Source organism: Arthrobacter sp. P1_C12_2 (assembly GCF_056406415.1).
In genome coordinates, this window is sequence record NZ_JBFUAF010000008.1 from 112,368 (window position 1) to 197,044 (window position 84,677).

General features: G+C 66.0%; 90 protein-coding genes, 1 tRNA gene and 1 pseudogene (1 of these 92 only partly in view). 67 read left to right on the plus strand and 25 right to left on the minus strand.

Translation table 11 applies throughout. The features are described from left to right. The 4 genes from AC1DZQ_RS10785 to AC1DZQ_RS10800 form a co-directional block, all read left to right on the plus strand. Positions 1 to 132 carry the end of a tartrate dehydrogenase gene (locus AC1DZQ_RS10785; RefSeq protein WP_476963531.1) on the plus strand. 945 nt of this gene lie to the left of the window's left edge, so only the last 132 of its 1,077 coding nucleotides appear in the window; the start codon falls outside the window, past its left edge; its stop codon occupies positions 130 to 132. Beyond that, positions 129 to 845 carry an SDR family oxidoreductase gene (locus AC1DZQ_RS10790; protein WP_476963532.1) on the plus strand — a complete coding sequence of 239 codons (717 nt, stop codon included), beginning with the start codon at positions 129 to 131 and terminating at the stop codon, positions 843 to 845. Before AC1DZQ_RS10785 ends, AC1DZQ_RS10790 begins: the two co-directional genes overlap by 4 nt. Next, positions 839 to 1,951, plus strand: coding sequence for an alanine racemase (locus AC1DZQ_RS10795; protein ID WP_476963533.1), 1,113 nt, complete (start codon positions 839 to 841; stop codon positions 1,949 to 1,951). The genes AC1DZQ_RS10790 and AC1DZQ_RS10795 overlap by 7 nt, the downstream gene beginning before the upstream one ends. Before the next feature lie 61 nt (positions 1,952 to 2,012). Then, positions 2,013 to 2,393: a RidA family protein gene (locus AC1DZQ_RS10800; RefSeq protein ID WP_476963534.1), complete on the plus strand. Its 381-nt coding sequence runs from the start codon at positions 2,013 to 2,015 to the stop codon at positions 2,391 to 2,393. Between the two features lie 327 nt (positions 2,394 to 2,720). On the opposite strand, the gene AC1DZQ_RS10805 is transcribed toward AC1DZQ_RS10800, so the two are convergent. After that, positions 2,721 to 3,146: a hypothetical protein gene (locus tag AC1DZQ_RS10805; protein WP_476963535.1), complete on the minus strand. Its 426-nt coding sequence runs from the start codon at positions 3,144 to 3,146 to the stop codon at positions 2,721 to 2,723. 132 nt (positions 3,147 to 3,278) lie between these two features. Here AC1DZQ_RS10805 and AC1DZQ_RS10810 point away from each other — a divergent pair, with 132 nt between their 5' ends. The 4 genes from AC1DZQ_RS10810 to AC1DZQ_RS10825 all read left to right on the plus strand — a co-directional run bounded on the left by AC1DZQ_RS10810 (position 3,279) and on the right by AC1DZQ_RS10825 (position 6,935). Further along, positions 3,279 to 3,962 (plus strand): response regulator transcription factor, encoded by a 684-nt coding sequence (locus tag AC1DZQ_RS10810; protein WP_476963536.1) that lies wholly within the window; start codon positions 3,279 to 3,281, stop codon positions 3,960 to 3,962. Then, on the plus strand, positions 3,959 to 5,368 hold the full coding sequence (locus AC1DZQ_RS10815) for a sensor histidine kinase (protein ID WP_476963537.1): 1,410 nt from the start codon (positions 3,959 to 3,961) through the stop codon (positions 5,366 to 5,368). Before AC1DZQ_RS10810 ends, AC1DZQ_RS10815 begins: the two co-directional genes overlap by 4 nt. Before the next feature lie 110 nt (positions 5,369 to 5,478). Next, a complete protein-coding gene (yidC, locus tag AC1DZQ_RS10820; protein ID WP_476963538.1) occupies positions 5,479 to 6,279 on the plus strand; it encodes a membrane protein insertase YidC in 801 nt (266 codons plus the stop codon). Then, the gene (locus AC1DZQ_RS10825; protein ID WP_476963539.1) at positions 6,276 to 6,935 is read left to right on the plus strand and encodes an NAD(P)H-binding protein; all 660 of its coding nucleotides are present in this window, start codon (positions 6,276 to 6,278) and stop codon (positions 6,933 to 6,935) included. Before yidC ends, AC1DZQ_RS10825 begins: the two co-directional genes overlap by 4 nt. Before the next feature lie 32 nt (positions 6,936 to 6,967). Here the strand turns inward: AC1DZQ_RS10825 and AC1DZQ_RS10830 are convergent, their stop codons facing one another. After that, complete coding sequence (locus AC1DZQ_RS10830; RefSeq protein ID WP_476963540.1) at positions 6,968 to 8,149, minus strand: ROK family protein; 1,182 nt, start codon at positions 8,147 to 8,149, stop codon at positions 6,968 to 6,970. 103 nt (positions 8,150 to 8,252) lie between these two features. Between AC1DZQ_RS10830 and AC1DZQ_RS10835 the strand changes: the two genes are divergently transcribed. The 5 genes from AC1DZQ_RS10835 (at position 8,253) to AC1DZQ_RS10855 (ending at position 13,334) form a co-directional block, all read left to right on the plus strand. Then, entirely contained in the window at positions 8,253 to 9,959 is a 1,707-nt protein-coding gene (locus AC1DZQ_RS10835) for a glycoside hydrolase family 13 protein (RefSeq protein ID WP_476963541.1), read from the plus strand. Then, positions 9,956 to 10,951 (plus strand): aldo/keto reductase, encoded by a 996-nt coding sequence (locus AC1DZQ_RS10840; RefSeq protein WP_476963542.1) that lies wholly within the window; start codon positions 9,956 to 9,958, stop codon positions 10,949 to 10,951. Before AC1DZQ_RS10835 ends, AC1DZQ_RS10840 begins: the two co-directional genes overlap by 4 nt. Before the next feature lie 170 nt (positions 10,952 to 11,121). Further along, positions 11,122 to 11,985 (plus strand): HpcH/HpaI aldolase/citrate lyase family protein, encoded by an 864-nt coding sequence (locus tag AC1DZQ_RS10845; protein WP_476963543.1) that lies wholly within the window; start codon positions 11,122 to 11,124, stop codon positions 11,983 to 11,985. A gap of 26 nt (positions 11,986 to 12,011) precedes the next feature. Further along, positions 12,012 to 12,956: a DUF2797 domain-containing protein gene (locus tag AC1DZQ_RS10850; RefSeq protein WP_476963544.1), complete on the plus strand. Its 945-nt coding sequence runs from the start codon at positions 12,012 to 12,014 to the stop codon at positions 12,954 to 12,956. A 153-nt stretch (positions 12,957 to 13,109) separates the two neighbouring features. Then, positions 13,110 to 13,334 (plus strand): DUF3188 domain-containing protein, encoded by a 225-nt coding sequence (locus tag AC1DZQ_RS10855; RefSeq protein ID WP_476963545.1) that lies wholly within the window; start codon positions 13,110 to 13,112, stop codon positions 13,332 to 13,334. On the opposite strand, the gene AC1DZQ_RS10860 is transcribed toward AC1DZQ_RS10855, so the two are convergent. Both AC1DZQ_RS10860 and AC1DZQ_RS10865 read right to left on the minus strand, forming a co-directional pair. After that, complete coding sequence (locus AC1DZQ_RS10860; protein WP_476963546.1) at positions 13,324 to 15,021, minus strand: SulP family inorganic anion transporter; 1,698 nt, start codon at positions 15,019 to 15,021, stop codon at positions 13,324 to 13,326. The genes AC1DZQ_RS10855 and AC1DZQ_RS10860 overlap by 11 nt on opposite strands. Then, positions 15,018 to 15,413: an ArsR/SmtB family transcription factor gene (locus AC1DZQ_RS10865; protein WP_476963547.1), complete on the minus strand. Its 396-nt coding sequence runs from the start codon at positions 15,411 to 15,413 to the stop codon at positions 15,018 to 15,020. Before AC1DZQ_RS10865 ends, AC1DZQ_RS10860 begins: the two co-directional genes overlap by 4 nt. A gap of 218 nt (positions 15,414 to 15,631) precedes the next feature. Between AC1DZQ_RS10865 and AC1DZQ_RS10870 the strand changes: the two genes are divergently transcribed. Genes AC1DZQ_RS10870 through AC1DZQ_RS10885 form a run of 4 tightly spaced genes read left to right on the plus strand, consistent with a single transcriptional unit; the run spans position 15,632 to position 19,015 of the window. Further along, the gene (locus AC1DZQ_RS10870; RefSeq protein ID WP_476963548.1) at positions 15,632 to 16,111 is read left to right on the plus strand and encodes an FAS1-like dehydratase domain-containing protein; all 480 of its coding nucleotides are present in this window, start codon (positions 15,632 to 15,634) and stop codon (positions 16,109 to 16,111) included. Between the two features lie 2 nt (positions 16,112 to 16,113). Next, a complete protein-coding gene (locus AC1DZQ_RS10875) occupies positions 16,114 to 16,551 on the plus strand; it encodes a MaoC family dehydratase (RefSeq protein WP_476963549.1) in 438 nt (145 codons plus the stop codon). A gap of 14 nt (positions 16,552 to 16,565) precedes the next feature. Then, positions 16,566 to 17,891 carry an MFS transporter gene (locus tag AC1DZQ_RS10880; RefSeq protein ID WP_476963550.1) on the plus strand — a complete coding sequence of 442 codons (1,326 nt, stop codon included), beginning with the start codon at positions 16,566 to 16,568 and terminating at the stop codon, positions 17,889 to 17,891. 56 nt (positions 17,892 to 17,947) lie between these two features. Further along, positions 17,948 to 19,015 (plus strand): UDP-N-acetylmuramate dehydrogenase, encoded by a 1,068-nt coding sequence (locus tag AC1DZQ_RS10885; protein ID WP_476963551.1) that lies wholly within the window; start codon positions 17,948 to 17,950, stop codon positions 19,013 to 19,015. A gap of 13 nt (positions 19,016 to 19,028) precedes the next feature. Here AC1DZQ_RS10885 and AC1DZQ_RS10890 read toward each other — a convergent pair whose 3' ends face one another. Next, a complete protein-coding gene (locus AC1DZQ_RS10890; RefSeq protein ID WP_476963552.1) occupies positions 19,029 to 19,547 on the minus strand; it encodes a hypothetical protein in 519 nt (172 codons plus the stop codon). Positions 19,548 to 19,636: 89 nt separating this feature from the next. On the opposite strand from AC1DZQ_RS10890, the gene AC1DZQ_RS10895 reads away from it, so the two are divergent. Next, the gene (locus AC1DZQ_RS10895; protein WP_476963553.1) at positions 19,637 to 20,743 is read left to right on the plus strand and encodes a winged helix DNA-binding domain-containing protein; all 1,107 of its coding nucleotides are present in this window, start codon (positions 19,637 to 19,639) and stop codon (positions 20,741 to 20,743) included. Between the two features lie 30 nt (positions 20,744 to 20,773). Here AC1DZQ_RS10895 and asd read toward each other — a convergent pair whose 3' ends face one another. The 10 genes from asd to AC1DZQ_RS10945 form a co-directional block, all read right to left on the minus strand. Next, complete coding sequence (gene asd / locus AC1DZQ_RS10900) at positions 20,774 to 21,916, minus strand: aspartate-semialdehyde dehydrogenase (protein WP_476963554.1); 1,143 nt, start codon at positions 21,914 to 21,916, stop codon at positions 20,774 to 20,776. Positions 21,917 to 21,969: 53 nt separating this feature from the next. Continuing rightward, positions 21,970 to 22,188 (minus strand): NF038396 family protein, encoded by a 219-nt coding sequence (locus tag AC1DZQ_RS10905; protein ID WP_018773622.1) that lies wholly within the window; start codon positions 22,186 to 22,188, stop codon positions 21,970 to 21,972. After that, entirely contained in the window at positions 22,188 to 22,781 is a 594-nt protein-coding gene (locus AC1DZQ_RS10910) for a dihydrofolate reductase (protein ID WP_476963555.1), read from the minus strand. Before AC1DZQ_RS10910 ends, AC1DZQ_RS10905 begins: the two co-directional genes overlap by 1 nt. Then, on the minus strand, positions 22,778 to 23,581 hold the full coding sequence (locus AC1DZQ_RS10915; RefSeq protein WP_476963556.1) for a thymidylate synthase: 804 nt from the start codon (positions 23,579 to 23,581) through the stop codon (positions 22,778 to 22,780). The genes AC1DZQ_RS10910 and AC1DZQ_RS10915 overlap by 4 nt, the downstream gene beginning before the upstream one ends. Before the next feature lie 32 nt (positions 23,582 to 23,613). Beyond that, on the minus strand, positions 23,614 to 24,015 hold the full coding sequence (locus AC1DZQ_RS10920) for a GntR family transcriptional regulator (protein WP_476963557.1): 402 nt from the start codon (positions 24,013 to 24,015) through the stop codon (positions 23,614 to 23,616). After that, positions 24,012 to 25,667: a hypothetical protein gene (locus tag AC1DZQ_RS10925; RefSeq protein ID WP_476963558.1), complete on the minus strand. Its 1,656-nt coding sequence runs from the start codon at positions 25,665 to 25,667 to the stop codon at positions 24,012 to 24,014. Before AC1DZQ_RS10925 ends, AC1DZQ_RS10920 begins: the two co-directional genes overlap by 4 nt. Before the next feature lie 78 nt (positions 25,668 to 25,745). Further along, the gene (locus tag AC1DZQ_RS10930) at positions 25,746 to 26,723 is read right to left on the minus strand and encodes an NUDIX hydrolase (protein ID WP_476963559.1); all 978 of its coding nucleotides are present in this window, start codon (positions 26,721 to 26,723) and stop codon (positions 25,746 to 25,748) included. A gap of 11 nt (positions 26,724 to 26,734) precedes the next feature. Beyond that, positions 26,735 to 28,999: an RNA degradosome polyphosphate kinase gene (locus tag AC1DZQ_RS10935; protein WP_476963560.1), complete on the minus strand. Its 2,265-nt coding sequence runs from the start codon at positions 28,997 to 28,999 to the stop codon at positions 26,735 to 26,737. 88 nt (positions 29,000 to 29,087) lie between these two features. Continuing rightward, entirely contained in the window at positions 29,088 to 30,110 is a 1,023-nt protein-coding gene (mshD, locus tag AC1DZQ_RS10940; RefSeq protein ID WP_476963561.1) for a mycothiol synthase, read from the minus strand. A 282-nt stretch (positions 30,111 to 30,392) separates the two neighbouring features. Then, entirely contained in the window at positions 30,393 to 31,091 is a 699-nt protein-coding gene (locus AC1DZQ_RS10945; protein ID WP_476963562.1) for a winged helix-turn-helix transcriptional regulator, read from the minus strand. 243 nt (positions 31,092 to 31,334) lie between these two features. On the opposite strand from AC1DZQ_RS10945, the gene AC1DZQ_RS10950 reads away from it, so the two are divergent. The 7 genes from AC1DZQ_RS10950 to AC1DZQ_RS10980 all read left to right on the plus strand — a co-directional run bounded on the left by AC1DZQ_RS10950 (position 31,335) and on the right by AC1DZQ_RS10980 (position 37,564). Continuing rightward, the gene (locus tag AC1DZQ_RS10950; RefSeq protein ID WP_476963563.1) at positions 31,335 to 32,069 is read left to right on the plus strand and encodes a permease; all 735 of its coding nucleotides are present in this window, start codon (positions 31,335 to 31,337) and stop codon (positions 32,067 to 32,069) included. A 167-nt stretch (positions 32,070 to 32,236) separates the two neighbouring features. After that, positions 32,237 to 32,851: a nitrobindin family protein gene (locus tag AC1DZQ_RS10955; protein ID WP_476963564.1), complete on the plus strand. Its 615-nt coding sequence runs from the start codon at positions 32,237 to 32,239 to the stop codon at positions 32,849 to 32,851. A 53-nt stretch (positions 32,852 to 32,904) separates the two neighbouring features. After that, positions 32,905 to 33,642, plus strand: a complete 738-nt coding sequence (locus AC1DZQ_RS10960) for a flavodoxin family protein (protein ID WP_476963565.1) — start codon at positions 32,905 to 32,907, stop codon at positions 33,640 to 33,642. A gap of 95 nt (positions 33,643 to 33,737) precedes the next feature. Next, positions 33,738 to 34,820 carry a CAF17-like 4Fe-4S cluster assembly/insertion protein YgfZ gene (ygfZ, locus tag AC1DZQ_RS10965; protein ID WP_476963566.1) on the plus strand — a complete coding sequence of 361 codons (1,083 nt, stop codon included), beginning with the start codon at positions 33,738 to 33,740 and terminating at the stop codon, positions 34,818 to 34,820. Then, positions 34,817 to 35,212: an ankyrin repeat domain-containing protein gene (locus AC1DZQ_RS10970; protein ID WP_476963567.1), complete on the plus strand. Its 396-nt coding sequence runs from the start codon at positions 34,817 to 34,819 to the stop codon at positions 35,210 to 35,212. The genes ygfZ and AC1DZQ_RS10970 overlap by 4 nt, the downstream gene beginning before the upstream one ends. Positions 35,213 to 35,342: 130 nt before the next feature. Further along, positions 35,343 to 35,906: a PadR family transcriptional regulator gene (locus AC1DZQ_RS10975; RefSeq protein ID WP_476963568.1), complete on the plus strand. Its 564-nt coding sequence runs from the start codon at positions 35,343 to 35,345 to the stop codon at positions 35,904 to 35,906. A 101-nt stretch (positions 35,907 to 36,007) separates the two neighbouring features. After that, positions 36,008 to 37,564 (plus strand): MFS transporter, encoded by a 1,557-nt coding sequence (locus AC1DZQ_RS10980; RefSeq protein ID WP_476963569.1) that lies wholly within the window; start codon positions 36,008 to 36,010, stop codon positions 37,562 to 37,564. A gap of 16 nt (positions 37,565 to 37,580) precedes the next feature. Here the strand turns inward: AC1DZQ_RS10980 and AC1DZQ_RS10985 are convergent, their stop codons facing one another. The 5 genes from AC1DZQ_RS10985 to AC1DZQ_RS11005 all read right to left on the minus strand — a co-directional run bounded on the left by AC1DZQ_RS10985 (position 37,581) and on the right by AC1DZQ_RS11005 (position 41,718). Beyond that, a complete protein-coding gene (locus AC1DZQ_RS10985) occupies positions 37,581 to 38,291 on the minus strand; it encodes a GNAT family N-acetyltransferase (RefSeq protein WP_476963570.1) in 711 nt (236 codons plus the stop codon). A 44-nt stretch (positions 38,292 to 38,335) separates the two neighbouring features. Continuing rightward, positions 38,336 to 39,361 carry a 6-phosphofructokinase gene (locus AC1DZQ_RS10990; protein WP_090575237.1) on the minus strand — a complete coding sequence of 342 codons (1,026 nt, stop codon included), beginning with the start codon at positions 39,359 to 39,361 and terminating at the stop codon, positions 38,336 to 38,338. A gap of 211 nt (positions 39,362 to 39,572) precedes the next feature. Beyond that, a complete protein-coding gene (locus AC1DZQ_RS10995) occupies positions 39,573 to 39,827 on the minus strand; it encodes a PspC domain-containing protein (protein ID WP_476963571.1) in 255 nt (84 codons plus the stop codon). Between the two features lie 3 nt (positions 39,828 to 39,830). Then, a complete protein-coding gene (locus tag AC1DZQ_RS11000; protein WP_476963572.1) occupies positions 39,831 to 40,094 on the minus strand; it encodes a hypothetical protein in 264 nt (87 codons plus the stop codon). Position 40,095: 1 nt separating this feature from the next. Next, positions 40,096 to 41,718: a PspC domain-containing protein gene (locus tag AC1DZQ_RS11005; RefSeq protein WP_476963573.1), complete on the minus strand. Its 1,623-nt coding sequence runs from the start codon at positions 41,716 to 41,718 to the stop codon at positions 40,096 to 40,098. 125 nt (positions 41,719 to 41,843) lie between these two features. Here AC1DZQ_RS11005 and AC1DZQ_RS11010 point away from each other — a divergent pair, with 125 nt between their 5' ends. Next, a complete protein-coding gene (locus AC1DZQ_RS11010) occupies positions 41,844 to 43,229 on the plus strand; it encodes an ATP-binding protein (protein WP_476963574.1) in 1,386 nt (461 codons plus the stop codon). Between the two features lie 80 nt (positions 43,230 to 43,309). After that, the gene (locus tag AC1DZQ_RS11015) at positions 43,310 to 43,942 is read left to right on the plus strand and encodes a LuxR C-terminal-related transcriptional regulator (protein WP_476963591.1); all 633 of its coding nucleotides are present in this window, start codon (positions 43,310 to 43,312) and stop codon (positions 43,940 to 43,942) included. An 82-nt stretch (positions 43,943 to 44,024) separates the two neighbouring features. Here AC1DZQ_RS11015 and AC1DZQ_RS11020 read toward each other — a convergent pair whose 3' ends face one another. Beyond that, positions 44,025 to 45,242 carry a pyridoxal phosphate-dependent aminotransferase gene (locus AC1DZQ_RS11020; RefSeq protein ID WP_476963575.1) on the minus strand — a complete coding sequence of 406 codons (1,218 nt, stop codon included), beginning with the start codon at positions 45,240 to 45,242 and terminating at the stop codon, positions 44,025 to 44,027. A 277-nt stretch (positions 45,243 to 45,519) separates the two neighbouring features. Between AC1DZQ_RS11020 and AC1DZQ_RS11025 the strand changes: the two genes are divergently transcribed. From AC1DZQ_RS11025 to AC1DZQ_RS11070, 10 genes are all read left to right on the plus strand, one after another. Then, positions 45,520 to 45,592 (plus strand) — tRNA-Trp (locus AC1DZQ_RS11025). 79 nt (positions 45,593 to 45,671) lie between these two features. Continuing rightward, positions 45,672 to 45,956, plus strand: a complete 285-nt coding sequence (gene secE / locus AC1DZQ_RS11030) for a preprotein translocase subunit SecE (protein WP_476963576.1) — start codon at positions 45,672 to 45,674, stop codon at positions 45,954 to 45,956. 113 nt (positions 45,957 to 46,069) lie between these two features. After that, entirely contained in the window at positions 46,070 to 46,909 is an 840-nt protein-coding gene (nusG, locus tag AC1DZQ_RS11035) for a transcription termination/antitermination protein NusG (protein WP_476963577.1), read from the plus strand. Positions 46,910 to 47,038: 129 nt separating this feature from the next. Beyond that, a complete protein-coding gene (rplK, locus tag AC1DZQ_RS11040) occupies positions 47,039 to 47,470 on the plus strand; it encodes a 50S ribosomal protein L11 (RefSeq protein ID WP_018773647.1) in 432 nt (143 codons plus the stop codon). A gap of 186 nt (positions 47,471 to 47,656) precedes the next feature. Beyond that, a complete protein-coding gene (rplA, locus tag AC1DZQ_RS11045; protein WP_018773648.1) occupies positions 47,657 to 48,364 on the plus strand; it encodes a 50S ribosomal protein L1 in 708 nt (235 codons plus the stop codon). A gap of 214 nt (positions 48,365 to 48,578) precedes the next feature. Beyond that, complete coding sequence (locus AC1DZQ_RS11050) at positions 48,579 to 49,718, plus strand: GNAT family N-acetyltransferase (RefSeq protein ID WP_476963578.1); 1,140 nt, start codon at positions 48,579 to 48,581, stop codon at positions 49,716 to 49,718. Between the two features lie 141 nt (positions 49,719 to 49,859). Beyond that, entirely contained in the window at positions 49,860 to 50,969 is a 1,110-nt protein-coding gene (locus AC1DZQ_RS11055; RefSeq protein WP_476963579.1) for a GNAT family N-acetyltransferase, read from the plus strand. A 335-nt stretch (positions 50,970 to 51,304) separates the two neighbouring features. Next, entirely contained in the window at positions 51,305 to 51,898 is a 594-nt protein-coding gene (gene rplJ, locus AC1DZQ_RS11060; RefSeq protein ID WP_028276542.1) for a 50S ribosomal protein L10, read from the plus strand. 77 nt (positions 51,899 to 51,975) lie between these two features. After that, positions 51,976 to 52,347, plus strand: coding sequence for a 50S ribosomal protein L7/L12 (gene rplL / locus AC1DZQ_RS11065; RefSeq protein ID WP_028276543.1), 372 nt, complete (start codon positions 51,976 to 51,978; stop codon positions 52,345 to 52,347). Between the two features lie 232 nt (positions 52,348 to 52,579). After that, on the plus strand, positions 52,580 to 54,418 hold the full coding sequence (locus AC1DZQ_RS11070) for a bifunctional metallophosphatase/5'-nucleotidase (protein WP_476963580.1): 1,839 nt from the start codon (positions 52,580 to 52,582) through the stop codon (positions 54,416 to 54,418). 95 nt (positions 54,419 to 54,513) lie between these two features. Here AC1DZQ_RS11070 and AC1DZQ_RS11075 read toward each other — a convergent pair whose 3' ends face one another. Together AC1DZQ_RS11075 and AC1DZQ_RS11080 are read right to left on the minus strand one after the other, a co-directional pair. Continuing rightward, complete coding sequence (locus AC1DZQ_RS11075; RefSeq protein WP_476963581.1) at positions 54,514 to 55,002, minus strand: aminoacyl-tRNA deacylase; 489 nt, start codon at positions 55,000 to 55,002, stop codon at positions 54,514 to 54,516. Positions 55,003 to 55,061: 59 nt separating this feature from the next. After that, the gene (locus AC1DZQ_RS11080; RefSeq protein ID WP_476963582.1) at positions 55,062 to 56,261 is read right to left on the minus strand and encodes an acetyl-CoA C-acetyltransferase; all 1,200 of its coding nucleotides are present in this window, start codon (positions 56,259 to 56,261) and stop codon (positions 55,062 to 55,064) included. Positions 56,262 to 56,725: 464 nt separating this feature from the next. On the opposite strand from AC1DZQ_RS11080, the gene rpoB reads away from it, so the two are divergent. From rpoB to AC1DZQ_RS11115, 7 genes are all read left to right on the plus strand, one after another. Beyond that, complete coding sequence (gene rpoB, locus AC1DZQ_RS11085; RefSeq protein ID WP_476963583.1) at positions 56,726 to 60,241, plus strand: DNA-directed RNA polymerase subunit beta; 3,516 nt, start codon at positions 56,726 to 56,728, stop codon at positions 60,239 to 60,241. A gap of 116 nt (positions 60,242 to 60,357) precedes the next feature. Beyond that, positions 60,358 to 64,257 (plus strand): DNA-directed RNA polymerase subunit beta', encoded by a 3,900-nt coding sequence (locus AC1DZQ_RS11090; protein WP_476963584.1) that lies wholly within the window; start codon positions 60,358 to 60,360, stop codon positions 64,255 to 64,257. A 399-nt stretch (positions 64,258 to 64,656) separates the two neighbouring features. Beyond that, entirely contained in the window at positions 64,657 to 65,031 is a 375-nt protein-coding gene (gene rpsL / locus AC1DZQ_RS11095; protein WP_018773658.1) for a 30S ribosomal protein S12, read from the plus strand. A gap of 1 nt (position 65,032) precedes the next feature. Beyond that, complete coding sequence (gene rpsG / locus AC1DZQ_RS11100; RefSeq protein ID WP_011692813.1) at positions 65,033 to 65,503, plus strand: 30S ribosomal protein S7; 471 nt, start codon at positions 65,033 to 65,035, stop codon at positions 65,501 to 65,503. Positions 65,504 to 65,572: 69 nt separating this feature from the next. Next, entirely contained in the window at positions 65,573 to 67,687 is a 2,115-nt protein-coding gene (gene fusA, locus AC1DZQ_RS11105) for an elongation factor G (protein ID WP_476963585.1), read from the plus strand. 251 nt (positions 67,688 to 67,938) lie between these two features. Continuing rightward, entirely contained in the window at positions 67,939 to 69,129 is a 1,191-nt protein-coding gene (gene tuf, locus AC1DZQ_RS11110; protein ID WP_090575294.1) for an elongation factor Tu, read from the plus strand. 144 nt (positions 69,130 to 69,273) lie between these two features. Then, complete coding sequence (locus AC1DZQ_RS11115; RefSeq protein WP_476963586.1) at positions 69,274 to 69,399, plus strand: hypothetical protein; 126 nt, start codon at positions 69,274 to 69,276, stop codon at positions 69,397 to 69,399. An 18-nt stretch (positions 69,400 to 69,417) separates the two neighbouring features. Here the strand turns inward: AC1DZQ_RS11115 and AC1DZQ_RS11120 are convergent, their stop codons facing one another. Continuing rightward, a complete protein-coding gene (locus tag AC1DZQ_RS11120) occupies positions 69,418 to 70,842 on the minus strand; it encodes a GH1 family beta-glucosidase (protein WP_476963587.1) in 1,425 nt (474 codons plus the stop codon). Between the two features lie 408 nt (positions 70,843 to 71,250). Here AC1DZQ_RS11120 and rpsJ point away from each other — a divergent pair, with 408 nt between their 5' ends. The 23 genes from rpsJ to map all read left to right on the plus strand — a co-directional run bounded on the left by rpsJ (position 71,251) and on the right by map (position 84,367). After that, complete coding sequence (gene rpsJ, locus AC1DZQ_RS11125; protein WP_003803825.1) at positions 71,251 to 71,559, plus strand: 30S ribosomal protein S10; 309 nt, start codon at positions 71,251 to 71,253, stop codon at positions 71,557 to 71,559. 17 nt (positions 71,560 to 71,576) lie between these two features. Continuing rightward, a complete protein-coding gene (gene rplC, locus AC1DZQ_RS11130; RefSeq protein WP_003803812.1) occupies positions 71,577 to 72,227 on the plus strand; it encodes a 50S ribosomal protein L3 in 651 nt (216 codons plus the stop codon). A gap of 4 nt (positions 72,228 to 72,231) precedes the next feature. After that, positions 72,232 to 72,852, plus strand: a complete 621-nt coding sequence (gene rplD / locus AC1DZQ_RS11135) for a 50S ribosomal protein L4 (protein WP_476963588.1) — start codon at positions 72,232 to 72,234, stop codon at positions 72,850 to 72,852. Next, entirely contained in the window at positions 72,849 to 73,154 is a 306-nt protein-coding gene (gene rplW / locus AC1DZQ_RS11140; protein ID WP_018773664.1) for a 50S ribosomal protein L23, read from the plus strand. The genes rplD and rplW overlap by 4 nt, the downstream gene beginning before the upstream one ends. Before the next feature lie 29 nt (positions 73,155 to 73,183). After that, positions 73,184 to 74,023, plus strand: coding sequence for a 50S ribosomal protein L2 (rplB, locus tag AC1DZQ_RS11145; RefSeq protein ID WP_026266473.1), 840 nt, complete (start codon positions 73,184 to 73,186; stop codon positions 74,021 to 74,023). A 12-nt stretch (positions 74,024 to 74,035) separates the two neighbouring features. Further along, on the plus strand, positions 74,036 to 74,317 hold the full coding sequence (rpsS, locus tag AC1DZQ_RS11150; RefSeq protein ID WP_018773666.1) for a 30S ribosomal protein S19: 282 nt from the start codon (positions 74,036 to 74,038) through the stop codon (positions 74,315 to 74,317). A gap of 38 nt (positions 74,318 to 74,355) precedes the next feature. Beyond that, on the plus strand, positions 74,356 to 74,721 hold the full coding sequence (gene rplV / locus AC1DZQ_RS11155; protein ID WP_003803798.1) for a 50S ribosomal protein L22: 366 nt from the start codon (positions 74,356 to 74,358) through the stop codon (positions 74,719 to 74,721). Then, positions 74,722 to 75,552, plus strand: a complete 831-nt coding sequence (gene rpsC / locus AC1DZQ_RS11160; protein ID WP_476963589.1) for a 30S ribosomal protein S3 — start codon at positions 74,722 to 74,724, stop codon at positions 75,550 to 75,552. Beyond that, a complete protein-coding gene (rplP, locus tag AC1DZQ_RS11165; protein ID WP_018773668.1) occupies positions 75,553 to 75,969 on the plus strand; it encodes a 50S ribosomal protein L16 in 417 nt (138 codons plus the stop codon). Between the two features lie 2 nt (positions 75,970 to 75,971). Beyond that, positions 75,972 to 76,301: a 50S ribosomal protein L29 gene (gene rpmC, locus AC1DZQ_RS11170; RefSeq protein WP_066436863.1), complete on the plus strand. Its 330-nt coding sequence runs from the start codon at positions 75,972 to 75,974 to the stop codon at positions 76,299 to 76,301. Next, positions 76,298 to 76,606: a 30S ribosomal protein S17 gene (rpsQ, locus tag AC1DZQ_RS11175; protein ID WP_277526273.1), complete on the plus strand. Its 309-nt coding sequence runs from the start codon at positions 76,298 to 76,300 to the stop codon at positions 76,604 to 76,606. The genes rpmC and rpsQ overlap by 4 nt, the downstream gene beginning before the upstream one ends. A 470-nt stretch (positions 76,607 to 77,076) precedes the next feature. Continuing rightward, positions 77,077 to 77,445 (plus strand): 50S ribosomal protein L14, encoded by a 369-nt coding sequence (gene rplN, locus AC1DZQ_RS11180; RefSeq protein WP_003803789.1) that lies wholly within the window; start codon positions 77,077 to 77,079, stop codon positions 77,443 to 77,445. 3 nt (positions 77,446 to 77,448) lie between these two features. After that, positions 77,449 to 77,808 (plus strand): 50S ribosomal protein L24, encoded by a 360-nt coding sequence (rplX, locus tag AC1DZQ_RS11185; RefSeq protein WP_018773671.1) that lies wholly within the window; start codon positions 77,449 to 77,451, stop codon positions 77,806 to 77,808. Then, positions 77,808 to 78,389: a 50S ribosomal protein L5 gene (rplE, locus tag AC1DZQ_RS11190; protein ID WP_229992789.1), complete on the plus strand. Its 582-nt coding sequence runs from the start codon at positions 77,808 to 77,810 to the stop codon at positions 78,387 to 78,389. Before rplX ends, rplE begins: the two co-directional genes overlap by 1 nt. A 95-nt stretch (positions 78,390 to 78,484) precedes the next feature. Further along, on the plus strand, positions 78,485 to 78,883 hold the full coding sequence (gene rpsH / locus AC1DZQ_RS11195) for a 30S ribosomal protein S8 (RefSeq protein ID WP_018773673.1): 399 nt from the start codon (positions 78,485 to 78,487) through the stop codon (positions 78,881 to 78,883). Positions 78,884 to 78,901: 18 nt separating this feature from the next. Next, positions 78,902 to 79,438: a 50S ribosomal protein L6 gene (gene rplF / locus AC1DZQ_RS11200; protein WP_223913815.1), complete on the plus strand. Its 537-nt coding sequence runs from the start codon at positions 78,902 to 78,904 to the stop codon at positions 79,436 to 79,438. A gap of 2 nt (positions 79,439 to 79,440) precedes the next feature. Next, the gene (gene rplR / locus AC1DZQ_RS11205) at positions 79,441 to 79,824 is read left to right on the plus strand and encodes a 50S ribosomal protein L18 (RefSeq protein WP_018773674.1); all 384 of its coding nucleotides are present in this window, start codon (positions 79,441 to 79,443) and stop codon (positions 79,822 to 79,824) included. A 26-nt stretch (positions 79,825 to 79,850) separates the two neighbouring features. Then, positions 79,851 to 80,531: a 30S ribosomal protein S5 gene (gene rpsE, locus AC1DZQ_RS11210; RefSeq protein WP_173403037.1), complete on the plus strand. Its 681-nt coding sequence runs from the start codon at positions 79,851 to 79,853 to the stop codon at positions 80,529 to 80,531. A 3-nt stretch (positions 80,532 to 80,534) separates the two neighbouring features. Further along, positions 80,535 to 80,741: a 50S ribosomal protein L30 gene (gene rpmD / locus AC1DZQ_RS11215; protein ID WP_018773676.1), complete on the plus strand. Its 207-nt coding sequence runs from the start codon at positions 80,535 to 80,537 to the stop codon at positions 80,739 to 80,741. Continuing rightward, complete coding sequence (gene rplO / locus AC1DZQ_RS11220; protein ID WP_018773677.1) at positions 80,742 to 81,233, plus strand: 50S ribosomal protein L15; 492 nt, start codon at positions 80,742 to 80,744, stop codon at positions 81,231 to 81,233. A gap of 187 nt (positions 81,234 to 81,420) precedes the next feature. Next, on the plus strand, positions 81,421 to 82,731 hold the full coding sequence (secY, locus tag AC1DZQ_RS11225) for a preprotein translocase subunit SecY (protein ID WP_026266474.1): 1,311 nt from the start codon (positions 81,421 to 81,423) through the stop codon (positions 82,729 to 82,731). Between the two features lie 5 nt (positions 82,732 to 82,736). Continuing rightward, positions 82,737 to 83,306 (plus strand): adenylate kinase, encoded by a 570-nt coding sequence (locus AC1DZQ_RS11230; RefSeq protein ID WP_476963592.1) that lies wholly within the window; start codon positions 82,737 to 82,739, stop codon positions 83,304 to 83,306. 233 nt (positions 83,307 to 83,539) lie between these two features. After that, positions 83,540 to 84,367, plus strand: a complete 828-nt coding sequence (map, locus tag AC1DZQ_RS11235; protein ID WP_476963590.1) for a type I methionyl aminopeptidase — start codon at positions 83,540 to 83,542, stop codon at positions 84,365 to 84,367. 74 nt (positions 84,368 to 84,441) lie between these two features. Here map and AC1DZQ_RS11240 read toward each other — a convergent pair. Next, positions 84,442 to 84,677: pseudogene (locus AC1DZQ_RS11240) on the minus strand (hypothetical protein); the annotation flags it as partial.

Sequence of the window (84,677 nt, forward strand, 5' to 3'; positions counted from 1 at the left end):
CAGTTGGCCTTTGAAGCGGCGCTGCGCAACGGGGCGGGCACCCGGGACGTGGGCGGCACGGCCTCCACGGCGGAGTTCATCAAGGCCGTCCTGGAGGCCATTGACATACTGCCACACGACGGCCCGGCGTGACGGACCGGCAGCAGGAGAGGGTCGCCCTGGTCACAGGTGCCAACCGGGGCCTCGGGCTGGAGATCGCCCGCCAGCTCGCCGAGCGCGGCCACCATGTGCTTATGGGCGCCAGAACGAGGGACAGCGGCGAACGGGCGGCGCAGCACTTGAGGGACCTGGGCTGCAGCGCCGCGGCCGTCAAACTGGATGTCACGGACGGCCGCTCCATCAGGGATGCCGTGTCCGCTGCCATCCAGGAGCACGGCAGCATCGAAGTGCTGGTGAACAATGCCGGCATAGCTCTTGACGGTCCGGACCATCGGCCATCGGATCCACGGTTCGAAACGGTGCGGACCAGCCTGGACACCAACCTGTTCGGCGCGTGGGAGTGTGTCCGCGCTGTGCTGCCTTCCATGCGGGCCCAGGGCTACGGGCGGATCGTGAACATGTCCAGCAACATGGCATCTCTGACGCTGACCGAGGATGACGAGTCGCCGGCGTACCGCATCTCCAAGGCGGCCCTGAACATGCTGACTGTCCTGCTGGCGGCAGAGGTCCGTGGGGAGGGGATCCTGGTGAATGCCGCATCTCCCGGATACACCCGCACGGACATGAGCCCGAAGGCCACCCGCACGGTGGAGCGTGGTGCCGATACCCCGGTGTGGCTTGCCACGCTGCCCCCGGATGGTCCATCAGGAGGCTACTTCTATGAAAGGAACCAACTGCCATGGTGAGCGGACCCCACCTGCCCGGGCCTCCCAGCGGGATCGAGACACCGGCCGTCTTCATCGACCTCTGTGTCATCGACGCCAACATTCACCGGATGCAAAACGCGATCTCCGGCAGGGGCCTCACTCTCCGGCCGCATGTGAAGTCCCACAAGTCGGTCAATCTGGCCAGGCGCCAGTTGGCGGCTGGTGCGGTGGGGATTACCGTGTCCAGCGTGGGTGAAGCCGAGGTCTTCGCGGAAGCCGGTTTCGACGACATCTTCCTCGCGTACACCATCTGGGCAGGCGTGGGGCGGCGCGCCAAACGGATCCTGGAACTGCACCGCAGGGTGCCGCGCTTTTCCATCGGGGTTGACTCGGTGGCCGCAGCGCAGCAATTGGCCCTGGCCGCCGTCGGCTCCGAGCGCCCGCTTCGGGTCCTGGTGGAGATCGACAGTGGAGCGCGCCGCTCGGGAGTCCGGCCCGGTGAGGCTGGCGACCTGGCGGCAGCCTGCCTGGAACTGGGCCTGGAAGTTGCCGGCATCTTCACGTATCCCGGACACGCGGGAAAGTCCAAAGAGGCGCGCGCCGGGGGAGCAGCCGACGAGGTACGGGCCGCCGAAGCGGCCATCGCTTCTTTCGCGGTGCACGGTATTCCCGCGGAGACTGTCAGCGGCGGGTCCACCCCCACTGCCCTGCTCTCCTCACGTGCTCCGATGACGGAGGCGCGTCCTGGAGAGTACATCTTCAACGACGCCGACAACGTGCGGATGGGCACCTGCGGCGGTCTGGAGGACGTGGGCCTCCTGGTGGCCACCACGGTGGTCAGTACCACCGTGGACGGCCAGGTGATCATCGACGCCGGAACCAAGACCCTTGGCCGGGAAGGCAATCCCGAGAAGGGTTTCGGGCTGGTCCCGTCCATTCCCGGCAGCGTGCTGAGGTTGCTCAATGAGCACCACGGCTACCTTTCAATTCCCGACGGCGTTCCGCGCCCGCCCGTGGGGGAAGTCTTGACACTGGTGCCGAACCACGCGTGCCCGGTGGCAAACCTCTTCGACGAATACGTGGTGGTGAACGGCGGGTCCGCCCCGGAGCGGTGGCCGGTGGACGCACGCGGCCACCTGTCCTGAACCTGACCAACGGACCCAGCCAACAGCGGCGTCTCCAACCAAAACAGCAGATTGGAACCCAATGCCCAAGCTGATCCCTTCCCTCGATGGTGTCCAGCCCGGACATGAGTCCTACTCCCAAGTTGTGGAAGCCGGTGGCCTTGTCTTCCTGGCGGGCCAGGTAGGCAGCGTGGGAGGCCGTCCCGAAACATATCCTGCAGATTTTGAAGCGGAAGTCCGCGCCACCTTCGCCACCGTTGAAGGTCTCCTAGACTCGGTGGGCCTTGGGCTGGATTCCGTGGTGCGGTGCGTCGTGTACCTGACAGATTTGGGGGAGTTTGCAATTATGGACAAAATCTTCCGCGAAGTCTTCCCCGTGGATCCACCGGTGCGCGCCACCGTGGGTGTTGCTGCCCTGGCGCGTGACTGCCGGTTTGAAGTGGATGTCACCGCGAGCCGCTGACGCTCCTGCCGTGTCCGCGTCTCGAGGCGGGCGTCAGTATGTCGGCGTGCTGAGCGAAGCCTCGGCCCAGTAAGGTGCGCTGGCGCTGGCCGCCTGAGAGGCTGTGCAACTGCCGGCCCTCGTAGCCTGAGAGCCCGACACGATTGATGCATCCGTCAATAACCCATTGGTCGTTTTGAGTAGAGGCCCCAGAAGCCCCCTGCGGGCCGACCTGCCCATTAGAGGGGGCGAAGAAATCATGTCCAGGCCTGCAAGCCATCGACAGCCCTCTGCGCCGCCCCCGGGTGGAGGCACTGAGATTCCGGGGGTTTTTCTGTCTTCCCACTGTCAGTCATCGCTTCCTTTGTGCTTGTCGTCGCCGGGCTCCTTTTCGCCGTGTCCGCCGTGGTCGTCGCCGGGTTCGATGGAACGGGCGGGTGATGGGGCCGGGGCGGGGACCGCGGCGTGGTCATCGCCCGGTTCGCTGGAACGGGCGGGCGATGGGACAGGGGAGGGGACGCCGCGCCGGTCCTGGGTGGCGGACGGACTCGGCGAGGATGCCGGGCTGCGGTCCTCGACGGGCGGCGTGCCGGCCGTGGAGGTGGGGGAGGAGGAATCGGCGGTAGTGGAGTTCTGCGGCAGAAGGACGCTGTTCGCGGGATTCGTTGTCCCGGCCGGTGAGCCGTTCAGGGTCGATACGTTCACCGCGAGGGCCGCGGATCCGGTGAGGAGGATGCCGGCTGCAGTGAGGACGAGGACTGATTTCGTTTTCATGTCTCCACCCTAGGAATTCGCCGGAAAGGACGGGTCTTGGGGAAATCCAAGACTTGTCCAAGTTTGGGCTCCCGAACGGCAAAGTCGCGTGGATTGCGCCGCGATTCGCGGCGGGCGGGAACATAATCAGGTATGCAGATCCTGGTAGTGGAGGATGACGAATCAGTTGCCGCCGGAGTTCTCGACGGGCTGGGCCGCGCCGGCTTCGGGGCCAGCCACGTCGGAACGGGCGGCCAGGCCCTGGATGTGGTCCGCGCGTCGGGTCCGGATTTCGTCCTTTTGGACCTGGGGCTGCCGGACATGGACGGAACTGATGTGTGCCGCGCCATTCGCGCGCTGACCTCGATTCCGATCATCGTAGTCAGTGCCCGGGATGAAGAGATCGACCGGGTGCTGGCGCTGGAACTGGGCGCCGATGACTATCTGGTCAAGCCGTTCGGGATGCGGGAACTCATCGCCAGGATCCGGGCGGTGGCGCGCCGCTCCGAAGAACGGCTCCCGGACAGCCGGCCAGGGACGGAGATCAGCAGGACCATCGGCGGGCTGAGCATTGACCAGCGCTCGCGCCGCGTGTTCCTGGACGGGGCCGAGGTTTATCTGACGGCTAAGGAGTTCGAACTCCTGTATTTCCTGGCCGCGGACCCCGGCGCGGTGTTCGAACGCCGGGAAATCCTGCGCGCGGTGTGGGACGGCGACTGGTACGGCACCACGAAGACCGTGGACGCCCACATCGCCGGGATCCGCAAGAAGCTCGGTGATCCCCGCTGGATCGAGGCCGTCCGCGGCGTCGGGTTCAGGCTCGGGGTGCCTGGATGAGATGGAGGCTGATCGGCGCTTTCATGCTCATCACCTTGCTGGTGGTCCTCGTCCAGGACATTCCGCTGGGGAACTATCTGGTCCGCGTTGAGCGGGAGCGCCTCACCACGTCCCTTGAGCGCGACGCGTTTCTCCTGGCCGGCAGGGCCGGCGACGCCTTGAAAGCCGGCGGCCCGCTGCCCCCGGACGTCGCCGCCGACGTGCGCCGGTACGGGGAGGCGGGCGGGGCCCGTGTGGTGATCGTCGACGCCGCCGGGACGGCCGTGGCGACCTCCGACGACGATCAGGCAGCCACCGGTTCGCCCTACAGTTCGCGGCCGGAAATTGCCTCCGCGCTGACCGGACAGATCAATGCCGGCCAGCGGTATTCCCAGACGTTGGGCCTGGATCTGCTCTACGTCGCCGTCCCGGTCCTCAGCGGCGAGAAGATTTTCGGCGTCGTCCGGCTGACGTACCCGGCATCGGTGGTGGCCGAGCAGGTGAACGGCCAGCTGCGGACCATCTGGACCGTCGCCGGAACCACGGTACTGCTCGCCGGCATCCTGGCCTACGTCATGGCCGGCGCCGTGACCAGGAGACTCCAGAGGCTGCGGGACGCCACGGAACTGCTCGCCGACGGGAACCTGGACACCCGTACCGACGAAGGGGGTGCCCCCGAGATCAAAGCCCTCGCGGGTTCCTTCAACCGCATGGCGGACCGGCTGAAACACCTGCTCGAGCAACAACGGGGCTTCGCCTCCGATGCCTCCCACCAGCTCCGCACCCCGCTGACGGGGCTGCGGCTCAGGCTCGAGAACGCTCACGACACGATCCCTGCCGACCCGGAGGCGGGCCGGACCATGGTGGCCGCGTCGCTGGAGGAGACCTACCGGCTGCAGCGCATCATCGACGGACTGCTGGTGCTCAGCAAAGCCGAAGGCAGCCCCGCCGCGCCGGTCACCACGGACCTAGTCCAGACAGCCAAGGCGCGCAAGGAACAATGGGAGGCCCTCGCGGAGGAGACGGGCGTGCGCCTAAGCCTGGACGGCCCGCCGGCCGCGTACATCTTGGTCCTGCCTGGGGCCGCCGAGCAAATCATCGACAATCTGATCGACAACGCCCTGGCCGTCGCGCCGCCGGGATCGCTGATCCAGCTGGTGGTCTCCCACGGTGAACAGCCAGGCACCGTCGAACTGCACATTTTGGACGAAGGCCCGGGACTCTCGCCCGAGGACTGCGACCGGGCATTTGGCCGCTTCTGGCGCGGCACCAACGGCGGCGAGGGCAGCGGCCTCGGCTTGTCCATCGTGCACCAACTGGCCCGGGCCAGCGGGGCAGAAGCATCACTCACCCCCAGGACCTCCGGACCCGCAGCGGGCACCACCGGCCTGGACGCCTGCGTGCACTTCAGATCCGCCCAAAAATGACCAACTCTTCGCCGATGGCGTTCATCGTCGAAGGCAAGGGATGGTCTCTTCAAGCCCGCCACGGTGTAGCCTCACCGTAGCTTTGCAGCATCTGACGGTTGGGGATATCAGTGGACCTTCTTGGCACCATCATGGCCCCGTTCAAATGGCTGGTGTCAGCCATGATGGCGGGCTTCCATGACGGACTCAGCGCCATCGGCATGCCGGCGGCCAGCGGCTGGACGTGGACGCTGTCCATCATCGGGCTCGTGCTGGTCATCCGCGCCGCCCTGATCCCGGTGTTTCTCAAGCAGGTCAACGTCCAGCAGCGCATGAGGCGGTTGCAGCCGGACCTGAAGAAGCTCCAGGACAAGTACAGGGGCAAGACCGATCCGCTCTCCCGCCAGGCCATGGCGCAGGAACAGATGGCCCTCTACAAGGCGCACGGCACCAACCCGTTCTCGGCCTGCCTGCCCATGCTGATCCAGATGCCCTTCTTCTTCGCGCTGTTCCAGGTGCTGTCCGGCATCAGCGCCGCGGCCGGCCAGGGCGGAGGTATCGGGGCGATGAGCGCCGAGCAGGTTGTGCAGTTCGACCAGTCCACGATTTTCGGTGCCCCGCTCTCGGCCTCGCTGCTCCACGGCGCCGGCGGCAGTCAACTCTCGGTGTGGGTCCTCTCCGTTGTGATGATCCTGGCCATGACGGCCTCGCAGCTCATCACGCAGAGGCAGATCATGGCCAGGGGTTTGTCCGCCGAGACTGTGGCGACTCCGCTTATGGCCCAGCAAAAAGTGCTGTTGTACAGCCTGCCGGTCGTCTTCGGCGTGGGCGGGATCGTGTTCCCGATCGGCGTCCTGATCTACTGGACCACCACCAACCTGTGGACCATGGGGCAGCAGTTCGCTGTCCGGTGGGACAGAATAGGTCCATGACGCGCATCGCAATCATCGGCGGCCACGGCAAGGTGGCTTTGGAACTGTCCAGGATCCTCGCAGCGGAAGGGCACGGGGTCACCTCCTTCATCCGCAACCCGGACCATGCGGCCGACGTCGCGGCCACCGGCGCCACGCCGGCGCTGCTGGATGTGGAGAACTCGACGACGGCGCAGATCGCCGGAGCCCTCCGCGGACACGACGCCCTGGTGTGGTCTGCCGGGGCCGGCGGCGGCAGCTCCGAGCGGACCTACGCCGTGGACCGCGACGCCGCGATCCGTTCGATGGACGCCGCGGCGGAAGCGGGCGTCAGCAGGTACGTCATGGTGTCCTATTTCGGCGCGGGACCGGACCACGGGGTCCCCGCGGACAACGGCTTCTTCGCCTACGCCGAGGCCAAGGCCGCTGCGGACACCTACCTGCGCGGCTCGGGCCTGGACTGGACCGTCCTGGGGCCCGGCACGCTGACCGCAGGACCCGGCAACGGGATGATCGACGTCGACCCCGCGGACACGTCGGACGGCACCGAAACCGCCCGCGCCAACGTCGCCCTGGTGGCGGCGGCGGTCCTCGGGCTGCCGGGCACGATCGGGCGCACCATTGAGTTCCGGGACGGCACGCTCCCGCTCGCGGCAGCACTGGAACCGTTGGACTGACCCTGTGGGCTAGGCCCGCTGGACTCGACCCGTCAGGCCGGGGTGGGCAGGGCCAGCTCCAGGGCATTCGCCTCGACGTAGTCCAGGGCGTGTCGGACCGCCCCCGCCGTGACGATCGCGTCGCCCAGCGGTGAGACCGTCACCCGCGGGGGAGTCGCGGTGAAGCGGGGGAGCAGCGCTGTGATGCCCGGCAGGAGCGCGCCGGCGGACTCGGCGACGGCGCCGCCGATCACCACCTGCTCGGGGTTGATCAGGCTCGCGATCGAGGCGATGACCCGCGCCATGCGCTCCGAAATCCGGTCCAGGATCGCCAATGCCGCAGAATCTCCGGCCGCCGCGTCCGAGAAGACCCGCGGTGCGCTGGCGGGACCACCGGCGGAGGGTCCGCCGCCTGCCGCGGACCACTGCCTGACGAGAGCCGCGATGCCGTCGCTGGAGCCCACGCCCTCCACCATGTCCAGATAGCCCATCTCGCCGGCGGCCCCGCCGCGGCCGTGGAGCAGGCGTCCGGATTCCATCACGCCGGCGCCCAGGCGTTCGCCCGCCAGGAGCACCACCAGATCATCCACGCCCACGCCGGACCCGCGCCAGCGCTCACCGAGCGCGGCCAGGTTGGCGTCGTTCTCCAGGAGCACCGTCCAGCCGTGCAGTTCCTTCAGCGCCGAGCGGAGCCCGACGTCGAACAGGCTCCAAAACCGCTGCGTCACCAGAACGTTGCCGTCGCGGTCCACCGGCGCGGCGATCCCGGCGCCGACGGCCAGGACCCTGCCCGGGTCCGCTCCCGCGGCTTCCAGTGCCTGGCGGCAGGCGAGATCGACGACGCCGATCCGCTCCTGCGCGGGGATGTCCGCCGCGCGGAAGCTTCCGCTGGAACGGCCGATCACCGTGCCGCGGAGGTCGGCCACGGCGGCGGTGGTGGTCGCGGCACCGATGTCCAGGCCCAGCACGAAGCCCGCCTCCCGGTTGAAGGCAAAGCGCCGGGCCGGCCGGCCCTTCCGCGGATTGGCGGGGTCGGCGCGGGGCTGGTCCAGCTCCACGATCCAGCCCCGGCTGATCAGGTCCTCGCAGACGGCAATCACCGAGGCCCGGGTCAGTCCGGTCAGCGCCATCAGCTCGGTTCCGGTGGCAACATCGGCGCCGCGGATGTGGCGGAGCACGGCCTGGGCGTTGACGCGGCGCAGCAGCTGCGGCGTGGCGGCGGCTGCGTGCGGCATCACTTCTTGACCTCTTCTGTCCCCGGACCCATAATTGTTCAGGCAATATATTTAGCTTGTATCTAAATTACCAGAAGCCCTCCCAGACCCGAAGGAACCTCCTTTGACCAACACCGCCACGCTGGCAACCCTGTCCGGTTCCGACCTCGCCGCCGACCCCAACTGGTGGCGCCAGGCCTCGGTGTACCAGATCTACCCGCGGAGCTTTTCGGACTCCAACGGTGACGGCCTGGGCGATATCAAGGGCATCACCGCCAAGGTCCCGTACCTGAAGGAACTCGGGATCGACGCCGTCTGGCTCTCCCCGTTCTACCCCTCGGCGCTGGCCGACGGCGGCTACGACGTCGACGACTACCGCGACGTGGACCCCAAGCTCGGCACCCTGGCGGACTTTGACGAGATGTCCGCCGCGCTGCACGCCGCCGGCATCAAACTCATCGCCGACATCGTCCCCAACCACTCCTCGAACCGGCACGAGTGGTTCCAGGAGGCGTTGGCCTCCCCGCGCGGCTCCGCCGCCCGCGAGCGCTACATCTTCCGCGACGGCCTTGGCGAAAACGGCGAGCTCGCGCCGTCGGACTGGGAGTCCGTCTTCGGCGGCCCCGCCTGGGAGCGCATGACCGAGCCCGACGGCACGCCCGGCCAGTGGTACATGCACATCTTCGCCAAGGAACAGCCGGACCTGAACTGGGCCAACCGCGAAATCCGTGACGACTTCCTCAAGACGCTCCGCTTCTGGTCCGACCGCGGCGTGGACGGCTTCCGCGTCGACGTCGCCCATGCGCTGACCAAGGACCTCACCGAGCCGCTGATCTCCAAGGTGGAGCTCAGCGCCGCCAACACCGGCACGGACGGCTTCCCGGACGGCTCGCACCCGTTCTGGGACCGCGACGAAGTCCACGAGATCTACGCCGAATGGCGCGAGGTGTTCAACGAGTACAACCCGCCGCGCACCGCCGTCGCCGAGGCCTGGGTGCACGCTACCCGCCGCGCCCGCTACGCCAGCCCGGAGGGCCTGGGCCAGGCGTTCAACTTCGACCTCCTGCAGGCGGACTTCGACGCCGGCGAGTTCCGCGAAATCATCGCCCGGAACCTCGCCGAGGCCACGGAATCCGGCGCCTCCTCCACCTGGGTCTTCTCCAACCACGACGTCGTCCGCCACGCCACCCGCTACGGCCTGCCCCAGGGCGGCGGCAGGCACGCCCAGGGCCAGGACGGCAAGGGCTGGCTGCTGGCCGGCGCCCCCGTCGAGGAGCTCGACGTCGAGCTCGGCCTGCGCCGGGCCCGCGCCGCCACCTTGCTGATGCTGGCCCTGCCGGGATCGGCCTACCTGTACCAGGGCGAGGAACTGGGCCTGCAGGAAGTCGCCGAGATCCCCGACGCCGAGCGCCAGGACCCCACCTTCTTCCGGAACAAGGGCGTGGAGATCGGCCGCGACGGCTGCCGCGTGCCGCTGCCGTGGGCACCGGAGGGCACCTCATTCGGCTTCGGCGACGGCGGGGCACACCTGCCCCAGCCGGCCTGGTTCAGCCGCTACGCCGTGGCCGCCCAGGACGGCGTGGAAGGCTCCACCCTCGAGCTCTACCGCAACGCCCTGAAGCTGCGCCGCGAACTGCAGACCTCGGAGGAACTGCAGTGGCAGGAATCCGGCAGCGCCGACGTCCTGCGCTTCAGCCGTCCCGGCGGCTGGCAGACGGTGACCAACTTCGGCGATGCCCCGGTTGACCTGCCGGCCGGCGACGTGCTGGTCAGCAGCGGCCCGCTGGATGGCGGACAGCTGCCGGCCAACACCACCGTCTGGCTGCGGTGAGCCCCGCACCGAAGGACACGTCCGGCACGCCCGCCCAGGACGGGAACCTTCCCCAGGAACTCGTCTACGGCTGCATGGGCCTGGGCGGCAACTGGTCGGCCGAGCCGTACTCGTCCGCGCACGTGGACGAGGCGGCCGCCGCCGTCGATGCCGCCATGAGCGCGGGCATCACGCTCTTTGACCACGCGGACATCTACACCAACGGCAAGGCCGAAGCCGTCTTCGGCGAGGTCCTGGCCCGGACCCCCGGGCTGCGGGAGAAGATCCGGCTGCAGACCAAGTGCGGCATCCGGCTGGGCGAGCAGGGCCTGGAGGCCTACTACGACCTCAGCCGGGACGGCATCCTGGGCCGGGTCAACGAAAGCCTGGCCCGGCTCCGGACGGACTACGTCGACGTGCTCATGCTGCACCGCCCCGATCCCCTGATGGACCCGGCGGAGGTGGCCTCCGCCGTCGGGCAGCTCATGGCCGAGGGCAAGGTGCGGGCCGTGGGCGTGTCCAACATGTCGGGCCCGCAGATCGAGATGCTGCAGGACCGGCTCGAGGTGCCCGTGGTCGGCAACCAGCTCGAAATGAGCCTGCTGAAGCGGGCCTGGCTCGAAAGCACGGTGCTGGTCAACCATGCCGAGGGCACGGACTACAGCTTCCCGCACGGCACCGTGGAGCATTGCGTCCGGAACGGCATCCGGCTGCAGGCGTACGGGTCGCTGGCCCGCGGCCTGTATACCGGGGCGCCCGCGGCCGTGCGGACGCCGGCCGAGGAGGCCGCCACCGCCCTCGTGGCCGCACTGGCCGCCGAGAAGGGGACCACGGGGGAGGCGATCGTGCTGGGCTGGCTCATGAAGCACCCTGCCGGGATTGCGCCCGTGATCGGCACGGCGAACCCGGACAGGATCCTCGCCTGCGCCGGTGCTGCCGAGGCCGCCGCCGCGATGACCCGGGCCGAGTGGTACGGCCTCTGGGTCGCGGCCAGGGGGAGCAACATCCCCTAGCCCGCCCCGTCCCGCCCCACCCAACTAGCTGGCAGCTGAGGCCGTTTTGAGCGCTGAGAACGGCCCCTGCTGCCAGCTAGTTGGGCAGGGACGTGATTTTGGTCGTAATGGTCGCCGCTGAGAACCGGATCGCTTAGCGGCAAGTGCCCCCGGGCGGCTAGCGTAGATGCATGACCTCTATGACCACCGCCGAATCACTTCGGCCCCAACGCAACATCCCGGCCGAAATCGCCCGCTCCTGGCTGCTGGTTAACGCGATGAAGACCGACCTCTTCGACCAGTCCGCCGTCTCCCGGGCCGATGCGATCATCCTCGACATCGAAGACGCGGTGGACCCGTCCCAGAAGGACACCGCCCGCGCCAACGTCGTGAACTGGCTGACCGCCGGCGGCAGCGCGTGGGTCCGGATCAACGACGCCACCAGCCCGTTCTGGGCCGACGACCTTGCCGGCCTGCGCGGCACCCCCGGCCTGCTGGGCATCATGCTGGCCAAAACCGAATCGGCCGACCAAGTCACGGAGAGCTTCCACCGGATGGACGGCAAGACCCCGGTGATCCCCCTGGTCGAGTCCGCTGTCGGGATCGAGGAAGCCAACAACATCGCCAAGGCCCAGGGCGCCTTCCGCCTGGCCTTCGGCTCGGGCGACTTCCGCCGCGACACCGGCATGGCGGCCACCGCGGAAGCCATGGCCTACCCCCGCGCCAAGCTGGTTGTGGCCAGCCGCGTCGGCAACCTGCCCGGCCCCATCGACGGCCCCACCGTCGGTACAAACCACCCGATTCTGCGCGAACAGACCGGCATCACCGTGATGATGGGGATGACCGGGAAGCTCTGCCTCGCAATCGACCAGACGCCGGTCATCAACGAGGTCATCAGCCCCACGCCGTCCGACGTCGCGTGGGCCACGGACTTCATGGCCGACTTCGAAGCCAGCGGCCGCGTCATCCGCGACGGTTCCGACCTGCCGCGCCTGGGCCGCGCCGAAAAGATCATGAAGCTCGCGGTAGCCTTTGGCGTGCAGCCGGCACTGTAGCCGCCCACACCACTTCAGGAGACCCCGTGACCGATACCCGCTATCTGGTTCACGGGGTCTTTTGGGATGGTCCGGCGCCCGTGCCCGCCCCGGGGCCCGGCGGCGTGCCCCCGGTGATGCGCCTGCAGGACCCTGACGGCACCCTCACCGAACTGACGCTCGACGCCGGCACCCGCCTCGGTTTCCGGCTCGCCGCCACGGGGAAACACTGCCTCGGGCACCACCAGGTGCACGGACCCGCGGACAGGGACCACGTCCTGTGCCCCGCCCGGGCTGCCGCAGCCAAGGGCAGCCAGTGCGAGCGGTGCTTTGTGCTGGACGATTCCCGGCTGATCCACGACTTCCACCGCGGCGGCCGGGTCCCGCCGGGCCTGCGGGCGTACCTGATGCAGCCGCACTGGCTATACGTCGCCACCTTCGCCAACGGGGCCAGCAAGGTCGGCACCGCGTCCCACCTGCGCAAATGGAACCGGCTCGCGGAGCAGGGCGCCGTCGTCGCCCGGTACGTTGCCCGCGCCGGGGACGGCCGGGTGGTCCGCCTCCTTGAGGACATGATCACGCGCGACGCCGGGCTGCCGCAGCAGGTCCGCGCGGCCGCCAAGGCGGCTGCGCTCGTCGCCCCGGCAGCCGCCGCCGAACTCGACGCCCTGAACGGGCGGCTGGCGGGGGAGGCCCGGGCCCTGCTCGCCGGAGCCGGCGGGGAGGGCTTCGCGGTGGTGGACGAGCGGTGGCTCCGGCCGGAGCTCTCCGCCAAGGCCTGCGCCCAGGCGGCCCGGCATGCCTACCCCCACGACCTGGGGACCGGGACGCACGGGTTCCGGATCGACTCGCTAAGCGGCAGCATTGCGCTCGCGGGGCTGGATGGCAGCGGACTGGAATTCGTGGTGAACCTGGCGCAGCTCAAGGCCCGGGTGATCGAACTCGGTGACCACGGCTCGGACGTCCCGGCCGTGCAGGAATCCCTGTTCTGAGGCTGAAATCTGAGGCTGAAATCTGAGGCTGAAATTGCCCCGCGACGCGCAAAATACCGGACGCGCCCGTATTCCGGCGTCGCCAGGTAATTTGAGTGTCGCCAGGAATTTTGCGCCGCGCGGCTGTTCCGACGTGCCCGGTAGACTGGCACGGTGCTGAATGAATTCTGGGCCACCGCGTCAACCACCTACAAGGTGCTCGTCTTCAGCGCCATGGGCCTGATCGCCCTCGGCATCGTCCTCAGCGTGGTGGGCAACAGCACCGGCAACCACGCCCTTGCCCTCGCCTCACTGGCGGTGATCGGGCTGGGCCTGATCCTGCACATTGCCGGGCTTGTGGTCCGCGGCCAGGCGATCCGGAAGAACCTCAAGCGCTAGCGGTCGCGTTCCGCACCACATGGCTCCGGGCATGCTCCACGGCGTCCGGAAGGGACGTGAACAGGTGCTTGTGATGCCGCAGTGAGCGGATAACCCCCACGTTGGTCACGAGCTCCAGATGCTGCGGCTGGACGCCCTTCAGCAGGACCGTGACGCCGCGCAGCTCCAGCGCGGAGATCACCTCGACGAGCATATGGGCGCCCGTGGCATCCAGCATCCGCAGCTGGGACAGCCGGATGATGGCCACCTGGACGTCCTTGACCTGGCTGATCTCCTGCAGGACCCGCTCCGCGGCGCCGAAGAACATGGCCCCGTCCAGCCGGAAAATGGCGATGTGCTGGTCTCCCGGGACCGGCGCCCCGGGGATATCCTCGCGTCGGACCCCGCTCAGGGACGCGAACGTCCGCAGGGTGAACACGGCTGCCGCGGCGATCCCGATCTGGATGGCCACAATGAGGTCGAAGGCGACGGTGATGATGGCCGTGATCACGAACACCGCGGCGTCGGCCCGGGTGGACCGGAGGATCGCTGTCACCGTGTGCCGCGAGACCATGCGGGTGGCCGTGACCATGAGGATGCCGGCCAGGGCCGCCAGTGGAATCCTGCCCACGAGCCCCGCCGCCAGGTAGATGATGGCCAGCAGCACCAGGGCGTGCACCACAGCGGAGAGCCGGGTCTTGGCCCCGGAACGGACGTTCACGGCGGTCCGGGCGATCGCACCCGTGGCGGGCATGCCGCCGAAGAATCCTGCGGCGATCGAGGCCAGCCCCTGCCCGGTGAGCTCCCGGTCCGGGCTGTACGGGCCCGACGGACGGCCGTCGGGACCTACCATGCCGGCGGCCACCCGGGCCGAGAGCAGGGATTCGATGGCGGCGAGCGTCGCGATGGAGACAGCAGGCATCAGCAGTCCGCCCAGTGTGGCCGGATCCGCAAAAGGCATGGAGGGCGCCGGCAGGGAGTGCGGAAGTGCGCCGATCCGGGGTATGTCCAGCGCCAGCAGCTCTGACGCCACGGTGGTGAGCAATACCGCGATCAGGCTCGCGGGCAGGGACTTGTTGAGCCTGGGCAGCAGGTACATCAGAGCCGCGACGCATGCTACCACGGCGAGGGTCTGCAGCACGGTCGGCATGGTGGCCTGCGACGCGCTCTCGATGGCGGCCAGGAGTGTGTTGTGGCCCGGCGTTCCCGCGGTGCCCGTTGCCAGGGGAATCTGCTGGAGGAAGATGATGGCGGCGATGCCGAGCGTGAAACCCTCCACGACCGGCCAGGGGATGAACGCGATGGCCCGGCCCAGCCCGCTAGCTCCCAGGATCACGACGAGCAGCCCGGCCAGTACCGAGACCAGGGCAATGCTGCCGACTCCGTGGGCGGCGACCACCGGGGCCAGGACCACCACCATGGCACCGGTCGGGCCCGAAACCTGGACGTTGGATCCGCCCATGACCGCGGCGACCAGTCCTGCTACCACCGCGGTGATGAGTCCGGCCTCCGCCCCGACTCCGGAACTCACCCCGAAGGCCAGCGCCAGGGGGAGCGCCACAATGCCCACCGTGATGCCGGCGAATAGATCCGTCTTCCAGGCAAACCGTAAGAGCTCGTAGTCGCGGCGGGACGGCACAAACCGGGCGAGGCGTCCCCGTGCCGTGTGTGATGTCGGGGCCGGGTTTGGTGCGTGGTCCGCGCTCACGGTTCGGCGCGGTCGGCGTCGCCCGCACGCTCGAGGTGGCTGGCGGGAAGCTCCTGAGCTATCCGGAGCTGTTCGCTGGAACCGGCCAGGGTGTCCAACAGGAAGACCCGGGCGATCGCGAGCAGCTCAGAGATCTTGGGATGGGCCAGCCGGTAGGTCACCACGTTCGCCGTCCGGACGGACGTCACCACCCCGTGCCGGCGCAGCGTCCCCAGATGCTGGGACAGATGCGAGGCCTCCAAGCCCGTCTCGGCGAGCAGATAGCTGACCGGGGCTGCCGTGTCCGGTGCAGCGGCCAGAAGCTCGAGGATCCGGATGCGGGCCGGGTGGGCGAGGGCCTTGAACAGGTTGGCCTTGATTTCGTACAGCGGGGTCTGCGCGGCGGAAATCATGGGCGTAGGAAGATCATGGCAGGAACAAAACACATGGCAGGAAGACCTCCTCTGGGATCGCGGCCCGGCAGAGCCGTGACCCTCATAGGATTGATGGATTGATGTTTTCATCATATCGCGTCGGTCAAGACCCGAGGGAGGGCCGGACCAACCCGGACGGCTCCGTGCGGACCCGTCACGAAGCCGGACGGCCCGGGGCATGGCGATAGGCTGGAACCATGACTATCAATCCGGACCTGCAGGGGCGCAGCTACCCTGCCGCAGAGGTGTATGACGTCGGCCGCGAGAAGATCCGCGAGTTCGCGCGCGCGGTCAAGGCCACCCACCCCGCCCACTTCGATGTCGCCACCGCCGAGGCGCTGGGTCACCGCGACCTCGTGGCGCCTCCGACCTTCGCCATCATCGTCGCGCAGCGCGCCGACGCGCAGCTGATCGAGGATCCGGAATCCGGGATCGACTTCTCCCGCGTGGTCCACGCCGACCAGCGGTTCACCCACCACCGCCCGATCGTCGCGGGCGACCGGCTGGTCGCCGAACTGCACGTCGACGGCGTCCGCGCCATGGGCGGCGGGGCCATGATCACCACCCGCTCGGAAATCTTCGCGCTTGCCCCCGGCGATGCCACCGACGCCGCCGGCGTCCCGGAGCCGGTCGCCACCACCACCTCGTCCATCCTGGTCCGCGGAGAGGGACAGTAGCCATGAGCATCGACATCGCAGAACTCGCCGTCGGCCAGGACATCGGCAGCCGCAGCATTACCGTCACCCGCACCGATCTCGTCAAGTACGCGGGCGCATCCGGTGACTTCAACCCGATCCACTGGAACGAGGCCTTCGCCACGGGCGTCGGCTTGCCCGGCGTGATCGCCCACGGCATGTTCACCATGGGCGCTGCCGTCCAGCTTGTGACCGACTGGGCCGGCGATCCCGCCGCCGTCGTCGACTTCCAGACCCGCTTCACCAAGCCGGTGCCCGTCGCTGACACGACGGGGACCCCGGATGCCGGTGCCGTGATCGAGGTCAGCGGGGCCATCGGAGCGCTCGACGCCGACGCCGGCACCGCCCGCGTCGACCTCACGGTCGTCTCGGCCGCCCAGAAGGTCCTCGTCAAGGCCCAGGCCGTCGTCAGGCTGGCCTAGCCCATGGCGCTGCTGTGACCCGCGCTGCTTTAGCCAAGAAAGGTTTCGTCCCGGCCGCCGAGATCACGCACTGGCGGAACGCTGTGGTGGTGGCCTATGGGGCGAGCGGCATCGCGTTTTCCACGTGGGTTTCCCGGCTGCCGGCCATCCGCGACGGCCTGGACCTGACCCCCGGCACGATCGGGTTGCTCCTGCTCTGCATGACGGCGGGATCATTCGTGTCCGTGTCCGCGTCGGGCCTGATTGTCCTTCGCCTCGGCTCCAGGCGCACCATCCGGATCGGCAGCATCATGGTCGGGTTCGGGCTGGCGCTGGCAGGCTTCGGCACCTCCGTGCTCGCCAGCCCGGTGGCAGTTGCCGAGGGACTGGCAATTATCGGGCTGGGCACCGCCAGCTGGAACACCGCGTCCAATGTCGAAGGCGCCGCGGTGGAACGCGCCGTCCGGCGGCACATCATGCCCCGGCTGCACGGTTCCTTCAGCCTGGGCACAGTGGCGGGAGCCGGGCTGGGCGCCTGGGCTGCCGCCGCCGGGTTCCCGGTCTTCTGGCATCTGGCAGCGGCGGGCCTGCTGGTGGCCGGCTCGGTGACCACCGCGGCGGCGTGGTTCCGGGCGGACATCACGCCGGTCGAGGCGGAGCAGCCCTTCAAGGCCTCCGGAACCGATACGTTCGAGGATCCCTCCACCGGGCCCATCCCGATCGTCCGGCAGACGGACGCGGTCCCGGAGCAGCCGCTGGACAACAAGCGCCTGATCGCCCAGGCCTGGCGTGACCGGCGCACACTGCTCCTGGGCGTCCTGGTCCTCGGGCTGGCCCTGGCCGAAGGGGCTGCCGGTGACTGGGTGGCCCTGGCGCTGGCCGACGGCCACGGCCAGACCGACGCCGCCGGAGCCGCCGGGTACGGGCTGTTCGTCACGTTCATGACGATCGGCCGCTTCGCCGGCACCCTGGTCCTGGACCGCTACGGCCGGGTCCCGGTGATGCGCTGGTGCGCCGCGCTGGCGGTCCTGGGCCTCGGCCTGTTCGTCTTCGCCCCGGTGCCGTGGCTGGCCTACGTGGCCCTGGCCATCTGGGGACTGGGCGCCTCACTGGGTTTCCCGGTCGGCATGTCCGCCGCGGCCGACGATCCCGTCAAGGCCGCCGCCCGGGTGTCCGTGGTCTCCACGATCGGCTACGGAGCGTTCCTGTGCGGGCCGCCGCTGCTGGGTCTGCTGGCCGAGCACGTCGGCATTCTCCACTCGCTGCTGGCCGTCATGGTGATGCTGATCGTCAGCTTCCTGCTCTCCCCGGTGGCGCGCAAACTCCCGGTGCCCGCGCCCGTCCCGGGACAGTACAGCTAGCTAGGGGCAGCTGGCACCGGCTTAGGCGAGCGGATGATCCCGGCTAGGCTGGTCAGGTGACCCAGATTCAGCTCTCCGCCCTGACCACCTCCGCCGTCGGCGGCCCCGCCGGCAGCTACATCGAGGCCCGCAGCGAGGCCGGGATCATCGACGCCGTGCGCACGGCGGACGCCGCCGGCCAGCCCCTGCTGATCATCGGAGGCGGCTCCAACCTGCTGGTGTCCGACGACGGGTTCCCCGGCACGGTGCTGAAGATCGCCTCGGAGGGGTTCACCGTCGACGCCGAGGACTCCTGCGGCGGCGTGGCGGTGGTGGTGCAGGCCGGCCACAACTGGGACGCCTTCGTTGACCACGCCGTGAAGCATGCCTGGTCCGGCGTCGAGGCGCTCTCCGGGATCCCCGGCGCCACGGGTGCCACTCCCGTGCAGAATGTCGGGGCCTACGGGTCCGACGTCTCACAGACGATCGCCGTGGTGCGCACCTGGGACCGGGAACGCAACGCGGTCAAGACCTTCACGAATTCGGAACTCAAGTTCGGCTACCGGGACTCCATCCTGAAGCAGACCACCGTCAACGGCTCACCGCGCTATGTGGTGCTCACCGTGGAATTCCAGCTCCCGCTCGGCCGGATGAGCGCCCCTGTCCGTTACGCCGAACTCGCACGGGTGCTCGGCGTCGAGCAGGGCCGGCGGGCCTACTCCACCGACGTCCGGCGCGAGGTGCTGCGGCTCCGGGCGTCCAAGGGCATGGTCTGGGACGCGAAGGACCGCGACACCTACTCCACGGGGTCTTTTTTCACGAATCCGATCGTGACCGAAGACGTCGCGGCACGGCTGCCGCAGGAGGCCCCGCGGTATCCCGCCGGTGCCGATGGGCTGACCAAGCTCTCGGCGGCCTGGCTGATCGACCAGTCCGGGTTCGCCAAGGGCTTCGGCCTGGACCCGGACAGCGTCTCGGGCGGCCGCGCCTCGCTGTCCACCAAGCACACCCTCGCCATCACCAACCGGGGAGGGGCAAGCGCGGCGGACATGCTGGCCGTTGCGCGCGAGGTCCGCCACGGCGTCGTCGAACGTTTCGGCATCGAACTGCACCCGGAACCGCTGCTGATCGGCGTCGCTCTCTAAGGAAAGCCGCCCGCTACGGTTCAGTGTGGCGGGGGGCCACCTTGCTGAAAAGCATGAAGGTGAATCCGGAGGCCGCGGCCCCGAGCAGGAAGACTTGGCAGAACGCTACCGACTGAACGCTAGGCCCGCTTTGCAGCACCAGTCCGGCGCACGCAAACGCCACGGCGCCGGCGAGGAACGCCAGCGAGCCGAGCAGGAAGGCCTGTACGGTGGCCGGAAATTCGCCTCCATAGTCGAGCTGGAGCTCCCGGCCCTGCGGGGAGATGCTTCCGTGCTTCACGGCCGCCTGCGCCCGTGCCTGAGACCGTGCCCGCGGCTGCAGCGCCGCGGCCGTGACGAAGCTGGCCACGGACACTGCCATGGACAAAGCGGCCACCAACTGCAGGGTGCTCATCATGGGCGAAAGCCGGGTACCGCTGGCGATGGCGACGGCGAGCCCGGCAGCCATGCCGGCGGCGCTGGAGGCCCAGCCCAGCAGGGCCAGCTTCCGGCACAGGGGCCGCAGCAGCGGCCACACCTCACTCATAGTCATGGTTCAAGGGTAAGGAGGTCCGCTGGATGGCGGCTGGGAACAGCCGGGCAACAACCCGACAGCCAGCACAGGCGACTTACCATGGTTCCATGGCAGCAGTGACGGGCATCCGCCGGCTTACCCCCGGGATCATCGGCCGGCTGCGGCTGTCCGCCCAGGGACTGCTGGGACCAGGGTTTCAGTCCGTACCGGAAGCCGTCCGCGGGATGACGGCAATGCAGGCCCAGGACCTGCAGGCCGCGCTGTGGGCCGTCGGCCAGCGTGTGCCGGGTTCCCGCGCCGATGACGTCCGCGGGGCGCTGGACCGGGGTGAGATCGTCCGTTCCTGGCCGATGCGCGGCACCCTGCACGTGCTGGCACCCGAGGACTTGAAATGGATGCTGGCCATAACCTCAGAACGGTTGATCCGTGGCATGGCCGGGCGCCACCGGGACCTCGGGATCAATGACACGGACGTGGACGCCGCGGCGGGGTCCGCGTTGCGGCTGGTCGCCGCGGGGGCGGCCAGCCGGGCGGAGCTGTTCCAGGCCTTCGAACGGGCGGGCCAGTCCACGGCGGGCCAGCGCGGCATCCATCTGCTCGGTGCCCTGTGCCAGCGGGGTCTGCTGGTGCAGGGTCCGCTGGCAGGCAACCAGCAGCTGGTCGTGGCGTTCGGCGACTGGATCCCCGAGTCGCGGACCGTGGAACGCGCGGACGGCATCGCCGAGTGGCTGCTGCGCTACCTGCGCAGCCACGGCCCCGCCACGGAACGTGATTTTTCCTGGTGGTCCGGCATTCCGCTGACGGAAACCCGCGCGGCCCTGGCCCGGGTCAAGGAGCACCTGGTGGAGCTGGAGTTCGGCGGGACCAGCTACTGGCTGTCGCCGGCAACGGCCGCGCTGCTCGAGGACGGCGTGCCCGGGCAGCGTACCGTGCTGGCGCTGCCGGGGTTCGATGAATTCCTGCTGGGCTACACGGACCGGTCCGTCGTGCTGGCGCCGGAGCACGCTGAGAAGATCGTTCCCGGCGGCAACGGCATGTTCAAGAAAACGATCGTGGCCGGCGGCACGGTGATCGGCACCTGGGCGGGGCCGCGGGGCGGCCGGGGATCCGGCGTCGTGCCCGAACCCTTCGATGCTGTTAACGGGCTGCGGCCCGCAGCTCAAAAGTCCTTTGAGCTGCAGGCCGCGAAGTACCGCAGATTCCTGGGTGCCTGAACGGGTGCCTGAAGAGGTGCCCGGACGGCCCTAGAGGTTTCCGGTGGCGATGCGGAGCATGCGCCGCAGCGGCTCCGCGGCGCCCCACAGCAGCTGGTCGCCCACCGTGAACGCGCTGATGTACTGCGGGCCCATCTCCAGCTTGCGGATCCGGCCCACCGGAATGTCCAGGGTGCCGGACGCCGCCACGGGCGTGAGCTCGGCCATCGAGGCTTCCTTGGTGTTCGGGACCACGCGGGCCCACTGGTTGTCCGCGTCCACGAGCTTCTCGATCTCGGCGACCGAGAGGTCTTCGCGCAGCTTCAGTGTCAGGGCCTGGGAATGGGAGCGCATCGCACCGATCCGGACGCACAGGCCGTCCATGATCACCCGGTTCCCGGCGGAGGTGCCAAGGATCTTGTTGGTCTCCACCCCGGCCTTCCATTCTTCCTTGGACTGGCCGTTGCCGAGGTCCGCGTCGATCCAGGGGATCAGGGAACCGGCCAGCGGGACGCCGAACTGTGTGGCGTCAACGCCGGTGCGCTGGTGCGCCAGGACCTTCCGGTCGATCTCCAGGATCGCCGACGCCGGGTCCTCCAGTTCGGTGCCTACCTCGGCGTTGAGGCTGCCGAACTGGTTCAGCAGCTCACGCATGTGGCGCGCCCCGCCGCCGGAAGCCGCCTGGTACGTCATGGACGTGCCCCACTCGACGAGGTCGTTCTTGAACAGCCCGCCCAGTCCCATCAGCATGCAGGACACGGTGCAGTTGCCGCCGATGTAGTCCTTCACGCCGCCGGAGAGGCCGGCGTCGATGACGTCCCGGTTGATGGGGTCCAACACGATGATGGAGTCCTCATTCATGCGCAGCGTGGAGGCGGCATCGATCCAGAGGCCGTCCCAGCCGCGGCTGCGGAGCTCGCCGTGGACCTGCTTGGTGTAGTCCCCGCCCTGGGCGGTGACAATAATGGGCAGCTTCGCCAGCGTCTCGAGGTCGAACGCGTCCTCAAGCTTGCCGGCCGCGCCCGCAGCGGCGCCGGCGATGGCCGGGGCGGCACCGCCCGCGTTCGAGGTGGAGAAGAAGACCGGGTTGATGGTGGCGAAGTCGCCCTCGTCCTGCATGCGCTGCATCAGGACGGAACCGACCATGCCACGCCAACCGACCAGGCCGACGGACGGGGTAGCTGCTGTAGTCATGGGCCCAGTTTAGACTTCACCGGCCCCCGGGCGCAGTCGGTTACGTCACGCGGTTAGTCGCCGCGCGGTTCCTCCAGCAGCGCCGCCTTGCGCCGGCGCAGCGCAAAGACCGCCCCGAACGTGAAGACCTGGGTCACCACCACCAGCACGATCGCACCGAGGATCTTGTTGCCGCCCAGGATCATGGTCAGCCCCACGATCGCCGAGAGCAGCGCGAGCAGGGGCAGGAGCATGTAGCCCAGGACAAAGAGTGTCTCGGGTTTGCGGAGCATTACTTGGCCTCCGTCCGGCGCCACAGCGTGATCCGGTAGCGGGTGCCGTTCGCGGAGGTCAGCCAGCCGTTGGCCGGGAGGCTGGCGGAGGCGGTCCAGTCGTAGCCGAGTTCGGGAGCGAAGGTGTCCCCTTCGGCGTTCGTGTCGATGGTGGTCACGACGGCGACGTCGGCAAGGTCCAGGGCCTGCGCAAAGATTTCGCCGCCGCCAATGATCCACACGGTCTCATGGCCGGCCACGAACTGGGATTCGAGCAAGGCGTCATCGAGCGACGCGACCGCGACGGCGCCCTCCGCACCCGGGGTGTCCCGCCAGGCGGCCTGGCGGGTGATGACGATGTTCGTCCGGCCGGGCAGCGGGCGGTACTTGTCCGGGAACGACTCCCAGGTCTTGCGTCCCATGATGACCGGGTGGCCGGTGGTGAGGCTGCTGAAGTGCGCCATGTCCTCGGGCAGGTGCCACGGCATGGCGCCGGCCTGGCCGATGACCCCGGTGCTGGTCTGGGCCCAGACCAGCCCCAGGCCAGTGGTGGACGCGCGGAGTTGCTCAGTGAAATCGCCGGGCTGCAGGGCCGGGGTGTTGTCGTTGCTCATACGGCTATCGGGGCCTTAATCGTCGGGTGGTGCTGGTAGCCGACCACCTCGAAGTCCTCGAGGGTGTAGTCGAAGATGGAGTCCGGCTTGCGGGTGATGTTCAGCTGGGGGTATTCGTAGGGCTCGCGGGCGAGCTGCTTGAGGACCTGGTCCATGTGGTTGTCATAAATGTGGACATCCCCGCCGGTCCAGACGAATTCGCCCGGTTCCAGGCCGGTTTGCTGCGCGATCATGCGCGTCAGCAGGGCGTAGGACGCGATGTTGAACGGCACGCCCAGGAAGGTGTCCGCCGAGCGCTGGTACAGCTGGCAGGAGAGCTTGCCGTCGGCCACGTAGAACTGGAAGAACGCGTGGCACGGGGGCAGCGCCATGTCCTTGAGTTCGGAGACGTTCCAGGCCGAGACGATGTGCCGGCGCGAGTCCGGGTTGGTCTTCAGGTTCTCAATGAGTTCGGCGATCTGGTCGATGTGGCCGCCGTCGGGCGTGGGCCAGGACCGCCACTGGACCCCGTAAACGGGACCGAGTTCGCCGTCGGCGTCGGCCCATTCGTCCCAGATGGTGACGCCCTGGTCCTGCATCCATTTGACGTTCGTGTCGCCGCGGAGGAACCAGAGCAGCTCCACCGCCACGGACTTGAAGTGCACCCGCTTGGTGGTGATGAGCGGGAAGCTCTTGCTCAGGTCAAAACGGAGCTGGCGGCCAAAAACGCTGAGGGTGCCGGTTCCGGTGCGGTCCGATTTGTGCGTGCCGTGCTCGAGGACGTCGCGCAGGAGGTCTTCATAGGGCGTAGGAATGCTCACGGTTCCAGTCTACTGAGAACTCGCTGGCTCCCTTATTCGTGTGACCGCCCTTGTCTCGCCCGGAGGATCGCCAGCAGGGCGGCGTCGTCAAGCCCGGCCGTGCGGCCTTCCGCGATGTAGCGGTCGACGGCGGCGATTACCTCCGCCGGGACCGTGCCCGGCGCAGGTGCGGGCGGCGTGACGGTCGCCTGGCTGCCGGCGACCACCGTGCCGTTGCGCCGCCGGGTTTCGACCAGTCCGGCCAGTTCGAGTTCCTTGTAGGCCCGCGCGACTGTCCCGGCCGCCAGGCCCAAGTCCGACGCGAGGCTGCGGACTGTCGGCAGCCGGTTGCCCGCTGCCAGCGTCCCGACGGTGATGAGGGAGGCGATCTGCGCCCGGATCTGCTCGAAGGGGGGAACGGGCGAACGCAGGTTGACGGAGACTCCTGCGCTCACTGGGCGGGCTCCTTGTCCGGCCGCCGGGCTGGGGTGGTCCGTGCCCGGGCCAGCGTCCGGACAGGGATGACGGCGATTGCCATCGCCGCGGCGCCCAGGACCGAGCCGGCCAGCGTCGCCAGCCACCACGATCGGGCGTCCGGATTGACCGTCCCGAACGCGTCCGGCCCGAACACTGCCCCCCACGCCTGGCTCTGGGTCAGCAGCAGGACGGCGGCCTGGGCCGTGAAGGCAGCCGCCAGGGTTCGTACGGTCCGGTGGAGGGTGACGGCGCGCAGGGCAGCGTCCAGGCCGCGCGGGGCGTCGCGAACACCTTGGCGGAAGGTGGCCGTGAGGAACGCCGGCAGGGAGGCGGCGCAGGCCCCGGCCGTGAGCAGCCCGGCCGGCACCCAGCCCGGACCTTCGGCGAGGCGTGCCTGCCCCACCGCCGTGACACCCAGGACGGCAAGGAAGACGAGCAGCGCCAGGACCGCCGTGGTCAGCAGGGCCGGGCTCACTGGTTGCCGTGGCCAGCCGCGCGGCGCTTCGGGACTTCCGTAGTTGCGCTGCAACAGGAACTCGCCGGCGGCGATGACCAGCAGCACGGACGCGGCCGTCAGCGTCACGACGCCGGCAAGACTGTAGCTGGCGGCCGCCATGAGGGGCTGGGAGAGGAAAGCGCCGGCGAGCAGCGGCACAGCTGCCGCCAGCCCCAGCAGCGCCCCGAGGGACGAGACCAGCCTGGCGGCCGGATGCTGGCGGCCGGTGGCGACCCCTGATTCGGGCCGGTTCCGGACGCCCAGACCGGCGGCCGCGAGCCGAGGGGGCCGCCACCACCACATGACGAGGAGGACCACGGTTGACGCGAGGCCGGCGAAGTTCGTCCACGACGTCTGCCCTTGTGCGGGATCGGGACGGGACGCGAAGTTCCCCGCGATGACTGCCAGCCCGGCAGCCACTGTGGACACTGTGCGCAGCAGCCGGTTCATCGCAATGGTCCGCAGTACAGCGTTGTCCGCCGCGTCGAGGGACTCCAGCTGCCGGCGGCGGGCGATCAGCCACAAAACCAGCCACGTCCCGACGGCCAGCACCAGCAGGGCGCCGCCGAGCCAGGCGGCCTCTTCGGATCCGGGGATGCGGCCGTCGCCTCCGGCTGTGTAGTAGTTGTTGTCCGCGCCGTCGCTGACCCTGGTGGGAGCCGCGGCCGCGAATCCGGGCAGCGTGGCCGCCCGGGCGATGGCCGCGGCGGCCGAGACGAAGATAGCGGCCGTGGTCAGTGCCAGCCTGCGGGGCAGGAAGTCCCTGATACGCCGCACGGACAGCACGGCCTCCCGCCGCATTCGCCGTGGCCCCGGGTAGCTGACCTGGCCCAGGGCGTGCACGCTCAGGCAGCCCAGGACCGGCCATGCCAGGGCCGGGACGATCGATGCGGCGCCTACCAACGGGGCGGCCACTGTCGGATTGGCAGGGACGATGCCGAGGGCCAGGGCGCCCTGGAGTGAGCTCGCCAGCCAGCCGATCACACCCACCCACAGCCCGTGCTCCGACACGCTCTGCGGCGAGGTGCCGGCCCCGGGAGGCCAGATCACCCACCGCAGCACGGCGTAGACGAGCAGTGCCGCGATCGCCGGGCCAAGCAGCAGCAAGGGCGGCACGTTGAACAGGACCGGCATGGAATCCCCCAAGATTCAGCAGTAATGTACCAAGCTATTGATACAAACTAGGCGTGGGGGCACCCGGGGTCAAGGACCTCAGTCGTCGAACGGCTTGAACCGCTCCACGGCAACTATTTTCGTCTTGCTGTGGTGCGCCACATGGCAGACCACAATCTCGCCCGGCGCCAGGAACGGGTCCGAGGACGGCAGCAGATCCCGCAGCCGGGAGTTCATGTGTTTTCCGAGTTGCTTCAGGACGGTCGGCAGGACCGGGCGGTGCGTACACACGGCCACGGCCCGCTGCTTGTCGAACAGCGCCTCGACGACGGCGGCCGCCTTTTGCGGGCTGCGGCTGTGCCGGTGCTCGGTGAGGGCCTCATTGAGCTTCACCTTGGCGTCGGCCGCTTTGGCGTACGGTGCGATCGTGGCCACGCACCGCAGCCAGGGGCTTGAAACGACCCGCGCGGGCTTCCACGCCTGCAGGAGCCGCCCCACCGACTGCGCCTGCCGCATGCCGGTGGCGGCCAGCGGGCGGTCGCCCTCGGCCTTGGTCCAGGAGGAGCGGGGCTTGGCCTTCGCATGGCGCACGATCAGCAGCGGCCAGGTCTGCAGCTCCCCGCGGCCGTGGGCGTTGACCAGGTGCTGCAGCGGTTCGATGTCGCTCGGGTTGCTCAGGAGGCGGGCGGCCTTCTCGGGCGGGCACCACATGACGCTGTCGACTTCGGTGCCGTCCGGCATCAAGGCGGCGCCGTCGACGTCGACCGCCCAGTAGTGGACCACCTTCAGCCCGGCAGGCACGTGGTAGTGGATGGGCGGCAGCGGGATGCCCAGCGGAGCGGTGAGCCCGATCTCCTCCTCCACCTCGCGCACGGCGCACTCCGGGATGGTCTCGCCGGGGTCGATTTTTCCCTTTGGCCAGGACCAGTCGTCATACCGCGGACGATGGATCAGCAGCACCTCGAGCTGGTCCTTGGTTGCCGAATTGAGGCGCCACGGGATGGCGCCCGCCGCCGTGACGGCAACCTCTTCGCCGGGACGGTCAGCCTGGTCCTCAACCAGCTCATCGCTGCTCACACTCACGGTCCCTACCGCAGGCTGGTGGTGCGCTGGCGCGAGCGGGAGGCGAGCAGCCAGGACTGGACGTCCTTGAGGTCCTGGCCGTCCTCTGCCAGGTGGTGGCGGGTCCATTCGCCCTGCTTGTCCAAATGCCAGCTGGCGGTTTCGGGCACCATGTATCGGTTGAGCAGGTCCAGGACGTAGCTTGTGTCGTCGCCGGTCGCCAGCTGCACGAGGGCCTCCACCCGGCGGTCGAGGTTGCGGTGCATCATGTCGGCCGAGCCGATGTAGACCACCGGATCGCCGGCATTGGCGAAGGCGAAGACGCGGGAGTGCTCCAGGAAGCGGCCCAGCACGGAGCGGACCGTGATGTTCTCGCTCAGGCCGGGAACGCCGGGGCGCAGGGAGCAGATGCCGCGGACGATGACGTCCACCTGCACACCGGCCTGGGATGCGCGGTACAGGGAATCGATGATGGCCTCGTCCACCATCGAATTGACCTTGATCTGGACACGGGCGGCGATGCCGGCCCGGGCGTTCCGGATCTCGGTTTCGATCCTGTCGATCAGCCCGGACCGGACCGAGCGCGGCGCGACGAGCAGCCGCTTGAACGTGGACTTCGGGGCGTAGCCGGAGAGCTGGTTGAACAGCTTGGAAAGGTCTTCGCCGACCTGTTCGTTCGCCGTCAGCAGGCCCAGGTCCTCGTAGTAGCGGGCCGTGCGGGGGTGGTAGTTGCCGGTGCCGATGTGGCAGTAGCGGCGCAGGCCGTCCACTTCCTGGCGGACCACAAGGGAGAGCTTGCAGTGGGTCTTGAGGCCCACGATGCCGTAGACCACATGGACGCCGGCCTGTTCCAGTTTCCGGGCCCAGGAGATGTTGGCCTGCTCGTCGAAGCGGGCCTTGATCTCCACGAGGGCCAGGACCTGCTTGCCGGCCTCGGCGGCGTCGATCAGTGCATCGACAATCGGCGAGTCCCCGGAGGTGCGGTACAGGGTCTGCTTGATGGCCTGGACTTTGGGGTCCGCGGCCGCCTGTTCCAGGAACGCCTGGACGGACGTGGAGAACGAATCGTACGGGTGGTGCAGGAGGATGTCCCGCCGCCGCATGGCGGCAAAGACGTTGGCCGCCTTGGAGGTTTCCGATTCGTTGAGGTGCCGCGAGGTGTGCGGGACGTGCTTGGGGTAGTGCAGGTCCGCCCGGTCGATCCCGGCAATCACCGAGAGCCCGCGCAGGTCCAGCGGTGCCGGGACGGAGTAGACCTCGGATTCCTCGACTCCGAGCTCGCGGATCAGCAGGGCGCGGATGTTCGGGTTGATGTCGTTGGTGACCTCAAGCCGGACGGGCGGGCCGAACCGGCGGCGCAGCAGTTCCTTCTCCAAGGCCTGCAGGAGGTTCTCGGCGTCGTCCTCTTCGACCTCGACGTCCTCGTTGCGGGTCACGCGGAAGATGTGGTGCTCCAAGACCTCCATGCCGGCGAACAGCTGGTCCAGGTGCACGGCGATCACTTCTTCGAGCGCGATGAACCGTGCCACCCGCCCGGGGACGGAGCCGGCGCGGGCGCCGTCGATGGAGATCAGGCGCGGGAGCTGGTCCGGGACCTTGACACGGGCGAAGAGTTCCTTGTCGCTGACCGGATTGCGGACCACCACGGCGAGGTTCAGGGACAGCCCGGAGATGTAGGGGAACGGGTGCGCCGGGTCCACGGCCAGCGGGGTCAGGATCGGGAAGACCTTTTCCGCGAACATGGCGCTGAGCTGATCCTTGGCCTGTGAGTCGAGTTCTTCCCAGTGCATGAGGTGGATGTGCTCATACGCCAGCGCCGGACGGATCTGTTCGGCGTAGACCCGGGCGTGGCGCTGCTGCAGCTCGTGCGCGGCGTCGCCGATCTGCTCCAGGACCTGCATGGGGCTCAGCCCGGCAGGGGAGGGGACCGCGAGCCCCGTGGCGATCCGCCGCTTCAGCCCGGCCACCCGGACCATGAAGAACTCGTCCAGATTGGAAGCGAAGATGGACAAGAAGCTGACCCGCTCCAGCAGGTACAGGTTGGGGTCCTCGGCCAACTCCAGGACCCGGGCGTTGAAGGCAAGCCAGCTCAGCTCCCGGTCCAGGAACCGGTCGGGGCGGATGTCACCTTCCGGTTCCAGGTTCGGCGCGAACTCCGGAATGTCGATCCGGTCCTGGGTGGCGCGTGAGGCCGGCACTTCGGAGGAGCCAAAGCGGGCACGTACTGGACGCGCCCCCTTTTCCGGCGTTGCTGGTTCAGACGTGGATGTCCGGGCGGTATCCCGTGGCATGGGGTCTCCTCAATGCTGGCGCGATGTAGCTTCAACCTTACAAGCAATCATGGCCAGATGACCCCAGATTTCGGCCCGGACGGAACGATCATCCGCCGACTTGACTAACGCCGTCCGGCGCGGGAGTGACGGCCGGTGAGTGTTGCTGCGGCAGCGGCGCGTACATCACATCGACATCCCAGCGGGTGAATCCAAGCCGGCGGTAGAGGGCGACGGCGGGGGTGTTGTCGGCATCGACGTAGAGCATGACGGCGTGGAGCCCGAGGCCCTGCAGATGCCGGATGCCGGCGACCGTGAGGACCTTGCCCAGCCCGGAGCCCTGGGATCCGGGGGTCACGCCCATCACATAGACCTCGCCCATTGCGGGGTGATCGCCGTGCCGGGGGTGCACCTTGGTCCAATGGAACCCCAGGAGCCGGTCCGCCGGGTCGACGGCCAGCAGGAAGCCTGCGGGGTCAAACCACGGTTCGGCCATCCGGGCGTCCAGATCGGCGCGCGTCATGTTGCCCTGTTCCGGGTGATGGGCGAAGGCGGCCTTGTTGGCGGCCAGCCAGGCGTCCTCGTCCCTGCCGGGCACGAAGGCGCGGAGCTGTACGCCCTCCGGGAGTTGGACCTCCGGCAACGCCGCCGCTGCCGTCATCAGCCGCATTTTCCACAGCTCACGGACGGCGCCGTAGCCGTACCGGGCCGCGAGGTCGGCCGCGGCCTCGTGGTTTCCGTGGGACCAGGCTTTCAGGCCGGCGAAGCCGCGGCCGTTCTTCAGCTCGCCCACCAGGCGGTCACCCACACCCTGGTTGCGGTAGGTGGGGTGGACGGCGACCTCGAGGACCCCGGTGCCGTCGCGCTCCTCGATGACGACGGCGATGCCGGCCAGGTCCTGCGCCGTCGCGGGATCCAACTGATCGTCCGGGGCGTAGAGGGCCAGGACCAGCACTGAATGCTGGCCCGCATCGGCGGCGCGCATCGTGACAAGGGTCTGTTCGGACAGCGGCGGATTGCCGTCGGACTCTTCCGCCGCGGCCACAAGGGCCGCGACGTCCCGCAGCAGCGCGCCGTCCACCGTTCCTTGGACAGTCTGTACGGGCCAGTTTTCCGGGTGCGCAGGGCTCATGGTGCAAGGCTATCGGGTGCATGGCTGTCAGCGGCCGATTTTGTTGAACTCCGGACGGCGGCGTATAGTCGTTATCTCGTCCGGCGATGAGCCAGATGCGAGGGGGATCCACCACTGGGGTGGCCTCGATACGTTCGACCCGTATGTCCTCCACTGAATGACTGATCCGCGCAAAGCGGATTGAAATCGGAAGGCCCCGGACTCTGGAATCCAGAGTCCGGGGCCTTCTGCGTTCAGTTCTACCGCGTTCGGTACTACCGCGTTCGTGCGGCCGTGGTGGGCTCAGGCCTCGGTGAGTTCGTCCTCTGTCTGGCGGACCAGGGTCAGGCGGTAGCCGACGTTGCGGACGGTGCTGATCAGGTTTTCGTGGTCGGCGCCCAGCTTGGCGCGCAGCCGCCGGACGTGGACGTCCACGGTGCGGGTGCCGCCGTAGTAGTCGTAGCCCCAGACTTCGGTCAGCAGCTGCTGGCGGGTGAACACCCGGCCGGGGTGCTGGGCCAGGTACTTCAGCAGTTCAAATTCCTTGAAGGTCAGGTTGAGCGCGGCGCCGTTGACCCGTGCGGTGTAGCTGGCCTCGTCAATCACGACGCCGGCGGCCCGGATTTCGGTCGGCACGTCCTCCTTCTCCGGAACGGCGCGCGCGACGCCGAGGCGGATCCTGGCTTCGACTTCTGCCGGGCCTGCGGATTCCAGGAGGATGTCGTCCACGGCCCACGCCGAGGAGACGGCGGCCATGCCGCCCTCGGTGAGGATCAGCATCAACGGGGCGCTGAGGCCGGTGGCCTTGAGCAGTTGGGTGAGGGAACGTGCGCCGACCAGATCCTTGCGGGCATCCAGCAGGACGATGTCGCAGGGGTCGGTCTCGAGCAGGGCAGTGGGCTCGGCCGGAAGGATGTGCACCCGGTGGTTCAGCAGTTCCAGAGCAGGCAGGACGTCCACGGATGTTCCGGTGCTGTTGGTCAATAGCAGGATGTGCGACATTGTTCCTCCAAGGGGTGTCCGCGCATCGTTGGGCGTCTTGTTGCTGATGCTGAGTATACCTAACGGCCCCATTCCGGCCATGGTCCCGTCACCTCCGGCCACTGAATTTGCGACACATACCGTTCACATAAGGCAGGATTGAACCGTCAGGGCCCGCGGCCCGTTGAAATTGAGCCGAGTCGAATTGGGGTCCGCAGTGAGCGAAGGTCTGGCCATGGTCGGTCTGCCGATGGCGAGCAGACAGTGAAACCGTGGAGCGTCGGGATTATCGGCCTGGCCGGTCTCGCGGCGATAGTTGCCGGCGCCTATTCCTCCCCTGAGGTCCTCCTGGCAGTCGCGGCGCTCGCCGCCGCCGGCATCGGGATCGGCTGGCCCTACTTTCTCGGCATCCCCGCCAAGAAGACCCTCGCGGTCCTGATCGGCCTGCCCGGCGTGGGGTCGGCGGTGGCTGCGACCTATCTCCCGGCTCCCAGCTTCCTGGACTGGACGCCGTCGTTCATGGCGGTCGGGATCATGGCAATTTTCGTCATGCAGCTCATCCGGGGCACCGGACAGGCCCAGCGCCTCGAATCCACCCTGGGCTCCTGCTCGGGGGTCCTGCTCTCCTGCCTCGGCGCCGGCTGGATTGCGACTTCGCGCTTCAACGGGGTCCACGAAATGCTCCTCGTGGCGGCCATCAGCGCGGCGATCGCCCTGCTGGCGGGGCTGATCCGCTGGCCGGACCGGATCGTGGCGCCGCTGGGCATCGTCAGCGCTGGCCTGGCCGGGCCGCTCGCCGGCCTGGTGTTCTCCGACATCGCCGTGCTGCCGGCCGCCCTCGCCGGCGCCGTGGTGGGGGCGGTGCTGGTGAGTTTCCGCCGCCTCGTCATCCTCAACGGTGAGGGCCTGACTGTTTTGGCGGCCGTGGGCATGGGGCTGGGGCCGGTGTCTGCGGTCGGTTCCCTGGCCTACTTCATAGACAAACTACTCATCTACTAGGCGTTAGGATGGCATCATGTCCGTACTTGCATATGAGATCTTTTTCCTTGTCCTGCTTGGCGTGGCCAGCCTGTCCATGGCGTGGTTTGCCGGCTTTGTCGTGTACCGCCTCTTCCAAGGCCAGAAGTAACACGTTCCAGACCCCGTAGCTTCCAGAGGTAGATGCTGTGCCGATTGAAATCCCTACTGATCTGACCCCCGAAATCGTTCCGCTGTCCTGGCTCATTGGTGAGTGGGAGGGCAGCGGCCGGCTGGGGGCCGGCGACGAGGACTCCGAGCACTTCCTGCAACACGTCTCGTTTACGCACAACGGCCTGCCGTACCTGCAGTACCGCGCCGAGAGCTGGCTGACCGACGACGAGGGCACCGAACTGCGTCCCCTCACCGTCGAGACCGGCTTCTGGGCGCTGGAGCGTAAGCAGCGCGAGGAGGACGGCGGCCCCGGCCTGATCCCGGCGGACATCGTCCCCGTGCTCAAGAGCGCCGACGAGGTGGAGGCCCTGCGCAACAGCGACGGCGGCTTCGACATCTCGGTCTCGATCGCCCACCCCGGCGGGATCTCGGAGCTGTACTACGGCCAGATCAAGGGGCCCCAGATCCAGCTCAGCACCGACATGGTGATGCGCGGCAGCCACTCCAAGGAGTACACGGCGGCCACCCGGATCTTCGGGCTCGTGGACGGGAACCTGCTGTGGCGCTGGGACGTGGCCACCGGCAAGAGTTCGTCGTCGGGCGGCGGCCTGGAGGCCCACGCATCGGCCATCCTCGCCAAAGTAGGCTAAAGGCGCGGTCTCACTGATTTTTCCGTTGTCAGCCTCGACCCAGGAGAAATGCCGTGAACGACGCAGTCACCAGCACAGCCCCCGCTAACACCAGCCATGCCGACCTCAAGGCCGTGTTCTTCAACGGCACGCTCAAGAAGTCCCCGGAGGTGTCCAACACCCAAGGCCTGATCGACATCAGTCGCCGGATCATGGAGAAGCAGGGCGTCACCACCCGCGTGATCCGCACGGTGGACCACGACATCGCCAGCGGGGTCTACCCGGACATGCGCGAACACGGCTGGGCCACCGATGCATGGCCGGAACTGTACCCGGCCGTCCTGGAAGCGGACATCGTCGTCGTCGCCGGGCCCATCTGGCTGGGGGACAACTCCTCGCAGACCAAGAAGCTCATCGAGCGCCTCTACGCCCACTCCGGACAGCTGAACGCGAAGGGCCAGTGGGCCTACTATCCGAAGGTGGGCGGCTGCCTCATCACCGGCAACGAGGACGGGATCAAGCATTGCGCTATGAACGTCCTGTACAGCCTCCAGCACATCGGCTTCACCATCCCGCCGCAGGCCGACGCCGGCTGGATCGGCCCCGTCGGGCCAGGACCGAGCTACCTTGACGAAGGGTCCGGGGGTCCGGAGAGCGATTTCACCAACCGCAACGCCACCTTCATGACCTGGAACATGCTGCACCTGGCACGGATGCTCAAGGACGCCGGCGGCATTCCCGCCTACGGAAACCTCCCCGACGCCTGGAAAGCCGGCACCCGCTTCGACTTTGAAAATCCCGAATACCGCTGAGGCCGGCCGGCACCACAGCCGGCAACGCCCCGTCCGGCCCCGACGGTCCCTGGCGGGGCCGGAATACGCAAAGAGCTAAGGACGTTCCTTTCAATATGACTATCAATAGCCCCCTGTTGTCGCGCCCGGCCGCGGTTGAGGCCGGCGGCGCCGACGCCGGCGTCGCCGCCCACTACGGCGAGCCGCTCCGGGAGCAGCGGGCGCTGGCCGCCGGCACCGCCGTCGTCGATCTCTCACACCGCGGCGTGGTCACGGTCAGCGGCCCGGACCGCCTGAGCTGGCTCAACACCCTCTCCTCCCAGCAGCTCACTTCCCTGGCCCCCGGCCAGTCCACCGAACTGCTGTTGCTGAGTGTGCAGGGCCGGATCGAATTTGACGCCCGGGTGGTGGACGACGGCGCGGCCACGTGGCTGATCGTCGAGGCAGCCGAGGCGGCCCCGCTCGCCGAGTGGCTCAACAAGATGAAATTCATGCTCCGGGTCGAGATCACGGACGTCTCCGCGGACTGGGCCGTGCTCGGCTCCACCCACCGCATCCCGGAGTGGGCGGCGCTGCAGGTCTGGGAAGACCCGTGGCCGCATGTCGGCGCCGGCGGCTACTCCTACGCGGTGGTGGGCGAGGACGCCCATCCCGGACTGGAACGGCCGTGGTTTGAGTACCTGGTCCCGGCGGCCGAGCTGGTCGCGACGGTGGGGGACCGTGCCCTCGCCGGCACCATGGCGTCCGAAGCGCTGCGGATTGCCGCGTGGCGGCCGCGGTGGGGCGCGGAAACGGACGACAGGACCATCCCGCATGAGCTCGACCTCCTCCGCACTGCCGTGCACCTGGCCAAGGGCTGCTACAAGGGCCAGGAGACGATCGCCCGCGTCCACAACCTGGGCCACCCGCCGCGGCGTCTCGTGTTCCTCCAGCTCGACGGTTCCCAGCACACCCTGCCCGCGGCCGGCAGCGAGGTGCGTGCGGGCGACCGCAAGGTGGGCACTGTGACCTCCGTGGCCCAGCATTACGAAATGGGCCCCGTGGCCTTGGCCGTGATCAAACGCTCCGTCGCCCCGGACGAGGTCCTTACCGTTGTGGACGGGGACGAGCCCTATTCGGCGGCCCAGGAAGTCATTGTGGCTCCCGACGCCGGCCAGGTGGTGGGCCGCCAGACCGGCTTCCTGCGGGGTACCCGATGAGCGGGGGAGGCGCCGCGCCCGACGACGAGACGTTGGCGCTGGCCCACGCGCTCTTCGACGCGGCCCGCGAGGGCAATTCCGCGCTGCTGGGCAGCTACCTGGCCGCCGGCGCCCCGGCCACGCTGACCACTGCCTCCGGCGACTCACTGGTGATGCTGGCGGCCTACCACGGCCACGCCGGCACTGTCCGGCTGATCCTGGACCACGGCGGCGACGCCAACACGCCGAACGACCGCGGCCAGACCCCGCTGGCCGGTGCCGTCTTCAAGGGCTACACGGACGTGGCCCGGGAGCTGCTGGAGGCCGGGGCCGACCCCGACGCCGGCACCCCCACTGCGCGGGCCGCCGCGCAGATGTTCGCCCGCACGGACATCCTGGCCCTCCTCGGCTGACGGAACCCGGCCCGGGCCGGGCCGGGGCCGGACCGGGCAGGGCCGGGTGGTGGGAAGATTGCGCCCAAATACTCCACGTGGAATAATCTTCAGTGGAGTAACCGCAGTTTAGACCGAAAAGGACAGCACCATGGCCCGGGCAACCGCATTGACACCGCTGGGTGTCGCCGCACTTTCCCTGCTCGTGGAAGAGCCGATGCATCCCTACGAGATGTACCAGCTCCTGATCGCCCGGCACGAGGACCGGCTGGTCAAGGTCCGGCCGGGAACTCTCTACCACGCCGTCGGGCGGCTCGAAGAGCAGGGGCTGGTCGCGGCGACGGGAACGGACCGGGGAGGCAACCGTCCGGAGCGCACCACGTACACGATCTCGGCAGCCGGCCGCGAGGCCTTCACGAAGTGGTTGCAGGACATGCTGGCCGCCCCGGTCAATGAATACCCCGCCTTCCCGCTGGCCATCTCCGAGGCCTACAACCTGCCCGCCGGCGGCGTCGTCGAACTCCTCGACCGGCGGCTCCAAGCGCTGCAGGAGCAGCTCGACTTCCTGGTCTCCGGGGAGGAAATGCTCACGAAGAAGGGTGTGGAGCGCAAGTACTGGATCGATGTCCAGTACCAGCAGAACGCGCTGCAGGCCGAAGTCGACTGGATCCGCAGCCTTCAGGACCAGCTCCGCTCCGGCGCGCTGCCATGGTGAGCCCCTGCACCACCCCCTGGCCGGGACCCGGCCGCCCCACGCTCAGCCCATCCAACGATTCACACCAGCCCCCAAATTCACACCAGCCCCTAAGGAACCGCATGGAAAACGTAGCCCGGCCATGGCCGGCACTCTGGTCCCTGGTGATCGGTTTCTTCATGATCCTGATCGACACCACCATCGTCTCGGTGGCCAACCCCAGCATCATGGAGGGCCTCAACACTGACATCAACGCGGTGATCTGGGTAACCAGTGCCTACCTGCTTGCCTATGCCGTGCCGCTGCTCATCACGGGCCGGCTCGGCGACCGTTTCGGACCGAAGAAGCTCTACCTCTCCGGACTCGTCGTCTTCACCATGGCATCGCTGTGGTGCGGCCTCTCCGGCAGCGTCGAGATCCTCATCGCGGCCCGTGTGGTCCAGGGCCTCGGCGCGGCCATGATGACGCCGCAGACCATGGCCGTCATTACCCGGATCTTCCCCCCGGACCGCCGCGGAGCGGCCATGGGCATCTGGGGCGCCACGGCCGGCGTCGCCACGCTGGTTGGCCCGATCCTCGGAGGCGTGCTGGTGGACGGCCTCGGCTGGGAATGGATCTTCTTCATCAACGTTCCCGTCGGGATTGTCGGCTTCATCCTCGCCCAGCGTTTCGTCCCTTCGCTGACCACCCACCCGCACAAGTTCGATATTCCCGGCGTGCTGCTCAGCGCCCTCGGCCTCTTCCTTCTGGTCTTCGGCATCCAGGAGGGCGCGACGTACGACTGGGGCACCATCGCCGGCCCCATCACCGTCTGGGGCCTGATCATCAGCGGCATCGCCGTGCTGGTTGTCTTCGTCCTGTGGCAGAAGTTCAACACCGGTGAACCGCTGCTGCCCCTGTCCCTTTTCAAGGACCGGAACTTCTCGCTCGCCAACATTGCGATCACCACGGTGGGCTTCACTGTCACCGCGTTCAGCCTGCCGCTGATCTTCTATTACCAGATCGTCCGCGGACTGACCCCGACCCAGTCGGCGCTCATGATGGTGCCGATGGCGCTGATCTCGGGCGGCCTCGCCCCCGTCGTCGGCCGGATCATCGACAAGGTCAACCCGAAATTCATCACCGCATCCGGCCTGGTCCTGATGTCCGTGGCTCTGTTCTGGAATGCCCTGCTCATGCACCCTGACACCCCCATCTGGCTGTTCCTGCTGCCGAGCGCAGTGCTGGGCTTCGCCAATGCGGGCATTTGGGCGCCGTTGAGCTCTACCGTCACACGCAACCTGCCGCCGCGGCAGGCCGGAGCCGGCTCGGGTGTCTACAACACCACCCGCCAGATCGGCGCCGTGCTCGGCAGCGCCGCCATCGCCGTCCTGATCCAGTCGCGGCTTGCGGCCGAGCTCCCCGCCCGGCCCGGAGCAGGCGCAGACGCCAGCCCGATGGGCTTCGGCGGCGCCCTGCCCGCGGAGCTTCATGAGGGGTTCTCGACGGCGATGGGCCAATCTATCCTGCTGCCGGCGGCGGTCATCCTGCTCGGTGCAGCCGTGGCGCTGTTCTTCGCCAAGCCCAAGCCGGTCCAGGGCTGGGGCGAGCCGGAGTCCGCCGCGGCTGCTGGTACGGATTCAGCCGCTGGCGCGGCCGCCGGCGCGGACGCGGACAAGGCCGCCGCAGAGCGCGGCTAGCCTGGCGGCATCCGGATCAGCCAAGCAGCACGCTGGTCTGGATGCCGCCCGCCGAGAAACCCAGGCTCCGGGCCAGCGCCAGCGACCCCTTGTTGCTGACCTCTGAACGCCACTGCAGCGTCAGACCGGCGGCGAGGGCCTCGTGGGCGGCTATCGACGCGGCCAGCTTGCCCAGGCCGTTGCGCCGCCATTCGGGCGCGACCAGCACGCCCATGTGGGCCAGGAGCCCTTCCCATTCCGCATACGCCCCGCAGGCCACCGGCGTGCGGCGCCCGTCTTCCAGATGCAGGACAGTGAAGCGGTGTTCGAGGTCGGCGAGGCCCACCTCGTTGACGTCATCGGGCGGGCAGAACGTCTCCAGTTCGATCGCTTCGGGATTCCCGTGCGAGACGGTCAACTCCCCGGACGGCTGCTGCAGGGGGAGGTCGTCGGCGAAGAAAAGTGCGGCGGCGCCCAGCCCGTGGCCGCCGTGCCCGCGACTGATGGTCAGCAGTGTCACGTGCTGGGCCAGCTCTTCATCGGCGAGACCGTCGGCGGCGTCCAGCGCCCACTGCGGGCCCACCAGGGCGGAGTTGCCGAACAGGCGGACGAACTGGAGGGCCCGCGCTGTTTCATCAGCCCGGGTGAGCCGCACACCGGCGGCGGCCGCGAAGGCGCCGTCGTCGAACCCCAAACGGCGCGCCCATGCAAGCTGGACAATTTCAGCGGAACCGGGCTCAAGAGTCATGAATCAACCCTACCCACCGTGGCCGGACTTCCGTCCGGGGCCGCCTAGCCGAAGAGGACGGCGGCCTCGTCATAGCGGCTCTGCGGTACGGACTTGAGGTTGCCGAGCGCGGCGTCGAAACCGACGTGCACAATATCCGTGCCGTGCAGCGACACCATCGTCCCCCAGCGCTTCTCCACCACCGAGTCGATGGCCGCCATGCCCAGGCGGGTAGCCAGGACGCGGTCGAAGGCTGTCGGGACGCCACCGCGCTGGATGTGGCCAAGGACCGTCGCGCGGGTCTCGATGCCGGTGCGTGCCTCGAGCTCGGGCGCCAGCATTTCGGCGATGCCGCCGAGGCGGGGGCGGCCAAAGGTGTCGAGCCCGCGCTCCGAATGCGGGGACTCCTGGCCCTCGGGCACGAACCCCTCGGCGACGACAAGCAGCGGGGCGCGGCCACGGTCGTGGGCGGAAATGACCCACTCGGCGATCTGTTCCATGGAGGCTTTCTGCTCCGGGATCAGGATGGCGTGGGCGCCCGAGGCCATGCCGGCGTGCAAGGCGATCCAGCCCACATGCCGTCCCATGACTTCGGCGATCATGCAGCGGTGGTGGGACTCTCCGGTGGTGCGCAGCCGGTCGATTGCCTCGGTGGCGATTTCCACGGCCGTGTCGAAGCCGAAGGTGTAGTCCGTGGCGTCCAGATCGTTGTCGACCGTCTTGGGCACGCCCACGATCTTGAGGCCGGCGTCGGTGAGCCGCTTTGCGGCGGCCAGGGTGCCCTCGCCGCCGATGGCGATGATGGCGTCGATCCCGAGCCGGTCCATGTTGGCTTTGATGACCTCGGGACCGCCGCCGTTCTCAAACGGGTTGGTGCGGGACGTGCCGAGGATGGTGCCGCCCTGCTTGGCGATGCCGCGGACCATGGTGCGGGGAATCTCCACGATGTCGCCCTCGACGACGCCGCGCCAGCCATCCTTGAAGCCCACGAACTGCTGCCCGTGGACAGCGATTCCTTTGAGGACGGCGCCGCGGATGACGGCGTTCAGGCCGGGGCAGTCTCCGCCGCTGGTGAGGATTCCAATTTTCATGTCTTGGCTCAAATCCTGGTTTGAAGGGGTACAGGCAGAGCGCCACGCTGAGCTCACCTAGAGTCTAGTGGCGGGTGTGGGGCAGGACACAAACGGTTACAAAAGGTGCCCCCGCCGTGGAGGCGGGGGCACCTTTTCGTGGTGCGGCGCGGCTACCGGGCGCCGCTACCGGACGTCGATTGCCGCGGGGCCGGGACGGCTGTGATGGACGTCAGGGCCGGGAGGAGCGCTTCGAGAGGAAGCTTTCGAGGACGATTGCATTGCGCTGGTCCGGCAGCAGCAGCCAGGCCGCGACGTAGAACACGAACGCCGGCCCGGGGAGCAGGCTCAGGAGCAGGTAGGCGATCCGGACCCAGGCCACATCAACCCTCAGTTTGGCGGCAATTCCGCCGCAGACGCCGCCAACCCAGCGCTGCGGACCACGTTTCAGGCCGAGGCCCCGGACGGTGTCGAAGAATTTATCCATGGTTCAAGACTTCCTTGTAGTTGACTGATTGTCACGCCTGCGTGCCGAGACCAGGCCGCCCACGATCAGGGCGGCCCCGGCACCGATCATCAGGCCGATCAGGACATAGGTGCCGTTGAGGGCCACGAGGCCGAGCCGGGAAATGATGATCAGTGCGGCCAGGGCCACCACCGTCAGTCCCCAGACCACTGTGCCCACCCGGGCGGGGGAACCCGCTTCCGGGTCCTCCCCGGCGTCGGCCGGCCGCAAATCGTCATAGCTGCTCATGTCAGTTGCCTTCCTTGATGGTCACGTTGCTGACGGTGCCGGAGATCTCGAGGACCAGCCGGGCGCCCGGCTGCGTGGTGTTGTAGTCGCTTTGCTGCTTCGTGATGCCGCCGCGGTCCTGGTTGCCGTCGTGGAGGTTGCCCATGGTCATGTCCGCCTGGACGTGCACCGGGACGGTGGCGGGGATGACGACGGTCAGGTTGCTGGCCGTTGCGTCGATCGGAACTACGACGTCGGATTCCAGGGGCGGATTCAACGCCAGCTTGGTCAGGTCCACGGTTCCGGCGCCGCCGGTGATCTCGAAGCCGCCTTGGGCCTGTTCAATGCTCGCCGGCGTCCAATCGGCGTTCTGGAAACGGAACCGGTCCCCGTGCGGAACCACGCTGAAGATTGCGCCGATCAGCAGGGCCACGACTGCGAAGAAGCCCAGGACCCCGGAGGACCGGCCCCGCAACCCTGCGAACAGGATCCCGAGACCCAGGATGGCCGCGCCGAAGGCCCAGACCAGCGCGTTGCCGGCGTCGCCGAGATCGATCACGTTGGCAGCGTCGAGGGCCTTGATGCCGCCGCCCACCAGGAGGGCGGAGCCGACGGTAATCGCGACCGCCGGGGCACCCGGACCAGGGTTCCGCGGCGCGGCCGGCGGGGGCGGGGTGGGCCCGGACCCCTGGCCATAACCGCCGGGGGGAACGGGGCCGGACGGAATGGGTCCCGACGGCGGAGGCGGACCCCAGGCCGGGACGGCGTCGGAGACTCCGGACCCGTCAGCGGGGTGGTCATAAGCCGGGCCGGCGCCCTGCGGGAAGCTGCCGGCGGATTGCGGCCCGGCGCCGGTGCGGGGGTTGCCCGCAAAAGCTGTGGCGCCGATCGGGCTGCTGGACTCGTAACGCGATGGCATCGGAGTGGCTCCGTTCCGGATCTTGTTGCGTTGGGTCAGGTAGTAAACGAGGTAGATGGCGCCGCCCACCCAGACGACGGTCCAGACAAAGGCGCCGAAGCCGAAGCGGTCCCAGCCCCAGACCCCGGAGCCCAGACTGGGGAATCCGATGACCGAGGTGATGAGGGCGCCGGTCATGCCGCCCGTCCACCGGCCTGCGGCGGCCTCCTGGACGTGAATGCGGCCGTCAGGTTCGGGCAGCAACGCCCAGGCCAGGCCGTAGACGAGAACCCCAATTCCAGCGAAGACGGTCAGGACGATCAGGACGCCGCGGATGATCAGGGGGTCGACGCCGAGCCGGTGGGCTATGCCGCTGGCCACGCCACCGATCCAGCGGTCGCGTCCGCGGTAGATGCCCTGGCCGCGGATCCAGTCGAAGAAATTCTGGGTTTGCCGGCCGGGCAACGGTCCATTCGGGTCGCCGGGCGGGAAAAGCCGCGGCGGCTCCGGCGGCGCGCCGGCCGGCCCGGAACCGGCCGGAGCGGACGGGTCTGTGCCGGGAAGCTCTGTGCCGGGAAGCTCGGTGCCTGGAAGTTCCGTGTCCGGACGTTCCGGGCCGGGAAGTTCCGTGTCCGGACGTTCTGACTTTGGAAGTCCTGATTCCGGAATTTCCAGGTGGGGTCGATCCGTGGCCGGCCGGTCTGCGGAGGCCGGGCCTTCATCGGGGTGCGGAGTGTGCGGGTTCATACTTCGATCCTTCCCGTTCCCGGCGTCGGGCTCTACTGGGGAACACCCTGAACCGTCCCTGAGTGGCCCCCGGGTTGGGCCCCCAAACGCGTCCGGGGAACCCCGATCCGTGCTTGGATTGATGCATGACAACCGCGCCCGCCCGCCCGCCGCTGGTCCGCAGCAGCGATCGCGTGATTGCCGGCGTGTGCGCAGGCCTCGCCAACCACCTGGGCTGGCCGGTGCGCATGGTCAGGATCGGCATGGTGGTCGCTGCGCTCGCGGGCGGGGCCGGGGTGGCCTTCTACGCCTGGCTCTGGATCATGGTCCCCACGGCGGATGAAAGCGCCCGGCGCAACGCCCGCCGCCCGGCGTCGCCCATCGCTCCGGCAGTCAGCTCCCCGGACGTCCCCGCAGTCCCCACCATGCCCGACGCCCCCGGCACGACAGGAGCCTCCGGAACCCGCGGCACGCCAGGAATGACGCCGCCGGGGTCCTGGCGGTCCAAGGTATCGGGCATGCCCTTCGGCAAGGAGATTCTGCTGGGTGCAGGCCTCCTTCTGGCCGCCGGGATTCTGATCGCCCGGCTCCTGGGAGTCGACGTGCCGCTGGGCACCCTGATCCCGGTCGCGGCCATCCTGGGCGGAGCCGCGATCGCCTGGATGCAACTGGACGAGACCCGCCGGGCGGGGCTCGTGGACAAGACCAAGGCGGACCAGGCCGGCGGCTGGGCGCGCCTCGCGGCCGGGCTCGCCCTCGTCGTGGCCGGCGTCCTGGTCATGGTGTCCGGCTCAGGGTCCTGGGAACAGACCTGGCTGGCCCTCCTGGCCTCCGTGGCCGTGCTGGGCGGCGTGGCCCTGGTGCTGCTGCCATGGGGGCTGAAGTTCTGGCGCGATCTGGAAACCGAGCGCGCCGGGCGGGTGCGCGCCACCGAGCGTGCTGAGATCGCCGCCCACCTCCATGACTCGGTGCTGCAGACCCTCGCCCTGATCCAGCGCCGTGCCGGGAACGAGCACGACGTCATCAGGCTGGCCCGCGCCCAGGAGCGCGAACTGCGGGGCTGGCTGTACCGGGATGCCGACAAGGAATCCGGCCACCTGTCCGAAGGCATCAATGAAGCGGCCGCGGAGGTCGAGGACGCCCTCGGGCACGCGGTCGAGGTGGTCAGCGTCGGGGACTGCCTTATGACCCCACGCCATGAGGCCCTCGTCCAGGCATCCCGCGAGGCGATGCTGAACGCCGCCCGGCACGGCGGCGGCGCCGTGTCCGTGTACCTGGAAGTCACCGACGCCGCCGCAGAAGTTTTCGTCAAGGACCGGGGCCCGGGGTTCGACCCGGATTCCGTTCCGCTCGACCGGCTCGGCGTCCGCGAATCGATCATCGGCCGGATGAACCGCCACGGCGGCACCGCCGCCATCATCAGCAGCCCGGACGGCACCGAAGTGCGGCTCCGGCTGCCCGTCACCGTCGCACCATCTGCCGGAACTGCGGCGGCTGCCGCCAACAACGCCAACGGAGAGGCCAGGCCGTGACCAGCCCAGCATCAGAAAACCCAGCATCAGGAAGCCCTACACCGGGGAGCCCCGCACCGGGGAGCCCCGCACCGGTTCGGGTGGTGATCGTGGACGACCACGCCATCTTCCGCTCCGGGTTGAAGGCGGATCTGGACCCGGACATCGTCGTCGCGGGGGAGGCCGGAACCGTGGAGGAGGCAATCGCGGTCATCGCGGTCCAGCGCCCTGACGTGGTGCTGCTGGACGTCCACCTTCCCGGTGGCCGGGGTGGCGGCGGACGCGAGGTCCTGGCCGGCTCGGCGCCGCTGCTGGCCACCACACGGTTCCTGGCGCTGAGCGTCTCGGACGCGGCCGAAGACGTGGTGTCCGTGATCAGGGCGGGCGCACGTGGCTATGTCACCAAGACAATTTCCGGCGCCGAGATCAGCGGCGCCGTCCGCCGCGTGGCCGGCGGCGACGCCGTCTTCTCGCCCCGCTTGGCGGGATTCGTCCTGGATGCGTTCGGCACCGCCCCCGCGGACATCGCCGACGACGAGCTGGACAAGCTCTCGGCACGGGAGCTCGAAGTGATGCGCCTTATCGCCCGCGGCTACAGCTACAAGGAGGTGGCCAAGGAACTGTTCATCTCGATCAAGACAGTTGAAACCCACGTCTCGGCTGTGCTGCGCAAGCTCCAGCTCTCCAGCCGCCACGAGCTGACCCGCTGGGCCGCGGAGCGCCGCCTCCTTTAACCCAAGGATGCGCTATCACTTAGGGTCCTTTTGCCGCGGCAATAAGGCCCATATGTGATAGCGCATCGGGGTTTGTGACGGGTTACTTGGCCTTGCCGAGGAAGTCCTGCAGGCGGGCGACGCCCGTGGCGAGGTCGTCGTCGCCCAGCGCATAGGACAAGCGCAGGTAGCCGGACGGGCCAAAGGCCTCGCCGGGAACCACAGCCACTTCGACCTCGTCCAGGATCAACGCCGCGAGTTCGGCAGAGGTGGCCGGACGCACGGGACCGTTCGCCGACGGGAACTCCTTGCCCAGCAGCGCGCGGACGTCCGCGTACACGTAGAACGCGCCCTTCGGCGTCGGGCAGTCAACGCCCTCAATCGCGTTCAGGCCCGCCACGATCGCCTTGCGGCGGCGGTCAAATGCCACCTTCATCTCGTCGACGGCGGTCAGCGGCCCGGACACGGCGGCGAGGGCGGCGACCTGGGGGATGTTGGAGACGTTCGACGTCGCGTGGGACTGCAGGTTGGTGGCGGCCTTGATGACGTCCGCAGGCCCGATCATCCAGCCCACGCGCCAGCCGGTCATGGCATAGGTCTTGGCGACGCCGTTGAGGATGACCACCTTGTCGGCGAGCTCGGGAACTGCGGTGGCGATCGAAGTGAACGGCACGCCGTCGTAGGTCAGGTGCTCGTAGATCTCGTCGGTGACAACCCACAGGCCCTTGGACGCGGCCCACTGGCCGATCTCCCTGACCTGCTCGGGCGAGTACACGGCACCGGTGGGGTTGGAGGGGGAGACGAACAGCAGGATCTTGGTGCGCTCGGTGAGGGCCGCTTCCAGCTGGTCCACGGTGACCAGGTAGCCCTGCTCCGGGCCCGCGAAGACCTCCACCGGCACGCCGCCGCCCAGCCGGATGGCCTCGGGGTACGTGGTCCAAAACGGGGTGGGCACAATGACCTCGTCGCCCGGATCCAGGAGGGTGGCGAAGGTGTTGTAGACGGCCTGTTTGCCGCCGTTTGTCACCAGCACCTGGGATGCCTCGGCCTTGTAGCCGGAATCCCGGAAGGTCTTGTCCGCGATGGCCTGCTTCAGCTCGGGAAGCCCGGCCGCGGGGGAGTAGCGGTGGTACTTCGGCTGGCTGGCGGCCTCGATGGCGGCCTGCACAATGTAGCCGGGGGTCGGGAAATCGGGTTCCCCGGCACCGAAGCCAATGACCGGACGGCCGGCTGCCTTCAGCGCCTTCGCCTTGGCATCGACGGCCAGAGTGGCGGATTCGGCTATGGCGGAAATGCGCTGGGAAATGCGGGCAGCAGACATGGGCGGGTCCGTTCTTCGCTTGCAGCTGGAAGGCTGGATATGGGATTCGACGAAATCTACTCTATGCTGTTCAGCGGATCCCCCGGGGTGCCTGAACCCGAATGTGACTGGCGGCTGTCAGTTGGTTTTCGCAGGCACGCAGGGGTCCGGAAGAGGGCCGGTTCGACGTAGGCGCAGTTGTTGCGTAGACTGGTTCTCCGGTGTTGAAAACACGATGATGGCCTGCGCCTCAGGGAAGCCTGTGGGACGCGTCGGCCGGAGCGATTTTTCTCCCCGAAGGGTAGTGGCGCAATTGGTAGCGCAGCGGTCTCCAAAACCGCAGGTTGCAGGTTCGAGTCCTGTCTGCCCTGCGCATGCTGTTCCGGGACATCCGGAACCAGCGCAGCAACCATGGTTCAGTTCAGAGCCGGGTATCCGATCATTGCGAGGATGAGTGAGGACCAGGTGACCGAAACAGCTGCCAGCAGCTCCAAAGGCCGCCCCGCCAAGAATGCCGTCAAGCCCGGCTTCTTCGCTCGTATCGCGATCTTCATCCGCCAGGTCATTGGCGAGCTGAAGAAGGTCGTCGCACCGACCCGCAAAGAACTGATCAACTACACACTCGTGGTACTGGTGTTCGTGACCATCATGATGGTGATCGTCACCTTGCTGGACCTGGCCTTTGGGACCGCGGTCAGCTGGGTCTTCGGCGGCAGCAGCCCCACGGACAGCTAAGGCGACCGGTCCGCAGACTGCGTGGATGCCCCGGGAAACCGGAGATTCCGCGGGGTGTGCGGAATTGAGTCATTTAAATAGGCATGTTAGGCAATGAGGAAGCAGGAGACCAAGTGTCTGAGCAGGAGCTCGAGGTAACTGAGACTGAGCTGGATAAGAGCCAGGACGCCGCGGTGGAAGCCGCGGAAGAGTCCGAGGCTGTGTCTGCTGCGCCCGAATCCGACGTCACTGACGAGGCCGTAGCCACGGAAGAAGAAGCGGCAGAAGACGCCGAAGCTGCAGAAGCAGGCGACGCTGACGCCGAAGACGCTGACGACGCCGACGTGCTGGCAGCGGCGGCCGCCAAGGCCGACGTCGACCCCGCCGATGAGTTCAAGGCCAAGCTGCGCCGCCAGGAGGGTGACTGGTACGTCATCCACTCCTACGCAGGCTACGAGAACCGCGTCAAGGCCAACCTTGAGACCCGCATCCAGACCCTGGACATGGAAGATTACATCTTCGAAATCCAGGTCCCTATGGAGGAAGTCGTTGAGATCAAGAACGCTCAGCGCAAGGTCATCAACCGCGTCCGCATCCCCGGCTACGTCCTGGTCCGCATGGACCTGACGGACGCTTCCTGGGGCGCCGTCCGCCACACCCCCGGTGTCACCGGCTTCGTGGGCAATGCCCACAACCCGGTCCCGCTGCGCCTCGATGAGGTCTTCTCCATGCTCGCGCCGGTCTTCGAAGAAGAGCAGGCCGAGAAGGGCAAGCCGGTCAAGCACGCCGCCGCCCAGGTCGACGTCGACTTCGAGGTTGGCGAGTCGGTCATCGTCAAGGAGGGCCCGTTCGAGACCCTCCCCGCCACGATCTCCGAGATCAAGATCGATTCCCAGACTCTCGTGGTGCTGGTGTCCATCTTCGAACGCGAGACTCCGGTCACCCTGGCGTTCAACCAGGTCAGCAAGATCTAGCTGTACCCCAAGAATTCGCCCCGGGCTGCCCGCTTAGCAGCCACGGAGCGGCCGGCCGCCTTGCCATGGCGGCCACCAACCTGAGGCACGCTCCTGTGCCCCAGGACGTATTTGAGAGAAGGACCTACATTGGCTCCCAAGAAGAAGGTCACCGGCCTCATCAAGCTGCAGATCCAGGCAGGTGCCGCTAACCCGGCCCCGCCGATCGGTCCTGCGCTCGGCCAGCACGGTGTCAACATCATGGAATTCTGCAAGGCGTACAACGCTGCGACGGAAGCCCAGCGCGGCAACGTTATCCCCGTGGAGATCACGGTCTACGAAGACCGTTCCTTCACGTTCATCACCAAGACCCCGCCGGCTGCAGAGCTCATCAAGAAGGCTGCAGGCGTCGCCAAGGGTTCGGCTACCCCGCACACCGTCAAGGTTGCCAAGCTGACCCAGGCCCAGGTCAACGAGATCGCCACCACCAAGATGGAAGATCTCAACGCCACCAGCCTCGAAGGCGCAGCGAAGATCATCGCCGGCACCGCCCGCTCCATGGGTATCACCGTCGAGGGTTAATTCCCCACCGCTGAAGCGCCGGGTTTCGGGCAACCGATCACGACGCCGGTCAGCACCGCCGGCCAGCCGGCACCACCTAAACAATGAAGAGCGGAATTCCGGAACTGATAAACCAGCCGGAATGCCGCCTGTGGCAGGGCCCAGCGCGGTCCGCAGACCACAACTGCACAAGGAGAAATAAGCAGCATGGCAAAGCGCAGCAAAGCATATGAGGCAGCCGCCGCCAAGATCGACGCGGAGAAGTTCTACGCGCCGTTCGAGGCAGTGACGCTCGCCAAGGACACCAACCCGTCCAAGTTCGACGCCACCGTTGAGGTCGCTTTCCGCCTGGGCGTTGACCCGCGTAAGGCCGACCAGATGGTCCGCGGCACCGTCAACCTGCCGCACGGCACCGGTAAGGTCGCCCGCGTCCTCGTCTTCGCAACGGGCGACAAGGCCGAGGCTGCAATCGCAGCCGGCGCCGACTTCGTTGGTTCCGATGACCTGATCGAAAAGATCGCCGGCGGCTGGACCGACTTCGACGCCGCCGTCGCCACCCCTGACCTCATGGGCAAGGTTGGCCGCCTCGGCAAGGTCCTGGGTCCGCGTAACCTGATGCCGAACCCGAAGACCGGCACCGTGACCGCTGACGTCGCCAAGGCCGTCAACGACATCAAGGGCGGCAAGATCGACTTCCGTGTCGACAAGCACTCGAACCTGCACTTCATCATCGGCAAGGTTTCGTTCGACGCCATCAAGCTGGCCGAGAACTACGCAGCCGCACTGGAAGAGGTTCTTCGCCTCAAGCCGTCCGCTTCCAAGGGCCGCTACATCCAGAAGGCCACCGTCGCCACCACGTTCGGCCCGGGCATCTCGGTTGACCCCAACGTCACCAAGGTCCTGACCGAGGTCTAGTCCTCACCGGATCCTTGGATCCTCGGAGCCGCCAGCAACACGCGCGTCACCAGTTCCAGCGAAAGGCCGTCCCGCAACCGCGGGGCGGCCTTTCGTCGTCCGTGCGCCGGGATCCTCTGGCGTCGGGAACCCCTGGTGTCCGGAACCCCTGGCGTCCGGAACCCGTGGAGCCCGAACCCTTGGAGCCGCCGGGCCTGCCGGTTAAGCTGTCCCGGTGACTACGCCGTCGTACCTCATCGAGCAACTCTCCCTGCCCGCCAGCCTCGATGCCGCTGACCCCGGTGACCCTGATGCGGCGGAGTTCCTCGAGTTCATGGAACTCTGCGATGAGCTCATTGTGCAGACCTGGGGAAACCTGGACCGGGCATCGTCCGCCGCGGCCCGGCTTCAGTACTGGCAGGACACCGCCTACACCCGGATCCGGCTCTTCTTTGTCCGTGTTGACGGGCGGATGGTGGCCAACTCCTGGGTCCGCTGCGAATTGCAGGAGAATCTCAGCAGTGCGCTGCTGCACGTGAGTGTCTTGGATTCCTTCGCCGGGCGGGGGATTGGCAGGGCACTTCTGGAGCACGCCGAGGCGCTGGCCGCCGCTGACGGACGGACAATCCTGCAGACCTTCACGGAGCACCCTGCCGATTTCGACGTCGATGGCCCCAACCTCATCAAGCCCGCCACGGGGACCGGCGTGCTGCCAGCAGGCGCGCGCGGTGTCCGTTTCGCCGGACGGGCAGGCTACCGCCTGGAGCAGGTCGAACGGTTCAGCTCGCTCGATCTCCCGCCCGCTGCGGACCTCGATGCCCTTGAGCGTGACGCCCTGGCCAGCGCGGGGGACTATGAACTGCTGCACTGGACCGATTCCTGCCCGGAGGAACATGCCGCCCAGCTCGCGGTGCTGATGTCGCGCATGAGCACCGACGCCCCCTCCGGAGCGCTGAGCTACGAGCCGGAAACCTGGGACGTGGCCCGGGTCCGCCACGTCGAGGACACCTGGCGGCGGGCCGGCCAGTCCTCCCTCGTGGTGGCGGCACGGCACCGGGTCAGCGGTGAACTGGCCGCCTATACCGTCCTGCAGACAACAGCTGACAAGCCCTGGCTGGCCAGCCAGGACGACACCCTGGTCGCGGCCGGCCACCGGGGCCACCGGCTGGGCATGCTGGTCAAGATCCTCAACCTGCGCCTGCTGCGGGAGGCGTACCCTGCGGTCCGGCGCGTCCTGACCTATAACGCCGCCGAAAACGATCACATGCTCCGCATCAACATTGCGCTGGGCTTCCATCCGGCGGGCTACGACGGCGAGTGGCAGCGGACCGCTGCCGCCGCGGGCGCAGCCACCGGCACTGACATCCGGAACTGACCGGGCGCCGAATGGAGCGGAAACTGCCCGGCGTCACCAATGGAACAGCGGCCCAAACCAGCATATGCTGGCGGTTGAAAGCCCGGTTTGAGCCGGGCCGTACCGATGGCGGGTGGCACAACGGCTGGGAAGATGCCCTCTATGGCAAACGATGTACGGATTGAGCAGCTGTGGATCCCCGATTCCCTTGACGCGCCCGATGCCGCCGACTTCCTCGCCGCCATCGAAGTAGGGCGCAGGGTCCGGATGCAGACCTGGGGCACCGACGACCTTGCCTACGCGCCGCAGGAAAAGCTTCTTGAGATGGCGGACCCCTACGAACGCCAGGTGATCCTCGTGGCCAAGATCGACGGCGTCATTGTCGGGACGGCGGACATCGCCCTGCCGCTCGTCGACAACCTCGACCTCGCCGAATTCACGCTCGACATCCTTCCGGAATTCCGGCGCCAGGGCGTGGGGAGGCAGCTGCTCGAGGCCGCGGAACACTTCGCCCGGGACGAGGGCCGCCACACGATCCTGATCGACACCAACCACCCGGGATCAACCCTGACGGACCCGGAGACCGAACAGCTCGTGCCCGGCAGCGGCGTCGGGTTTGTCCCGTTGGGAAGCCGCGACGTGGAATTCGCCCGCCACACCGGCTACACCCTGCAGCACATCGAACAGTTCAGCTCCTGCGCGCTGCCGCTGGACACCAAACTCGTCGCCGAACTTGAGGCCGAGGCCGAGGAAGCCAATGGCGGCCGCTACCGCCTGCACCACTGGACCGACCGGTGCCCTGACCAGTGGCTCGAGGCCGTCGCCGCCCTGGAAAACCAGGCAGGCGAGGACGAAGTGCCGGGCCCGGATGCCCAGGAGATGGTGTTCGACGGCGGCATCCTCCGGGAAGCGGAGGAAGTCACCATTGCCCAGGGCCGCCGGACGGTGGTCACCGCCGTCGAGCACATCGCCAGCGGATCGCTCGTGGGCCTGACCACCATCAGCGTCCTGGCCCAGCGCCCGGACGTCGTCTTCCAGGACGACACCGTGGTGCTGCAGGGACATCGCGGCAACAAGCTCGGTCTGCTGATCAAGGTCGCCAACATGGAACGGCTCAGCGAACAGTTCCCGGACGCCCGGGTCCTGTACACATGGAACGCCCCCGAGAACCGCTACCTCCTGAAGGTCAACCTGCAGCTCGGCTTCACGACAGCGGGCGTGACGGGTCTCTGGCAGAAAGAACTCCCCAACTTCGGCCCTGCTGTCAGCTGAGGTCCAGGGCTGAGGTCCTGCTTGACCCTGTCCGCCGGGCCCGATTTGGAACACGCGCGCCGCGTCCCGTAAGCTTGGAGGACCAAAGACCGTCGGTTGTTGGAAATCCACTCTCCCAAGCAAGACTCACTTCTGCAGTCGCGCCGGGAGAGCGCAGTGGATTTCCGGACGAAGGACCCTGAACATAGGGCGGCCGGCGCAGGTGAACGAAGCAAAGCTCCGCGGTCATGGACCGCGTCGAGACAAGCCCCGTGCATCTGCGCGGGGCGTTTTTTAGTTTTAGCTCTTTTGAGCGGGGACCCGGACACACCGGCACTATCCCCGGAAGGAGGGTTATGGCAACGCCTAGCAAGGTTTCAGCAGTAGCTGAGATCACTAACGATTTCAAGGAATCGAACGCCGCTGTCCTGACCGAATACCGTGGGCTCACCGTTGCACAGCTCAAGCAGCTGCGTGTCTCTCTCGGCCAGGAAACCAAATTCTCGGTCGTCAAGAACACCCTGACCGCTATTGCAGCCAAGGAAGCTGGTGTCGAAGCATTCGACGGTCAGCTCGCCGGCCCCACTGCAATCGCGTTCATCAAGGGTGACGCAGTTGCCGCTGCCAAGAGCCTGACGGATTTTGCCAAGGCCAACAAGCAGCTGGTCATCAAGACCGGTTACTTCGAGGGCAAGGCACTGAACGCCAGCGAAGTTGCTGCCCTGGCAGCACTCGAGTCCCGTGAGCTGCAGCTCGCCAAGGTTGCAGGCATCCTCAAGGCTCCTGCTGCCGCCGCTGTACGCATCATCGACGCACTGCGCCTCAAGCTTGAAGAAGAGAACGGTGCACCGGCAGCAGCCGAAGCACCCGCCGCTGAAGAAGCTCCCGCAGCAGATGCAGCAGCCGAGGCCGAAGCACCGGCCGAAGCCGCAGCCCCCGAAGAGAACTAGTCCTCTTCTCCATAAGACTCCGGTGCGACAGCGAGCCTCAGGCCCGCCGCGCACCACTATAGGAAGGACGCCACACCATGGCGAAGCTCACCAACGAAGAGCTCATTGAAGCTTTCAAGGAACTGACCATCATCGAGCTCTCCGAGTTCGTCAAGCTCTTCGAAGAGACCTTCGAAGTTACTGCTGCTGCTGTTGCCGTTGCCGGCCCCGCCGCTGCTGCAGAAGAAGCTGAAGAGAAGACTGACTTCGACGTCATCCTCGAAGCTGCTGGCGACAAGAAGATCGCAGTGATCAAGGAAGTTCGCGCCATCACCTCCCTGGGCCTCAAGGAAGCCAAGGACCTGGTTGACAGCGCACCCAAGGCTGTTCTCGAAGGCGCCACCAAGGAAGCTGCCGAGAAGGCAAAGGCTCAGCTCGAAGAAGCTGGCGCCCGCGTTACCCTCAAGTAACTCCCGCCGTCCGGATCCCTCGCGATCCGCACTGCTCGAAGGAAACCCCGTCCACTCAGGTGGGCGGGGTTTCCTGCGTTCTGCGGGTTTGGAAAGCGAATTCCCGCGGCCGCCGGTGAACGGTACCCAAGGATTCGGCAAAGTTTTTCTAATACCCCTGTCGCACTTGATGGCGCGACCCTAGACTTTGGATTTGTGCCCACCGGCCCCCAACGTTCAGGAGTTCACCACAATGACGGACCCAAACACTTTCCCCTCCCGCCGCGCCATGCTCGCGGCAGCCCTCGTGGGCGGGGGAGCAGCCGCTGCCGCGCTGACCGGAGCCCCGGCTGCACAGGCCGGCGGCGACCAGGCCAGCGGCAAAAAACAGTTCACCCTGACGGTGCTCGGCACCACGGATCTGCACAATAACGTCTTCAACTGGGACTATTTCAAGAACGTGCCCTACGCCGATGCCGCCGGGAACAAGATCGGGATCGCCCAGGCCGCGACCCTGATCAGCGCCATGCGGGCCGAGCGCGGCGCTGCCAGCACGCTGACCATCGACGCCGGGGACACCATCCAGGGCACGCCCCTGGCCTACTACTTCGCCAAGATCAACCCCATCTCGGCAACCGTGAAACACCCCATGGCGCTGGCCATGAACGCGATCGGCTACGACGCCGTGGGGCTGGGCAACCACGAGTTCAACTACGGCATCGACCTCCTGCGCACCTGGGAGCGGCAACTGGACTTCCCGCTGCTGGGCGCCAACGTCCACGACGCCGTATCGGGCGGGCGCGCCTTCACCCCCTACGTCCTGAAGCGGATCAAGACTGATAGCGGCTGGCTGACAGTCGGCCTGGTCGGCTTTGTGACGCCGGGCTGCGCACTCTGGGACCGGGACAATGTCCAGGGCAAGCTCGATTTCAACGGCATCGTCGAAGAGGCCAGGACTCTCATCCCGCAGGTGAAGGCCGCCGGGGCCGACGTCGTGATCGTCACGAGCCATTCGGGAGCGACGCCCGGATCCTCTTACGGCGACGCCCTGCCCTTCCCCGAGAACGCGTCCACCCAGCTGGCCGAGGAAGTCCCCGGCATTGACGCCATCCTGGTCGGGCACGCCCACTTGGAGATCCCGGAGCGCTACGTCACCAACAAGGCCACAGGCAAGCAGGTGCTCCTGACCGAGCCGCTCAAGTGGGGCATGCGCGTCTCCGTCATGGACCTCGAGCTCGCCAAGGAGAAGGGGCAGTGGACCGTCACTGCGGCGCATTCGCACCTGTTGGACGCCAAGACCGTCGACGCCGATCCCGCCGTCGTCCGGGCCGTCGAGGCCGGGCACGAAGCCACGGTGAGCTACGTCAACGAGGTCATCGGGACCTCCACGGCGCCGCTCAGCACGGCCACCGCCTGCTGGGAGGACTCTGCCGCGATCGACGCCATCAACTACGTCCAGGCCAGCACCATCAAGGCCGAGCTCGCCAACACCCCCGCGGCGGGGCTGCCCGTCCTGTCCATTGCGGCGGCCTTCTCCCGTGCAGTCGATGTCAAGGCCGGACCGCTGACCATCCGCGATGTCGCGGGGCTGTACATCTTCGACAACACGCTGCTCGCCATCAAGGTCACCGGAGCGCAGGTCAAGGCCTACCTGGAGTGGTCCGCGCAGTACTTCAAGCCGGTGGCCACCACCACGGCCAGGGCCCAGGACGTCACCAACGCCGTGACGGCCACGGCCCCGAACGGCACGCCCGACTACAACTACGACGTCGTCTACGGACTCGACGCGCCGCTGAACTACGAGATCGACCTCGCCCGGCCGGCGGGGGACCGGATCGCCAACCTCAGCTACGGCGGCCAGGCGCTGCAGCCCGAGCAGGAATTCGCCCTGGCCATCAACAACTACCGGCAGAGCGGCGGCGGCAACTTCCCGGCCGTGAAGAGTGCGCCGGTGCTCTCGAACAGCCAGCAGGAGATCCGGCAGCGCATCATCGACTATGTCGTGGACCGCGGCACCCTGGACGTCGCCGTGTTCAGCCAGGCCAACTGGCGGCTCACCGTCAACGGGACGCCACTGACGGTCACCGCCTGACCCGCCCGCTTAAGCCAACGCGGGGTCACTTATCGCCCATCCGGAGCGTCGGAATGGGCGATACGTGACCCCGTGTCGTTTTTAACCCGGGCGGGCTAGTTTGGTTCGGTGATGTCGGCGACGACGGCGCCCAGCGCCGCCGTCAGGGCGTCCGCGTCCACGAACGCGCTGTAGCCGTGTTCCCCGGCGCCCATGGAGATCCGCCGGCCCGTGATGGTCTGGTCGGCGTAGACGGGCCAGGGGCGGATGCTGCCGAGCGGCGTGATGGTCCCGCGCTCGTACCCGGTGGCCTCGAAGGCGGTATCCGCCGCCGGCAGCGAGAGCTTGTTGACGCCCAGCAGCGCCCGCAGCTTGGGCCAGGAGATCTGCCGGTCGCCGGGGACCAGGGCGAACAGGAAACTGCCGTCCTTGTGCTTGACCACGAGCGACTTCACGATATCCGCGGGCCGGATCCCAAGGATTCCGGCCGCCTCCTCAAGGCTGCGGGCGGCCAGGCGTTCCACGATCTCGACGTCCAGCCCGCGCGCCGCGGCATCGGCCAGGAACCGCTCGCGGCCACCGCTGGTGGTTTCCTGCTCTGCCATTCCCATCAAACCTTTCCCTGACTCTTCCTGGCTGTGCCCGGTTCGCCGGGTAACCCGGTTCAGTCGCGGTACAGCAGCAGCGCCTCGCCCTGGCCGCCACCGCCGCACAGGGACACGGCCGCCTTGCCGGTGCCCCGGCGCTTGAGCTCGTGGGCCGCGTGCAGGGCCAGCCTGGCCCCTGAGGCCCCGATCGGGTGGCCCAGGGCGATGGCCCCACCGTGGATGTTGCACTGCTCCAGCGGATAGTTGAGGTCCTTCAGGGACTGCACCGCGACGGAACCGAAAGCCTCGTTGATTTCGATGAAGTCGAGGTCCGCGGCGGACCAGCCGGCCTTGTCCAGGGCGTTCTTGATGGCGTTCGACGGCTGGGAATGCAGCGAGTTGTCCGGCCCGGCGACCTGGCCCGGCTTGCCGACTACCGCGAGGTACTCGAGGCCGTTGTCCTCGGCGAACTTGCGGCTGCTGAGCACCAGGGCGGCGGCGCCGTCGGACAGGGGAGAGGAGTTGCCCGCGGTGATGGTTCCGTCGGTGACGAACGCCGCGCGCAGGCCGGCCAGCGATTCGACCGTCGTGTCCGGCCGGATGCCCTCGTCGGAGGTGACGGCGATCGGATCGCCCTTGCGCTGCTTGACGCTCATCGCGGCGATCTCGCCGTCGAAGACGCCGTCCTTGGCGGCCCGGGCGGCACGCTGGTGCGACTGGGCCGCCACCTCGTCCTGGGAGGCCCGGTCGATGCCGAGGGTCAGGTTCTTGGTCTCGGTCGACAGTCCCATGGACTGCCCGTCGAAGGCATCGGTCAGGCCGTCGTGCGCGGCCACGTCCAGGGCCTGGACCGTGCCGTACGCCCAGCCCTGCCGGGAACCGGGCAGCACGTGCGGTGCGCGGGTCATGGACTCCTGGCCGCCGGCAACCACTATGGTGGCGTCGCCGCTGCGGATCATCCGGGCGGCGTCGATCACTGCGGTGAGGCCGGAGAGGCAGACCTTGTTGATGGTCACCGTCGGCACGTTCCAGCCGATGCCGGCACCGATGGCGCTCTGGCGCGCCGGGTTCTGGCCCGCTCCGGCCTGCAGGACCTGGCCGATGATCACGCTGTCCACCTGGTCGGCCCTGACGCCGCTGGCGGCAAGGGCCGCCCGGATGGCGTGGGTGCCGAGCTCGACGGCGGTGAAGCTGGCCAGCTGCCCGTTCAGGCGCCCCTGGGGGGTGCGGGCGGCGGCCAGTATGACAACATCGTTGTTATCTGCGGGATTGCTCATGGTGTTTTCTTCCGATCTACTTTCGACTATGTCTACGTTATCGTGAGCCCCGTCACCTATCCATTCGGCAGGGTCTCAGCTGCAGGTACGGCCGCTTTTGCGGCCGCCACGGGCGCCGCCCGGCGGGACTCTGCGAAGACTCTTCAAAGGCTCTGCGAAATACTTCTGGAAAATTCCGCCAAAACTTCGTGCTTGCAATCCCGCCGGAAGTGGGGTAGACAAGTAGGTTGCTTTGCCGTATCGTAGATATTTGCGTCTTCCCTGTTTACCTTCAGCCTTCATATAGCGGTGGGCTTAGCCTGACAGCTGTTCCATCAATGTGCCGTCTACAACGTGCACCAGCTTGGACAGCGCGGGTCCCGGGTCATATAGCGGAACCGGACTGGTAGCGCTGCGGAGTCATTCTGCAGAGTGCATAACGGGGGAGATCTGACAACGCCTGAAGGTCTGTGGAAGGATCCCTCTTGGTCGCCTCGAGCACCTCTAATGTAAACAACGCTACCGCTATCAATGCCGACAGCACCGACGGTGCAACCCGCCGGCTCTCATTCGCAAAGATTCACGAACCCCTTGATGTTCCGAATCTGCTCGCCCTGCAAACCGACAGCTTTGACTGGCTGGTCGGAAACGAACGCTGGCAGGCGCGCGTTGCGAAGGCCGTCGAAGAAGGCGACCTCAGCGTCGCCACCTCCTCGGGTCTGTCCGACATCTTCGAAGAGATCTCCCCGATCGAAGACTTCCAGGGCACCATGTCCCTGAGCTTCTCCGAGCCGGAGTTCGCTGACCCCAAATACACCATGGCTGAGTGCAAGGACCGGGACGCAACGTACTCGGCTCCGCTGTACGTCAAGGCCGAGTTCATGAACAACAACACGGGCGAAATCAAGCAGCAGACCGTGTTCATGGGTGACTTCCCGCTGATGACCGAGAAGGGCACCTTCGTCGTCAACGGCACGGAGCGTGTCGTCGTCTCCCAGCTGGTCCGCTCGCCGGGCGCCTACTTTGAGCGCACCGCCGACAAGACCAGCGACAAGGACATCTTCACCGCGAAGATCATCCCCTCCCGCGGCGCCTGGTTCGAACTCGAAATCGACAAGCGCGACCAGGTCGGCGTCCGTCTTGACCGCAAGCGCAAGCAGTCCGTCACCGTGCTGCTGAAGGCCCTCGGCTGGACCGAAGGCCAGATCCTCGAGGAATTCGGCCAGTACGACTCCATGCGCGCCACGCTGGAGAAGGACGCCACCGAGACCCGCGAAGACGCGTTGCTGGACATCTACCGGAAGCTGCGACCGGGCGAGCCGCCCACGGTTGAGGCTGCCCAGTCCCTGCTGGACAACCTGTACTTCAACTCCAAGCGCTACGATCTGGCCAAGGTCGGCCGTTACAAGATCAACCGCAAGCTTGGCATCGACCGCTCCCTTGGCGACAAGGAAGCTTCGGTCCTGCACGTTGAAGACATCGTGGCCATGATCAAGTTCCTGGTTGCCCTGCACGCCGGCGAGAAGACCCTCATGGGCAAGCGCGACGGCCAGGACCAAGAGCTGCGCGTCGAGATCGATGACATCGACCACTTCGGCAACCGCCGCATCCGCGCCGTCGGCGAGCTCATCGAGAACCAGGTCCGCACCGGCCTGTCCCGCATGGAGCGCGTTGTCCGCGAACGCATGACGACCCAGGACGTCGAGGCCATCACGCCGCAGACCCTGATCAACATCCGTCCCGTCGTGGCAGCCATCAAGGAGTTCTTCGGAACTTCCCAGCTGTCCCAGTTCATGGACCAGAACAACCCGCTCTCGGGTCTGACCCACAAGCGCCGCCTGTCCGCGCTTGGTCCGGGTGGTCTGTCCCGTGACCGTGCCGGCATGGAAGTTCGTGACGTGCACCCGTCCCACTACGGACGTATGTGCCCCATCGAAACTCCTGAAGGCCCGAACATTGGTCTGATCGGTTCGCTGGCTTCCTACGGACGCATCAACCCGTTCGGTTTCATCGAAACCCCGTACCGCCTTGTCGCCGAGGGTGTCGTCTCCGATGAGGTCAAGTACCTCACGGCCGACGACGAAGCCGAGGTCCTGATCGCACAGGCCAACGCCCCGCTCGACGCGAACAAGAAGTTCGCGGAAGAGACCGTCCTGGTCCGTGCCCGCGGTGGTGGAGGCGAGCCCGTGCTGGTTCCCGCCGCCGACGTCGAGTTCATGGACGTTTCCCCGCGCCAGATGGTGTCCGTGGCTACCGCCCTGATCCCGTTCCTCGAGCATGACGATGCTAACCGTGCACTCATGGGTGCCAACATGCAGCGCCAGGCCGTGCCGCTGGTCCGTTCCGAGGCACCGTTCGTCGGTACCGGCATGGAACGCGCCGCTGCTGTCGACGCCGGTGACGTCACCATCGCCAAGAAGGCCGGTGTGGTTACCGAGGTCTCCGCTGAGCTGGTCATCATGCTCAACGACGACGGTACGGAAACCAACTACCGCATCAACAAGTTCGCGCGTTCCAACCAGGGCAACTGCTACAACAACCGTGTCCTGGTGAACGAAGGCCAGCGCCTGGAGGTCGGCGGCATCATCGCTGACGGCCCGGCAACGGACCAGGGCGAGCTCGCCCTCGGTAAGAACCTCCTCGTGGCATTCATGTCATGGGAAGGCCACAACTTCGAGGATGCCATCATCCTGTCCCAGCGCATCGTGGCCGAGGACGTCCTGTCCTCCATCCACATCGAGGAGCACGAGATCGATGCCCGCGACACCAAGCTTGGTGCCGAGGAAATCACCCGTGACATCCCCAACGTGTCTGAGGAAGTCCTGGCAGGCCTGGACGAGCGCGGCATCATCCACATTGGTGCCGAGGTTGAAGCCGGCGACATCCTGGTCGGTAAGGTCACCCCCAAGGGCGAGACCGAGCTGACCCCGGAAGAGCGCCTGCTGCGCGCCATCTTCGGTGAAAAGTCCCGCGAAGTGCGCGACACCTCCCTGAAGGTTCCGCACGGCGAGTCCGGCACGGTGATCGGTGTCCGCGTCTTCGACCGCGACAACGACGACGAGCTGCCCCCGGGCGTCAACCAGCTGGTGCGCGTGTACGTCGCTGCCAAACGCAAGATCACCGACGGCGACAAGCTCGCCGGCCGTCACGGCAACAAGGGTGTTATCTCCAAGATCCTCCCGATCGAGGACATGCCCTTCCTTGCCGACGGTACCCCCGTTGATATCGTCCTGAACCCGCTGGGTGTTCCGGGCCGTATGAACGTCGGCCAGGTGCTGGAAACGCACCTCGGCTGGGTTGCCAAGACCGGCTGGAAGATCGAGGGCGAGCCCGAGTGGGTCAAGCAGCTGCCGAACCTGCCGCGCGAGAGTGGCCAGACCACTGTGGCGACGCCGGTCTTCGACGGTGCGCGTGAAGAGGAAATCACGGGCCTGCTCGATTCCACCAACGTCACCCGCGACGGCGACCGCCTGATCAACTCCTCCGGCAAGACCCGTCTGTTCGACGGCCGCTCCGGTGAGCCGTTCCCGGATCCGATCTCGGTCGGCTACATGTACATCCTGAAGCTCCACCACCTGGTGGACGACAAGATCCACGCCCGTTCCACCGGCCCGTACTCCATGATCACGCAGCAGCCGCTGGGTGGTAAGGCACAGTTCGGTGGCCAGCGCTTCGGTGAAATGGAAGTGTGGGCGCTCGAAGCTTACGGCGCCGCGTACACGCTCCAGGAACTGCTGACGATCAAGTCGGATGATATCCACGGTCGTGTGAAGGTCTACGAAGCCATCGTCAAGGGCGAGAACATCCCCGAGCCGGGCGTTCCTGAGTCCTTCAAGGTCTTGATCAAGGAAATGCAGTCGCTGTGCCTGAACGTGGAAGTGCTTTCCACGGACGGAACCACAATTGAAATGCGTGACTCTGATGACGCAGTCTTCACGGCTGCGGAAGAACTGGGCATCGATCTGTCTCGTGCAGAGCCCAGTTCCGTAGAAGAGGTTTAGCAGGGGCCCGGAGGAAAGCAGACGGCCCACCGGCCCAATCTGCTTTTCTCCGGCTCCTCCCTCTTCCCGTAACCCAAGACTTCAGAATTTAGAGAACAAGAGAGAACAGGGACCATATGTCCAGCGAATCCTCCTTCGGCCTCATGCAGATCGGCCTCGCCACCGCGGAAGACATCCGTGGCTGGTCGTACGGCGAGGTTAAGAAGCCGGAAACCATCAACTACCGCACGCTCAAGCCCGAGAAGGACGGCCTCTTCTGCGAGAAGATCTTCGGCCCTTCCCGCGACTGGGAATGCTACTGCGGTAAGTACAAGCGCGTGCGCTTCAAGGGCATCATCTGCGAGCGGTGTGGCGTTGAGGTCACCCGTGCCAAGGTCCGCCGTGAGCGCATGGGCCACATCGAGCTGGCCGCCCCGGTCACGCACATCTGGTACTTCAAGGGTGTTCCCTCCCGCCTGGGCTACCTCCTTGACCTGGCACCGAAGGACCTCGAAAAGGTCATCTACTTCGCCGCCTACATGATCACGAGCGTCGACGCCGACAGCCGCCACGAAGAACTGCCCAACCTCCAGGTTGAGCACGACATCGAGAAGAAGCAGCTGATCGACAACCGCGACTCCGACATCGCCACGATCGCCCGCGACCTCGAGAACGAGCTCGCCCGTCTCGAAGGCGAAGGCGCGAAGGCTGCCGACAAGAAGAAGGCCCGCGACTCCGCTGACCGCCAGATGGCGAACGTCCGCAAGCGCGCCGACGCCGAAATCGAGCGCCTCGAGCAGGTCTGGGACCGCTTCAAGAACCTCAAGGTCGCTGACCTCGAAGGTGACGAGGGCCTGTACCGCGAACTGCGCGACCGCTACGGGATGTACTTCGAAGGCTCCATGGGTGCCGAGGCCATCAAGAAGCGTCTTGAGAACTTCGACATGCAGGCCGAGTCGGACATGCTGCGCGACATCATCGCCAACGGCAAGGGCCAGCGCAAGACCCGCGCCCTGAAGCGGCTCAAGGTGGTTAACGCGTTCCTGACGACCAACAACAGCCCGCTCGGCATGGTGCTGGACGCCGTCCCGGTGATCCCGCCGGAACTGCGCCCGATGGTCCAGCTGGACGGTGGCCGCTTCGCGACCTCCGACCTCAACGACCTCTACCGCCGCGTGATCAACCGCAACAACCGCCTCAAGCGCCTGCTTGATCTCGGTGCTCCGGAGATCATCGTCAACAACGAGAAGCGCATGCTTCAGGAAGCTGTTGACAGCCTCTTCGACAACGGCCGCCGCGGCCGTCCGGTCACCGGACCGGGCAACCGTCCGCTGAAGTCCCTGAGCGACATGCTCAAGGGCAAGCAGGGCCGGTTCCGCCAGAACCTCCTCGGCAAGCGCGTCGACTACTCCGGCCGTTCGGTCATCGTCGTCGGCCCGCAGCTGAAGCTGCACCAGTGTGGTCTGCCCAAGCAGATGGCCCTGGAGCTCTTCAAGCCGTTCGTGATGAAGCGCCTGGTTGACCTCAACCACGCCCAGAACATCAAGTCGGCCAAGCGCATGGTGGAGCGTTACCGTCCGCAGGTCTGGGACGTCCTCGAAGAGATCATCACCGAGCACCCCGTGCTGCTGAACCGTGCACCTACCCTGCACCGTCTCGGCATCCAGGCGTTCGAGCCGCAGCTCGTTGAAGGCAAGGCAATCCAGCTGCACCCGCTGGTTTGTGGCGCCTTCAACGCCGACTTCGACGGCGACCAGATGGCAGTCCACCTGCCGCTGAGCCCCGAAGCCCAGGCCGAGGCCCGCATCCTGATGCTGTCCTCGAACAACATCCTGAAGCCGTCTGACGGCCGCCCGGTGACCCTGCCGTCGCAGGATATGATCATCGGTCTCTACCACCTGACCACCAAGCGTGTCGGTTCAGCTGGCGAAGGCCGGATCTTCTCCTCGGTCGCGGAAGCCATCATGGCCTACGACCTTCACGAGCTGCACTTGAACTCCAAGGTCAAGATCCGCCTCGAGGACTTCGTGCCGTACGCCGGCTGGGAAGCCCCGGAGGGCTGGGAGCCCGGTCAGATGGCATTGGTCGAGACCTCCCTCGGCCAGGTCATCTTCAACCAGACGCTGCCCGCGGACTACCCGTGGGTTGAGGATGTTGCCGACAAGGGCGAGCTGTCCCGGATCGTCAACGACCTCGCCGAGCGCTACCCGAAGGTGATCACGGCGGCAACGCTGGACAACCTGAAGGATGCCGGTTTCTACTGGGCCACCCGGTCCGGTGTCACCGTTGCCATCTCCGACATCGAGGTGCCCACGGACAAGCCGCGGATCCTCGCCGGTTACGAGACCATGGCTGCCAAGATCCAGGGCCAGTACGACAAGGGCCTGATCGACGACGACGAGCGTCGCCAGGAACTGATCGAGATCTGGAACAAGGCAACGAACGAGATCGCCCAGGCGATGCGTGACAGCCTGTCGCCGATGAACACCATCAACCGCATGGTGTCCTCCGGTGCACGTGGTAACTGGATGCAGGTCCGTCAGATCGCGGGTATCCGTGGCCTGGTGGCTAACCCTAAGGGTGAAATCATCCCGCGTCCGATCAAGTCCTCCTACCGCGAGGGCCTGTCGGTGCTGGAATACTTCATCGCCACGCACGGTGCCCGTAAGGGTCTGGCTGACACCGCCCTGCGTACCGCCAACTCGGGTTACCTGACCCGTCGTCTGGTGGACGTTTCGCAGGACGTCATTGTCCGCGAAGAGGACTGCGGTACCGAGCGCGGCCTGATGACCGCGATCGCGGTGGCCGACGCCAACGGCGTCCTCGTCCTGGACGAGAACGTCGAGAACAGCGCCTACGCCCGCACCCTGGCCGTGGACGTCGTCGACTCCAAGGGCAAGGTCCTGGCAGCTGCCGGCACCGACTGCGGCGACGTCGTCATTGCCGAACTGTTCGCAGCCGGCATCACTGAGGTCAAGGTCCGCTCCGTGCTCACCTGTGAGTCCAGCGTCGGCACCTGCGCCCTGTGCTACGGCCGTTCGCTGGCCACTGGCAAGACCGTCGACATCGGTGAGGCCGTGGGCATCATTGCCGCACAGTCCATCGGTGAGCCGGGCACCCAGCTGACCATGCGTACGTTCCACACCGGTGGTGCTGTTTCCGCCAGCGGCGGCGACGACATCACCCAGGGTCTGCCCCGTATCCAGGAGCTCTTCGAAGCCCGTACTCCGAAGGGTGTCGCACCGATTGCTGAAGCAGCCGGCCGCATCACCATCGAAGAGTCCGAGCGCCAGATGCGCCTGGTCATCACCCCGGATGACGGATCTGAAGAGATCGCTTACCCGGTGCTGCGCCGTTCACGTCTCCTCATCGAAGACGGCGATCACGTCAGCGTTGGCCAGAAGCTCATCAACGGCCCGGTCGATCCCAAGCAGGTGCTGCGCATCATGGGTCCCCGTGCCGCGCAGAAGTTCCTGGTGGACGAAGTCCAGGGCGTGTACCGCAGCCAGGGCATCGGTATCCACGACAAGCACGTCGAGGTTATCGTTCGCCAGATGCTGCGCCGCGTCACGGTCATCGAGTCCGGCGAATCGGATCTGCTGCCCGGCGAGCTCGCCGAGCGCAGCCGTTTCGAAGAGGCCAACCGCCGCGTTGTGTCCGAGGGCAAGACGCCGGCATCCGGCCGTCCCGAGCTCATGGGCATCACCAAGGCGTCCCTGGCGACCGAGTCCTGGCTGTCCGCAGCTTCCTTCCAGGAAACCACCCGCGTCCTGACGCAGGCGGCCATGGAAGGCAAGAGCGATCCGCTGCTCGGCCTCAAGGAAAACGTCATCATCGGTAAGCTCATCCCGGCCGGCACGGGTCTCCCGCGCTACACCGAGGTCACCGTGGAACCCACTGAAGAAGCAAAGGCCAACCTGTTCACCGGCCCCAGCGCATTCAGTGACTTCTCCTACGACACGCTGGGCGGCGACGGAGCTCCCGAGTTCCACGCCATCCCGCTGGATGACTACGATCTCGGCAGCGACTTCCGCTGACACTGAGTGACTCAAAGGCCCCGTTCCCACCTCGGTGGGGGCGGGGCCTTTCCCGTGCTAAACCCCGCCGATTAAGGGCTGGGACCCGTCCGTGTTAGACTTGAGACTAATTGTTATTGTGGCAGTGGATGAGTGCGCCGGTTTGAGTCAGACAGCTTGCAGCTGAAAGGTTCAACCAGGACGACGTTTCCGGTTTGCAGGGTTCTTGTGCAACGTATGCCACATTTTCGCATGCCTAGGGGCAATTCAGGTCGAAAGTCCTTGGACCCCGGCGTGCGGTCCGACTATTAAGGCTTCGCCTCAGCTGCTCTGGAGAGAACTTCAAAGCTCGGGCGGCGAGGCGCAGCGACAAGAGAGCGGCCGCCAACGGCCGCTCCGGATAAAACGGAGAACACGAGAGTGCCTACGATTAACCAGCTGGTCCGCAAGGGCCGCACGCCTAAGGTCAAAAAGACCAAGGCTCCCGCGCTTAACGGCAGCCCGATGCGCCGCGGTGTTTGCACCCGCGTCTACACGACGACCCCGAAGAAGCCGAACTCGGCTCTGCGTAAGGTTGCTCGCGTGCGCCTCAACGGCGGCATTGAAGTCACCGCGTACATCCCCGGCGTAGGCCACAACCTGCAGGAGCACTCCATTGTGCTCGTCCGCGGCGGCCGCGTGAAGGACCTTCCGGGTGTCCGCTACAAGATCGTCCGTGGCGCCCTCGATACCCAGGGTGTCAAGAACCGTAAGCAGGCTCGCAGCCGCTACGGCGCAAAGATGGAGAAGAAGTAATATGCCTCGCAAGGGTCCGGCCCCCAAGCGGCCGCTAGTTCTAGATCCCGTTTACGGCTCCCCGCTGGTCACCCAGCTCATCAACAAGGTGCTGGTTGACGGCAAGAAATCCACCGCAGAGCGCATCGTTTACGGTGCACTCGAGGGTGCTCGCGCCAAGTCCGGCGGCGACCCCGTTGCAGCCCTCAAGAAGGCCATGGAGAACGTCAAGCCTTCGCTTGAGGTCCGCTCCCGCCGTGTTGGTGGCGCCACCTACCAGGTTCCCGTTGAGGTCAAGCCGGGCCGTTCCACGGCCCTCGCCCTCCGCTGGCTGGTTGGCTACTCCAAGGCCCGCCGTGAAAAGACCATGACCGAGCGCCTCCAGAACGAAATCCTGGATGCCTCGAACGGTCTCGGTGCCGCTGTGAAGCGTCGCGAAGACACCCACAAGATGGCCGAGTCCAACAAGGCCTTCGCACACTACCGCTGGTAATACTTCCCGGACGCCGCCGGCTCGACTGAGCCGGCGGCGAACGTGCAGTCCATCCGAAAGGGAGACACCGTGGCACAGGACGTGCTTACCGACCTTAGCAAGGTCCGCAACATCGGCATCATGGCCCACATCGATGCCGGCAAGACCACTACTACCGAGCGCATCCTGTTCTACACGGGTGTGAACCACAAGATCGGCGAAACGCACGACGGCGCTTCGACGACTGACTGGATGGAACAGGAAAAGGAACGCGGCATCACCATCACGTCTGCCGCCGTGACCTGCTTCTGGGAAAACAACCAGATCAACATCATCGACACCCCCGGCCACGTTGACTTCACGGTCGAGGTTGAGCGCTCCCTGCGCGTCCTCGACGGCGCAGTCGCCGTGTTCGACGGCAAGGAAGGCGTGGAGCCGCAGTCCGAGACTGTTTGGCGCCAGGCCGACAAGTACAACGTTCCGCGCATCTGCTTCGTCAACAAGATGGACAAGCTCGGCGCTGACTTCTACTTCACCGTCGACACCATCATTGGCCGCCTCGGTGCCAAGCCGCTCGTTATGCAGCTGCCGATCGGTGCCGAGAACGACTTCGTCGGCGTCGTCGACCTCCTTTACATGCGCGCGCTGGTCTGGCCCGGCGACGCCAAGGGTGACGTCACCATGGGTGCCAAGTACGAGATCCGCGAGATCCCGGCTGACCTCCAGGCGAAGGCCGAAGAGTACCGCGCAACTCTCGTCGAGACTGTTGCCGAGTCCTCCGAAGAACTCATGGAGAAGTACCTCGAGGGCGAAGAGATCAGCACCGACGAGCTCAAGGCCGGCATCCGCAAGATGACGATCAACTCCGAGCTGTACCCGGTGTTCTGTGGCTCTGCCTTCAAGAACCGCGGTGTCCAGCCGATGCTTGACGCCGTCGTCGACTACCTGCCGAACCCGCTCGACGTCCCGCCGATGATCGGTCACGATCCCCGCGACGAAGAGAAAGAACTGACGCGCAAGCCGTCTTCCGAAGAGCCGTTCTCGGCTCTGGCGTTCAAGATTGCCACGCACCCGTTCTTCGGCCAGCTCACCTTCATTCGCGTGTACTCCGGTCACGTTGAAGCCGGTTCCCAGGTGGTTAACTCCACCAAGGGCAAGAAGGAGCGCATCGGCAAGCTGTTCCAGATGCACGCCAACAAGGAAATGCCGGTTGACGGCGCTACCGCTGGCCACATCTACGCAGCGATCGGGCTGAAGGATACGACCACGGGTGACACCCTGTGCGACTCCAGCAACCAGATCGTGCTTGAGTCCATGAGCTTCCCGGAGCCCGTGATCTCTGTTGCGATCGAGCCGAACACCAAGGGTGACCAGGAGAAGCTCTCCACGGCCATCCAGAAGCTCTCCGCTGAGGACCCGACCTTCCAGGTCTCCCTCAACGAGGACACCGGCCAGACCATCATCGCCGGCATGGGCGAGCTCCACCTGGACATCCTGGTGGACCGCATGCGCCGCGAATTCAAGGTCGAGGCCAATGTCGGCAAGCCGCAGGTTGCTTACCGCGAAACCATCAAGCGTGCTGTAGAGCGTCACGACTACACGCACAAGAAGCAGACCGGTGGTTCCGGCCAGTTCGCAAAGATCCAGATTGCGATCGCGCCCTTGGACACGTCCGAAGGCGAGCTGTACGAGTTCGAGAACAAGGTCACCGGTGGCCGTATTCCCCGCGAATACATCCCGTCGGTGGACGCCGGTATCCAGGATGCACTGAACGACGGCGTCCTGGCCGGTTACCCGGTTGTCGGCATCAAGGCCACGCTGATTGACGGCGCGTACCACGATGTTGACTCCTCGGAAATGGCGTTCAAGATCGCTGGCCGGATGGCTTTCAAGGAAGCCGCACGCAAGGCGAACCCCATCCTGCTCGAACCGCTGATGGATGTCGAGGTCCGCACCCCTGAGGAATACATGGGTGAAGTTATCGGTGACCTCAACTCCCGCCGTGGCCAGATGCAGTCCATGGAAGATGCCCAGGGCGTCAAGGTCATCCGCGCGCACGTCCCGTTGTCCGGCATGTTCGGCTACATCGGTGACCTGCGCTCGAAGACCCAGGGCCGCGCTGTGTACTCCATGACGTTCCACAGCTACGCCGAGGTCCCGAAGGCATACGCCGACGAGATCATCCAGAAGAACCGCGGCGAGTAGTCCCTAGGGACAATCGCAGCAACAAAAACTCGGATGCGTCTCCGCCAACGGAGGTTCATCTGGTGCAAGTGGCCGGGCACCGGTCCAGACCGAAGTCCGGCCGCCTGCACGAACAGGCTCTAGGCACTAGCATTAGTACCTGAATCTGCAATTTCACCAATCCAAAGCCCCCCAAGTAGACTTACTGGAGTTTCTGCCGCGACAAGCGCGGCCGAAGGGTAAGTCATTTGAAAACGTTCTAGGAGGAACCTGTGGCAAAGGCAAAGTTCGAGCGGACTAAGCCGCACGTTAACATCGGTACCATTGGTCACGTTGACCACGGTAAGACGACGCTGACGGCCGCCATTTCCAAGGTGCTGTACGACAAGTACCCGACTCTCAACGAGAAGCGTGACTTCGCGTCGATTGACTCTGCTCCCGAAGAGCGTCAGCGCGGCATTACCATCAACATCTCCCACGTTGAGTACCAGACCGAGAAGCGTCACTACGCACACGTAGACGCTCCGGGTCACGCTGACTACATCAAGAACATGATCACCGGCGCTGCTCAGATGGACGGTGCAATCCTCGTGGTTGCCGCCACTGACGGCCCGATGGCTCAGACCCGCGAGCACGTTCTGCTCGCCCGCCAGGTTGGCGTTCCCTACCTGCTGGTCGCGCTGAACAAGGCTGACATGGTCGATGACGAGGAACTCCTCGACCTCGTCGAAATGGAAGTTCGCGAGCTGCTCAGCTCGCAGGGCTTCGATGGCGACGAAGCTCCGGTCATCCGCGTTTCGGGCCTGAAGGCTCTGGAAGGCGACCCGGAGTGGGTCAAGTCCATCGAGGACCTCATGGAAGCCGTCGACAACTCGGTTCCGGACCCCGTACGTGACCGTGACAAGCCCTTCCTGATGCCGATCGAAGACGTCTTCACGATCACCGGCCGTGGCACCGTTGTTACGGGCCGCGCCGAGCGTGGAACCCTCGCGATCAACTCTGAGGTCGAGATCGTCGGCATCCGCCCGGTCCAGAAGACCACGGTTACCGGTATCGAGATGTTCCACAAGCAGCTCGACGAAGCATGGGCCGGCGAGAACTGTGGCCTCCTGCTCCGCGGTCTGAAGCGCGACGATGTCGAGCGCGGCCAGGTTGTCGTCAAGCCGGGTTCCATCACCCCGCACACCGACTTCGAGGCTAACGTCTACATCCTCTCCAAGGACGAAGGCGGGCGTCACAACCCGTTCTACTCCAACTACCGCCCGCAGTTCTACTTCCGGACCACGGACGTAACCGGCGTTATCACCCTGCCGGAAGGCACGGAAATGGTTATGCCTGGCGACAACACTGAGATGACCGTTGCGCTCATCCAGCCGATCGCAATGGAAGAGGGCCTCGGCTTCGCTATCCGCGAAGGCGGCCGCACCGTTGGTTCGGGACGCGTCACCAAGATCGTCAAGTAATTACTTGCTGATCTGATGCTTGACCACTGATCAGCCAGCCGTCTGGCAGCTGAACAGAGGATCGGGAACAGCCCCGCTGCACTAGCAGCGGGGCTGTTCCTTTTAACTTCCTGATACCTTTGCAGGAAGGGAAGGGAGCTCACCATGGGCTGGTTCATTTTTCTGCTGGTCGCCGTCGCGGTCGTCGTCGCGTTCTTTTGGGCGAAGAGGCACTTCCGCCAGGAGATCGAGCGCGCCAAGCGCATCAATCGGGCCAACCGCAACCCGTAGCAGCGGCCCCGGCCGGACTCAGGGCCGGCGTGCCCGCGCGAGGGCCTGGTACCAGTAGTAGGAATCTTTGGGCGTGCGCTGGAGGGTGGAGAAATCCACGTGCACGAGGCCGAACCGCTGCGAGTAGCCGGCAGCCCATTCGAAGTTGTCCATGAGCGTCCAGACGTAGTAGCCGAGAAGGTCGACGTCGTGGGCCAGGCCCCCGGGGGAGGTCGCCTCCAGCGCCTGGCCGAGGTGTGCGGCGAGATACGCAACCCGGCCGGCGTCGGGGATAGGGCCGGTGACGTGGTCCGGTTCCGGGAAGCTCGCCCCGCTCTCGGTGATGTAGAGCGGCGGCAGCGACGCGCCATACCTGTCCTTCAGCTCGCGGAGCAGGATTCCCAGATGGTCCGGAGCGACCGGCCAGCCGAAGCCCGTGCGTTCGTACTCCGGGAACGCGGCGAGGTGGAACGGTACTTTCAGCGTCGCCTCCGCGGCGGAGGAGGGGCTGTCGACGCCGCGCCCCGCGGCCACCCTGACAGGGTAGTAGTAATTCAGGCCGTAGAAATCCAGCGGCTGGTGGATCGTGGCGAGATCAGCATCGGTCATGCTCCGCAGTGAACGGAGCCACGGCCGGGCGATCAGCGGCGGCCGGGGAAAACGGCCCAGGAGGATGGGGTCCGCGTAGAGCCGGTTCAGCACGAAGTCGAATACCCTGGCCAGCAGCCGGTCGGGTATGGAGCCGGTGGCCGGCCGGACGGGCGAATGCAGGTTCGCGACGCCGACGGCGCCGGCGACGCCTTCCGCCCGCAGCGCCTGCACGGCCAGGCCGTGCCCCAGGAGCTGATGGCGCACCGACGGCAGGGCGTCGAAGAGCAGGCCGCGGCCCGGCGCGTGGACGCCGAGGGCGTAGCCGTTCAGGGTAACCGAGGCGGGCTCGTTCAGCGTCACCCACTGCGCCACCCGATCGCCGAACCGCTTGCCGGCGGCCGCGCTGTACTCAGCAAACCGGTCCGCCGTCGAACGGTTCATCCAGCCGCCCCGGTGTTCGAGGGGCAGCGGCGTATCCCAATGGTAGAGGGTGGCCATGGGCGAGATGCCGGCGGCGAGGAGCCGGTCGATCAGGCGGTCGTAGAAGTCCAGGCCCGCAGCATTGAAGCGGCCGGTGCCCTCCGGCTGGACCCGCGGCCACGAGATCGAGAAACGGTAGGAATCGATCCCGAGATCGCGCATCAGGTCGATGTCTTCGTCGGCGCGGTTATAGTGATCGCAGGCGACGGCGGGGGAGTGCCCGTGCAGGATGTTGCCGGGCTTTTCGGCAAAGGCGTCCCAGCCGGAGGGCCCGCGGCCGCCGGCGGCGAGGCTCCCCTCAATCTGGAAGGCCGCGGAGGAAACACCCAGGGTGAATCCCGGGCTCAGGCGCGCGGCGAGGGCCTGAACTGCTACAGAATCCTGCACAGTCATGCCCCTATCATCCATTCGATGGCGATTCAGGACAATGGCCCTCCGGCCCTGATTGCACTGCCGTGATTGCAGTGCTGCAGTGGGCTGATTCGCTTCTGCCCGCAAATTCCGGCATACTAGATGAGTTGTTCAAGCGCTCTTTCGCGTCCCGATCCGGATAATGCCGGGTGCCAGGGTCCAAGTGAGAGACCAAACATAACCCACTCCCCATGGAATTGCGGACGCGTACGTGTGAAAACGTACGACACGCCCGACCGCGGGGGTCGGTTACGTCGGCAGGTTGAGGAACCCGGATCCTTCCGGATTCAGCTTGTGCGGCGGGTGGTAGTCACGACTTCAAATGCTTCGGCAGCCACATACAACAGGCAAGTAAACAGAGCAGCATTTACTGAAAGAGAGTCAGGCGACATGGCGGGACAAAAAATCCGCATCCGGCTGAAGTCATACGACCACGAGGTCATTGACGTTTCAGCACGGAAGATCGTTGAGACGGTCACGCGCGCAGGCGCAACTGTAGTTGGCCCCGTGCCGCTGCCGACGGAGAAGAACGTTTACTGCGTTATCCGCTCTCCGCACAAGTACAAGGACAGCCGCGAGCACTTCGAAATGCGCACGCACAAGCGTCTTATCGACATCATCGATCCCACGCCCAAGGCTGTTGATTCGCTCATGCGTCTCGACCTGCCGGCCGACGTGAACATCGAAATCAAGCTGTAGGGAGGTGCTGAGAGACTATGACCGCAACCCGTAACGTAAAGGGCCTGCTGGGCACGAAGCTCGGCATGACCCAGGTCTGGGACGAGAACAACAAGCTCATCCCCGTCACTGTGGTCCAGGCTGACTCGAACGTCATCACGCAGCTGCGCAATGCAGAAACTGATGGCTATGTCGCCGTTCAGATCGGCTACGGCCAGATCGATCCCCGCAAGGTCACCAAGCCGCTGGCTGGTCACTTTGAAAAGGCAGGCGTCACGCCTCGCCGCCACGTCGTAGAACTGCGCACTGCAGATGCTGACTCTTACGAGCTGGGCCAGGAGCTCTCCGTAGAGCTCTTCGAAGCCGGCCAGAAGATCGACGTCGTTGGCACCACCAAGGGTAAGGGCTTCGCCGGTGTTATGAAGCGTCACGGCTTCCACGGCGTTGGAGCTTCCCACGGTGCCCACAAGAACCACCGTAAGCCCGGTTCAATCGGTGGCGCATCCACCCCGAGCCGCGTCTTCAAGGGCATGAAAATGGCCGGCCGCATGGGCGCCGTTCGTCACACCACGCTGAACCTCACGGTCCACGCGGTTGACGTCGAGAAGTCGCTGCTCCTGATCAAGGGCGCCGTTCCCGGCGCCCGCGGCCAGGTCGTACTCGTACGCACCGCCGTGAAGGGAGCCTAGTTCAATGACTAGCACTGTCAAGGTTGACCTGCCTGCAGAGATCTTCGACGTACAGACCAACGTGCCGCTGCTGCACCAGGTCGTCGTTGCCCAGCTCGCTGCTGCTCGCCAGGGTACCCACAAGACCAAGACCCGCGCCGAGGTTTCCGGTGCAGGTCGCAAGCCGTTCAAGCAGAAGGGCACCGGCCGCGCCCGTCAGGGTTCCATCCGTGCTCCTCACATGACCGGTGGTGGCGTTGTCCACGGCCCCACGCCGCGTGACTACAGCCAGCGCACCCCCAAGAAGATGATTGCTGCTGCACTGCGCGGCGCACTCTCGGACCGCGCCCGCAACGGCCGCGTCCACGTCGTTGCTGACCTGGTTGCCGGCTCCAAGCCGTCCTCCAAGGAAGCACTGGCAACCCTGCGCGGAATTTCCGAGCGCAAGAACCTGCTCGTTGTCATTGAGCGCGCCAACGATGTTGCTGCACTGTCCGTGCGCAACCTCGAGGAAGTTCACGTTCTGTACGCAGACCAGCTGAACACCTACGACGTTCTCGTTTCCGACGACGTAGTCTTCACCAAGGCTGCCTACGAAGCATTCGTTGCTGACAAGGCTGCAAAGAACGAGGAGGATGCCAAGTGAGCGCAGCCACCATCAAAGACCCGCGCGACGTCGTGCTTGCACCCGTCGTCTCGGAAAAGAGCTACGGCCTGATCGATGAGGGCAAGTACACCTTCCTGGTGGACCCCCGCTCGAACAAGACCGAGATCAAGCTGGCCGTGGAGAAGATTTTCTCCGTCAAGGTCGAATCGATCAACACCATCAACCGTGCCGGTAAGCGCAAGCGCACCAAATTCGGCTGGGGTACCCGCAAGAACACCAAGCGTGCCATTGTGAGCCTCAAAGAAGGCACTATCGACATCTTCGGCGGTCCGCTTTCATAGCGGAGACCACTTTAACGAGGAAATAAATTATGGGAATCCGTAAATACAAGCCGACTACCCCGGGCCGTCGTGGCTCGAGCGTAGCGGACTTCACTGAAATCACGCGGTCGACGCCGGAAAAGTCGTTGGTACGTCCCCTCCCGAAAAAGGGTGGCCGTAACAACTCCGGTAAGATCACGACCCGTCACAAGGGTGGTGGACACAAGCGCCAGTACCGTCTGATCGACTTCCGTCGCCACGACAAGGACGGCGTCAACGCCCGCGTTGCCGAAATCGAGTACGACCCGAACCGCACGGCTCGGATCGCCCTCCTGCACTACGTTGATGGCACCAAGCGTTACATCATCGCCCCGAACAAGCTGTCCCAGGGCGACTTCGTAGAGGCCGGCGCCGACGCTGACATCAAGCCCGGCAACAACCTTCCGCTGCGCAACATCCCGGTCGGTACCGTAATCCACGCAGTCGAACTGCGTCCGGGTGGCGGCGCCAAGATGGGCCGCTCCGCCGGCGCATCGATCCAGCTCGTTGCAAAGGAAGGCCGTTTCGCCCAGCTGCGTCTGCCTTCCGGCGAAATCCGCAACGTTGACGTGCGCTGCCGCGCAACCGTCGGCGAGGTCGGCAACGCCGAGCAGTCGAACATCAACTGGGGCAAGGCCGGCCGTATGCGGTGGAAGGGCGTTCGCCCGACCGTCCGTGGTGTCGCCATGAACCCGGTTGACCACCCCCACGGTGGTGGCGAGGGTAAGACGTCCGGTGGACGTCACCCCGTCAACCCGAACGGTAAGCGCGAAGGCCGCACCCGCCGTCCCAACAAAGAGAGCGACAAGCTTATTGTTCGTCGCCGTCGTACTGGCAAGAACAAGCGATAGGAGCCTGGACACATGCCACGCAGCCTGAAAAAAGGTCCTTTCGTTGACCAGCACCTCTTTGTAAAGGTAGCCAGGGAAAACGAAAAGGGCACCAAGAACGTCATCAAGACCTGGTCCCGCCGCTCGATGATCGTCCCCGACATGCTCGGCCACACGATCGCCGTACACGACGGACGCAAGCACATCCCCGTGTTTGTCACTGAGTCGATGGTCGGGCACAAGCTCGGCGAATTCGCTCCCACGCGGACATTCCGCGGCCATGTCAAGGACGACCGTAAGGGCAAGCGCCGCTAGGCGCCTGCACTTACGTCAAAGACGAGAGAAGGAAAGCAATGGAAGCCAAGGCAATTGCGCGTCACATCCGCGTAACGCCTATGAAGGCCCGGCGCGTCGTCAACCTTGTTCGTGGTAAGCAAGCGAATGAGGCTCTGGCAATTCTGAAGTTTGCCCCCCAGGCAGCTTCGGAGCCGGTATTCAAGGTAGTTCAGTCGGCAATCTCCAACGCCCGGGTCCTCGCGGACCGCGACGGCGTGGCGTTTGACGAAGGTGACCTCATCATCAGCGAAGCGTTTGTTGATGAAGGCCCGACCATGAAGCGGTTCCAGCCGCGAGCCCAGGGTCGTGCATTTCAGATCAAGAAGCGCACGAGCCACATCACCGTGGTAGTCGCTACCCCGGAGAAAGAGGAGGCTCGCTAAGTGGGACAGAAAGTTAACCCGCACGGGTTCCGACTCGGCATCACCACCGATCACGTATCGCACTGGTTTGCTGACAGCACCAAGGCCGGCCAGCGGTACAAGGACTTCGTTCGCGAAGACATCCGTATCCGCCAGCTCATGTCCACGGGCATGGAGCGCGCCGGTATCGCCAAGGTCGAAATCGAGCGCACCCGCGACCGTGTCCGTGTGGATATCCACACGGCACGTCCGGGCATCGTCATCGGCCGCCGCGGCGCTGAAGCAGACCGCATCCGCGGCGAGCTTGAGAAGCTCACGGGCAAGCAGGTACAGCTGAACATCCTCGAGGTCAAGAACCCCGAGATGGAAGCCCAGCTTGTTGCCCAGGGCGTTGCTGAGCAGCTGACTTCCCGCGTGGCTTTCCGCCGTGCGATGAAGAAGGCCATGCAGTCCGCACAGCGTGCCGGTGCCAAGGGCATCCGGATCGCTTGCTCGGGTCGACTGGGCGGCGCAGAAATGTCCCGCTCGGAGTTCTACCGCGAAGGCCGTGTGCCCCTGCACACCCTGCGTGCGAACATCGACTACGGCTTCTACGAGGCCAAGACCACCTTCGGCCGCATCGGCGTGAAGGTCTGGATCTACAAGGGCGACGTCACTGCCAAGGAACTGGCTCAGCAGGCAGCTGCTGCTCCGTCCCGTGGCCGTGCCGGCGACCGCCCGGGCCGCCCGGGTGGCGCCGACCGTGGTGACCGCCGCCGTCGTACCGACCGCCCCGCAGCCGAGGCAGCTCCTGCCGCCGAAGCTCCGGCTGTCGAAGCAGCTGCACCGGCAGTAGAAGGAGGACAGGCTTAAATGCTTATCCCACGTCGAGTCAAGCACCGTAAGCAGCACCACCCGGGTCGTTCCGGCGCTGCTACGGGCGGCACCCAGGTCTCCTTCGGTGAGTGGGGCATCCAGGCTCTGAGCCCGGCCTACGTCACGAACCGTCAGATCGAATCTGCCCGTATCGCGATGACCCGCCACATCAAGCGTGGCGGAAAGGTCTGGATCAACATTTACCCGGACCGTCCGCTGACGAAGAAGCCGGCCGAAACCCGCATGGGTTCCGGTAAGGGTTCTCCGGAATGGTGGGTCTCAAACGTCAAGCCGGGCCGGGTTCTCTTCGAACTCTCCGGTGTCAGTGAAGAGGTAGCTCGCGAGGCCCTGCGCCTGGCAATCCACAAGCTGCCGTTGAAGGCACGCATTGTGCGTCGCGAAGGTGGTGAGTAGAAATGGCAGTAGGATCCAAGGAACTTGCATCCGCACAGCTGGACGGTTTCGACAACGAGCGTCTCGTTGAAGAACTCCGCAAGGCCAAGGAAGAGCTGTTCAACCTGCGTTTCCAGTCCGCCACCGGTCAGCTGGAGAACCACGGTCGGCTGCGCGCGGTAAAGAAGGACATCGCCCGTATCTACACCGTTCTCCGTGAGCGCGAGCTGGGCATTCGTGCCGAGGTTGCCGCACCGGTTGTGGAAGCCAAGGAAGAGAAGAAGTCCAAGAAGGCTGCAACCAAGAAGGCCGAAAAGGCTGAAACGGTTGAAACCGAGGAGGATGCCAAGTGAGTGAAAAGGAAGAGAACGTGACGGAAACTGTTTCCGACGCAGCCAAGGCTGACGAGCGCGGTTACCGTAAGACGAAGCGCGGCTACGTCGTCTCGGACAAGATGGAAAAGACCATCACTGTCCAGGTCGAAGACCGCGTGAAGCACGCCCTCTACGGCAAGGTCATCCGCCGCAACGCCAAGATCAAGGCTCACGACGAAGAGAACAGCGCCGGCATTGGCGACCTCGTGCTCCTCGCCGAGACCCGCCCGCTCTCCGCTACCAAGCGGTGGCGTCTGGTCGAGATCCTCGAGAAGGCCAAGTAACACCTGCAGCTTAGTTGCCTGGTGATACAGCAGAAGCCCTCGTTCCCCTTTGGGGGAGCGGGGGCTTCTGCGTTGCCGGCGGTCGCTGCAGCGGCGCCGTGACGCCGTCGCCGGCAGCTTCTGCGTTGCATGCGGTCGCTGCATGACGCCGACGGGCGCGTGGGCTGAGGTGTGCGTGTGCCATGGCTGTGATATGGGAATACGCCAAAAACGTGCTAAGATTTTGAGTTTGTATGGCGCCTTTTGCGCGCCGTCATCAACCTCGTAAACAATCGTGCCACGGCATAGTGCCCCCTTGCGCCCCGACTCGTCGGGAACCGCCTGGGAAGCAAATGTTTTTGGCACGGGCGTTTAGGCCTGGTCTGGCAAAATCCAGGCAGGTCAAGAGACACCCCGATCAACCGTTCCGCAAGGCTCATTCCGTAGGAAGATTTTCGGTCTGAGAACCAGCGCGACGCAAGGAGTAAATAGTGATTCAGCAGGAGTCGCGACTCAAGGTCGCCGACAACACGGGTGCTAAGGAAATCCTTACCATTCGCGTTCTCGGTGGATCTGGCCGTCGCTACGCAGGCATTGGCGACGTAATCGTCGCTACCGTCAAGGACGCAATTCCGGGCGGCAACGTAAAGAAGGGCGACGTCGTCAAGGCTGTCATCGTCCGTACCAAGAAGGAACGCCGCCGTGCGGATGGTTCCTACATCAAGTTTGACGAGAACGCAGCCGTCATCCTGAAGAACGACGGTGACCCCCGCGGTACCCGTATCTTCGGACCGGTTGGTCGTGAACTTCGCGACAAGAAGTTCATGAAGATCGTTTCTCTGGCTCCGGAGGTGCTCTAGTCCATGGCTAAGATCAAAAAGGGTGACCTCGTTCAGGTCATCACTGGCGCCAAGGCTGAGCGCGGCGGCGACAAGGGTAAGCAGGGCAAGGTTCTGCGCGTATACCCGGAGACCAACCGCGTGTTGGTTGAAGGCATTAACCGCGTAACCAAGCACACCAAGGTCGGTCAGTCGCAGCGCGGCACCAAGACCGGTGGCATCGAGGTCGTCGAGGCTTCGATCCACATCTCCAACGTGGCTCTGGTTGACCCGTCCACCAAGAAGCCCACCCGCGTCGGTTTCCGCACCGAGACCGTTGAGCGCGATGGCGTGAAGCGTGAAGTGCGCGTCCGCGTGGCCAAGAGCTCAGGGAAGGACATCTAATGACTGAGACTCTCGAGACTCCGGCAAGCAAGATCGTTCCTCGTCTGAAGACCAAGTACGCCGATTCCATCAAGAACTCGCTGACTGAGGAATTCAACTACCAGAACGTCAACCAGGTTCCCCGCCTGGTCAAGGTCGTTGTGAACATGGGTGTTGGAGATGCCGCCAAGGACTCCAAGCTGATCGACGGCGCTGTCCGCGATCTGACCCTGATCACCGGCCAGAAGCCGCAGGTAACCAAGGCCCGCAAGTCGATCGCACAGTTCAAGCTGCGCGAAGGCATGCCGATCGGTGCACACGCAACTCTGCGTGGGGACCGCATGTGGGAATTCCTGGACCGTCTGGTCACGCTGGCCCTGCCGCGTATCCGCGACTTCCGTGGCCTCAGCGGCAAGCAGTTCGATGGCAACGGCAACTACACCTTCGGTCTGACCGAGCAGGTTATGTTCCACGAGATCGACCAGGATTCCATTGACCGCGTTCGCGGCATGGACATCACCGTCGTGACCACTGCCAAGACCGACGACGAAGGCCGCGCGCTGCTGAAGGCGCTTGGCTTCCCGTTCAAGACCGAAGACTAATCTAGCTACGTAAAAGGTCCGCCCGCGCTGGTTCCGAATTCTGTTCGGGACAACCGGCACGGCGGAAACCGTTATGAGGAAGGGCAAGAGCCCACATGACAATGACAGATCCCGTCGCAGACATGCTTACGCGTCTGCGCAACGCTAACTCGGCATACCACGACTCCGTGACCATGCCGTACAGCAAGCTCAAGGCACGCGTTGCCGACATCCTGAAGGCTGAAGGTTACATCGCCTCCTGGAAAGAAGAAGACGCTGAGGTTGGCAAGAAGCTGACCCTCGAGCTCAAGTTCGGTCCGAACCGCGAGCGTTCAATCGCTGGCGTTCGTCGTATTTCCAAGCCGGGACTGCGCGTTTACGCAAAGTCCACCAACCTGCCGCACGTGCTCGGTGGCCTGGGTGTCGCAATCCTGTCCACCTCTTCCGGCCTCTTGACTGACAAGCAGGCCGGCAAGAAGGGCGTGGGCGGCGAAGTCCTCGCTTACGTCTGGTAACGGGAAAGGAAGAGAATAATGTCACGTATTGGACGTCTCCCCATCACCGTTCCTGCCGGCGTTGAGGTCAAGGTTGACGGCTCTGTCGTCAGCGTCAAGGGTTCCAAAGGCGAGCTGAGCCACACTGTGGCCAGCCCGATCGAGGTTTCCCTGGAAGATGGCACCCTGACTGTCGCCCGCCCGAACGACGAGCGCGCCTCACGTTCGCTGCACGGCCTGACCCGCACCCTGATCGCCAACATGATCCAGGGTGTCACCGCAGGCTACGAGAAGAAGCTTGAGATTGTCGGTACTGGTTACCGCGTCCAGGCCAAGGGAACTGATCTGGAGTTCGCTCTGGGCTACAGCCACCCGGTCAACGTCTCGGCACCGAACGGCATCACCTTTGCAGTTGAGACCCCGACCAAGCTCTCTGTTTCAGGTATCTCCAAGCAGCAGGTCGGCGAGGTTGCTGCCAACATTCGCAAGCTGCGGAAGCCGGACCCCTACAAGGGCAAGGGCATCCGTTACGCAGGCGAAGTCATCCGCCGCAAGGTCGGAAAGGCTGGTAAGTAACCATGGCGATCGCAATTAACAAGAAGCGTACGAACAAGAGCAAGTCTGCCCAGCGCAGCCGCCGCCAGCTTCGTATCCGCAAGCGCATCTCCGGTACGGCTGTACGCCCGCGTCTGGTCGTCAACCGCTCCGCACGTCACGTATTCGTCCAGGTTGTCGATGACACCAAGGGCCTGACCGTGGCAAGCGCCTCCACACTGGAAGCCGACCTTCGTGCATTCGACGGTGACAAGACCGCCAAGGCCAAGCGCGTTGGCGAACTGGTCGCCGAGCGTGCCAAGGCTGCCGGTATCGAAGCAGTTGTCTTCGACCGCGGTGGTAACAAGTACCACGGCCGGATCGCCGCCGTCGCTGACGGCGCACGTGAAGGTGGGCTGGCACTGTGACCGAAAATAACGAAAAGGACATTCAGGTGACTGAAGCTGTAGCTGCTCCGGCAACTGAGACCGCTGCGCCTGCTACCACTGATGACCGCCGTGGTGGCGCTCGTCGTGGCGAGCGTGGCGACCGCGGCCAGGGCCGTGGCGACCGTGGCGGCCGTGGTGGCCGTGACGGCGGCCGCGAGGCCGAGAAGAGCCAGTTCGTAGAGCGCGTCGTAACCATCAACCGTGTTTCCAAGGTCGTCAAGGGTGGTCGTCGCTTCAGCTTCACCGCCCTCGTCGTCGTCGGTGACGGCAACGGCATGGTTGGCGTTGGCTACGGCAAGGCGAAGGAAGTTCCTGCCGCTATCGCGAAGGGCGTTGAAGAGGCCAAGAAGTCCTTCTTCCGCGTTCCCCGCATCGGCAGCACCATCCCGCACCGCGTTCAGGGTGAGGCCGCCGCAGGCGTCGTCATGCTGCGTCCGGCTTCCGCCGGTACCGGTGTTATCGCCGGTGGCCCGGTCCGTGCAGTACTGGAGTGCGTGGGCATCCACGACATCCTCTCCAAGTCGCTCGGTTCTTCCAACGCCATCAACATCGTTCACGCGACCGTTGACGCGCTGAAGCGCCTCGAAGAGCCGGCAGCAGTGGCAGCACGCCGCGGCCTCCCGCTCGACGAGATCGCCCCGCCGGCAATGGTCAAGGCGCTCCTGAACCAGAAGGCAGGTGTCTGAGTCATGGCTAAGAACGTGCTTGTCTCCGACGCAAAGTTGGAGATCACTCAGATCAAGTCCGCCATTGGCGGCAAGCAGAACCAGCGCGACACCCTGCGGTCCCTCGGCCTGAAGCGGATCGGACACACCGTTGTCCGCACCGCCGACGCCGTGACCGTCGGGATGCTCAACACGGTTCCGCACCTGGTAAAGGTAGAGGAGGCGAAGTAAATGGCAGAGAAGAACACCGCCGAAAAGGCACAGGGCGCCGCTGAGAAGCAGAACGCACTGAAGGTTCACCACCTGCGTCCCGCCCCGGGTGCCAAGACCGCCAAGACCCGTGTTGGTCGTGGTGAAGGTTCCAAGGGTAAGACCGCTGGTCGCGGTACCAAGGGTACGAAGGCCCGCTACCAGATCAAGGCTGGCTTTGCCGGCGGCCAGCTGCCGCTGCACATGCGCCTGCCGAAGCTGCGCGGCTTCAAGAACCCGTTCCGGGTTGAGTACCAGGTTGTAAACCTGGACAAGCTCAACGAGCTGTTCCCGGAAGGTGGCGCTGTCACCGTGGAGAACCTGGTCGAAAAGGGTGCCGTTCGCAAGAACCAGCCCGTCAAGGTGCTGGGCACCGGCGATATCACCGTCAAGGTCGACGTCACCGTCCACGCATTCTCGGCCAGCGCCGCTGACAAGATTGCCGCAGCAGGCGGAAGCACCACCGCCCTCTAACGAGGCGGCGGGGCTATTGCCCGTTGTTGAAACTCCCGGTACCAGGGGCTCAGGCCCCCGGTGCCGGGAGTTTTTTTCATTTTTCGGGCCCCGCCGATTGTTCGCCGGGCGCATCCACCCGTTAGACTCGGTTGTTGGGTTTATTTGACCTGTCTCACACGACTTTACTTATTACTCAGGAGGACGCTTGCTTAGCGCATTTGGCCGGGCCTTTCGCACGCCTGATCTGCGACGCAAGTTGTTGTTCACGCTGGGAATCATCACAATCTTCCGCTTGGGTGCCTTCATCCCCTCGCCTGGTGTGAGCTACCAGAATGTCCAGCAATGCTTGCAGAACGGTCAGACCTCGGGCGGGATCTACCAGCTCGTCAACCTGTTCAGCGGCGGTGCATTGCTGCAGGTGTCCATTTTTGCCCTCGGCATCATGCCGTACATCACCGCCAGTATCATCGTCCAGCTGCTCCGGGTGGTTATTCCCCGCTTCCAGCAGCTCTACGAGGAGGGCGCATCCGGGCAGTCGAAACTGACCCAGTACACCCGCTACCTCACCATCGCACTCGGCCTGCTCAATGCCACGACACTGGTGTCGCTGGCACGGTCCGGCCAGCTGCTGCCTAATTGCCAGCTGCCCATCATCCCGGACAGCTCGATCGTCACCACGGTCCTGATCATCATCACGCTCACGGCCGGCACCGGCCTGATCATGTGGATGGGCGAGCTCGTGACTGAGAAGGGCGTCGGCAACGGCATGTCCCTGCTCATCTTCACGTCCATCGCCGCAGGCTTCCCCGGCTCGCTCGGTGCGATCTGGAAGGCCCAGGGCCCCGGCACGTTCTTCCTGGTCCTGATCATCGGCCTGCTCACGGTGGCCCTCGTGGTCTTCGTGGAGCAGTCCCAGCGCCGGATCCCGGTGCAGTACGCCAAGCGGATGATCGGCCGCCGCACGGTCGGCGGAACCAGCACGTACATCCCCATCAAGGTGAACATGGCCGGCGTCGTGCCCGTCATCTTCGCATCGTCCATGCTGTACCTGCCGGGGCTGATCTCACAGTTCAACCAGCCCAAGGCCGGCGAGCCGGTGCAGCCCTGGGTTGAGTGGATCAACAACAACCTGACCAAGGGCGACCACCCGATCTATATGGCACTGTATTTCGCCATGATTGTGTTTTTCACCTACTTCTATGTTGCGATTACTTTCAACCCTGAAGAGGTCTCGGACAACATGAAGAAGTACGGCGGCTTCATTCCGGGCATCCGCGCCGGCAAGCCGACCGCGGACTATCTTCAGTACGTCCTATCCCGGATCACCCTGCCCGGCGCCTTCTACCTCGGCTTCGTGGCACTGATCCCGCTGGTTGCACTGGTCCTGATCAACGCGAACCAGAACTTCCCGTTCGGCGGCACCTCGATCCTGATCATGGTGGGCGTCGGCCTGGAGACCGTGAAGCAGATTGATGCGCAACTACAGCAACGTCACTACGAAGGGCTTTTGCGATGACGAGAATGTTGATTATCGGACCACCCGGTTCCGGCAAGGGAACGCAGGCGGAACGTATTTCCGAACGCCTCGGCGTCGTTGCGATCTCCACCGGTGACATCTTCCGCGCCAACGTCAAGGGTGAAACTCCGCTCGGCGTCGAAGCCAAGAAGTACATGGACGCCGGCGACTTCGTCCCGGACAGCGTCACCAACAAGATGGTGCGCGACCGCCTCAGCGAGGACGACGTCGAGGCAGGCTTCCTGCTCGACGGGTACCCCCGCACCACGGCGCAGGTGGATTACCTCGATGAGATCCTCGCCGGCGCCGACCAGAAGCTCGACGTCGTCCTCCAGCTCACCGCTGACGACGAGGAACTGGTCACCCGCCTCCTGGGCCGTGCCAAGGAAACCGGCCGCAGCGACGACAACGAAGGCGTTATCCGTCACCGGCTGGACCTGTACCACGAGCAGACCGAACCCGTCGTAGCCAAGTATGCCGAGCGCGGCATCCTGACCCAGGTGGACGGCATCGGCGCCATCGACGAAGTCACCGAGCGCGTCATGGAAGCGATCAAGTCGGCCCAGACCGCCTGATCCGCGCTTACGCACTGCAGTTGACGCAGAACAGGTTGACGCAGAACAGAAGGGCGCGTTCCGTACCATCGTGTACGGGACGCGCCCTTCGCTGTTGGGCGGCCCGCAGCCAGCCCGTACCGGACCGTTGAACCGGTGCGGGAGAATAGAGCTTGAAGACGTGGGTTGATTACCCATGGTGGAGGCCCGGGTTCTAGCCCGCCCGGGCCGCGAGAGAAAACACTGAGGTAGCAATGGCATTCGGCCAGGCACGCATTGAATACAAGACCAACGCCCAGATGCGCACGATGCACGAGGCCGGTCTGGTCCTGAGCAGAGCACTGGATGCAGCGGTGGCCGCCGCGGCCCCCGGCGTCACCACGGCCAGGCTGGACGAGGTCTTCGCCGCCGTACTCCAGGACGCCGGCGCCAAGTCCAACTTCCTCGGCTACCACGGGTTCCCGGCCACGATCTGCACCTCGGTGAACGAAGAGGTGGTGCACGGCATCCCCGGCGGCCGGGTGCTGCAGGACGGCGACATCATCTCGATCGACGGCGGGGCGATCGTGGACGGCTGGCACTCCGATTCGGCGCGGACCGTGATTGTCGGCACCGCCGATCCCGAGGACGTGCGCCTGTCCGAGGTTACCGAGGCAGCCATGTGGCGTGGCATCGCGGCCTTGGCCACCGGAAAATTCGTGGGCGATATCGGCAACGCGGTGGATGACTACGTCTCCTCCGTGCCGGGCAAGCCGCTGGGCATCCTGGAGGACTATGTGGGCCACGGCATCGGCTCCGAGATGCACATGGCACCGGACGTGTTGAACTACCGCACCGGCCACCGTGGGCCGAAGATCCGCCCGGGGCTGTGCCTCGCGATCGAGCCGATGCTGGTGCGCGGCAGCATCGACACCGCAATCCTCGACGACGACTGGACCGTTGTCACCACGGACGGCAAACGCTCCTGCCAGTGGGAGCACTCCGTCGCCGTGCATGAAAAGGGGATCTGGGTCCTCTCGGCGCCGGACGGGGGAGCGGCGAAACTGGCGCCCCTCGGCGTCGTGCCCGTCCCGATTCCCTAGGGCCACTCACACGGCGACTCGCAAGTTTTCTGGCGACGCGCAAAATCCCTGGCGACACCCGAATACGGAACCTGTCAACCTCTTTGAGACGGATTCGCTAGTTCGCGGGTTCGTTTCCTGGGGTCGTTGATCCAGCTTTCGGTGTGGACGGTGGGTGCCCGGGGGCGCTGGTGGTGCCTGTGGGGGTTCGCTGCCCATGCGGTGTCCAGGGCCCTCTGGCGTCGTTCCCGGCACTCGGGCCAGGTGCCCTCGTGAACGGATTCCGGGGTGTAGTAACCGATCCCGGAATGGCGGTGCTCGGTGTTGTAGG

Coding starts and splice junctions, on each gene's coding strand:
- AC1DZQ_RS10935 (WP_476963560.1), bottom strand. CDS start 28,999: ATGCCACGGGATACCGCCCGGACATCCACGTCTGAACCAGCAACGCCG.
- rpmC (WP_066436863.1), top strand. CDS start 75,972: ATGGCAGTAGGATCCAAGGAACTTGCATCCGCACAGCTGGACGGTTTC.
- rplA (WP_018773648.1), top strand. CDS start 47,657: ATGGCAAAGCGCAGCAAAGCATATGAGGCAGCCGCCGCCAAGATCGAC.
- AC1DZQ_RS11010 (WP_476963574.1), top strand. CDS start 41,844: ATGACAACCGCGCCCGCCCGCCCGCCGCTGGTCCGCAGCAGCGATCGC.
- asd (WP_476963554.1), bottom strand. CDS start 21,916: ATGACTACAGCAGCTACCCCGTCCGTCGGCCTGGTCGGTTGGCGTGGC.
- rplE (WP_229992789.1), top strand. CDS start 77,808: ATGACTGAGACTCTCGAGACTCCGGCAAGCAAGATCGTTCCTCGTCTG.
- AC1DZQ_RS10890 (WP_476963552.1), bottom strand. CDS start 19,547: ATGACTATGAGTGAGGTGTGGCCGCTGCTGCGGCCCCTGTGCCGGAAG.
- secE (WP_476963576.1), top strand. CDS start 45,672: ATGAGTGAGGACCAGGTGACCGAAACAGCTGCCAGCAGCTCCAAAGGC.
- AC1DZQ_RS10990 (WP_090575237.1), bottom strand. CDS start 39,361: ATGAAAATTGGAATCCTCACCAGCGGCGGAGACTGCCCCGGCCTGAAC.
- AC1DZQ_RS10830 (WP_476963540.1), bottom strand. CDS start 8,149: ATGCCGCACGCAGCCGCCGCCACGCCGCAGCTGCTGCGCCGCGTCAAC.
- rpsG (WP_011692813.1), top strand. CDS start 65,033: ATGCCTCGCAAGGGTCCGGCCCCCAAGCGGCCGCTAGTTCTAGATCCC.
- AC1DZQ_RS10985 (WP_476963570.1), bottom strand. CDS start 38,291: ATGACTCTTGAGCCCGGTTCCGCTGAAATTGTCCAGCTTGCATGGGCG.
- AC1DZQ_RS10925 (WP_476963558.1), bottom strand. CDS start 25,667: ATGCCGGTCCTGTTCAACGTGCCGCCCTTGCTGCTGCTTGGCCCGGCG.
- rplD (WP_476963588.1), top strand. CDS start 72,232: ATGACTAGCACTGTCAAGGTTGACCTGCCTGCAGAGATCTTCGACGTA.
- rplJ (WP_028276542.1), top strand. CDS start 51,305: ATGGCAACGCCTAGCAAGGTTTCAGCAGTAGCTGAGATCACTAACGAT.
- rplV (WP_003803798.1), top strand. CDS start 74,356: ATGGAAGCCAAGGCAATTGCGCGTCACATCCGCGTAACGCCTATGAAG.
- rplB (WP_026266473.1), top strand. CDS start 73,184: ATGGGAATCCGTAAATACAAGCCGACTACCCCGGGCCGTCGTGGCTCG.
- rpsS (WP_018773666.1), top strand. CDS start 74,036: ATGCCACGCAGCCTGAAAAAAGGTCCTTTCGTTGACCAGCACCTCTTT.
- AC1DZQ_RS10875 (WP_476963549.1), top strand. CDS start 16,114: ATGAGCATCGACATCGCAGAACTCGCCGTCGGCCAGGACATCGGCAGC.
- rplR (WP_018773674.1), top strand. CDS start 79,441: ATGGCGATCGCAATTAACAAGAAGCGTACGAACAAGAGCAAGTCTGCC.
- AC1DZQ_RS10800 (WP_476963534.1), top strand. CDS start 2,013: ATGCCCAAGCTGATCCCTTCCCTCGATGGTGTCCAGCCCGGACATGAG.
- rplF (WP_223913815.1), top strand. CDS start 78,902: ATGTCACGTATTGGACGTCTCCCCATCACCGTTCCTGCCGGCGTTGAG.
- AC1DZQ_RS10945 (WP_476963562.1), bottom strand. CDS start 31,091: ATGTCGCACATCCTGCTATTGACCAACAGCACCGGAACATCCGTGGAC.
- mshD (WP_476963561.1), bottom strand. CDS start 30,110: ATGAGCCCTGCGCACCCGGAAAACTGGCCCGTACAGACTGTCCAAGGA.
- AC1DZQ_RS11090 (WP_476963584.1), top strand. CDS start 60,358: ATGTCCAGCGAATCCTCCTTCGGCCTCATGCAGATCGGCCTCGCCACC.
- AC1DZQ_RS10795 (WP_476963533.1), top strand. CDS start 839: ATGGTGAGCGGACCCCACCTGCCCGGGCCTCCCAGCGGGATCGAGACA.
- AC1DZQ_RS11080 (WP_476963582.1), bottom strand. CDS start 56,261: ATGAGCAATCCCGCAGATAACAACGATGTTGTCATACTGGCCGCCGCC.
- AC1DZQ_RS10970 (WP_476963567.1), top strand. CDS start 34,817: ATGAGCGGGGGAGGCGCCGCGCCCGACGACGAGACGTTGGCGCTGGCC.
- rplP (WP_018773668.1), top strand. CDS start 75,553: ATGCTTATCCCACGTCGAGTCAAGCACCGTAAGCAGCACCACCCGGGT.
- AC1DZQ_RS10975 (WP_476963568.1), top strand. CDS start 35,343: ATGGCCCGGGCAACCGCATTGACACCGCTGGGTGTCGCCGCACTTTCC.
- AC1DZQ_RS10825 (WP_476963539.1), top strand. CDS start 6,276: ATGACGCGCATCGCAATCATCGGCGGCCACGGCAAGGTGGCTTTGGAA.
- rpsH (WP_018773673.1), top strand. CDS start 78,485: ATGACAATGACAGATCCCGTCGCAGACATGCTTACGCGTCTGCGCAAC.
- AC1DZQ_RS11020 (WP_476963575.1), bottom strand. CDS start 45,242: ATGTCTGCTGCCCGCATTTCCCAGCGCATTTCCGCCATAGCCGAATCC.
- AC1DZQ_RS11000 (WP_476963572.1), bottom strand. CDS start 40,094: ATGAGCAGCTATGACGATTTGCGGCCGGCCGACGCCGGGGAGGACCCG.
- AC1DZQ_RS11230 (WP_476963592.1), top strand. CDS start 82,737: ATGTTGATTATCGGACCACCCGGTTCCGGCAAGGGAACGCAGGCGGAA.
- ygfZ (WP_476963566.1), top strand. CDS start 33,738: ATGACTATCAATAGCCCCCTGTTGTCGCGCCCGGCCGCGGTTGAGGCC.
- AC1DZQ_RS11005 (WP_476963573.1), bottom strand. CDS start 41,718: ATGAACCCGCACACTCCGCACCCCGATGAAGGCCCGGCCTCCGCAGAC.
- AC1DZQ_RS10905 (WP_018773622.1), bottom strand. CDS start 22,188: ATGCTCCGCAAACCCGAGACACTCTTTGTCCTGGGCTACATGCTCCTG.
- rplL (WP_028276543.1), top strand. CDS start 51,976: ATGGCGAAGCTCACCAACGAAGAGCTCATTGAAGCTTTCAAGGAACTG.
- map (WP_476963590.1), top strand. CDS start 83,540: ATGGCATTCGGCCAGGCACGCATTGAATACAAGACCAACGCCCAGATG.
- AC1DZQ_RS10805 (WP_476963535.1), bottom strand. CDS start 3,146: ATGAAAACGAAATCAGTCCTCGTCCTCACTGCAGCCGGCATCCTCCTC.
- AC1DZQ_RS10845 (WP_476963543.1), top strand. CDS start 11,122: ATGACCTCTATGACCACCGCCGAATCACTTCGGCCCCAACGCAACATC.
- AC1DZQ_RS11055 (WP_476963579.1), top strand. CDS start 49,860: ATGGCAAACGATGTACGGATTGAGCAGCTGTGGATCCCCGATTCCCTT.
- rplO (WP_018773677.1), top strand. CDS start 80,742: ATGGCAGAGAAGAACACCGCCGAAAAGGCACAGGGCGCCGCTGAGAAG.
- AC1DZQ_RS10865 (WP_476963547.1), bottom strand. CDS start 15,413: ATGATTTCCGCCGCGCAGACCCCGCTGTACGAAATCAAGGCCAACCTG.
- AC1DZQ_RS11115 (WP_476963586.1), top strand. CDS start 69,274: ATGGGCTGGTTCATTTTTCTGCTGGTCGCCGTCGCGGTCGTCGTCGCG.
- rplX (WP_018773671.1), top strand. CDS start 77,449: ATGGCTAAGATCAAAAAGGGTGACCTCGTTCAGGTCATCACTGGCGCC.
- AC1DZQ_RS11120 (WP_476963587.1), bottom strand. CDS start 70,842: ATGACTGTGCAGGATTCTGTAGCAGTTCAGGCCCTCGCCGCGCGCCTG.
- rpmD (WP_018773676.1), top strand. CDS start 80,535: ATGGCTAAGAACGTGCTTGTCTCCGACGCAAAGTTGGAGATCACTCAG.
- rplC (WP_003803812.1), top strand. CDS start 71,577: ATGACCGCAACCCGTAACGTAAAGGGCCTGCTGGGCACGAAGCTCGGC.
- AC1DZQ_RS10980 (WP_476963569.1), top strand. CDS start 36,008: ATGGAAAACGTAGCCCGGCCATGGCCGGCACTCTGGTCCCTGGTGATC.
- AC1DZQ_RS11075 (WP_476963581.1), bottom strand. CDS start 55,002: ATGGCAGAGCAGGAAACCACCAGCGGTGGCCGCGAGCGGTTCCTGGCC.
- AC1DZQ_RS10910 (WP_476963555.1), bottom strand. CDS start 22,781: ATGAGCAACGACAACACCCCGGCCCTGCAGCCCGGCGATTTCACTGAG.
- AC1DZQ_RS10810 (WP_476963536.1), top strand. CDS start 3,279: ATGCAGATCCTGGTAGTGGAGGATGACGAATCAGTTGCCGCCGGAGTT.
- AC1DZQ_RS10995 (WP_476963571.1), bottom strand. CDS start 39,827: ATGGATAAATTCTTCGACACCGTCCGGGGCCTCGGCCTGAAACGTGGT.
- AC1DZQ_RS10815 (WP_476963537.1), top strand. CDS start 3,959: ATGAGATGGAGGCTGATCGGCGCTTTCATGCTCATCACCTTGCTGGTG.
- AC1DZQ_RS11070 (WP_476963580.1), top strand. CDS start 52,580: ATGACGGACCCAAACACTTTCCCCTCCCGCCGCGCCATGCTCGCGGCA.
- rpsJ (WP_003803825.1), top strand. CDS start 71,251: ATGGCGGGACAAAAAATCCGCATCCGGCTGAAGTCATACGACCACGAG.
- AC1DZQ_RS10870 (WP_476963548.1), top strand. CDS start 15,632: ATGACTATCAATCCGGACCTGCAGGGGCGCAGCTACCCTGCCGCAGAG.
- AC1DZQ_RS10895 (WP_476963553.1), top strand. CDS start 19,637: ATGGCAGCAGTGACGGGCATCCGCCGGCTTACCCCCGGGATCATCGGC.